This window comes from Veronia pacifica, assembly GCF_001707825.1.
Taxonomy (GTDB): Bacteria; Pseudomonadota; Gammaproteobacteria; order Enterobacterales; family Vibrionaceae; genus Veronia; species Veronia pacifica.
Genome location: NZ_LYBM01000022.1, coordinates 1 through 82,761, shown reverse-complemented (window position 1 = coordinate 82,761; position 82,761 = coordinate 1). Strand labels below are relative to the sequence as shown.

The 82,761-nt window shown below is 47.2% G+C and carries 54 protein-coding genes, 1 pseudogene and 1 other annotated feature; of the genes and pseudogenes, 28 read left to right on the top strand and 27 right to left on the bottom strand.

The window, feature by feature from the left end; genetic code table 11:
- Positions 1-50: 50 nt before the first annotated feature.
- The 8 genes from A8L45_RS12840 to xerD form a co-directional block, all read right to left on the bottom strand.
- Positions 51-302, bottom strand: a complete 252-nt coding sequence (locus A8L45_RS12840) for a hypothetical protein (protein WP_068902870.1) — start codon at positions 300-302, stop codon at positions 51-53.
- A gap of 51 nt (positions 303-353) precedes the next feature.
- Positions 354-599: a hypothetical protein gene (locus A8L45_RS12835; RefSeq protein ID WP_068902868.1), complete on the bottom strand. Its 246-nt coding sequence runs from the start codon at positions 597-599 to the stop codon at positions 354-356.
- Between the two features lie 542 nt (positions 600-1,141).
- A complete protein-coding gene (locus A8L45_RS12830) occupies positions 1,142-2,476 on the bottom strand; it encodes a sigma-54-dependent transcriptional regulator (RefSeq protein WP_068902866.1) in 1,335 nt (444 codons plus the stop codon).
- An 843-nt stretch (positions 2,477-3,319) separates the two neighbouring features.
- Complete coding sequence (lysS, locus tag A8L45_RS12825) at positions 3,320-4,828, bottom strand: lysine--tRNA ligase (RefSeq protein WP_068902865.1); 1,509 nt, start codon at positions 4,826-4,828, stop codon at positions 3,320-3,322.
- 26 nt (positions 4,829-4,854) lie between these two features.
- Positions 4,855-5,953, bottom strand: a protein-coding gene (prfB, locus tag A8L45_RS12820; protein WP_139122379.1) for a peptide chain release factor 2 whose coding sequence is annotated in 2 segments (ribosomal slippage) — positions 4,855-5,877 and positions 5,879-5,953 — 1,098 coding nt in all. Because the reading frame shifts where the segments join, the coding sequence is not laid out codon by codon here.
- 229 nt (positions 5,954-6,182) lie between these two features.
- Positions 6,183-7,910 carry a single-stranded-DNA-specific exonuclease RecJ gene (gene recJ / locus A8L45_RS12815; RefSeq protein ID WP_068902863.1) on the bottom strand — a complete coding sequence of 576 codons (1,728 nt, stop codon included), beginning with the start codon at positions 7,908-7,910 and terminating at the stop codon, positions 6,183-6,185.
- A gap of 192 nt (positions 7,911-8,102) precedes the next feature.
- Positions 8,103-8,840 (bottom strand): bifunctional protein-disulfide isomerase/oxidoreductase DsbC, encoded by a 738-nt coding sequence (dsbC, locus tag A8L45_RS12810; protein ID WP_068902861.1) that lies wholly within the window; start codon positions 8,838-8,840, stop codon positions 8,103-8,105.
- Between the two features lie 109 nt (positions 8,841-8,949).
- Entirely contained in the window at positions 8,950-9,846 is an 897-nt protein-coding gene (gene xerD / locus A8L45_RS12805; RefSeq protein ID WP_068902859.1) for a site-specific tyrosine recombinase XerD, read from the bottom strand.
- A gap of 144 nt (positions 9,847-9,990) precedes the next feature.
- Between xerD and fldB the strand changes: the two genes are divergently transcribed.
- Entirely contained in the window at positions 9,991-10,509 is a 519-nt protein-coding gene (fldB, locus tag A8L45_RS12800) for a flavodoxin FldB (RefSeq protein ID WP_068902858.1), read from the top strand.
- Positions 10,510-10,554: 45 nt separating this feature from the next.
- Here fldB and brnQ read toward each other — a convergent pair whose 3' ends face one another.
- Positions 10,555-11,859, bottom strand: coding sequence for a branched-chain amino acid transport system II carrier protein (gene brnQ, locus A8L45_RS12795; protein ID WP_083228329.1), 1,305 nt, complete (start codon positions 11,857-11,859; stop codon positions 10,555-10,557).
- Positions 11,860-12,134: 275 nt separating this feature from the next.
- Here brnQ and A8L45_RS12790 point away from each other — a divergent pair, with 275 nt between their 5' ends.
- Both A8L45_RS12790 and srmB read left to right on the top strand, forming a co-directional pair.
- Positions 12,135-12,839, top strand: coding sequence for a tRNA1(Val) (adenine(37)-N6)-methyltransferase (locus A8L45_RS12790; protein ID WP_068902878.1), 705 nt, complete (start codon positions 12,135-12,137; stop codon positions 12,837-12,839).
- Between the two features lie 229 nt (positions 12,840-13,068).
- Positions 13,069-14,319: an ATP-dependent RNA helicase SrmB gene (gene srmB, locus A8L45_RS12785; RefSeq protein WP_068902856.1), complete on the top strand. Its 1,251-nt coding sequence runs from the start codon at positions 13,069-13,071 to the stop codon at positions 14,317-14,319.
- Between the two features lie 89 nt (positions 14,320-14,408).
- Here srmB and yaaA read toward each other — a convergent pair whose 3' ends face one another.
- Together yaaA and A8L45_RS12775 are read right to left on the bottom strand one after the other, a co-directional pair.
- Complete coding sequence (gene yaaA / locus A8L45_RS12780; RefSeq protein WP_068902855.1) at positions 14,409-15,182, bottom strand: peroxide stress protein YaaA; 774 nt, start codon at positions 15,180-15,182, stop codon at positions 14,409-14,411.
- A gap of 116 nt (positions 15,183-15,298) precedes the next feature.
- On the bottom strand, positions 15,299-16,726 hold the full coding sequence (locus tag A8L45_RS12775; protein ID WP_068902853.1) for an alanine/glycine:cation symporter family protein: 1,428 nt from the start codon (positions 16,724-16,726) through the stop codon (positions 15,299-15,301).
- Positions 16,727-17,354: 628 nt separating this feature from the next.
- Between A8L45_RS12775 and A8L45_RS12770 the strand changes: the two genes are divergently transcribed.
- A complete protein-coding gene (locus A8L45_RS12770) occupies positions 17,355-17,537 on the top strand; it encodes a DUF3545 family protein (RefSeq protein ID WP_068902851.1) in 183 nt (60 codons plus the stop codon).
- 109 nt (positions 17,538-17,646) lie between these two features.
- Here A8L45_RS12770 and ung read toward each other — a convergent pair whose 3' ends face one another.
- The 4 genes from ung to thrA all read right to left on the bottom strand — a co-directional run bounded on the left by ung (position 17,647) and on the right by thrA (position 23,150).
- The gene (gene ung / locus A8L45_RS12765; protein WP_068902848.1) at positions 17,647-18,321 is read right to left on the bottom strand and encodes a uracil-DNA glycosylase; all 675 of its coding nucleotides are present in this window, start codon (positions 18,319-18,321) and stop codon (positions 17,647-17,649) included.
- 128 nt (positions 18,322-18,449) lie between these two features.
- Positions 18,450-19,733, bottom strand: a complete 1,284-nt coding sequence (thrC, locus tag A8L45_RS12760) for a threonine synthase (RefSeq protein ID WP_068902847.1) — start codon at positions 19,731-19,733, stop codon at positions 18,450-18,452.
- Complete coding sequence (gene thrB, locus A8L45_RS12755; protein ID WP_068902845.1) at positions 19,730-20,689, bottom strand: homoserine kinase; 960 nt, start codon at positions 20,687-20,689, stop codon at positions 19,730-19,732. The genes thrC and thrB overlap by 4 nt, the downstream gene beginning before the upstream one ends.
- A 1-nt stretch (position 20,690) precedes the next feature.
- Entirely contained in the window at positions 20,691-23,150 is a 2,460-nt protein-coding gene (gene thrA, locus A8L45_RS12750; protein WP_068902843.1) for a bifunctional aspartate kinase/homoserine dehydrogenase I, read from the bottom strand.
- Between the two features lie 32 nt (positions 23,151-23,182).
- Positions 23,183-23,299: a sequence feature (Thr leader region), on the bottom strand.
- Positions 23,300-23,538: 239 nt separating this feature from the next.
- Here thrA and aceK point away from each other — a divergent pair.
- Positions 23,539-25,278, top strand: a complete 1,740-nt coding sequence (aceK, locus tag A8L45_RS12745; RefSeq protein WP_068902841.1) for a bifunctional isocitrate dehydrogenase kinase/phosphatase — start codon at positions 23,539-23,541, stop codon at positions 25,276-25,278.
- Between the two features lie 144 nt (positions 25,279-25,422).
- Positions 25,423-25,926, top strand: coding sequence for a hypothetical protein (locus A8L45_RS12740; protein ID WP_068902839.1), 504 nt, complete (start codon positions 25,423-25,425; stop codon positions 25,924-25,926).
- 145 nt (positions 25,927-26,071) lie between these two features.
- Here A8L45_RS12740 and A8L45_RS12735 read toward each other — a convergent pair whose 3' ends face one another.
- From A8L45_RS12735 to A8L45_RS12725, 3 genes are all read right to left on the bottom strand, one after another.
- Complete coding sequence (locus A8L45_RS12735) at positions 26,072-26,563, bottom strand: putative 4-hydroxy-4-methyl-2-oxoglutarate aldolase (protein WP_068902876.1); 492 nt, start codon at positions 26,561-26,563, stop codon at positions 26,072-26,074.
- 109 nt (positions 26,564-26,672) lie between these two features.
- Positions 26,673-27,608, bottom strand: coding sequence for an alpha/beta fold hydrolase (locus A8L45_RS12730; protein ID WP_068902837.1), 936 nt, complete (start codon positions 27,606-27,608; stop codon positions 26,673-26,675).
- 20 nt (positions 27,609-27,628) lie between these two features.
- Positions 27,629-28,042 (bottom strand): DUF3293 domain-containing protein, encoded by a 414-nt coding sequence (locus tag A8L45_RS12725; protein ID WP_068902836.1) that lies wholly within the window; start codon positions 28,040-28,042, stop codon positions 27,629-27,631.
- 417 nt (positions 28,043-28,459) lie between these two features.
- Between A8L45_RS12725 and arcA the strand changes: the two genes are divergently transcribed.
- Positions 28,460-29,179: a two-component system response regulator ArcA gene (gene arcA / locus A8L45_RS12720; protein WP_068902833.1), complete on the top strand. Its 720-nt coding sequence runs from the start codon at positions 28,460-28,462 to the stop codon at positions 29,177-29,179.
- A gap of 135 nt (positions 29,180-29,314) precedes the next feature.
- On the opposite strand, the gene arcB is transcribed toward arcA, so the two are convergent.
- Both arcB and A8L45_RS12710 read right to left on the bottom strand, forming a co-directional pair.
- The gene (arcB, locus tag A8L45_RS12715; RefSeq protein ID WP_068902832.1) at positions 29,315-31,672 is read right to left on the bottom strand and encodes an aerobic respiration two-component sensor histidine kinase ArcB; all 2,358 of its coding nucleotides are present in this window, start codon (positions 31,670-31,672) and stop codon (positions 29,315-29,317) included.
- Positions 31,673-31,766: 94 nt separating this feature from the next.
- Entirely contained in the window at positions 31,767-33,524 is a 1,758-nt protein-coding gene (locus A8L45_RS12710; protein ID WP_245680722.1) for a sensor domain-containing diguanylate cyclase, read from the bottom strand.
- A 750-nt stretch (positions 33,525-34,274) separates the two neighbouring features.
- On the opposite strand from A8L45_RS12710, the gene gltB (A8L45_RS12705) reads away from it, so the two are divergent.
- From gltB (A8L45_RS12705) to btuF, 7 genes are all read left to right on the top strand, one after another.
- Entirely contained in the window at positions 34,275-38,822 is a 4,548-nt protein-coding gene (gltB, locus tag A8L45_RS12705; RefSeq protein ID WP_068902829.1) for a glutamate synthase large subunit, read from the top strand.
- A complete protein-coding gene (locus A8L45_RS12700; RefSeq protein ID WP_068902828.1) occupies positions 38,815-40,284 on the top strand; it encodes a glutamate synthase subunit beta in 1,470 nt (489 codons plus the stop codon). Before gltB (A8L45_RS12705) ends, A8L45_RS12700 begins: the two co-directional genes overlap by 8 nt.
- A gap of 349 nt (positions 40,285-40,633) precedes the next feature.
- Positions 40,634-45,100, top strand: coding sequence for a glutamate synthase large subunit (gene gltB / locus A8L45_RS12695; RefSeq protein WP_068902826.1), 4,467 nt, complete (start codon positions 40,634-40,636; stop codon positions 45,098-45,100).
- Between the two features lie 10 nt (positions 45,101-45,110).
- A complete protein-coding gene (locus A8L45_RS12690) occupies positions 45,111-46,526 on the top strand; it encodes an FAD-dependent oxidoreductase (protein WP_068902824.1) in 1,416 nt (471 codons plus the stop codon).
- Between the two features lie 127 nt (positions 46,527-46,653).
- Positions 46,654-47,355 (top strand): 5'-methylthioadenosine/S-adenosylhomocysteine nucleosidase, encoded by a 702-nt coding sequence (gene mtnN, locus A8L45_RS12685; RefSeq protein ID WP_068902822.1) that lies wholly within the window; start codon positions 46,654-46,656, stop codon positions 47,353-47,355.
- Between the two features lie 8 nt (positions 47,356-47,363).
- Positions 47,364-48,320 carry a cobalamin biosynthesis protein gene (locus A8L45_RS12680; RefSeq protein ID WP_068902821.1) on the top strand — a complete coding sequence of 319 codons (957 nt, stop codon included), beginning with the start codon at positions 47,364-47,366 and terminating at the stop codon, positions 48,318-48,320.
- Positions 48,317-49,132 carry a vitamin B12 ABC transporter substrate-binding protein BtuF gene (gene btuF / locus A8L45_RS12675; RefSeq protein ID WP_068902819.1) on the top strand — a complete coding sequence of 272 codons (816 nt, stop codon included), beginning with the start codon at positions 48,317-48,319 and terminating at the stop codon, positions 49,130-49,132. Before A8L45_RS12680 ends, btuF begins: the two co-directional genes overlap by 4 nt.
- 64 nt (positions 49,133-49,196) lie before the next feature.
- Here btuF and tyrS read toward each other — a convergent pair whose 3' ends face one another.
- Positions 49,197-50,384 (bottom strand): tyrosine--tRNA ligase, encoded by a 1,188-nt coding sequence (tyrS, locus tag A8L45_RS12670; protein WP_068902817.1) that lies wholly within the window; start codon positions 50,382-50,384, stop codon positions 49,197-49,199.
- A gap of 181 nt (positions 50,385-50,565) precedes the next feature.
- Here tyrS and A8L45_RS12665 point away from each other — a divergent pair, with 181 nt between their 5' ends.
- Entirely contained in the window at positions 50,566-51,879 is a 1,314-nt protein-coding gene (locus tag A8L45_RS12665; protein WP_068902815.1) for a peptidoglycan DD-metalloendopeptidase family protein, read from the top strand.
- A 78-nt stretch (positions 51,880-51,957) separates the two neighbouring features.
- Here A8L45_RS12665 and A8L45_RS12660 read toward each other — a convergent pair whose 3' ends face one another.
- The 3 genes from A8L45_RS12660 to erpA all read right to left on the bottom strand — a co-directional run bounded on the left by A8L45_RS12660 (position 51,958) and on the right by erpA (position 56,716).
- Positions 51,958-55,185: an efflux RND transporter permease subunit gene (locus tag A8L45_RS12660; RefSeq protein WP_068902813.1), complete on the bottom strand. Its 3,228-nt coding sequence runs from the start codon at positions 55,183-55,185 to the stop codon at positions 51,958-51,960.
- Between the two features lie 9 nt (positions 55,186-55,194).
- Positions 55,195-56,289 (bottom strand): efflux RND transporter periplasmic adaptor subunit, encoded by a 1,095-nt coding sequence (locus A8L45_RS12655; protein WP_068902810.1) that lies wholly within the window; start codon positions 56,287-56,289, stop codon positions 55,195-55,197.
- 85 nt (positions 56,290-56,374) lie between these two features.
- The gene (erpA, locus tag A8L45_RS12650) at positions 56,375-56,716 is read right to left on the bottom strand and encodes an iron-sulfur cluster insertion protein ErpA (protein WP_068902808.1); all 342 of its coding nucleotides are present in this window, start codon (positions 56,714-56,716) and stop codon (positions 56,375-56,377) included.
- A gap of 282 nt (positions 56,717-56,998) precedes the next feature.
- Here erpA and hemL point away from each other — a divergent pair, with 282 nt between their 5' ends.
- The 13 genes and pseudogenes from hemL (at position 56,999) to A8L45_RS12585 (ending at position 77,527) form a co-directional block, all read left to right on the top strand.
- Positions 56,999-58,291 (top strand): glutamate-1-semialdehyde 2,1-aminomutase, encoded by a 1,293-nt coding sequence (gene hemL / locus A8L45_RS12645; RefSeq protein WP_068902806.1) that lies wholly within the window; start codon positions 56,999-57,001, stop codon positions 58,289-58,291.
- A 234-nt stretch (positions 58,292-58,525) separates the two neighbouring features.
- A complete protein-coding gene (locus tag A8L45_RS12640) occupies positions 58,526-59,608 on the top strand; it encodes an AI-2E family transporter (protein WP_083228328.1) in 1,083 nt (360 codons plus the stop codon).
- 85 nt (positions 59,609-59,693) lie between these two features.
- Positions 59,694-60,716: a 16S rRNA (guanine(1207)-N(2))-methyltransferase RsmC gene (rsmC, locus tag A8L45_RS12635; RefSeq protein ID WP_068902802.1), complete on the top strand. Its 1,023-nt coding sequence runs from the start codon at positions 59,694-59,696 to the stop codon at positions 60,714-60,716.
- A gap of 355 nt (positions 60,717-61,071) precedes the next feature.
- Positions 61,072-64,476 (top strand): response regulator, encoded by a 3,405-nt coding sequence (locus tag A8L45_RS12630; protein WP_068902800.1) that lies wholly within the window; start codon positions 61,072-61,074, stop codon positions 64,474-64,476.
- A 590-nt stretch (positions 64,477-65,066) separates the two neighbouring features.
- Positions 65,067-66,746, top strand: a complete 1,680-nt coding sequence (locus A8L45_RS12625; protein ID WP_068902798.1) for an ABC transporter substrate-binding protein — start codon at positions 65,067-65,069, stop codon at positions 66,744-66,746.
- A gap of 128 nt (positions 66,747-66,874) precedes the next feature.
- Complete coding sequence (locus A8L45_RS12620) at positions 66,875-67,861, top strand: ABC transporter permease (protein ID WP_068902796.1); 987 nt, start codon at positions 66,875-66,877, stop codon at positions 67,859-67,861.
- Between the two features lie 2 nt (positions 67,862-67,863).
- Positions 67,864-68,892 (top strand): ABC transporter permease, encoded by a 1,029-nt coding sequence (locus A8L45_RS12615; RefSeq protein WP_068902794.1) that lies wholly within the window; start codon positions 67,864-67,866, stop codon positions 68,890-68,892.
- A 2-nt stretch (positions 68,893-68,894) separates the two neighbouring features.
- The gene (locus A8L45_RS12610) at positions 68,895-69,860 is read left to right on the top strand and encodes an ABC transporter ATP-binding protein (protein WP_068902872.1); all 966 of its coding nucleotides are present in this window, start codon (positions 68,895-68,897) and stop codon (positions 69,858-69,860) included.
- Between the two features lie 29 nt (positions 69,861-69,889).
- On the top strand, positions 69,890-70,879 hold the full coding sequence (locus A8L45_RS12605) for an ABC transporter ATP-binding protein (protein ID WP_068902792.1): 990 nt from the start codon (positions 69,890-69,892) through the stop codon (positions 70,877-70,879).
- A 38-nt stretch (positions 70,880-70,917) separates the two neighbouring features.
- Positions 70,918-72,621: a glycoside hydrolase family 9 protein gene (locus tag A8L45_RS12600; protein ID WP_068902790.1), complete on the top strand. Its 1,704-nt coding sequence runs from the start codon at positions 70,918-70,920 to the stop codon at positions 72,619-72,621.
- Positions 72,614-73,480 (top strand): glucosamine kinase nucleotide-binding domain-containing protein, encoded by an 867-nt coding sequence (locus A8L45_RS12595; RefSeq protein WP_068902788.1) that lies wholly within the window; start codon positions 72,614-72,616, stop codon positions 73,478-73,480. Before A8L45_RS12600 ends, A8L45_RS12595 begins: the two co-directional genes overlap by 8 nt.
- 178 nt (positions 73,481-73,658) lie before the next feature.
- Positions 73,659-76,064, top strand: a complete 2,406-nt coding sequence (locus tag A8L45_RS12590) for a glycoside hydrolase family 94 protein (protein WP_068902786.1) — start codon at positions 73,659-73,661, stop codon at positions 76,062-76,064.
- Between the two features lie 51 nt (positions 76,065-76,115).
- Positions 76,116-77,527: pseudogene (locus A8L45_RS12585) on the top strand (phosphoglucomutase/phosphomannomutase family protein).
- Positions 77,528-77,579: 52 nt separating this feature from the next.
- Here A8L45_RS12585 and A8L45_RS12580 read toward each other — a convergent pair.
- The 3 genes from A8L45_RS12580 to A8L45_RS12570 all read right to left on the bottom strand — a co-directional run bounded on the left by A8L45_RS12580 (position 77,580) and on the right by A8L45_RS12570 (position 82,345).
- Positions 77,580-79,769 (bottom strand): HlyD family secretion protein, encoded by a 2,190-nt coding sequence (locus tag A8L45_RS12580; protein WP_068902784.1) that lies wholly within the window; start codon positions 79,767-79,769, stop codon positions 77,580-77,582.
- Positions 79,756-81,933 (bottom strand): peptidase domain-containing ABC transporter, encoded by a 2,178-nt coding sequence (locus tag A8L45_RS12575; RefSeq protein ID WP_068902782.1) that lies wholly within the window; start codon positions 81,931-81,933, stop codon positions 79,756-79,758. The genes A8L45_RS12580 and A8L45_RS12575 overlap by 14 nt, the downstream gene beginning before the upstream one ends.
- 211 nt (positions 81,934-82,144) lie before the next feature.
- Complete coding sequence (locus A8L45_RS12570; protein WP_068902780.1) at positions 82,145-82,345, bottom strand: hypothetical protein; 201 nt, start codon at positions 82,343-82,345, stop codon at positions 82,145-82,147.
- Between the last annotated feature and the right edge of the window lie 416 nt (positions 82,346-82,761).

The following is an 82,761-nucleotide window of genomic DNA, read 5'->3' as shown; positions in this document are numbered from 1 at the left end:
TTAAACACTTTCAGAAAGACATAAAAAAAGCGCCTAAGGCGCTTTTTTTATTAACTTGCCGTTTTTAGCAACAGTGTAAGCCGGATATCATCAGCATGTCGTTTTGCTTTGATTTTAGTACTCTCATCCGGCCGGTGACAAAAGCCTTCGTCATCAAAGCCAATATCTTTAAGGATACTGGCAGGCATCGCCATCCGTTCCTGAGATGTCATATGCAGCGCTTTTTTCTTTGCCAAAATTTCGAGCTCAATATCCCACTTGAGTAATAATGTTGCCAGACGAGTCAATATAGATTCATTCATAATATTTTTACCTCTAGTCGGCAGGCTCCCTATCTTGCCGGAGCCTGAATGTCACGTAATGAGGTTCAACCTTAGCCTTCGTCGTAGACGAGAGACTTCGCGTCTTGCGGAAAAATCAGCAGATGGGACTGGACGGTTACTCCCTCCGTCGGGACGTAGACCGATATCCTGCATCATATGTGCTGTTAGGCCATCTAGCTGAAAATAGACAGGCACTTTTTCCCTGCTGTGGCGTCTTTGCTCGATATAGTGATCGAGACGGACCAGTGCAGTAGCGGCGTATAGGAAAATATTCATGTTTCTCTCCTGTTGGTTTTACATTACCGGGAGAGATACCTGTTGAATGGTAAGTTTTTAAAGCCTACCGCGGTATGTCTCCGCGGCCAGATAAGTGAGCGACGGATGAATTTACTGTTGATCTTGCTTGTTCAAAGATCCATAACAGAGGTTTGTCGGTGATAGTGTGTATTCAATGTTGTTCATCACGAACCTCCTTAAGTAAATTCATCTTTTTGTAGAATTGAGCATATTATTCCGTAACACCCCTTTATTTTCAATTGGTTATTGTTAACAGAGTAATATTTAGGTTTAAAACCTAGTAACATGTAAAAAGGCGATATTATATTCAAAAATGATAAGATGACTTCTTTTTAAGACAGACGAATAGGCTATTATTTAGTCAGCTGAAAATTATTTATCCCTGAAAAAAGACTGTTAATATCAGCAACTCTTACTGCTTCTGCATTTTAAACAGCTGGTACTACATCCATCTTCAGTAAAATGCTAGATAACAAAAAGGCCACCTTAGGTGACCTTTAGAATGAGCAGACATTTATGCCTTATCGAAAACTTCTCGGTGCTGGTATCAAGCTATGTTTGTTGAGTAAGCGATACATAGTTGCTCGAGATACGCCCAACTCTTTTGCCGCCGCCGATACTTGACCATTATTACTCTCAAGTACCGCCAACAGTGCGTCACGCTCAGATTCCTCACGTATTTTACGCAGGCTCTGCTTGTAATCACCCTGACGAGGTAGGTCAAGATGCTCCGCCTCGATAACCAGGTTATCAGCCAGAAGCACTGCACGTTTCACTTGGTTGATTAGCTCCCGAACATTACCCGGCCAGCTGTAGTTGGTAAGGATCTTATTGGCTTCTTCAGAGAAGGTTCGAGCTTGCGTGTTGTATTGGCGAGCAAACTTGAGGAGGAAATGTTCAGCAAGTTCTGGAATGTCGGAGCCGCGCTCTTTGAGTGATGGAACAGAAATACGCAATACATTCAATCTGAAGAAAAGATCTTCGCGGAATTGCCCCTCTGCAACAGCTTTTTCAAGATCCATATGAGTGGCTGCAATAATTCTGACATCCAACTCTTTTGAGTACATATCATCATGAGATTCCACTGTGCCATCCTGAAGCAGATGTAACAGATGCGCTTGTAGACTAAGCGGTAAATCCCCGATCTCATCAAGGAACAAGGTACCCTGGTGTGCCTGAGCCACTTTTCCGTCAGTATTTCCGTCACCGAACAACTCGCCCTGAATCAGCTTCTCTGGTAAAGCACTGCATTTCACCGATACAAAAGGACCTTTTGCACGAGTTGATGCATTGTGAATGGCCATTCCGACCAGTTCTTTACCCGTACCACTCTCGCCGTTGATAAGAACAGACACATCAGTGGGTGCGACGCGACGAACCTGATCGCGCAATTTTTTCATACTGGTCGTTTTACCGAGTAAGCCCATGTCACTGTGGTCACCGAGTTGTGGCCAGACATGTCTCTCAAGTTTCAACATGCCAAGCTGGTGACCGATGGTACTCATAAACTGTGTGTCAGGAATAGGAGAAGTGAAGTAATCGATACAGAAGCTGACAATAAACTGACATATGGCATCGTTCTTAAGCTGATCCTCTCTTATGAGAGCCAGCCACCGAACCTGTTTGTTTCGGTTAACCAGTGAGGCAACACCGTTGAGACTGAAGTCATCATGACTGATATCAACGACACCAATACAAGGACCTATATCCTGAAGTAAAGCCTGAGCGGCGCGTAAATCATAACAACGGTGACAACGCCACCCTGCCTGCTCCAAAGTAGCTAACCAGGGCTCGTAGGTTCCACCGACTACAACCAAAGAACTTGGTACTGATTCTGATCTAAATTGCATACCCATAACAGTCTGACCCTTTTTACCTTATATTATTCCGTTAAGTGCGCTGTTTAATTGTTGAGTATCATTATACTTATCAGCGACAGCTGTCTCGTCTCATAGTTGAAACAAAACTTAATTAAGTGTCTATTTCGACCAGAAAACAACACAGAAAAATAACGTATAACAATTAGCACTTAAATAATAACTTCGGTAAAGACCAATAATTTTCAATTACTTGCCTCTTATTAGAATAATTATATTGTCAAACAAATTAACCATTTCATGTGGCTATTCTAATATCGAGATAGTAGGAAAATTTTTAACATTAGTTATTAAATAGTAGACCAGAGTAAAGTTATTAAAGGTTTCAGTGATTTCTTAACAAGACATATATGTTTGAAACGAATCACTTGATTCAGCATTAAGGCGAGGAAGTCTCTGTCAGCGCCCATCCATGTTTAAGCTGAGACAGGTGTTCAGGTGATTTTTAAACCAACTGAAGTCAGACAGATGCCATTCCATTCAGAATACTATTAAAATCAAATATTAATATCTTTTTCAAGTGATAATATAATCCATGCAATTTGTATCAGTTTAGACACGCAAATATATTCCTCAATTAATTTAGTTAGTTAGACATAAAAATATGCTGACAGTCGTAAATTAGGCTGAGAGGGAAATAATCTATATTTCGATAATGGTCACACTTGGCTAGCGAGGGAATATTTATCCTTCGTATAAACCAAATGCATAAAGCAGTGATAAGGATTAAGATTTTTTGACGATTTTGTTATTTCAAATAATGTAAGAAAATAAAAAAAGCACTGGATAACCAGTGCTTTTTTTCTACAAATTATTGACTAATCAGCCATTATTCTGTGGACGCATCGCTGGGAACAAAATTACGTCACGGATAGTCTGGGTATTAGTGAATAGCATGACCAGACGGTCGATACCAATGCCCTGACCCGCCGTTGGTGGCAAACCATGCTCCAGTGCACGGATATAATCCGCATCGTAGAACATCGCTTCGTCATCGCCCGCATCTTTGGCATTCACCTGTGCTTTAAAACGGTTGTCCTGATCTTCTGCATCATTGAGCTCAGAGAAACCATTAGCCACTTCACGACCACCGACGAAGAACTCAAATCGGTCAGTAATGAAAGGGTTGTCGTCATTACGACGAGCCAGAGGCGAAATGTCCGCTGGGTATTCGGTAATAAACGTCGGCTGGATCAGCTTTGGTTCTGCCGTTTCGCCAAAGATCTCTTCCAGCAACTGACCGCAGTTCCAGAATTTCTCGACATAAATACCCAGCTCTTCAGCAATACCCGCCATCAACTCACGATCCTGCACACTGTCATAAGTCAGCGCCTGAATCTTGTCGTTACCTGGGTTGTACTCTTTTATTGCATCTAACATGCTGAGGCGCGGATAAGGACCGCCAAAGTCAACCTGCTCGTCACCGTATGGCATGACCGATGCACCCAGCACCTGCTGAGAAACGCTGCTCAGCATTTCTTCAGTCAGATCCATCAGATCGCGGTAATCAGCATACGCCATATAGAATTCCATCATGGTGAATTCAGGGTTATGACGGGTAGACAGACCTTCGTTACGGAAGTTTCGGTTAATTTCGAATACACGCTCAAAACCACCTACAACCAGACGCTTAAGATAAAGCTCTGGTGCAATACGCAAGTACATATCAATGTCCAGCGCGTTGTGGTGAGTGATGAACGGACGCGCTGATGCACCACCAGGAATGGTTTGCATCATCGGCGTTTCTACTTCCATAAACCCTTTTTCGGTCATGAAGCTACGGATCGCCTGTACCACTTTGGAGCGAACAATAAAGGCATTACGTGAATCATCGTTCACAATCAAGTCAACATAACGCTGACGGTAACGCTGCTCCTGATCAGCCAGACCATGGAATTTTTCTGGTAACGGGCGCAGTGCTTTAGTCAACAACTGGAACGTTTCCATATTCACGTAAAGGTCGCCTTTACCTGATTTGTGCAGAGCACCTTTCACGCCGATGATGTCGCCAATATCAAGACCTTGATATTGCTCTTTCAGCGCTTTCTGAACGTCTTTTGCTGCATACGACTGGATACGTCCAGTCACATCTTGCAGTACCAGGAATGGACCACGCTTAGCCATGATACGGCCAGCAACACTTACCTCATGGTTAAGTTCTGCCAGCTCTTCTTTGGTTTTCTCGCCAAATTCAGCCTGCAGGTCAGCTGCTTTATGTTCACGACGAAAGTCATTCGGATGGCCGTTCGCTTTGCAGTGCTGGCGAATATGGTTCAGTTTTGCACGACGCTCCGCAATCAGCTTGTTTTCGTCTTGTAACTGGTCAGTCATAATGAACCTTAAAATAAACGTGGGTTTTACAAACCAGACTTCAGGCTGGCTTCAATGAATCGGTCGAGGTCACCGTCTAACACAGCTTGGGTGTTACGGTTTTCAACCCCGGTACGTAGATCTTTAATTCTTGAGTCATCAAGGACATAAGAACGTATCTGGCTTCCCCAGCCGATATCAGACTTGGCATCTTCATTTGCTTGCTTTTCAGCATTCTGTTTTTGAAGTTCCAGCTCAAACAGTTTTGCGCGCAACTGCTTCATCGCCTGATCTTTGTTCTTATGCTGACTGCGGTCATTCTGACACTGCACTACAGTGTTCGTCGGCACGTGGGTAATACGTACCGCAGATTCCGTGGTGTTTACGTGCTGACCACCAGCGCCGGACGCTCGGTAAACGTCGATACGCAAATCAGACGGATTGATATCAATATCGATATTTTCATCTACTTCCGGGTAGATGAAGGCTGACGCAAAGGAAGTATGACGACGGCCGCCAGAATCGAAAGGTGACTTACGAACCAGACGATGAACGCCAGTCTCTGTACGCAACCAACCGTAGGCATACTCACCGCTGATACGAACAGTAGCAGATTTAAGCCCGGCAACATCACCTTCAGACACTTCAATCACTTCGCTCTTGAAGCCTTTGGCATCAGACCAGCGCAGATACATGCGCAGCATCATCGAAGTCCAGTCCTGAGCCTCAGTACCACCTGATCCTGCTTGCAGGTCTATGTAGCAATCTGAGGGATCATGGTCGCCAGCGAACATACGGCGGAACTCCAGCTTTTCAAGCTTGACTTCGAGATCAGCAAGTTCAGGTTCGATTTCATCGAAGGTATCCTGATCGCCTTCCTCTACCGCGAGTTCCAATAGCTCAGATACGTATTCTCCACCCTGATCTAACTGGTCGATAGTCTCAACAACAGCTTCCAAGGCCGCACGCTCTTTTCCAAGAGCCTGTGCTCGCTCTGGCTCACTCCAGACATCTGGCTGTTCAAGTTCTGCGTTTACTTCTTCAAGACGCTCTTTTTTGGCGTCATAGTCAAAGATACCCCCGAAGGACATCAGTGCGCTCGGCAATGTCCGTCAGACGGTTTTTTATCGGATTGATTTCAAACATGGTCACTTTCTAAATCAGAATGAAATGGATACCTGAAACGGTACAAACTGTGAATTTTAACGAATTGTGTGGACAATAAACAGAGTGTGATGCCGTTCAAAGGCTTTTTTTTCACCAGCGCCGTTCAAAAGGGCGATAGGTAGAAATCGAGGGCGATTATGCGAGTAGAAAAGTCATATACAAACGCGCCGGAATATCAGCGCGTTTGAAGAAATATGAATGGTCTTGGCTAAACAGCTGAGAGATGCTCCACCATTAACTGGAGTGAACGGTTACCTCGGAACTCGTTGACATCAAGACGATAAGCCAACTCTACCATTTTGACCGATGGGTCAGGCCAGCGTCCTACATCAATATTAAATGCGATAGCATCGACCATTTGACCGCCCAGCGCGGGCTCAACCATTAGCTTAAGGTGTTTCCCGCCAACCAGTCTTTGATTGAGCACTTTGAATTTGCCATCAAATAACGGCTCAGCAAATCCTTGTCCCCAAGGGCCCCCTGCTCGCAATACCTCTGCCATATCCAGATTCAGTTCAGTCGCCATCAACTCACCATCAGACAGCAAAATACCCTTGAGAGCATCTTCATCAAGCTCATTTTTCACTGCATCATCAAACAGCTGACAGAAACGTCTGAAGTCGTTTTCATCAATGGTGAGGCCCGCTGCCATAGCATGACCACCGAATTTCTTGATTAAGCCGGGATTCTGAGTATCAATCAAATCCAGGGTGTCACGCATATGTAAACCAGGAATTGAGCGAGCAGAACCCTTAATAGTCCCTTCCCCACCATCAGCAAATGCAATGACGGGGCGGTGAAATTTATCTTTGATCCGAGAGGCTAGAATCCCTATTACTCCCTGATGCCACTCACGCTGGAAAAGCGCGAGACCATAAGGTAGTGCATTTCCCTCACCAAACTGCAGGCGTTCACAAATTGCGATCGCTTCCTCTTTCATCCCTTGCTCAATTTCTTTGCGGGTCTGGTTGAGTGCATCCAGTTCAGATGCCATCTGCCTAGCGGCAGGCAAATGCTGACACAACAAAAGCTCGACACCGAAAGACATATCATCAAGTCGCCCAGCCGCATTAATTCTCGGCCCAAGAGCAAATCCGAAATCACTGGCAACCAAAGTGGATGCATTACGGTTTGCCACCTCAATCAAAGCCTGAATCCCCGGCCGACATTTACCCGCTCTGATCCTCATCAGCCCTTGATGGACAAGGATCCGGTTATTACGGTCAAGTGCTACCACATCCGCGACGGTACCTAGTGCAACCAGATCCAGTAATTCAGCCAGATTTGGCTCATTCAGTGCCTGACGGGCAAACCATCCTGTCTCTCGTAAATGGGCTCGCAGGGCAAGCATCAGATAAAAAGCCACGCCGACACCTGCCAACGATTTTGACGGGAAACCGCATTCGTTGAGGTTTGGATTGACTATGGCATCCGCATTGGGAAGTAAATCCCCGGGTAAGTGATGGTCTGTCACCAATACCCTCATGCCCAATGCCTTCGCGGCCGCTACGCCATCAATAGACGACACACCATTGTCCACAGTCATGATCATTTCAGCGCCTTTAGCGGCTGCCTGATCAACTACATCAGGGCTCAGACCATAACCGTCCTCAAAACGGTTTGGTACCAGATAATCTACATTACTGCAGCCAAGCATACGCAGGGCTGTGACAGACAACGCCGAGCTGGTTGCACCATCGGCATCGAAATCGCCGACAATAATGATTCTCTGCCCCTTCTCCATCGCATTCGCAAGCAGTGACACCGCATTTTCAATCCCGAAAAGCTGTTGGAAGTTCAGCAAGCCTCGGGCACCCCGCTCAAGATCTGCATCACTGGTTACGCCGCGATTAGCGTAAATACGCTGCAAAATACTGGGAATAGTGTCAGGAAAAGAGGCATTCTCTGCCGCTTTGCGGCGTTTAATTTCAATCATGGTCTTTGGCCGGGAAGGGAGGTAGTAAGAAAGTATTACAAGTTATTCTGCCGCGCAGCGTGATAAAGCACAATCATCATGACCGTATTTTGCTGACGCGTTTCTCATACAAGGTCAGTACGAAAAAACGATAACGAAAGATAGTATGGATGACGTTAAAAGCAGCAATGAGCTGGCTTTCAATCATGGTTATCAGCTGTGGCTTTCCAGCGCTTGCAGTAGCTGCCTTGGTGGCAAATAACCTGACATCAGGGTGCCATCTTCAAGAAGAAGTGCCGGCGTACCCGTCACACCTACAGCACCACCCAGAGCCAAATGACGCTTGACGAGATCATCACACTGATTGCTGGTTTTGTTGAACTGGTGACGCTTGGCCTTATCCATTGCGTCAGAGCGATCTTTCTCGCACCAAATAGCACTCATCTGAGGGAAGTTAGGTGCCTGTGGGCCAGAGCGGGGGTAAGCAAGATAACGAATGGTGATCCCAAGGTCATTGTACTCTTTCATCTGGCTATGAAGCTTGGCACAGTAACCGCAACTGGTGTCAGTGAAGACAGTCACCACGTATTTCTCATTTTTTGCCGGGTAAACGATCATTTCTTTATCAACGTTCGCTTTGGCAAAAATCGCCTTATTTCTCTTGGCTTTGGCTTGTTCAGTCAGATTGATTGAATCTGTATCCGTGGTGTGAATCATGCTGCCGTAGATAAAATACGAGCCGTCTTGGTTGGCGTAAAGCACACCATCCTGAGTGACAACTTCATATAAGCCTTTAAGCGGACTTGATTCAATGCTCTCGACATTCAAACGATATCGTTCAAGTACCTTCTTAATTGCCTGCTCATTTGGGCCGGTTTCGTCAGCATTAGCCACTGACGCCAGTGTCGCTGCAGCAATCAGCGCAGCAGTGATTAATCGTTTTATCATCATTTTCCTGTAATCCAAGTTAAACCTGAGCCCGGAGCAGCCTGCAACTCAGTCTTCTAATACCCCACCAGTCTCAAAGACACACTGGCCTTTTGGTGCAAAAACCTCGCTATTATGCCCGAGGATGATGCTCCTGATGCAACTGTTTTAATCTTTCTGTTGCAACATGGGTATAAATTTGTGTTGTTGACAGGTCACTGTGTCCCAACAGCATTTGTACGACTCGCAAATCAGCACCATGGTTCAATAGGTGAGTCGCAAAAGCATGGCGGAGCACATGGGGAGACAGCTGATCATGGTCGATTCCCGCGACAGTGGCATAAAACTTCAAGCGATGCCAGAATGTCTGGCGGGTCATTTGCCTGCCCCGACGACTCGGAAAAAATACATCCGTAGTTTGCTCACCCACCAAAGATGACCGACTTTTTTCCAAATAAGCTTCAAGCCAATCAATCGCGGCCTCTCCCATTGGTACCAGCCGCTCTTTGCCGCCTTTACCAACCACCCGCACCACGCCCTGTCGTAAGCTGACATTCTCAGTAGTAAGGCTAACCAACTCTGTCACCCTAAGCCCTGTCGCGTACAAGAGCTCCATCATCGCCTTATCGCGCAGTTCAATGGGATCTTCAACATTAGGGGCCGACAGTAAATCGTCAACCTGTTGTTCAGACAAATCCTTCGGCAGCCTTTTGGGCAATTTAGGGCTGATAAGCGTGGCTGTCGGGTCATCCTCACGCAGTTTTTCGCGGTACAAATACTGAAAAAGACGGCGTATCGCAGACAACATCCGGGCCCGGCTGGTTTGCTTGTAATCCTGATCGAACAGCCAGTACTGATAGTTTTGTAGAGCTTCAGAACCCACTTCCGTCAAAGACATGGATGATGTCTCAAGCCACTGGCAGAGTTTCAGCAAATCATTCCGGTACGAAGCAAGAGTATTTTCAGACAAGCCCCGCTCCATCCACATGGCATCGAGAAACTGCTCGACCTGTGCCATATTTTGTTCCATTTTTTACTCACTTAGCCCGCTTTACTGTGTCATTGACACGTTACCGTGAAGAATAATAAAAGCAAGCCTCTCAAAATTGGAATCACTGGTCGAAGTTCCATAGAGAGGGTAAAATCTGCCCATCAGAACAAAATGGGAAACATGATGAAAATAGGCCTGTTTTACGGCTCGTCCACTTGTTACACCGAGATGGCTGCTGAAAAAATTCGTGACATTCTGGGCGATGACCTGATTGATGTTCACAACATCAAAGATACTCCGGTCAATGTGATGAACGACTATGACCTGCTGATGCTGGGTATCTCAACCTGGGACTTTGGTGAAATTCAGGAAGACTGGGAAGCTGTATGGCAGCAGTTAGAAGGGCTCAAGCTGGAAGGCAAAGTTGCGGCGATGTTTGGCCTTGGCGACCAAGAAGGCTATGCCGAGTGGTATCTGGATGCAATGGGAATGCTGCACGATCAATTATTGCCGACCGGCCTGCATTTTATCGGCTACTGGCCCAACGAGGGGTATACCTTTGAAGCATCAAAGGCTCTGACAGAAGACAAGAAACATTTTGTGGGTCTTGCACTTGATGAGGACAGTCAGTACGAACTCAGCGATGAGCGCATTGCGACCTGGTGTGAACAGGTCATGCTGGAATATCAGGAAATGTTATAAAAAAAACCACCGCATGCGTGGTTTTTTGTTTCAGCTCGGCGTCAATTAAGAGTGAACAGTATTCGCTTCTACACGACCGACAAACTTCATCGCCACCAGCGTCAGCGTGGTAGGAATCAACCAAGCCATACCAAAGTCGAACAAAGGCAGGCTGCTGAGTGCTGACATATCAAGTCCCGCGACTTTCGCGGCATCAATCAGGGCAAAGACCAGAGATACGCCCAATACGGTTCGAAAAGCCAGTGCAGGATTAGGCATGAAGCGACGTAGCAGTGTCATTGCAATTAAAACAATAGCGACAGGGTACAAGGCGAAAAGCACAGGAATAGAGACTGAGATCAACTGAGTCAGACCAACATTTGCCACCACGGCACAAGTTACCGACATCACGACAACCCATGCTTTGTAGCTGAAACGGGTCAGCGAGCTGAAGTAATCCGCACAGGCTGACACCAGACCAATAACGGTAGTCAGACACGCCAGCACGATGATCACAGACAGAATAACCTGTCCCGCCGGACCAAACAGCGCAAGCACATAGCTAGCCAGAATCTCACCGCCGTTCGTTGCACCGTTTGCCACTGTCGACGCCGTTGCACCAAGGTAGAACAGTGAAATATAGACAAAAGCCAGTCCAGCTGCTGCGATAACACCTGCCATGATCAGGTACTTGCACGTATCAACATCTGACTCGACACCTTTTTTACGGATGACATCGACAATCAACATACCAAACATCAGTGCCGCGAAGGTATCCATGGTGTTATAACCTTCAAGGAATCCTTTAGTAAATGCTTGGTCGACATAATCACCTTGCGCTGCGACAATCTCGCCCTGTGGTGAAACCATGACCGCGATAGCCAGTATTGCCAGTGCAGCGAACAATGCAGGTGTCAGGAACTTACCAATCGTGTCAATCAGTTTGCCCTGAGACAGTGAAAACAGCATAGCGATCGCGAAAAAGACAATAGAGAACAGAGTGAGTTCAAGCTGATCAGGTGCTGTAAGGAAAGGTTTAAAGCCCATTTCATAAGCAACTAAACCGGCACGGGGCGCTGCAAATGCAGGGCCAATGATGATAAATATCAGTACTGCCATCATGGTAGCAACTGATTTTGGCAGATCACGGGTAAGACCGTTCCAGCCGCCCCCGGCAACCGCAACCGCGACGATACCAATCAGTGGTAAACCGACGGCAGTTAACAAAAATCCGAGCATGGCAGTAAGAGTGTGTTCTCCAGCCATTAATCCGGCTTGAGGAGGAAATATGATGTTGCCAGCACCGAGGAAGAAAGCAAAGGTCATAAAACCTAGCGCCAGTATATCACTGGCCTTCAATGTCTTTTTCACGGGGAACCTACTTGTTGTGTTTACATTTTTGGTGAGAGGATCCGAATTGTTAGATTATTTTGTTTTCGGATCGCATTTTTTATGAATGATGAATAAATTCTGTTTCAGTTACAATAGATAAACAAAAAACAGTTAATAAAACCATTTTTTTACAAAAAAGCAGTTCACTAAACTTAAAATTTAATTTTAATTAGATTAATTAGGTGTTTTTTTGAACAGTGAAAAAGTGATAATAAGTGGGTCATAAAGATCAACCACACAAAAAAGAGAACAAAATGGGTAAACGCTTTCAATTTAAACAATTCGTGGTTGATGACTTTTCCTGTGGTATGCCTGTGAGCACCGACGGTGTCATGCTGGGTGCTTGGGCCGGAAACAAAAAAGGTCAGAATATTCTGGATATTGGCTGTGGAACCGGTCTGTTGTCTTTGATGATGGCTCAGCGCTTTCCCAGCCATCGCCTGACCGCAGTAGATATCGAACCGCAGGCTGTTAAAGCCGCCAGTGAGAATGCCGTTAACAGCCCTTGGGCGGAGCGCATTACAATTCTTCATCAAGATATCAGAGAGTGGGAACCCGCAGAGAGATTCGACTGCATCGTTTGCAACCCTCCCTATTTCAACAGCGGGGAAACGTCTGCCAACGACCGACGGGCAAAAGCACGACATAGTCACAATCTTCCTCACAATGAATTACTTGAACGCGTATCAGCTCTGCTCAGTGAACATGGCGAGGCCCATTTCATCCTACCCGCAGCAGAAGCAGAGACATTTGTTGACAGTGCTCCTTCGTATGGCCTCTTTACAAGCCGAAAACTTCTGGTCAAAGCTACGGTACAAAAACCTGTTTCGCGCTGGCTTTTCACCCTCGATAAACATCCGGATTCATCATATTCAGAGCACACTATGGTGATCCACGATCAGGGCAAATACAGTGAGGAATTCATCGCTCTCACACGCAATTTTTATCTCAAGATGTGAAAACTCACCGAGATATACCAGCGTCAAACAGGTGGCAGTAAAAAAACAGACAATACATTTTCAGCTCGGAAGCGCGCTCTACTCATCATAATTCTCTTTTTACATTCAAAATAACATCGCTATCTACTGACAGTGAACGAGATAAAGGCAGTTAATCTTGCCGAAACCTGCACCTGTAAGAAGTTTGGGTATATAATGCCGCCCCTGACTTTGAGTGGAGAATATACGCGTGCGAACTTTTGCTGAACTGGATTTGGATCCTCAACTGCTTCAAGCCATTGATGAAATCGGTTTTGAGCGACCTACTGTGATCCAGGCTGGCGTGATCCCTCATGGCATGGATGGCCGGGATATTTTAGCTTCAGCCCCGACAGGGACGGGTAAAACTGCAGCTTTTTTGCTGCCAGTACTGCAACACCTTCTTGATTTCCCCCGTACACGTCCGGGTCCGGCACGCGTTCTCATTCTGACTCCAACCCGTGAGCTGGCAATTCAGGTCGCAGATCAGGCAAGGTCGCTGGCGAAATATACCGATTTGAAAGTTTTCACTATCACTGGTGGTATCTCCTATCAGGAGCACGCAGAGATCCTTGGGAAAACGCAAGACATTGTTGTCGCCACACCTGGACGTCTGATGGAGTACATCGAAGCAGAGCGTTTTGACTGCCGTGCCATTGAAAGTCTGGTACTTGATGAAGCAGACCGTATGCTCGATATGGGCTTTGCTGGTGCGGTTGATAAATTATCTGAAGAATGTCGCTGGCGTAAACAGAGTATGTTGTTCTCTGCGACACTTGAAGGTCGCGGTGTTAAAGGATTCAAAGCGGGTCTGCTTAATGATCCGGTTGAAGTTAACGCCGAGCCACCGCGTCGGGAACGTAAAAAAATCACTCAGTGGTACCACAGGTGTGATGATCTGGCGCACAAGCATGCGCTGCTGAATACTATTCTGACAGAGCAATCAGAGCGGGCCATTGTATTTGTGAAAACCCGCGAGCGACTGGCAGCACTGCGAGAAACACTGGATAGCACCAAGGTGAAATGTGCCTGGATTCAGGGTGAAATGGCACAGGCCAAGCGCAACAATGCTATTCGTCGATTTACTGAGGGTGAAGTGAACGTCCTGCTGGCGACAGATGTCGCTGCACGCGGTATCGACGTGCCTGATATCAGCCACGTGATCAACTATGACCTGCCACGAACTGCTGATGTTTACCTCCACCGTATTGGCCGTACGGCCCGTGCCGGTAAGAAAGGTGTCGCGATATCTTTGGTGGAAGCTCATGATCAGCCAATGATGGACCGTATTGGTCGATACATGAAAGAAGACGTTAAAGAGCGCTTTGTGGAAGGTATGAAACCGAAACACAAAAAGCCAGAGTTCAAAAAGAAAAAGAAGAAAGCTGGCAGTAAAAAGACCGTGAAAGGCAAAATTAAGAAAGCGACCAAGCGAGTGGTTAAGCCATCAGGTAAAGCATAAGACCTGACTGAGTTATCCTCACAAACGTAAAAAAGGTTAGTACTCCAGCTAACCTTTTTTTATTGCCAACGTTATATGGGCAATGTCGATCACTGTTCTTCGCGTTTGAAAACCAGTTCTTTGTCACTTGATGCAGATTGATCGAAATAATAACCCGCCACGTCAAATGCCTTGAGCGCCTCAACAGAATCGATACGGTTATCGATAATATATCTCGCCATCATCCCCCTTGCCTTCTTGGCGTAGAAGCTGATCACTTTGTATTGACCGTTTTTACAATCCTTAAAGACCGGAGTAATGATCTTTGCTTTGAGTCCTGCAGGCTTAACTGACTTGAAATATTCGTTGGACGCCAGATTAATCAGAACATCGTCACCTTGCGCATTCAGTGCTTCATTCAACTCGTCAGTGATCAGATTGCCCCAAAACTGGTAAAGGTTACTGCCTCTGTCATTGGTGAGCTTGGTGCCCATTTCAAGGCGATATGGCTGCATCAAGTCCAGTGGACGTAACAGGCCATATAAACCGGACAACATTCTCAAATGATCCTGCGCCCAGTCAAAATCGCTGTCAGAAAGTGTCTCTGCCGCCAAACCAGTATACACGTCACCTTTAAATGCCAGCAGCGCCTGACGAGCGTTTTGCTGAGTAAACTCTGGCTGCCACTCTGCAAAGCGGGCAGCATTGAGGCCTGCAATTTTATCGCTGACTTTCATCAAACTGGAAATATCAGCAGGTGTCAGTTTGCGGCATACATCTATCAGCTCCGCCGAATGTGATGTCATTGTTGGCAAAGTAAACTTTTCGGTCGCCAGTGGCGATTCATAGTCGAGTGTTTTGGCAGGGGACACCACGATCAGCATATTCTATTCCCTTCAGGCAGTAAGCGTTTTATCTTTACAAAAGGTTACCACTGACGCACAAAAAAGCCACACGTTTCGGTGTGGCTTTTTTCTATCATAATCATGGACGAAACCGATTAATGGTTATCTTTATCCCAGATGCCTTTCTCAATTTGGTCGTGCAGTTCGGGATAACGGCGGGCATCAAATGTTGGCACTTTACCCAGTTTTAACTGCTGATTGTAATCCCGGGCGAGTTTGACCACAGTTCCCCCCAGCAGCAGCACAGCAATCATATTGACGATAGCCATCATACCCATGGAGGTGTCTGCCATTATCCAAACCAAAGGCAGGTCAGCCTGAGTACCAAACATCACCATTGCAATCACAAAGACACGGAACAGGTTTATACCCACTTTATGATTGTGTTCTAGGAAAATAAGGTTGGTCTCCGCGTACGAGTAGTTCGCAATAATCGACGTAAAGGCGAAAAAGAATATTGCGATAGCAATGAAGTGACCACCCCAGTCGCCTACCTGGCTCGACAAGGCTCGTTGTGTAAGTTCAATACCCGTAATGTCACTGCCCGGCATGTATTCACCAGATACCAGGATAATCGCGACAGTCGCGCTACAAATAACGATAGTATCAACGAATACACCCAGCATTTGCACATAGCCCTGAGAAGCGGGATGCGGCGGGTATGGCGTTGCACTGGCAGCTGCATTTGGCGCAGACCCCATACCAGCCTCATTAGAAAATAAACCGCGTTTAATACCCTGTACCATGCCCTGAGCAACGGTGTAGCCCAATGCACCAGCACCAGCTTCGTTGATGCCAAACGCACTTTTAACAATGAGTGCAATAATGCCCGGCACTTTTTCGATGTTGGTGAACATCACATAGAAAGCGAGCAACAGGTAAAGGATGGCCATCAGGGGCACAATGATTTCTGCAGTGCGGGCTATTTTTCTCAGGCCGCCAAAAATAACGAACGATGCCATGGCAACCAGCACAATGCCGACATATAGAGGATCCCAGCCAAACGCATTATAAGCCGCATGGCTGATCGAGTTCGCTTGAACAGAATTGAAGACCAAGCCAAATGCAATGATCAGCAGAACGGAGAATACGCACCCCATCCAGCGCATGCCGAGGCCTTTTTCCATGTAATAGGCGGGACCACCACGGAAATTGCCATCATCATCACGGGTCTTGTAAAGCTGAGCCAGAGTACTCTCAGCAAATGCTGTTGCCATTCCCAGCATGGCGATCAGCCACATCCAGAAAATTGCTCCCGGGCCACCTACGGTCAGTGCAACGGCGATACCCGCCATGTTGCCCGTCCCCACTCTCGCTGCAAGGCTGGTGCAGAGTGCTTGGAAAGATGAAATTCCGGCCTTGTCAGACTTACGGCTGCTCTTCATCACTTTGAACATATGTCCAAAATGCCTAAACTGGATAAAACCCAGCCGCACAGTGAAAAGAATCCCGCCGCCGATGAGGAGATAAATGAGCACTGATCCCCAGATCAGATCATTTAAAAAGTTAATAAGACTTACCACGCCTACCTCTCTTTGCGCTTATACATTCCTGTCAGCATAATTGTTTTTGTGACGTAAAATTCAGGCTCGGAAAACAGGGTGAAACCTTGCTTTCGAAAAAGACAGGCATCAAAGCCTTTGACTTACTCTGAGTGCCAAAAGATAAAAATGAGTTTGGCTGTCTTGCCTGGTGCTGACAACAATTCGCGGCAGATGATGCAGTCAGAGTAACCAAAAATCAATAAATAATTGAAATGTTATATCGCTGTTAAACATTTAAATAACACATAAATGCAATCGATTACCAAGAAATGAAATAACAATCTAAATACACTTATGTATCACCTTCCTTAACATGCCCCCTAGGTCATTCATGAAATTGTCATCAGTTTCAGACATTCTACACCAGTCGTGATAGAGGCCTCACTGGGCACTGGGTGGGGGCTGATGGCAGGTGTGTCTTTTTGGTGAATACTGCCGTCAACAAAACACTCAGTTACAGGTTAAAACCTAATCGATCACCTGCTAAATCTGACTTAGGTCTCACTAAAAATTCACCAATGTACAACAAATGAGAAACTATCCGATTTTATTTTCTGTTGGGTTGTGATACTTAATTATCGACCGCTACGGAAAGATGAGGTGAGATATGGAAAGCTTTGCCTTTAATGAAACGATCGAAGTAGAAAAACCACAACGCGGTGGGCGTTCAAAACAAGCAAAAAGAAAATGGAGAGAAATCGAAGCGCTTAAAGACAGGCAACGTCTTCGCAAAGAACTAGAAGACATCGATATGCTTGGGGATTTTACTGACTCAGATTTTGATCTGTAGTTTTTATCATTGCTGCTGCAACCCGGCTCATTTTGTCGGAACCAGCTTACAGGGAAAATCTAAAGGCGCCTAAATGGCGCCTTATTTGTCTCTGAGAAAAGAATAGCTATCAGTCAAGACGAGGTTGCCAGTCGATCTCAGGTAGATTCATTTCAGAAAGTAATTGGTTCGTCGCTGAAAAATGCCCCGAACCGAAAAAGCCGCGATGAGCAGAGAGCGGAGATGGGTGAGGCGCCTCCAAAATATGGTGACGTTTTCTGTCTATCATCCGGCCTTTTTTCCGGGCATGAGCCCCCCAGAGTAGAAAAATTACATTGTCTCTGTGCTCGTTGACCGCTTCAATGACCCTATCGGTAAACGTCTCCCACCCTAGTGGAGCATGCGAGTGTGCATTACCCTGCTCGACAGTGAGGACAGTGTTCAGCAATAGTACCCCCTGATCAGCCCAACTTTTAAGATAACCATGATTAGGTATCTCAAAACCCGATATATCTGTCGCCAGCTCTTTATACACATTAGCCAGTGAGGGAGGCGGCTTAATACCGGGCAAGACAGAGAAGCACAGGCCATGTGCCTGCGAGGGACCGTGATAAGGGTCCTGACCCAGTATCACTACTTTGACGTCTGCAAGCTCGGTATAACGGAAGGCATTAAACACGTCCTCCTTGGGTGGATAAATCACTTTGCCACTGGCTCTTTCGTTGGCAACAAACTCCATCGTTTGTTTAAAGTAATCCTGTTGTTTCTCCTGACCAATTACGTCGTGCCACGTTATTCCCGGCATAAAGGCTATCCCCGATCTAGGTTGAAAGCGCTATTCTAACCAAAAAAACGCATCACAAGCGTCCTGACAACTGCCCTAAAAAGAGAAAACCCGGCATCTGCCGGGTTTTTGAGCAAAACTAGCGGTACTTATCCCGCTAATTCCATCAAGAAACGACGCAATTGAGCAAAATCAGCATCCTGCTCATTAGATAGCAGGTCCATCACAGCGTGTTTTGCCAACGGGCCAGGTAAAGGCACATCAATGTTGAGGATCTCGTCGACAGATTCTTTAAATTTAGCGGGGTGAGCGGTACACAAGAACAGGCCATGCTCGCCGTCAGATAATTGCTCTTTCAATACCCGGTAGGCGATAGCACCATGCGGCTCACAAAGGTACCCGTCTTCATGCATTTTGGACAGCGTCTCTGCCGTCTGTTGGTCATCAACAGCTCCGGCACCCAGTTCGTTGAGGCCCCACCCTTTTATCTGACACAGCTCCTCAATACGCGGCCAGTTATTAGGCTGGCTGACATCCATCGCATTGGATAACGTCGGTACTGTGTCTTCAGGCGTCCACTCTCCCGTTTTCAGATAACGGGGCACTGTATCATTAACATTGGTGGCAGCAATGAAGCGTTTCACCGGCAGACCCGCTGCCTTAGCGAGTAAGCCCGCTGTGAGATTGCCAAAGTTACCACTTGGCACTGCAATTACCAGCTCTTTACGCTGTGCCTCAGTCAACTGAGACACGGCCTCGAAGTAGTAACATATTTGCGCCATTAAACGACTGATGTTGATCGAGTTAGCTGAATTAAGGCCAATAGCCTGACGCAGTTCAGCATCATCAAACGCTTGCTTCACCATAGCCTGACAATCATCAAAGGTGCCATTCACTGCAATAGTGTGAATGTTGCCACCCAGCGTACAGAACAGTTTTTCCTGTAGCGGGCTGATCTTACCTTTCGGATACAGGATCACGACGTTGATGTTTTCCATACCATAGAAGGCATGTGCTACCGCAGCCCCAGTATCCCCAGAGGTCGCCGTCAAGATAGTGATCTTGCCGCCGTCTGATACCGCTGCCAGTGACTGCGCCATAAACCGACCGCCAAAATCTTTGAACGCCAGCGTCGGACCATGGAAAAGCTCCAGAGCATGAACGTCCGATGAGACCTCATGAAGTGGCGCTGGAAAGGCAAATGCCTCTGTGACCATTTGTTTTACTTTGTCAGCAGGCAGTTCGTCGCCAATAAATGCCGACAGGATCTTGCTGCTGCGGCTGACAAAATCCATGTCCAGCAGGCTGTCCACATCATCAAAAGCGGGTACTTCAGACGGAAAAAATAGTCCCTGATTACGACCAAGCCCCTGTCTCACTGCTTGACTGAATGATACCTGCTCGTCGTTCTCTTTTATGTTGTATAACTTCATAACTCACTTCCCGTCACTGTCGAGCCCTTTACATCGAGTCGACATATGTGGACAAATCCTTCTTCATTCTGTACGTAATGTTCGCCGAGCCATTTAGCGACCCGCTGAGCAACTGCTTTATCATCAGTAATACTGAACAGGGTCGGCCCTGAACCAGAGATTCCGGTCGCCAGTGCGCCAGCCTCTTTCGCATACCTGCGGGCCTGAGCAAAACCGGGCAGCAGCTTCTCACGATAAGGCTCCGCCACGACATCTTTGATCATGTTAGCAGCCAGTTTTGGCTGCCCAGAGTAACAGCCGTGAATAAACCCTGCCAAATGGCGACCGTGGCTGATCACATCCTGGCGACGATACTGCGCCGGTAAAATTGCTCTGGCTTCTGCTGTGGGTACTTTGATGCCCGGATACGCCATGACCCAATACCACTCGTCAAAGCAAGGCACCTGCTGACTGATAACGCCTGAGTCCTCAATCATCAGTTGTAAGCCACCGAGGTAGCAAGGAGCAACGTTATCATAATGCAGGCTGCCAGAAATTTTCGCTTCCATCTCGCCCATCAGCGCAAGTAATGCGTTTTCGTCAAGCGGTTGATCGTGGTAGCGGTTGAGAGCATCCAATGCAGCCACAACAGAGCAGGCACTCGATCCCAGACCAGAGCCGATAGGCATGTTCTTCTCAAGCACCATTTCAACAGGTCTTACTTTGATATCGCGTTTCAGCAATTCACGCTCAAACACCAGATAGCAGTGGTAAACGATATTATCCTGATGATCCTCTGGAAGCTTATCAACAAAACTGCCCGCGCAACTGAGGTGAAACTTAGTCTCTCCCCCATCTTTGACCAATACTCTGTCACCAAGCAGGGTCCCATCGATGGGTGAAACGGCTGCGCCTAACACATCGAAACCAACACTGACGTTTCCGATAGATGCAGGCGCATAAACCACAACACTCATATTATACCCCCAGCTTCCAGCCCAGTGTCCGCATAAGATCGGCAAATACACCAGCAGCAGTTACTTCTGTCCCTGCTCCGTAGCCACGCAATACCATAGGGATCGGCTGATAGTAGCGGCTGTAAAATGCCAGTGCATTCTCACCATCTTTGATTTTAAACATCGGGTCATCACTGTCTACTGACAGTAATTTCACCTGACACTTACCGTTTTCGATTGAGCCGACATAACGTAACACCTTGCCATGCTCTCTGGCTTCATCACTCAATTGACCAAAGTAGCTGTCAGCCTCCGGCAGTCTTGTCATAAAGTCGTTCACATCGCCTGACACATCAAAGCCCGGCGGTAGTGCTGGCTCTACTTCAACATCTTCCAATTCAAGGTGCATGCCGCTCTCACGGGCCAGAATAAGCAACTTACGCGCAACGTCCATGCCTGACAGGTCATCACGCGGATCAGGCTCAGTAAATCCATTCTCTCTGGCGATGCGGGTTGCATCGCTGAAGCTCTCACCTTCGTCCAACTTACCGAAAATATGCGACAACGACCCTGACAGGATACCGCTGAATTTTTCCAGTTCATCACCCGCTGCAATCAAGTTTTGCAGGTTTTCAATCACGGGGAGGCCCGCGCCCACAGTGGTGTCATACATAAACTTACGACGGGTCGAACGAGCAGACTGACGAAGCTGATGGTAATAAGCCATGCCCGCAGTGTTAGCCTTCTTATTCGGTGTGATCACATGAAAACCGGCCGACAGGAAGTCAGCGTACTGATCAGCAATACTTTGCTCTGAAGTACAGTCAATAAAGACCGGGTTGATGATGTGGTTTTGCTCCACCAGCCTTACCATACGCGCAAAGCTGAAAGGTTCACTGTTCGTTTTCAGTTCTTCTTGCCAGTTATCAAGTGCAACACCGTTACAGTCGAGTAGCAGCCCTTTACTGTTTGCCAGACCGCATACCCGGATGACAATTCCCTGCTCGGCCAGCTTGGTTTGCTGACGTCGTACCTGCTCAACCAGCTCACCACCCACACCACCGACACCGACGATGAAGACGTCCAGATAGTGTTTACTATTGAACAGGTTCTCATGGCAGGCTTTTACGGCCTCAGAGACTCGACCATCTGGAACAACCGCCGAGATAGAACGCTCAGATGACCCCTGTGCAATTGCCACGATGTTCACGTTAACTTCTGCCAGAGAAGTAAAGAACTGGGCTGCGACCCCTTTAGACGTGCGCATCCCATCACCCACAAGGGAGACAATGGCAAGATTGTCCTGAAACTCAACAGGCTCAAGCAGGCTATTTTGTAGCTCGAGTTCAAAGTTATCCTGAAGTGCTTGCTGAGCCTGCGCTTTATCCTCCTGTGCAATACAGAAGCTGATACTGTATTCGGAAGAAGACTGAGTAATGAGCACAACCGAGACTCCTGCCGAAGACATGGCTCCAAATACCCTTGCAGCCATTCCCACCATACCCTTCATACCCGGACCAGAAATGTTGACCATGCTTAGGTCACTTAAGGTGGTGATACCTTTCACAGGCAGATTTTCTTCGTTTGCACTGTCGCCAATCAGCGTACCCAGCCCCTGAGGGTTAGCAGTATTTTTGATGAGGCATGGAATGTGGAAGCGGGCGATAGGGAGGATGGTTTTGGGGTGGAGTACTTTGGCGCCGAAATATGATAGCTCCATTGCCTCCTGATAACTCAGTGACTTCAGCAATTTTGCATCAGGCACCAGTCTTGGGTCACAACTGTAGACGCCATCGACGTCAGTCCAGATCTCACAGGCCTCGGCACGAGTGCAAGCGGCGAGTACAGCAGCAGAGTAATCAGATCCGTTTCGGCCAAGGGTCACCAGCTCGCCTTCCTCATTCGCAGCGGTGAAGCCCGGCATTAATCCGATGTGACTGGCGGGAATAGGCTCTAAGCGAAAACGTTCAGTCGAGGCCTCGATATCAACCATGGCTTCAAGGTAGCCACCTTTCGCTTTGAGATAATGGACAGGATCAATAACAAAGGTGTCGCGCCCACGCGCTTCCAACAAGGCTGACATCGTCGCGATAGATAACCTTTCGCCTTTACTGATGATTCTGGCGTAGACGTTGTCTGGACATAACCCCAACAAAGATATACCGCTGATGTATTTTTGAAGCTGACCCAAGGTGCTGGACAACTTGTTATAGAGTGGAGCCGTGTCTAACGAAGGCTCCATTTTCTTCAACCCCTCGAACAAACCAGTAAAAATAGCCTCGATATTGGCAACTTCTTCCGCTGCCCCACCATTTTTTACCGTTTGATTAATCACAGCAACTAGACCATTGGTCACTTTTGCCGGTGCCGACAGAACAGCTGAAACATCACTCTGACAGGTGTTGCTGGTAATGATGTCAGCGGCTCTGCTAAATCGCTCCGCATTTGCCAGCGAAGTTCCGCCAAACTTAAGAACTCGCATCCTTTCCTCCAATTCCTTGCTGTAATCTGGGTAAAAAAAAGGCCCGCTACCTTGTGTGCGGGCCTTTTTTAAGAATTCTGTGCATATCAGCCCGCACCTGCACCGGTAATGCTGGTAATAATGATAATGGTGGTGGCGATGGCTGTTGTTTGCATTGATTTATCAATCTTCTCTTTCAAGTTATATAACGTTTACCCAATCAGTGTCCCAAGGTCAATAAAAATTTAAGTTTTGTTGGTAAAAACTGCGTAAAACAATATTTAAAAAGTTTAATTTCCAAAAATGAGAATTGGTCACAACCGGGCGGTTCACGTATTGCGATCGTCGCAACATCAGGACATAGTTAAACAAACAATAAGTGAATAGATTTTCATTTTTAGGGGGATAAATGACGGTGACAATGGAGGAGTTAGTCGCACAGACCATACTTCAAGGCTCAGATGCCATGTATGGTCGTTTTCTTGATGTCACCGTAGGCGCGCAGGAGCGATTTGAGCAACAGGATTGGAAAAACGTTCAGAAGGCGCTGAAAAAGCGTATCAGCTTTTACGACCACCATGTAGGTCTGGTTACCCAGCAATTGAGAATAATGCTCGGAAAAAGCCACGCCACCCGTTCCTTCCTGCTGGCAGTAAAAACAGCCTATATCAAATTGCTGGATGATTACCCGAGATACGATATTGCCGAGAGTTTCTTCAACTCTGTGTACTGCCGCATCTTCAATCACAGAAACATTCGTCGCGACAAACTGTTCGTCAACAGCTCTCAGGGTGGAAGAATTCCCAAATATCCGACACCTCTCCTGCGTCGTTATCACTGCAAAGACTCCCTAAAATCTACGATAGGCAAATTGCTCGATGATGCGCCCTTTACGCTCCCATGGCGCAACAAAGAAGCCGACATAGAACAGATTGTTGATGTACTCCAGGAAAACCTTGGCCCACAACTTACTGATGATTTCCTGCTCGACATGATAAGGGAGCCTTTTTTCCGTAATAAGGGGGCTTATCTGATCGGCAGAATGGAACTTGCTAACCAGACCCGCCCTCTGGTGTTGCCGATACTTATCTCTGAACAGGGTGAGCTTTATGTGGACGCCTGTATTACCCAACAGGATGATGTCAGCATTATTTTCGGCTTCGCCCGATCATATTTCATGGTTTATGCGCCTGTTCCTGCCGCATTGGTTGATTTTCTTAATCAGCTAATGCCAAACAAGACACCCGCTCAGCTATACACATCAATTGGCTGCCAGAAGCATGGCAAAACCGAGCTATATCGCGAATTCATTGGCCATATGGATAACTCCGACGATCAATTTGAAGCGGCGGCCGGTATCAAAGGCATGGTGATGTCAGTGTTTACCCTGCCATCATACGGTTTTGTATTCAAAATCATCAAGGACAAGTTTGCCCCGCAGAAAAATATTACCCACGCGACGGTGAAAGAAAAATATACCTTGGTCAAAGAGCATGACAGAGTGGGTCGAATGGCAGATACGCTGGAATACCGCAACTTCACTTTTCCTCGATCACGCTTTTCTGAAGAGCTAGTGACTGAGTTGCTAGACGTAGCACCGTCCATTGTCAGAGTGACAGAATCTGAGGTACTGATCCGTCACCTGTACATGGAAAGAAGGATGATCCCGCTGAATATCTACATGGAGCAGGCCAATGATGATGAGCTTCGTGAGGTAGTGAAAGAATATGGAGATGCGATCAAACAACTTGCAGCTGCCAATATTTTTGCTGGTGATATGCTATTTAAAAACTTTGGCGTTACCCGCCATAACCGGGTGATCTTCTATGATTATGACGAAATCAGCTATCTCACCGAGGTTAATTTCAGACGTATTCCACCTGCCCGCTATCCCGAAGATGAACTAGCAGCAGAGCCTTGGTACAGCGTGGGAGAGAATGACGTTTTCCCAGAAGAATTCCGTACGTTTCTCCTGATTAATCCAAAGGTCAGGGCGCTCTTTGAGGAGCTTCATTCGGATTTGTTCTCGGCCACTTATTGGCAACAACTACAACAGAACATCGAGCAGGGTATGTTTAACGATGTACGCCCTTACAGCGAGAGGTGTCGCCTGAGTATTGTCGATCCTTTGGAAGCTCGGACTGGATAGAGAAACATTACCGTGTTGTTGCAGTGCATTTGCGGTATAGACTGCTACTGGTGTCTAGTTTTTTATCAAATGCACCGCAACGCCCAGTTAAGTGTTCTAGGATGAAGATCCGAATAAAAATATAGACAATAAGCGAGGAGGACAATGAGATTACAATTTTGGGTTGCCGCTCTCCCCTTGTTGATACTTCTTACCCTAGCTTCCAAGTCAGGCTATGCGCTGGAGCGTGATTATTCGGTGGTCAACAATGATCCTGCTGCAGATGCTCTCAAAGAACCTTGGATCTCAAGGGACGTTCACACCCTCTCGCCAGCATACGATAGCTGGACGCTGGTCACCGAGTACCATATTCCTATCGTCAAACAGGTGAATGTCTATGTTGCCACCGAGATGGGGCTGGCAGCCAGTGCACAGTCATCTTCCCGAGGTCTGCTGAGCGGTATCGAATATAATTTCAATGAAAGTTTAATTTTTAAAGGGCAAGTACAGGCGACGAAGGGGGCTGAAAACACACTCGGAGTGATTGGCATGAGTACCCAATATTATCTCTTTGATAATCTGAATCTCGAAGCAAAACTGGACTACTCCCTCAATGATAAATCGGAAGATTTCGCGCTTTACCAGTTTGGTGTTGATGTGAAATTCTAGTAGTGAAGATATAAAAGCCAGTAGTAAAGATATAAAAAACTGGAATCACCCCAACGACAGTGAAAGAGGCGATAGAGGCGTAAATAGTTGGTGCGCATATCGTTCAGAAAAAAACATATAACTGTAACGCACCTAAAAATATTCTCTACTCGGCACCAAAATCTACAGGATGTTCGCTCAACATAATCCCGTTTAAATCAGCATAAAGATAGTCACCTGGAGAGACCAACATCCCTGCTATCCGCAGAGATACATCCCTATCTCCTGCACCGCGTTTTTCCGTTTTGATTGGACACGCTCCCATGGCCTTAACGCCAAGATCCATGGTGCTGAGTGCAGATACGTCTCTCACCGCGCCATTCACTACAATGCCATTCCATCCATTTTTAACAGCAAGCTCTGCAAGCTGATCGCCCAGCAACGCTTTGTTTAGATTACCGTGACCGTCGATGACCAAAACCCTTCCTTCTCCGGGCCCTGATAATATTTCACGTACCTTGGTATTATCCTCATAGCAACGAAGCGTCTCGACACGGCCGTGAAATGCTGGGTTGCCACCATAATCAAGCCATTGCTGGGGTATCCAGCGAACCTTGTCGCCATGTTCGTCACTGATGTCCGGTAGCAGATCTGTCATCGTATTCCCTACAAAATTGTCCATTAGTTATTCCTTACATCCTGTAATATCAGTCGCCAGCTGATTTAATTTCAATGTTACCGCAACAATGAAGCATTCACGTGTCTCATTATGCTCCCTGCTGTAAAAATTTTCTGACTCTGTCAGCACTCATTTTAGGAGCCTCCAGCATAGGCAAATGACCAATACCGGGCCATATTTCAACATTAATATGAGGGAGGTATCCCTGCCAGACATCAACACAGCTCTTATCAATAATCTGGTCTTCATCGCCCCATATTAAAAGTAGCGGCTGAGTGATCCTGACGACCTCATCGTCAATAAAGTGAAGATGGAAATCCATACCAATCTGACGAAGCTGATCCCTTCTATCCTGATATTCTATCGCGACGGCTTTTCTCATAAACATCGGAAGCCAAGGCGGTTTAGACATTGTTAACGCATAAAACTCATCAAAATCCTGCTGAGAATGTATCTCGAATACATTGCGGTTTTCCGATAGCAATATCTGCATTCTCCTGCTTGGTAGAGGCTCTCTCAGACCAGAGGGGTCGAACAAGACGGTACTTTTAACTCGTTGTGGATAATGTGAGGTGTAAAAAGCGCTGATCATCCCTCCCATTGAACTGCCTATGAGGTTTACCTCTCCAAGAGATAATGCTGTTATCAACTCATCTAAACGTTTTGCCTGAGCGTCGACAGTGTAGCGCCAGTCTGAGTGAAAACCGGTTTCGCCATGACCAGCAAGATCAGGAATAACAATGTGGTAGTCTTTGGTAAAATGGCGAGCAAAGTACAACCAGTTACTTTTATCTGCACTGTAGCCATGAATCATCAGCAGAACCGGCTTTCCCTCTGACTCTTTGGACTCATAAAAACACAAGGATTGCTCACTGAGTTGGACGTGCCTTTTGCGAAAACCAAAATATGTTGCCAACACCGCCTTGGAAGCACGCAATGACATCTGACCAAAAAATGGATATTTGTGCGTAACGAAGAAAAGTAAAGCGACGAGAACAAGCCCGGCAACAAATATCCCTATCATTTACTCTCTCTCCGCTCTCTCTATTTCATTGATTCGACCACGCTGTGCTCAAAGCGCCCAATGACGACTGGCTGAAACTCGGGGGCAAGATTCACAGGCACTAAAATAAGCATTCCATTATCTACCCAGTAGTAGGCGTTTTGCTGCGTTTTTTTTGATACCCGATGGAGGTCAGCTTGTGACGCTTCAACCACAAAACTGGGCTCGCACCATGTCATATCTGGAGAGCCTACATTTACCGCCATATACCGCCAACCTTTGGTGATAAATTCAGCGACCATATCTCGATTACGCTGCGCATTCACAGCATCACTTAATGGTTCACTGCCCGGATTACAGGCTGTTATCACACCGAATCGACGAAAATTTATAGGCTCAAGCGCCTCGAACTTCACCATTTGATAGAATTGCCAGAGTTCTGTCTTATCAGACATGTTTTCATCCCGTATGATGTCTGCCACTTGGTATGACAAATAAAGCCCGTTGATTTACCGTAAGTTTTAATTCGACGCCATTTTGTCTTCGTCTTTTTTTTCATACAAACACTGACGATAACGGCATCAGACAGAAAAAAATTTACCTCAAATTACGACAAATGATTGTTAGCACGCTGTTAAATGAATACAATCAACAGCATCCAAAGGATTTAACAGTGATTAGCAAGTTGTTAGTCGCTTGCAGTATCAACATATCATCTGCAATTAGCTTCTCTAAGGACGGCGCAAAGCAGGTCAAGGTGAATAAGCGAACTGACCGCTGAAATACTCCTTTATCGGCACTATTTGTTCGCCAATTGAACAATGTTTACGAATTTATATACCGAACTCCTTACAGAAATTTAGGTAACGCCAATGCAAACCCCTCACATCCTGATTGTAGAAGACGAACACGTCACCCGAAATACGCTGAAAAGTATCTTCGAAGCCGAAGGCTACGCAGTGCTCGAAGCCAATGATGGCGAGGAAATGCATCGCCTACTGACGGACAATCAGGTCAATCTGGTTATTATGGATATTAACCTGCCCGGTAAAAACGGCCTTCTTCTGGCGCGCGAACTTCGTGAGCAAGGAGATATGGCATTGATGTTCCTCACTGGGCGTGACAATGAAGTTGATAAGATTCTGGGACTGGAAATCGGTGCAGATGATTATATCACCAAGCCGTTCAATCCTCGTGAACTGACTATCCGTGCCCGCAACTTGCTTACACGTGCAATGACCCGTGGTCAGACGTCAGAAGAGAAACGCTCTGTTGAACGTTATGAATTCAACGGCTGGAGTCTGGAGATCAACAGTCGTTCTCTGGTCACTCCTGAAGGTGAGCTGATCAAGCTTCCTCGTTCTGAGTTCCGTGCCATGCTGCACTTCTGCGAGAACCCGGGTAAAATCCAGACCCGTGCTGACTTGCTGAAGAAGATGACAGGACGAGAGCTGAAGCCACATGACCGTACTGTTGACGTAACGATTCGTCGTATACGTAAACACTTCGAGTCTCACGGTGATACGCCTGAAATCATCGCTACCATTCACGGTGAAGGTTACCGTTTCTGCGGTAATTTAGATGATGCGTAAACGCGCGTAATGTGAATCGCCGAGAAACATAAAGCCTGCATTTGCAGGCTTTTTTTATTGCGCAGACGTCGTCACTGCGAGAGTCAGTACTTGATTAAAAATGAGCAGAGCTGCCTCGACTCACCATCAAGCACGCTATGCACGGTTTTCTTCATGGCCTGTGTGGTCAGCCAGCCAGTTTTTCAGCACGCCAATATCCTGCTGATAGCAGTCTTTTATTTCATCAACCCAGTCACCAATATTTTCCCACCAAGCAGGTAACTCTGGTGACTGCGCTTTCTGTGCTATTTTCTGGATATGCTTGAGACCAATCGAACCAGCAGCGCCTTTGATTTTGTGTGCTTCGCTGGTTATACCTTCCTGATCTTTCGCTGCCATGTTGCTGTCTAATATTTTGATATATTCCGGCATCAGCTCTTCAAACATGACAATGCTCTGGAGGACAGGCTCAGCACCCACAATATCAACATAAGAAGTCAGCATTTCAAGATCCAATAAGGTGTCTTCAACACCCGGTGGGCGTTTTACCTCCTCAGCGACAACAATCTCCTCAGTTGTCACTTTTGCAAAGCGTCTAATCACCTGATCCATGACTTTTACGTTAATCGGCTTGCTTATCGCATCGTCCATGCCCTGTTCTGTGTAGTGGTTTTTATCCTTGATCACGTTAGCCGTCAACGCGACTAGAGGAGGGAGCGTTTTACCCGATTGACGAAGGGTCGTCGCAATGTCAAAACCAGTCATATCTGGTAATTGAATATCAAGCAAGAGCAAATCAAATGACTTGGCGTCGAAGGTCTCCAACGCCTCTTTACCGCAACGAGCAACGGTCACAGAGTGCCCCATACTTTCCAGCAGATTTGATGCAACGGTAATATTTAGCTCGATGTCTTCTACCAACAGGATGTTGAGCGGGACAACGTTGGGTAAATCAGCATTTTCTTCAGTTTCTGGCACCTCGATGACCGGTACAGGCAAAGTGACAGTAAACGTACTTCCCTCCCCCTGCTCACTCACGACAGTAATATCACCGCCCATCAATCGGATAAGTTTTCGGGAAACGGCGAGTCCAATCCCAGTACCCACAGCGTGCAAATTGTCTTCACCTTGCTGAACCTGATAATACATGGCAAAGATTTTATCGATTTCTGTCTCAGGTATACCGATTCCGCTATCTTCAATTTCAAATGTCAGCTCAGCCTTCTCATCAATGACATCACAGCTCACCATCACGTTCACACACCCTTCTTTGGTGAACTTCACAGCGTTACCGACGAGGTTCCATAACACCTGACGTAGGCGGGTAGCGTCAACATCAATTTGGCCCACCAACGGCGTAAGTCGATCAAGAGAGAAACGTAGGCCTTTCTGTTCAGCCATCAAGCCACTGATATTTTCGATCTCAGTAATAAAGTCTGGCAGATCGAGTGGCTGTGGTAGCAATTCAAGTCTGCTGCGATCAGACTTATCGAGGTCGATAATATCGTTAAAAATATTACCTAGCGTTATAGCACTGACATGTACCGTTCTCATGTAGCCGCGCTGTTCATCATTGAGCTTGCTTTCCAGCAGCATACGGCTCAATCCAACGATACCGTTAAGTGGTGTACGTAATTCATGACTAATTGTTGAAATAAATGCAGTTTTATCACGACTGGCTTTTTCGAGCGCATCCTGATATTGCTTACGCTCAGTGATCTCACGGCCGAAACCAACCAGACCCAAGCGGCGCCCATCGCGGGAGAAAAAGGGGACTTTACGCAGCTCAAAGTAAGCTTTCCGCCCATCGGTATATTCCAGCCACTGCTCATATGTCAGCGAAATATTGCCGTCAAAAACCTGTTTGTCAGTTTCGACCACTTTGGCAGCAATAGATTCTTTGTAAACATCCCAGGGAGTGAGGCCTACCAGTTCGTTTTCCTTTTTACCCAGCAACTCTTCCATTGCACGATTGCAACCAGAGAACTGGCCCTGCTCGTTGCGGTAATAAATCAAATCTGGGGATGCATCGAGAAATGAACGCAATAATTGAGTTTGTTCGGCCAGCTCCATCTGGGCGTGCTCTCTTTGTTTGACCTCATTTTCAAGATCACGCATCGCCATCTCACGCGCTTCCTGAGCTCGTTCCCTTTCTTCAATTTCCTGATTTAGCTGGTCAATATTTTCCGTTAGCCTGCGGTTAAGATCTAAATCTCTCGCCCGCATCTCTTCCAGTTTAAAAACAAGCTTCGACAGACGCTGGCGTGATTCTTCAAGCTGATCGACAACGACCGATAAGAAATAAACAGCCCAAGGGGTAACAAGGAGACCAAAGAAGACAGAACGGACAAGGTCAATGTTTTCAACATGGCCATTGATAACTAGCGTGATCCCGACCTGAACGACCACCGCCAGTGCGACAAGAGCAAGTGCCAGCAAAAGACTGAAACGGATGATCCCGAGCTTAACTAGCAGATCAACATAATATTGCGCGAGGATTTTTATTTGTCTCATTGGTACTACCTGATAACAATGCTGCCGTTATCATAGCGGTACGGCCTGACTTAAAAAAGGCTGGAAATGAATATATATCTAATGATTGAGATGGTCAGATCACTGGTTCAGCATCAGGTATTGATACTTCAGTTGCGCACTCTATTTTAGCTTTACCCGAATTCTTCGCCCGGTACATTGCAGTATCGGCCAACTCAACCAGCATTCCGTAATCCTGACTGGGCTCCGGGATCAGTGTTGCAATGCCCTGACTCAGGGTCATGCGATCAGAAAGGGCAGAGAATTCATGCAAAATATTCTCCTGTCTTAACGATTCAGCGATGTTTTCAGCAACACGTACGGCTCCCTCTGTCGGCGTATTTGGCAACAGAATCGCGAACTCCTCGCCACCGTAGCGGGCAACAAAGTCCAGAGGTCGTCTCACTACCCGTTGGAAACACCCTGCTACCGCGCGTAATGCCTTATCACCGCTCTGGTGACCATAGTTGTCGTTGTAAGCTTTGAAGTTATCTATATCGCACAATATCAACGAAAGTGGTTGCTTATCCCTGGCATGAGACGACCACATTTTCGTCAGCTTTTCGTCGAGGCTCCGACGATTTGCAACCTTAGTCAAGCTATCGACGAAGCTCAGCTCCTCAAGTTCCATGATGGCATCAGCCAGTTGTTGCTGTGTCGCTTTTCGCTCGGTAATGTCCCGTGCTATCACCAACACACCCAAGGTGTCATCCACGGGATCCTTGAACTGCGTTTTTGTCACCTCATACCAAACCTGACTGCCGTCTTGTCTGAGTACCAAATCCTCATATCTTGCGGGCTCACCCGTGGCCAGTACCTGATCTTCAAGTCTCTTGTTTTGAGAGAGAATTTCGTGCTCAATAATATCCTCTGCACGCTTACCCTCGAGTTCACTTGTATTAGCTTGAACAGCCTCTGCATAAGGCTTGTTGGCTCCAAGATAAACATAATGCTCATTGAACATCCCGATAGGGTCGGCACTGGCCTCAAAAATAGACTCCAACAGGTTGCTACGCTTTTTCAGCTCTTGTTCAACGGTTTGTCTTGCTTCAATTTCGTGTTCGAGCACCTGTTGCATCATATGCCAGTTAGTCACGTCATGGCTGATACTCAATGAACCAAGAATCTGCCCCTGATCGCCTCGTATCAGGGTCTGACTGGTTTCAAGCAGGCAACTGTTGCCAGACGGGTCTGTCACCCAGTTTTGCACCGTCCGCCGCCCTTCGGGCAGTCCGGAGCCAAAAAATAAACCTTCTTCTTGGCGGTTACTCCAGAAAGTATCAAAAGCGAGGTTAGTACCGACAATCATGCCTTCTCGATTCTGAAAGCACACCAGCTCTGCCAACGCGTCAATAACACTGCGCATGATTTGATTGCCACTGTGAAAGAAGGGATCGGGCTGGCTGTTTCTTGGGTTGATATCCAGTGTCAGTACCCAAGCTTTTTTACCCCGTATCCAGAGAGGGAGGCCCGATACATCTACAACTGACTGATTGGAAGCGGTGTGGTGACCAAAATCAATGGACGCATTTGCAAAACATTTAGGCCACGGCTGCATACGAATAAAACGACTGAAGCTGGTTTGCTCATCTTCACTATCGAAGCGGTGAATCCCTTGCTCGAAACGTAACTCAAACCCTCTGATACTGCTCTGATTAGCGAAAAAGATTTCTCCGCTATCGGCATAAGCGATTGCTTTAGGGGTTGATAGGTTTGATAAGTACTGACGCCAGGTTTTCTCTTCAATAATGCGATGACGCCGTACCCACAGCGCGCCGATAACGGCACCTGACAACAGGGTCACCAATAGTAAGAGCCAGTCAAAAATAGTCATTGCAACCCAAGTTACCTTCTAAAAAGTCCAGATATCCAGATTCGGCCACTAGCATACGTGGTAAACAAAATTCTCATATATTTTCTAATGATTTCGGCGAGCCACTTTGTATTTTGCGCGAAACACGTCAATTTCACGTCATTACTCCCTTTGCTCTGACAAGTTAATGACGCAATAACTGTTTCTATCACCATCTGCTTTCAGGGGCTTTTGTACTGATAAGCTAACATATCTTCGTTATTTGACCCAAAAACAAACCAAAAGAAAATTAAAAGAGACATATGACACCAATGAAAGTTATTTACAAAAAATATCATACCCCTTGTCATAACACTAACAACACCAGAGGAAATAAAATTCATATTTTAAGCATTTTTAGTCGTTAAAGCGGGCATAAAAACACATTAAAAATCAATAAAAACAATAGCGCGTGCATTTTTTAACCAATTTTGTGTGGTAATTAAATTACTAAATATGTAGGATGAAAGTGTCTGTGCATAACAATTACGCAATGTCGGAAGCATTTTTGAACATGGTGATGAGCAATTAGCCAAGAAAAAATGCGCACACCCACCAATTAATCAAGCATCAAAACGCAGACCAAGGCTGGCATTGACCCCAGTCTTTTTTTGGCCCCAATTTCTAACCAAGGGGCAACAATAAAAAATCAATAAAAATATGCCATCAATAGGCATAAGCAAGGATTACGAGGGTGTTACTCACTCTCGTGTCAACTGGAAGGACGTAAGCATGACTAAAACAATGCAGCATAGTCAGGGACTCTATGTGCCTGAAATGGAGCATGACGCCTGTGGTATTGGCTTCGTAGCCCATCTTAAAAATCAGAAATCCCATCAAATCATCACTCAGGCACTCGATATGCTGGCTCGGATGGAACACCGGGGCGGTCAGGGTTGCGATCCCTGCAGTGGTGACGGCGCGGGCATTCTCCTGCAAAAACCTCATGACTTTTTACTACATGCAGCAGCAGAAAATGGCATTGCATTACCCGACATAAATGAATACGGCGTCGGTGTGTTTTTGTTTTCCAAGGACAAGTCGAAGCGAGATCAGTGCAGGGCTATTTTTGAAAAAAATGCACAACAGCTAAACCTGACGGTGTTGGGATATCGGATCCTGCCGACAGACAACAGTATGATAGGTGATGACCCGCTGAGCACCGAGCCGCAGTTTGAGCATGCTTTTGTCACCGGAGGCGGTGAAATGACTGCCGATGAGCTGGAGCGCAAGCTGTTTGTTGTTCGAAACTTCACTATCAAGCAATGCCTTGAAAACGTACCAGAGATTGGTGACGACTTTTATATCAACTCTTTTTCATGCAAAACTCTGGTGTACAAAGGACAACTGACTACCGAGCAAGTCCCACAGTATTTTCTCGATTTACAGAATTCAATGATGACCACAGCGCTGGCTTTGGTTCATTCACGTTTTTCGACCAACACCTTCCCTAAATGGCGCTTGGCTCAACCCTTCCGCTATGTCGCCCACAACGGTGAAATCAATACAGTACGCGGCAACATCAACTGGATGAAAGCCAGAGAGGCAATACTTAGCTCAGATTTGTTCAGTGAACAGGAGCTGAGTATGCTGCTGCCAGTTTGCCAGAACCTTGCTTCAGATTCGGCAAATTTCGACATGGCACTTGAGCTACTAGTGCTCTCGGGAAGAAGCGTCCCTCACGCACTCATGATGATGATCCCAGAGGCCTGGCAAGAAAATCCGGCGATGGACACCAAACGCAGGGCCTTCTATCAGTATCATGCCAACCTGATGGAGCCTTGGGATGGACCTGCTTCATTATGCTTTACTGACGGTGTCAAAGTAGGCGCAACACTGGACAGAAATGGTTTGCGCCCAAGTCGCTACACAGTGACCAAAGACGATTTCCTGATCATGGCATCAGAAACTGGCGTCGTTGACGTCGCTCCTGACAATGTCCACTACCGCGGTCGCCTGCAGCCCGGACGCATTTTTGTGGCAGATTTGGAGCAGGGCCGGATTATTTCAGATGAAGAGGTGAAAACAGAAATTGCCTCTGCACAGCCATACCAGCAGTGGCTGAACGACAATATGCTTGCGTTGGATGCCTTACCCAGCCCGCAATACCAGCATTGCCAGCCACAACCGGACGCGCTGCTGCATAAACAGCAAGCCTTCGGCATCACCTCTGAAGAGGTCAACGATATCCTGCTGCCAATGTTCCGGGAAGGAAAAGAGGCGCTGGGATCGATGGGAGCTGACTGGCCACTGGCTGTTTTATCCCATCAGTCACAACATCTTTCAAATTACTTCAAGCAGCTGTTCGCACAGGTTACCAACCCACCGATCGATCCGATCCGTGAACGTATGGTCATGTCGCTGAAAAATTATCTCGGTAGAGACCACAACCTGTTGTCCGAGACACCAGCGCATTGTGCAAAAATTGAAATCGACAGTCCGGTGCTGAGTAACAGTCAACTCGAGAGGCTTCGTCATAACGCGCCAACGCACCTTTCTGCAAAAACCTTGCCGATCCTATTTGTGGCAAACGGAGAAGACGGTTCTCTTGAAGCGGCACTTGACTCCTTGTGTCAACTCGCTGAACAGGCAGTCGAGCAAGGGAACGTGCTGCTCATTCTCAGTGACAGAGGCGTAGATGCAGATCATGCAGGAATCCCTGCAATGCTTGCCGTCGGCGCAGTTCATCACCACCTCATCCGCAAGGGCCTGCGAGCGAATGCGGATTTAATCATCGAAACCGGTGATATCCGTGAGACGCATCATTTCGCAACAGCCATTGGCTTTGGTGCGAATGCCATCAACCCCTACTTGGTGTTTGAAACCTTGGTTGATCAGCAACGCATCGGCAAACTTAGCGGCGACCTCAAACCTGATGACGTGTTTAATGACTACCGCAAAGCTATTGATGCGGGCCTGCTCAAGATCTTCTCAAAGATGGGGATCTCCACGATACAGTCTTATCATGGCGCTCAAATCTTTGAGGCGCTGGGAATAAGCAAAACTGTCGTAGACAAATATTTTACGGGCACAGTATCCCGCATTGAAGGACTGTCTGCTGACGATATCGCCCGGGAAGTGTTGATCAGGCACCGCTTTGGCTTCCCTACCCGTGAAATACCCGTTCAGACACTGGATGTGGGCGGTGTATATCAGTGGAAACAACGGGGAGAGAAACACCTATTCAATCCGACCACCATACATTTATTACAAAACTCTACCCGCAATAAAGATTACGACCAGTTTAAAAAATATTGTCAGGCCGTTGATCGCCAGGGAGACAAAGCAGCAACGCTACGCAGCCAGCTTGAATTTGCAGCGAACCCTGCAGGTGGAATACCACTGGATGAAGTCGAACCACTCTCAAACATCCTCAAGCGTTTTGCAACGGGTGCAATGAGTTTTGGGTCAATCTCTTACGAAGCACACTCGACACTAGCGGTTGCGATGAACCGCATTGGCGCAAAATCAAATTCAGGTGAAGGCGGTGAAGACCCGGCACGCTTTGTAAAGAGAGACAACGGCGACTGGGAGCGTTCAGCCATCAAACAAGTGGCATCAGGCCGCTTTGGCGTCACATCTTACTACCTGACCAATGCCGACGAAATACAGATCAAAATGGCGCAGGGAGCCAAGCCTGGCGAAGGCGGTCAGCTGCCCGGCCACAAGGTCGATGACTGGATTGGCAGAACCCGGCATTCAACACCAGGGGTTGGCCTGATCTCTCCTCCTCCTCACCATGATATTTATTCGATTGAGGATCTAGCGCAGCTGATCCATGACCTGAAAAATGCCAATCGCAAAGCCAGAGTGAACGTCAAGCTGGTGTCTGAGGCAGGTGTGGGAACCATCGCTTCTGGTGTGGCAAAAGCCAAAGCCGATGTGGTGTTAATTGCAGGTTTCGATGGCGGAACCGGTGCCTCGCCCGTGTCATCTATCAAACACGCGGGCTTGCCGTGGGAACTGGGACTGGCAGAAACCCATCAGACCCTGCTGAAAAATGGATTACGTAACCGAATCGTAGTGCAGTCGGATGGACAGATGAAAACGCCGCGAGACCTTGCTGTCGCCACTCTGCTCGGTGCCGAGGAATGGGGTGTAGCGACTGCCGCACTGGTTGTCGAGGGCTGTATCATGATGCGTAAATGTCATTTGAATACCTGTCCTGTCGGTATTGCGACCCAGAATAAAACCTTGCGCGAACGCTTTGCTGGCCGTGTAGAGGATGTAGTGACCTTTTTCACTTACATGGCTGAAGGCCTACGGGAAATTATGGCTGAACTGGGCTACCGCACCATTGATGAAATGGTCGGTCAGTCTCAGCATCTCAAGCCCCGAGAGGACATCGGCCACTGGAAATATCAGCATCTTGATCTGTCTGCTGTGCTTCATAAAGCACTTCCAAGAGAGACTGATGGCATGCACAACCAACGCTCACAGGATCACTGTCTGGATACTGTGTTGGATCGCAAGCTGATCAAAGCAGCCTCCAACGCTCTTAGCCACGGTGAGGAAGTCGAAGCATCTTTCCCAATCACCAATCTGGATCGCAGCACAGGCACCATGCTGTCTAATGAGATCTGCAAAACCTATCAGGATAATGGTCTGCCTAAGCCAATGCGAGTCAACTTCAGAGGTTCAGCGGGACAAAGTTTTGGTGCCTTCCTGACAAAAGGGGTGGTCTTTACTGTCGAGGGCGACGCCAACGACTATTGGGGCAAAGGCTTAAGCGGTGGCAAGCTGGTGCTTTACCCTGACCGCAACAGTGATTTGATTGCCGAAGATAATATTATCGTTGGAAACGTCTGTTTCTACGGCGCAACCTCCGGTGAGTCCTATATCCGTGGTATTGCGGGTGAGCGCTTCTGCGTGCGCAATTCTGGAGCCAGTGTTGTGGTAGAGGGCATCGGCGATCATGGTTGCGAATACATGACAGGTGGCGTTGCGATTATCCTCGGTTCGACTGGACGTAACTTCGCTGCCGGGATGAGCGGCGGTGTCGCTTATGTCTGGGATCAGTTCAAAGACTTCAAGCACAAGCTAAACCCTGAACTGGTCGATATTGACCCGCTCGACGAGCAGGATATTGAACGACTGAGGACCCAAATCACCGCGCATTATCAACTGACGAGCAGTAGTGTGGCAGAGACCTTTCTGGCCAACTTTGAGAAAAACCTACGTCACATCGTAAAAGTGATGCCACGAGATTACAAAGCAGTGCTGGAAGCCCGCAAAGCAGCGGCAGATAACATGGACAAAGTGGAGGCAATCAATGGGTAAGCCAACAGGATTTCTTGAATTTGGCCGTGAGTTGCCGGGGAAGGTACAGCCTGAGGTCCGAATTCAGGACAATAATGAATTTGTTCTCAACGAAGAGTTTGGCGGTAAAATTAATGAGCAATCGTCGCGCTGCATGGATTGTGGAGTGCCCTTTTGCCACAGCGGTTGTCCTATCGGGAATATCATTCCTGAGTTTAACGATGCTGTATACCGTGACAGCTGGGAAGAAGCTTGGCACATCTTGAGCTCCACCAATAACTTTCCTGAGTTCACTGGCCGCATTTGCCCGGCTCCGTGTGAAAGTGCTTGTGTGCTAGGTATTAACCAAGACCCAATCACTATATGTAACATCGAAAAAACCATTGTCGAACGGGCCTACAAAGATGGGTACGCCAAACCTAAAACTCCCACCTCACGGACAGGAAAAAAGGTTGCAGTGATTGGCTCGGGTCCAGCAGGGCTTGCAGCGGCCGAGCAACTCAATAGTGCAGGCCATACAGTGACGGTATTTGAACGGGATGAAAAGGTGGGAGGTCTGCTGCGTTTTGGCATCCCAGATTTCAAACTCGGGATGAATATCATCGACCGTAAAATTGACCTGATGGCACAGGCCGGTATCGAGTTTATTACCGATGCGCATATTGGCGTCGATATCAACGCGGCAGACGTTCAGGCCGAATACGATGCTATTGTGTTAACCGGCGGCTCAACGGTACCGCGCGACCTCCCCATTCCGGGCAGAGAGTATCAAGGCGTCCACTTTGCGATGGAGTTTTTGGCTCAGAATAATCGCCGAGCCAATAATATGGCTTTGAAAGCAGAGCCAATTCACGCGGCTGACAAACATGTCGTGGTGATTGGAGGCGGTGATACAGGGTCTGACTGTGTCGGTACGTCGAACCGACATGGCGCAGCAAGCGTCACTCAGGTTGAGATCATGCCGATACCACCAGAAAAACGCCCTACTAATATGCCGTGGCCACAATATCCGATGATTTTACGGACTTCTTCCTCACATGAGGAAGGCTGTGAACGTCACTGGAACATATTGACCAAGGAATTTATTGGCGACAATAATGGTAACCTGACAGGGTTGAGAATCGCCGATATTGTCTGGAAGGATACTGAGCCCGGCCAGCGGCCTGAATTTGAGGAGGTCGCAGGTACCGAACGGGTTTTGCCCTGTAATTTGGCTTTACTGGCTATGGGTTTTCTTCACCCTGAGCCAACTGGCGTGCTCGCACAGTTAAATATAGCTCTGGATGACAGAGGCAATGTGGCAACGCAGCACTTTCAGACTAACCAGACAGGCGTATTTGCCGCAGGCGACATGCGTACCGGACAGTCATTGGTTGTTCGGTGTATCAATGAAGGGCGCGAGTGTGCAAGAGCAGTAGATATATTCCTGATGGGAAGTAGTAATCTCGAATCTATTGATGACTCATTGATGATTAGCGCTTGAAAATAAAACCAACGCAAACGTTTACGTTGCCAGCCCGAGGGCTGGCTTTTTGACGTTAGCTTTTTTTAATCAGGTAACATCGTCAAAACAATAAGAAAACTCCACGTAACCTCGTTAAAATCGGGCTAAAACCCATCTTTTAATCAAAATAAATCACGACAAAACACTATAAAATAGTCCTAAACTCAACATATATGACTACTACAGAGAAAAGTGTTCCAGATGTGAGAGAAATTTGACCCAACCATAAATTCTAGATAACGTGTTGAACTAGAGAGACTAAAGGCACTATCAAAAAGTGTCGCAAAAATGCAGTAACTGCCATAGGCAGTCGCAAGGGAGAATTGCAATGTCGCTGTACGATCCTAAGCTGGAAAAGGATAACTGTGGGTTTGGCCTTATTGCCCATACCGAAGGTGAAACAAGTCACAAGCTTGTTCGCACCGCCATTACCGCCCTGGACCGAATGACTCACCGTGGTGCAATTAACGCCGACGGTAAGACCGGTGATGGATGTGGCCTTCTGCTTCAGAAGCCAGACGCCTTTTTCCGCATCGTTGCGGAAGAGAATAATTGGGGCCTGAGTAAGCTCTATGCCGTTGGCATGATTTTCCTCAGTGCTGATCCTGTTAAAGCCCAACTTGCCAAAGAGAGTTTCGAGCGGGAAATTCAGGCAGAAACGCTATCTACTGTTGGCTGGAGAACGGTACCTACCAACCCTGATGTGTTGGGAGAGATAGCCAAAAGCTCATTGCCTTCTATCGAGCAGGTTTTCATCAACGCGCCCGCCGGATGGCGAGCCAGAGACCTCGAACGTCGCCTTTATATCGCCCGTCGCAGGGTCGAAAAAGTACTTTCTGACGATTCGGACTTCTATATTGCTAGCCTTTCAACCCGAACAATCGTCTATAAAGGTCTGTGTATGCCAGCAGATCTGCCAAGGTTCTATCTAGACCTCGCAGATCTACGGCTGGAGTCATCGATTTGTTTGTTCCACCAGCGTTTTTCAACGAACACCCAGCCAAGGTGGCCACTGGCCCAGCCTTTCCGCTACCTCGCTCACAACGGTGAGATCAATACCATAGAGGGCAACCGTCAATGGGCGAGAGCCAGAGCATATAAATTCAGCTCTCCTCTGTTACCTGACTTGCGCGAGGCTGCGCCTTTCGTCAACGAAACAGGCTCTGATTCATCCAGTCTTGATAACATGCTGGAAGTCTTCCTGTCAGGCGGTATGGATCTGTTCAGAGCAATGCGGATGCTGGTACCACCTGCATGGCAAAACCACCCGGACATGGATCCAGCTCTTCGTGCATTTTACGACTTTAACTCCATGCATATGGAGCCGTGGGACGGCCCGGCAGGTATCGTAATGTCAGACGGCCGCTACGCTGCCTGTAATCTCGATAGAAATGGCCTGCGCCCTGCCCGTTATGTGGTGACAAAAGACAAACTCATTACTCTGGCGTCTGAAGTGGGTATCTGGGATTACGCACCGGATGAAGTGGCGGAAAAAGGTCGTGTAGGACCGGGAGAGTTATTGGTCATCGATACTTTTGAAGGCGAAATCTGGCACTCAAAAGACATTGATAACGAGTTAAAAAACCGTCATCCCTACGCCGAGTGGCTCGAACAGCATGTCAAGCGACTGGTGCCTTTCGAAGACATGGTAATGGAAGACGCAACTGGCCAGCGCAGCATGGAAGATGATGAACTTCAGGTTTATCAAAAACAGTTTGGTGTCTCTGTAGAAGAAGTCGATCAGGTACTTCGCGTATTGGGCGACATTGGACAAGAAGCAACAGGCTCCATGGGGGACGATACCCCAATGGCAGTCCTGTCGTCGAAAGAGCGTAACATCGCGGACTATTTCCGACAGAAGTTTGCACAGGTCACCAACCCGCCTGTTGATCCGCTTCGTGAAAATCACGTGATGTCGCTGGCTACTTGTATTGGCCGGGAAATGAACGTGTTCAGCGAGACCGACGGTCACGCACAACGTGTTGCGTTCAAGAGTCCGGTCCTGCTGTACTCGGACATGGTTCAGTTACTCGAACTTGATGAAGAGCACTATCGCAATAGTATCCTAGATATCAACTATGACCCTGAAGAAAAAGGGCTAGAAGAAGCCATTGTAGATTTGTGCGACAAAGCTGAGCAGGTTGTGAGAGACGGCACTGTGTTGGTTGTGCTGTCAGACCGAGTGCTGAGCAAAGGCAAACTGCCTATACCGGGCGCGATGGCTGTGGGCGCAGTCCAACAGCGTCTGGTCGATGCAAACCTGCGCTGTGATGCGAATATTGTCATTGAAACCGGTTCAGCGCGTGACCCTCATCAGTTCGCTGTACTTCTTGGTTTTGGTGCCACCGCCGTCTACCCATATCTGGCTTATGAGTCAATCGCCAAGCTGGTCGATACTGCGGTTATTGATAAAGATTATCGCGGTGCGATGCTCAATTTCCGCAACGGTATCAATAAAGGTCTGTTTAAGATCATGTCCAAAATGGGCATTTCAACCATTGCCTCTTATCGCTGTTCACAGCTGTTTGAAGCTATCGGCCTAAACAACAACGTTGTCGACCTTTGCTTCAGAGGCGTCACCAACCGTATTCAGGGTGCCGACTTTGATGATTTCCAACAGGATCTTATCAACTTGTCACGCCGGGCATGGCTGAAGCGCAAGCCACTGGAACACGGCGGCTTGCTAAAATATGTCCATGGCGGTGAATATCACGCCTACAACCCGGACGTCGTGAATAATCTGCAAAGTGCAGTTAAGTCTGGTGAGCAAACTGATTACAAGACCTACGCCGAGTTAGTGAATAAGCGTCCGGTCTCTTCACTGCGTGACTTACTGGCACTAAATCCGGTTGAATCCCCATTGCCGTTGGAAGACGTCGAGCCAGCCAGTGAACTGTTCAAACGTTTTGACTCCGCCGCCATGTCAATTGGTGCATTAAGCCCTGAAGCGCATGAGGCACTGGCAATTGCGATGAACCGCCTTGGAGGTAACTCCAACTCCGGTGAAGGTGGTGAAGATCCACGCAGATTCAATACAGAGCGAAACTCTCGTATCAAGCAAATTGCGTCGGGACGTTTTGGTGTTACGCCACATTACCTGACCAATGCAGATGTTCTGCAGATTAAGGTTGCTCAGGGTGCCAAGCCCGGTGAAGGCGGACAGCTGCCCGGCCACAAAGTCACAGCAGAAATCGCTCGTCTGCGTCACTCGGTACAGGGAGTGACCCTGATTTCTCCACCGCCTCATCACGATATTTATTCAATTGAGGATCTGGCGCAGTTGATCTTCGACCTCAAACAGGTCAACCCAAAAGCTCTGGTGTCGGTAAAACTGGTTTCAGAACCCGGTGTCGGCACAATAGCCGTGGGTGTCGCCAAAGCCTATGCCGATCTCATTACTATTTCCGGCTACGACGGCGGTACAGGTGCCAGCCCGCTGACATCGGTTAAATATGCAGGGAGCCCTTGGGAGCTGGGTCTTGCCGAAACACAGCAAGCACTGGTGAGTAACGGATTGCGTCATAAAATTCGTCTTCAGGTCGATGGTGGTCTTAAAACTGGCCTAGATATCATCAAGGCCACCATTTTGGGAGCTGAAAGCTTCGGTTTTGGTACCGCACCTATGGTGGCACTGGGATGTAAATACCTGCGTATTTGTCACCTGAATAACTGTGCGACTGGCGTTGCTACTCAGGACGATACCCTGCGTAAAGATTACTTCAAAGGGTTGCCAGAGCAGGTAATGAATTTCTTCATCGGTCTCGGTGAGGAAGTCCGGGAGCTGATGGCGCAGCTTGGCGTCGAAAAGCTGACTGACCTGATTGGTCGCACTGATCTTCTAGACGTCATCGATGGCTTCAGTGCCAAGCAATTGAAACTGGATTTATCCGGTATTCTGGTCAGCCCGACGCCTGTTGAGGGCAAAACAGTATATTGGAGTGAGCCTAACGCACCATTTGATAAGGCGCATCTCAACCATACTTTGCTGGAAACGTTTGAGCAGGCGATTGAGAAACGTCAGCCTGCAAAAGCCTTCCTTGATATCCGAAACACCGACCGTTCAGTAGGTGCAAGTATTTCAGGCGCCATCGCTCAACGCTATGGTAATCAGGGTATGGCAGCAAGCCCGCTTGATATTCATTTTCAGGGAACAGCAGGCCAGTCCTTCGGGGTATGGAATGCCGGGGGCGTTAACCTGACGCTTACAGGCGATGCCAACGATTACGTCGGTAAAGGAATGGCGGGCGGTAAAATCATTATTAAGCCACCTGTCGGTTCAGCGTTTGTCTGCCACGAATCTACGATTGTAGGTAATACCTGTCTCTACGGTGCTACCGGAGGCAAACTCTTTGCTGCGGGTACCGCAGGGGAACGCTTTGCAGTGCGTAACTCAGGTGCGCAGGCTGTTGTCGAAGGGGCGGGTGATAACGCCTGTGAATATATGACTGGCGGCATCGTTGCCATTCTCGGTCGCACTGGCGTCAACTTCGGTGCCGGGATGACAGGCGGATTTGCCTACGTACTGGATGAAAGTGGTGACTTTTCTGGTCGTGTCAATCCGGAGTTGGTCGAAGCCATCTCATTAGACAACCTGGCGATTCATCAGGAGCACCTGCGTGGTCTGATTGATGCACACCTTGAACTGACAGGCTCAGTAAGGGCGCAGGAGATTCTGGCTGACTTCGAACAATGGATCAGTAAATTCTATCTGGTGAAACCTAAAGCGGCAGATGTTCGCTCTCTGCTGGGTCACCAAAGCCGCAGCGCAGCGGAATTGCGCGTGCAGGCGCAGTAAGGAGGGACCCGTGAGTCAAAATGTTTATCAGTTTATCGATGTACAGCGCATCGATCCGAGAAAGAAACCGCTCAAAGCCCGTAAAACCGAGTTTATCGAAATTTACGAGCCGTTTACTGCCAAACAGGCATCCGCCCAGTCAGATCGATGTCTGGATTGCGGTAACCCCTATTGCGAGTGGAAATGCCCGGTACATAACTACATTCCCCAGTGGCTGAAACTGGCGAATGAGGGACGTATTCTGGAAGCTGTGGAGCTGTCTCACCAGACAAACAGCCTGCCAGAGGTTTGTGGCCGGGTGTGTCCTCAGGACAGGCTCTGCGAGGGCTCTTGTACCCTGAGTGACGACTTTGGTGCCGTTACCATAGGCAATGTTGAAAAATACATCACAGATAAAGCCTTCGAAATGGGATGGAAACCTGACATGTCCCATGTCGAGTGGACAGACAAGAAGGTGGCGATCATCGGTGCTGGCCCTGCGGGGCTTGCCTGTGCTGATGTACTGGTTCGTAACGGTGTAAAACCTGTCGTCTTCGACCGTTATCCAGAGATTGGCGGCTTGCTGACTTTCGGCATTCCTTCATTCAAGCTCGAAAAAGGGGTAATGGAGAACCGTCACCGGATCTTTGGTGAAATGGGTGTCGAGTTCCGCCTCAGCACAGAAGTCGGGAAAGATGTCACTATGCAGGCACTGCTTGACGACTTTGATGCGGTTTTCCTCGGTGTTGGTACCTATAAATCTATGCGTGCAGGACTGGAGAACGAAGATGCCGAAGGTGTTTTTGACGCCCTGCCGTTTCTGGTTGCCAATACCTACAAGGTCATGGAGCTAACCGACAATGCACCAGATTTTATCGACATGGCCGGTAAAAAAGTGGTGGTGTTGGGTGGTGGTGATACAGCGATGGACTGTGTTCGCACCTCAATCCGTCAGGGAGCCAATCAAGTTACCTGTGCTTACCGTCGTGATGAAGCCAATATGCCGGGTTCCCGCCGTGAGGTAAAAAATGCTCGTGAGGAAGGCGTCAATTTCATGTTTAACCTCCAGCCTGTTGGCCTTGAGGTGAACGCACAGGGTGCTGTCACTGGTGTTACGGTAGTAAAAACTGAACTGGGTGAACCCGATGCAGCGGGTCGTCGTCGTCCACAACCGGTTGAAGGCAGTGAGCACACTCTTGAAGCGGATGCGGTGATCATGGCATTTGGTTTCCAGCCTCACAAAATGGCATGGCTGACACCCTACGGTGTCAACATTGACCAATGGGGACGCATTCAGGCACCTGAACAGGGTAGCTTTGCATTCCAAACCACTAATGACAAAATTTTCGCTGGTGGTGATGCAGTGAGAGGATCTGATTTGGTGGTGACGGCTATCGATGAAGGCCGTAAGGCCGCCGAAGGCATCATGGATTACCTTGAGGTATGATGTGATGTGCTGAGCACTAACAATATATGATGAAACAAGAAAGTGTCCCTCGGGGCACTTTTTTTTCGTCGCGCTTTTCAGCCGTGCTAAACTGAGCGCCGTTATTTTAACCCATGCGAGAGCTGAGATGAAAATTGGTATTATCGGTGCCATGGAGCAGGAAGTTGCCCTGCTCAAAGACAAACTGGAAAACTGCCAGCTACAGGAAGTCGCAGGCTGTAAATTCTATACAGGCCAACTTTACGGAAAAGATATTGTCCTGTTGCAATCCGGTATAGGTAAAGTTGCTGCCGCCGTTGGCACCTCAGTCATGCTTGAGCGTTTCAGCCCTTCTCTGGTGATCAATACAGGTTCAGCTGGTGGCTTCGACCCATCATTAAACCTGGGTGACGTTGTTGTTTCATCCGCTGTGACTTACCACGATGCTGACGTCACCGCGTTCGGATACACAATGGGTCAACTGCCAGGTCAGCCTGTCACTTTTGACTCTGATGGTGAACTGATGGACATCGCTGAAAAAGCAATTGCCGCGATGTCTCCTGCACCACATGCCATTCGTGGTCTGATTTGTACTGGTGACGCATTTATCCATAGTGCTGACCGCAAAACCTACATACGTGAACACTTCCCTGAAGTTATTGCGGTAGAGATGGAAGCTGCAGCAATCGCTCAGACCTGTCATCAATTTGCAGTGCCGTTTGTCGTCGTCCGAGCCATTTCAGATGTCGCCGATAAAGCATCGCCGATGAGCTTTGAAGAGTTCCTGCCACTGGCCGCAAAAAGCTCCAGCGCAATGGTCGACAAAATGATTGAGCTGTTAGCGGACTGAGGACAGCAATGCAGGATTTAGTCAGTGAATTACTCACCTTCCCTTCTCTCCTTGCTATGTGGGCCGGGCTTATTGTTCACTGGCTATATCCCGCAAAAGGGGCTTTTAGCCCCGTCGGCCACTGGCGTAAACTCGCCACAGAAATCGCTATCCGGGTACATCACAGTACTGACAGCAAACAACAACAACGGTTGGCCGGCACCCTTTCAATAGTTTTGCTTTCTGCTACCTCCCTTATCTTTCTGTTAGCACTGCAGCAAGTGGTGTGGAGCGCTTGGTTTCTTGATTTGCTCTTACTCTGGCTGGCACTCGGCTGGCAACCTCTCCACTCGCTGAATGAGCAGGTCAGCGGTGCCCTTGTGCGGGATGATAAACCCTCAGCAAGGGAATTACTGTCATCGGTTATCAATCGGCAAACCAACTCACTGTCTGCCATTGGCCTTGGTAAGGCCGCCAGTGAAACACTGGTTATCGGCTACTGTCGCCAGTTGATTGCGGTGCTTTTCTGGTTTGCTTTACTCGGAGGCCCGGGAGCCCTGACCTATTCGCTGACCATGCAGCTTTCCCGGCTTTGGTCCACAAACCTGCCAAGATTTCGTGAATTTGGCCGACCTGTTAATCAACTCATGGTCTTGCTGGACTGGGTACCCACCCGCCTCTTTGCCCTGCTGATCGCCGCAGGTAAAAATGGCAGTACAACGCTCAAAGCCATTAACAGCCAAGCACCGCTTTGGCGGGATCAGGGAAAGGGCTGGTTGCTTATCGCCACCGCCAGTAAGTTTCAGCTTTCACTGGGTGGACCCGTAGTTTACGGCCAGCAAAAACAGAAAAGACAGAATGTAGGGGGCGATATTGCCCCAACTGCATCCCATCTCACCATTGTGTCCCGTCATTTATGGGTAAGATCTCTGGTGTGGGTTGGGTTGCAGAGTATTGTGATGTTAGTAGGAAGGATCCTTTTATGAAACGCTTTTTGTTGATAACCCTCTTATCACTTCCGACGCTGGCACATGCTGCCTCGTTTAAAGTGATAAGCCTTGCACCACACGCGACTGAGCTTGCCTATGCAGCAGGCCTTGGCGATGCGTTGATTGCTGTTGATGACTACAGTGATTATCCGCCAGAGGTCGATAAGCTGGAGCACGTTGCCAGCTACAGGGGCATCAACCTTGAACGTGTGGTGGCTCTCAAGCCTGACCTGGTGATTGCCTGGAAAGGAGGCAATCCGGACAAAGAGGTCGCGAAACTGGAAAAACTGGGCATCAAGGTCTTTTACTCCAACCCAAAATCGCTTGATGAAACGGCCCAGCAGATTGATGCACTAAGCAAGTTCGCCGCTGATCCGGCAAAAGGTTCCGCTGTGGCTGAACAAGTCCGTAGTGAGCTGGCAGAGATAAGAGCTGAGCAGAAGGGTAAAACAGCCGTGCCATACTTTTACCAACTGGCCTCTGATCCTTTGATGACCAATGGGGGAAACAACTGGCCTGCACCACTGTTCAAAATGTGCGGTGGAGAAAATGTGTTTAAGGACGCCAAAGCAGCGTATCCGATGATTAATAAAGAACAGGTGATTGTGAATAAGCCTGAAGCCATTTTTTACTCCGATAATACCGATCCAAAAGCATTCTGGGAGTCTTGGAAAAGTCACTTGCCAGCAGCACAATCAGACAGCGTGTTTAGCCTGAACCCAGACTGGCTGAACAGAGCAACACCTCGTGCACTCAAAGCCGTCAGACAAATTTGTACAGCTTTAGACAAAGTGCGCGCTACGGCCTGATTTGAATAAAAGAGAAATAAAAAAAGGCGCAAGAGCGCCTTTTTTGTTGTCATCCCAAACTGAATCAGTTGAGGGATACACGGGCAAACTTACGCTTACCAACCTGGTAAACCGATTGACCCGATGCAGGAACAAGCTTGGTGTCTGATACCTTTTCACCGTCTATCTTCACCGCACCCTGACGAATCATTCTCATCGCGTCTGACGTTGAACCAACCAGACCAGCATCTTTAAGCAGGTTAGCAATCGCAACGCCCTGCTCAAATGTGAATTCAGGCATTTCGTCAGGCATTGCGCCTTTTTGGAAGCGGTTAATGAAGTCGGCTTCTGCAGCGTCCGCATCAGCGTCACTGTGGAAGCGGGCAATGATTTCTTTAGCCAGCAGAATCTTCACATCGCGCGGATTTTTTCCGTTCGCGATATCTGTCTTCAACTGCTCCACTTCTTCTAATGGACGGAAAGACAATAGCTCGTAGTAGTTCCACATCAGATCATCAGAGATCGACATGATCTTACCGAACATCTCACCAGGAGCCTCAGTCACCCCGATATAATTGTGGGCGGACTTGGACATTTTCTTCACGCCGTCCAGTCCCACCAGCAGAGGCATGGTGATGATCACCTGTTGCTTCTGACCGTGCTGCTTTTGCAGCTCACGCCCCATCAACAGGTTGAATTTCTGGTCTGTACCACCAAGCTCGACATCAGCTTCCAACGCCACGGAGTCATAGCCCTGCAGCAATGGATAAATGAACTCATGAATGGCAATTGGCTGGTTGGTGCTGTAACGCTTTTTAAAGTCGTCACGCTCGAGCATACGGGCCACGGTTGAGCTCGCCGCAAGGCGAATCATCCCGACGGTTCCCAGCTCATTCAGCCAGTCGGAGTTGAACTCAAAGCGGGTCTTTTCAGGGTCAAGAATTTTAAACGCCTGCTGCTTGTAAGTTTCAGCATTCTTCAGCACTTCCTCACGGGTCAGAGGAGGACGTGTCGCATTTTTACCTGTCGGATCCCCAACAGTCGCCGTAAAGTCACCTACCAGAAAGATCACTTCATGACCGAGTTCCTGGAATGCACGCAGCTTGTTCATTACCACGGTATGGCCCAGATGGATGTCCGGAGCTGTTGGGTCCATGCCCAGTTTGATACGTAATGGACGGTTCTCTTTCAGTTTTGCAATCAATTCCTCTTCAGGAATCAGCTCCTCAACACCGCGCTTTATTTCCGCCAGCGCAGCCTCAATGCTCGACATAGTTAGATGCTCCCAAGAATCGGCAATTTGTGATAAAGCGACATACTACTCGAATAGCAGAGGTTTTTGAAACCAGTTAGACTTATTACTGTCAAAGGAACTGGCTGATGTTGTTAGCGATTCTTCGCGCGATAATATTTTTACCGCCTACTTCATGTTTATTTTTTGATATATTTACTTGATGCATATAAGAAGAAAAGTGGCTATGCCAAGGAAACACCACATACTGATCGCAGGATTGAGCGCAACTCTGGTTCTGTCGTTACTACTACCCGAACAACAGGAACTAAGTCCTTCGCAGACCCTTGAAAAAGGCAAGCTTTACGCAGTTCCCATAGAACATAATTCGTTATTGCCTCCGGAAGGCGCCGAGTTACCTTCCCGCTATGATGATATCAAGTGGAAAAACATTACTGTTGAATCCGGTGACACCTTATCAACCCTTTTTGACCGGGAAAGTATCAGTGCTAATGTTCTTTACAAGCTCATTAACAGCAGTGATGAAGCGAGGGGACTCACCCGCTTACGACCGGGAGACACGATTCGTCTCGGCTTTGATGGCGAAAATGAACTGATTAAACTCGAACAGGCAAAGAACGTCAGTTCAACGTTGGTGATCACCCGAGTCGGTAACCAATATCAGTCGAAAGTCGATACCAAGCCCATCGACACCCAAATGGGTTTTGCCAGTGCCACGATCACGTCAAGTTTCTGGAATGCTGGTATCTCAGGTGGACTGACACCTAATCAAATCATGGAAATTGCCGAGATCTTCGGTTGGGACATCGACTTTGCTCTCGATATTCGCTCCGGCGACCATTTTGAGGTGTTGTTCGAAGAGCAATTTATTGAAGGCGAGCGCATTGGCAGAGGCAACATACTGGCTGCCACTTTTACCAATCAGGGTGATGTCTTTACTGCCATACGTTCTGAGACGGGTGAATATTATGACGCCGACGGCCGGGCGATGCGCAAGGCGTTTTTACGCACACCGGTAAACTTCCGCCGAGTGAGTTCAAACTTTGGTCGCAGGCTTCATCCGGTAACGGGTAAGATGAAAGCACATAATGGTACAGATTATGCTGCGCCTGTGGGTACACCTGTGTGGGCCTCGGGGGACGGCATTGTCCGTAAGTCGAGCTACAACCAGTACAATGGCAACTACGTCATTATTCAGCACAGTAATACATATACCACCAAGTATCTTCACCTCTCTAAACGGCTGGTTAAAAACGGGCAGCGGGTCAAACAGGGGCAGACAATAGGTAAGGTGGGCAGAACAGGACGCGTTACCGGTGCTCACTTACATTATGAGTTTCTGGTCAATGGCCGTCATAAGAACCCTCGCACAGTCAAGTTGCCACAGGCGCGCTCGTTGACGGGTAAAGAGAGAACTAACTTTATTGCGCTTGCAGAAAAACGCTTGGCAACCCTTAGTCAGTTCAGTCAATTACTTGCCTCTATTGGCCCGGTATACAGAGGCAATGATATTTAACCCATAGTCAGATACAAAAAAGCAGCGTATTAACGCTGCTTTTTTTCTTTATATTATTACTGTTTCTGACGGGCGAACCTACACTGTTTCTGATTTAACTTTAGATTCAGATACCGTTGGTGAAGCCTGACTCTCCCCTGACAAGTCCACATTTAGCCTCTCCTCGTCAGGACGAAGCAGCCCTTCTTTCTGGTCTGGCATAAAGCGATCAAACTGTTGTTTGACATTTACCTTCCCGCCGCCAAGCATCAACAGACAAGGCGTCAATATCAGGGTTAACAAAGTGGAGAATGCCAGGCCGCCCGATACCGCCGTCGCCAACTGTGACCACCATTGCGTACTTGGTGCACCGAACTCAACCTTCTGATTGATTAGGTCAATATTCATTTCAAGTACCATAGGCAACAAACCAAGAATAGTCGTTACCGTGGTCAACATGACAGGTCGCAGACGTTGAGCGCCCGTAGACAATATGGCATGTACCTTACTCAGACCGCTTCTGCGCAGCACGTTGTAGGTATCGATCAACACGATATTGTTATTTACCACGATACCAGCAAGGGTGATAACCCCTATGCCAGACATGATGACCCCAAACGGACGCTGGAAAACAAGCAGTCCGAGGAAAACGCCAACCGTTGAGAACAACACTGCACTGAGGATCAGAAATGCCTGATAGAAGCTGTTGAACTGTGTCACCAGAATCATCGCCATTACGGCAAGAGCAACAATAAAGGCATTAGCCAAAAAGACCATGCTCTTTTGCTGTTCTTCATCCTGTCCACGGATCTTGTAGCTCACAGCCTCGGGTAATCCCATCGTCTTAATAGCGTCCTGCAGTTCTGGCAGCGCTGTGCTCAGATTAAAGCCATTAGCCATATCCGCACGAATGTTAAGTACCCTTTCGCCGTCGATACGATTGATGGAACCCTGTTTGAGTTCAGGCATCACTGTTGCAAAGTTAGTGATAGGGACCATACCGTAAGGGGTATTCACCCTTAACTCGTCAAAGCTGCCTATATCGCGATTCTTTTCTGGATAGCGGACTAAAATATCCACTTCTTTGTCAGAATCATCAGGTAGGTAGTCACCAATTTTCAGTCCGTTTGTCACGAATTGTACGGTATTACCTACCAGACTGGCAGAAGCGCCAAAGCGAGCAGCGTCAGCACGATCAATATCTATCGACCAGTCAATACCCGCTTTGTCAGCGGTATCAGACACATTGATAAATGCCGGATTATTTTCAATCCAAAGCTTAACCACTCTGACCGCTTCCTCCAAGTCATCTTTGGACTTGGCGCTGAACTGGATATTAAGGTCATTTTCACTAGGAGGACCTGCATCAGGAGACTTGAATTCAAGCTGAACACCCGCCAAATCGGAAGTCTTTTCCCTCAGTTCTTCAATGATCTCTTTAACTTTCCGGCGGTACTGCCAATCAACAGGCTTCATTTGGATGACACCAATTTGGTCACGCCCCCCTGTCTTGGTGTAGACAGTCTGGATTTCATCCATACCCAGCACCCGCTGTTCCACTTCCTTCATCAGGTTGTGTTTCTCATAAATAGAAAGGTCACCATCTGAACGAACTTTTACGTTGAATACTTCAGGGTCAACATCTGGGAAAAACTCGGTTCCCAAACCAGATTGTTGATAGGCAAACATGGTGCCACCCGCCATTGCAACGGCGAGTAAAAGGATCTTGAATGGATGTTTAATCGCTGATTGAAGTACATTCAGATAAAAGCGGGTGAAGCCAGTGGCCTTACTGAAATCTCCGTTCTCCAGAGCGATTAGCTTGTTTTTCTCTTTCTCAGGCAGCTGTCTCGGCTTACCCAACAAACTACCTAACACTGGTATAAACAGCAGAGCCATAACCAATGATGCAGTCAGAGTCGCTATAAGGGTCAGCGGCAGATACCGCATAAATTCACCGACTGTATCCGGCCAGAATAACATGGGAGCAAACGCCGCCAATGTTGTTGCCGTCGACGCGATGATTGGCCAAGCCATGCGCTTGGCAGCCTCGCGGTAAGCCTGACTGCGATGAACGCCCTCTCGCATCCGGCGATCGGCAAATTCAGTCACAACAATCGCACCGTCAACCAACATGCCGACAGCCATAATAAGTGAGAACAACACCACTATATTGACAGTAAACCCAGACATGGCCAGAACAAGAAGGCCCGTCAGGAATGAACCCGGGATAGAGATACCGACCAATAACGCCGTTCTTGCGCCCAGAATGGCGACAATCACCACTACAACCAGAATAATCGCTGACAAAATATTGTTCTGAAGGTCAGTCAGCATCATTTTCACTGTTTTGGATTCGTCCGTGGTGTACTTCACCAAGAGACTATCTGGCCATTCAGGTGATTTCTGCGCTTCAGCAATCACAGCCTTGACCAGTCCAACAGTTTCAATGATGTTTTCCCCTGCCCGCTTCTTCACGTCCATTACGACTGATGGCTGACCATCAAGGCGGGCAAAACTTTCAGGATCACGGAAAGTACGGCGGATACTCGCAATATCACCGAAGGTTACTACTTCCTTTCCGTTTACTTTGACCGGGAGGTCCAAAACATCTTGTACGGTTTCAAAAACTGAAGGGACTTTAACTGAAAAACGTCCGTTACCGTTGTCGACAAAGCCTGCCGCTATCACTCGGTTATTGTTCGAGATAAGGTTGAAAATATCCTGAAGCACAAGGTTGTAGCTTTCCATCAATAACGGATCGACAACCACTTCAACAACATCGTCCCTGTCGCCTGCGATATCTACCTCAAGAACCTGCTTGAAGCCTTCGAGCTCATCACGCAGTTTCCTCGCAACTGTCACCAGCGTTCGCTCAGGTACCGTGCCATAAAGCGCAACCGAGAGCACAGGCATCTGAGCTGCCAGCGTCACTTCGTTGACTGTCGGCTTATCAGCGCCATCGGGCAATCTTGGGGTGACCTTATCAACTGCTTCACGGACATCTGTCATCGCCTTGTCGAGATTAACACCGACATTGAAATCTAGCGTCACCGAGCCATGACCCTCAGAAGCCGTCGAGGTCATTTCTTTTACGCCCTCGATTGAACGCAGTTCCTGTTCGATTGGCCTAATCAGCAGACGTTCTGAGTCAGCAGGGGAAATTCCCTGAAAATTAGCTGAGACGTAAATGACTGGGATTTTTATATCAGGGTTGGCTTCTTTGGGTATCGACAAATAGGCACCAGCGCCTGCGATAAACAAACAAACAAGCAGCACAACCATGGTGCGGGTTCGCGATAAAGACGCGTCTATCATTCCACGCATAACGCCTCCTTATGGCTGAATCGGGGAATGAACGGCAATCACTTGGTCACCATCGCGGACAAAGCCTTGCCCCTTGGTTATCAGGTCCACTTTCTGTCCCAAACCAGCGAGCCATACACCATCACTTTCAGATTTGACCAAATTAATCGGTACAAATTTCACCCGGTCTCCAACCAGCGTTTTCACGCCAAGGTTACCCTTGCCATCGAGCGCCAGCATTGCTGGGGTTACTTTCACTGCCATGCTTTCTTCAAGCGGCAATTCAACCTCTGTACTCATGCCAGCAGGTAGTGCAAAATCTGGATTGGATAATTCAAATTCTACATCAAAAGTATTTGTTTGCGCGGAAGACACACTTGATTGGTAACGGAGAGTTGCGTCGCGAATCTCGTCATTGAGTAGGCGAACTTTTGTCTGTGTACCGGTTTTGACTTGTTCGATATGACGTTCACTGACGTTGGCTTTAATCAGAAGTGGATCGAGGTCAACCAATGATGCGACTGGATCACCGGAGCGAGCATAATCACCAAGCTCAACATCAATTTTATCGACGACACCATCGAAAGGCGCGCGGATTTCGGTACGTGCAAGAGCGAGTCGAAGGTTTTCAACCGTCGCTTTGGCATCTGTCAGGTTAGCCTGTGCACGGGAAAACGAGACTTCACCCTGCAGGCCTTTCTTTTTCAACGATTTCGCAGCGTTAAATTCTTTCTGCCTTACGTTAAGTAGCGACTGGGCACGCTGGAGCTGTATTGGGCGGTCTGTTTTGTCGAGAGTGACAATAAGATCGCCTTTGCTTACCCTCATACCTTTTTTCACGTTGACCGCAATTACCTTCGCTGACACCTCGGTGCGCAACGATAATTGCCGATTTGGCATAGTTTTACCGTACAAGGAGATACTGCGGACGATGGGTTTAGATATAAAGGTGTCGTAGCTGACTCGTGCCAGAGGAACATCTGACTGTTTTTGTGCATCTGGGGAAGTGGGAGACTGCTGTCCATTTGCGACCCAAGCGACGAGAAGTGCAAGGGTAGCGACTGAGATGATCCAAGGACGGCGTGAAAAAATATGTGTAAAAAATGAGGGGCCTTCTTTCGGCATTGTTCTCTAATCCTCTGAGTTGAATGCGAAGACTACGTTTCATTGATGCGGATAGATTCTATTATCCGCATCAAAATCTCATCTTTTATACACTGAACGAGGCACCACAGCCACAAGTTGTCGTAGCGTTGGGATTATTTACAAAAAAACGTGATCCTTCTAACCCTTCTGTGTAATCTACAATACCGCCAATTAAATATTGCAAACTCATAGGATCGACAACGAGAGTCACGCCGCTTTTTTCTATTGTGGTATCGCCCTCATTGACACTTTCATCGAAAGTGAAGCCATATTGAAAGCCGCTGCAACCACCACCGGTGATATACACACGCAATTTCAGATTCGGGTTCTCTTCTTCAGAAATCAGCGTTTTTACCTTGTTCGCCGCTACTTCGGAAAACTGCAACGGCAAATTGGTATCACTCATTGTTACCTCACAAATTAAACGCGTTTATCTCACTATTATCTCTTACCGACTGCTATCGTTCAAGCATTAGCCAAACGATACCTCATCGCGAAACTTCTCTCATTTATTACGCAACGAGTGACTCCAGCCGCGTAGCAACAATAACACAAAACGTTTTCAAGCCATTTTTGCCGCTTCTTTTTCACCTTCGGGGAGAGATAATATTAGACTCGCCAGTAAGTCCTTATTTTCGGTACAATGCGGCCAGTGTATAAAACAGAACATTAAGCTCAGGAACCTACCATGACCAAATCCGCTGAGTTATTCCAGCAAGCCAAAAGAACCATTCCCGGCGGTGTAAACTCGCCAGTCCGCGCTTTCGCAGGTGTAGGCGGAGACCCTATCTTTGTAGAGCGCGCCGACGGTGCATACATTTACGATGCCGACGGCAAAGCATATATTGATTTTATTGGTTCATGGGGTCCCATGATTCTCGGGCATAACCACCCGGCTATCAGAGACGCAGTAGTGTCAGCAGCCCAGAATGGTTTGAGTTTTGGTGCACCGACAGCACGCGAGATCACCCTTGCAGAACTGGTCAGCGAAATAGTTCCTTCGATGGAAATGGTTCGCATGGTGAATTCAGGCACTGAGGCAACCATGAGCGCGATCCGTCTCGCCCGCGGCTTTACCGGACGAGACAAATTCATCAAGTTTGAAGGCAATTATCATGGCCACGCGGATTGTCTGTTGGTTAAAGCAGGCTCTGGTGCCCTTACCCTTGGCGAACCGACATCACCGGGTGTTCCCGCTGATTTTGCCAAGCACACCCTAACCTGTACCTTCAACGACCTGACGTCTGTACGAGAAATGTTTGATGCTTACCCAGAGGATATTTCCTGCATTATTGTCGAGCCAGTAGCCGGTAATATGAACTGTATACCGCCTCAGCCCGGCTTCCTCGAAGGACTGCGTGAGCTGTGTGACCAATTCGGCGCACTGTTGATTTTTGATGAGGTAATGACTGGATTCCGCGTGGCACTGGGCGGTGCTCAGGCACACTACGGGGTTAAACCCGACCTCACTACTCTGGGTAAGGTAATTGGTGGCGGGATGCCAGTTGGAGCCTTTGGCGGCCGTCGTGAAGTAATGGAATACATTGCTCCAACCGGACCTGTTTATCAGGCAGGTACCTTATCAGGAAACCCAATTGCAATGGCGGCAGGCACCACAGCGCTGTCCATTTTAAGGGCTGAAGGAAACGAACAACACCTTGCCGAAATCACTAAACGCCTTGCCCTGGGCTTTAAAGAGGCCGCAGACCGACATGGTGTACCTCTTGCAATTAATCAGGTAGGTGGCATGTTTGGCTTCTTCTTCACTGATAAAGAGCAAGTGACCAGTTTTGCTGATGTGCAGCAATGTAGCATCGATAAATTCAAACGCTTTTTCCACCTGATGTTAGAAAGAGGGGTTTACCTCGCACCTTCAGCCTTTGAAGCGAGCTTTACGTCACTGGCACATGGCGATAAGGAAATTGAGGCGACACTGGCAGCAGCAGATCAGGCGTTTCATATTCTTTCGACCGAGCAATAAATATAAAAAAACGCGCATCGCGCCGTTTTTTTACTGCCAGAACCAGGCAACCATTATAAGTACAACCACTGCCAGACATGTCACCATCCCGGGACGATATTTTTTCTCTGACTTGCACTTTCCTTCACAACATCCCATTAAATATGCTCTTTTTCCTGTAAAGTCTGATGCGTATCATACATTGATACACTCGCTTTTCACCAGATTTACAGACAAACCTGAGGAATGGATATCGTGGACTCACCAATAAAAATAGAAGTTCGCCATTGGACGTTAATTGCAGCTTTATTGGTTGCCTTTTATGCCTGTTATACGCTTATTGAGCCTTATGTGGGCTCTATTGTGTTGGCGTTTATCGTTTCCTTGCTCTGCGCACCGCTTCATGGCTGGATACAGAAGAAAATACCGAATAGAGCGAACACGGCTGCTGCATTATCTTGTACCTTACTGACGTTCATCATCATTATTCCTCTGGCGTTTGTCTTCGCAGCCATCCTCAATCAGAGCCTGCGATTTTTCACTGACAGTTACGCATGGTTTTCCTCTGGTGGAGCAAAAGTCATTCTGGATTCACCACAAGTTACTTACGTCATTGATCTGGTCAACACCTTACCCATAGACCCTATTTCTGCGCAGGAAATAGCGCAGAATGCAGCCAGCACCCTGTCAAAATTCAGTGGGCAGATGCTCGGCCTCAGCTCTAAGTTTGTTGGTGACATCACGGGTGTATTCATTAACTTTTTGTTGATGCTTTTTGTCCTGTTTTTCTTGCTCCGCGACCATGAAAAGATTATTCAGACCCTCAGGCACGTGATCCCTCTCTCGCGCAGTCAGGAAGATACCTTGCTAGATGAAGTTGAAAAAGTAGCAAAATCAGCCGTACTGGGTTCATTTCTCACCGCACTTGCTCAGGGAATATTGGGTGGATTTGCTATGTGGCTGGCAGGCTTTCCAGGGCTGTTCTGGGGTACCATGATGGCATTCGCCTCATTTATCCCCGTCGTTGGTACCACACTGATATGGCTTCCATCAGCAATTTATCTATTCCTCATCGGTGACTGGCAGTGGGCATTGTTTCTCGTGATTTGGGGTGCAGTGGTAGTAGGCTCAGTTGATAATCTACTGAGACCTCTGCTGATGCAGGGCAACTCTGGTATGAATACCCTGCTCATCTTCTTCTCGCTGCTCGGTGGCCTTCATGCATTTGGACTGATGGGCCTGATATACGGACCAATAGTTTTCAGCGTCACACTCGTCTTATTCCATATGTACGAGATTGAGTTCCATCAGTTTCTGGATAAACAGGATAACTCGTGATCTGATCAAGGCTGAATGGACGCATGTTCCCACAGACAGGGCTTTGTGGGACAATGCGCGCCGGATTTTTTGAACAGAGGCAAACATGTCCTACAGCACTCCCAGCCAGGTTGTGGCTCGTCAACTAGACTATTTCGAAGGTAAGCACGTTCTGCTGGCAGGCGAACTGGAAGATACGTTCGCAACAGAACTCTGTGATACCGCAGCCAGTGTATCTGTCTTCACCACTAACCTCGCGTTTGCTAACAAAATGGCAAGCTACTCGGCGGTTAATACTTACTTTGGCGCAGAATATCCCGAAAACAAAAACATAGATTTGGTGTTACTTTACTGGCCAAAAGCAAAAGCTGAAGCAGAGTATCTACTGGCAATGCTCATGGACAGGTGTGCCAGCCACTGTGAAATCTGTGTTGTGGGAGAAAACCGTAGCGGTGTAAAAAGCATTGAAAAGATGTTCGCACCTTACGGCAAAGTTACCAAGTTTGACAGTGCTCGTCGCTGCAGTTTTTATTGGGGACAATGCCAGCAAGTACCCAATCCCTTCTCCAAGCAGGATTGGTTTAAAAGTTACCCATTATCACTGGGAGAAACCTCTCTCACTATCCGTGCCTTACCCGGTGTTTTTAGCCAAAATGAACTGGATGTGGGTAGCCGCTTACTTTTGGATAACTTGCCAAAAATTAAAGGTAAAGTGTTAGACTTTGGCTGTGGGGCTGGTGTAATAGGCGCCGTCATAAAGAGCCGCTTCGCTGACGCAGATATCCACATGGTTGATGTCAGTGCACTGGCAGTAGCATCCGCAGAAGAAACTCTGAGATTTAACGAAATTGACGGAACCGTTTCTGCATCGGATGTCTACAGCTCCGTCAGCGATTCGTTTGACTTCATCGTGAGTAATCCCCCCTTCCATGCCGGGCTGAAAACTTACTATGCTGCCACAGAGACCTTCATCAAGGATGCGCCCAGTTATCTCACTACCAAAGGTCAAATTACGATAGTCGCCAACAGCTTCCTTCGCTATCCGCCGCTCATTGAGGCTGCACTGGGAGAGTGTAACGTCACAGCCAAAACATCTAAATTTGCGATTTATCAGGCTCAAAAAATGTAGTCACTACCGGGTTGCTACTCAGTAGCAGCCCGTTAAATCCGTCAATTTTGCCAACTTACCCGCGTTAACAACGACAATTCCTTGCCAATTATCCTTCATCAGTCAAAAATGCCGCCAACATTGCTGCCAATTTAAGTACATCCGAATACTAAGGTGTAAAACGCCATCACTAGAGACGAAAGTAGGTGAAACGGTACGCTGAAAATGTCTCAAGACTGCAAGTATGAAAGATGACATGCGATTTGAATAGCGACATGAAACATTCCAAAATCAAACCTTCTGTCTGCAAGAGCTTGGACAAGCTCTCAGCGAGAAGAACAAACAGCCAGCCAGTCTCAATCCCCCGGGCAAAAAAATGAAGAAACAACAAAAGTTCAAAAGGCTTCAACACACCCTGATGATTGCCTTTTTGGTATTAAGCATTACACCGCTTACCTTGCTTGCCTTATTTTTCCTTCAGTCGCATACCAGCGATCTGAGGGATCAAAGCACCAACCATATGGCTTCGCTCAGGAGTAATCAAAAAGAGCAACTGATTAATTACTTCAATGACCGTAGGCTGGATATCGATATTTTCGCTTCTTCAGAGCTTGCCACAAACAGCGGCGGACGTTTTTACGGTTTGGTTGGCGCATATGCACAGTTTCTTGAAATGTCTGAGGAAAAGAGAAAACTGATTCGCGAGCGCTACCTAAATCAGGGCTTTGACAATATTAATATCGGCAACCAACAATATAGTGGCAATTATGCCATGGCGTTTAATCGATATAACCGTCCTTACCTTGAGTATTTGAAACGATCAGACTTTGACGATGCACTGCTTATTGATTTGAAAGGGGATGTGGTCTATTCGGCAAGGCGTGGGGATGCTTTTACCGAGAGACTGCTCGATCCTAAATGGCAAGAGAAGCCAGTAGGTAAAGCCTTCGCTGAGCTCCAGAAAAAAACCAAATTGTGGTTGGAAGAAAAAAATAGTCAGCGAGCCAGAGTAAAAAACGCGTCAATTAATGACCAAAAGCCGATCATCTTTACTGATTTTTCACAAGATGAACAAGGTAATCGCACAGCTTGGTTTGCCACATCAATCACTCAAAATGACTATCTGCATAGTTATATCATGTTCCGATTGCCAGATACGGCAATGGCTAACATGTTGAGCCGCGATCAAGCACAGGGCTTTGTGAAAACCCTACTTGTTGGCCAGGACCATATTCTGCGTAACCCGTCAGAAACACTTAAGGTAACTGAACTGCAAAGCCAAGCCATTGATGAAGCAATAGATGGTCAAACAGGCGTGGGTAGTTTTGAGAACTTTGATGGGAAGAGAGTGCTCAGTGCTTATGCTCCCGTCAGTATTCTGGGCCACCAGTGGGGATTGGTTCTAGAACTGCCAGAAGAAGAAGCGTTTGCCCGTATTTCTCAACTAGAAAAAATCTTTGTTGTCGTCATGGTCTCAGCGATTATTCTTGTGGTACTCGCCTCACATCTTTTATCCAACTCCATCACGTCTCCACTGCTCAGACTGACTTGGGCGGCTGAACAAGTCTCTGCCGGTGATATGGACCAAGAAATAGCCTATACCGACAGACGGGATGAAATTGGCCGGCTGGCGACCAGCTTTGCCCGGATGCAGCGTTCAATATCAGATAAACTGGCGTTAATAAAAGAACAAAACACCAAGCTTGAGGAAAATATCGCCCTTATCCAGACAAAAAACTCTGAGCTGAAGCAAGCGGATAAGATGAAGGATGACTTCCTCGCAACAACCTCTCATGAGCTCAGAACACCGCTACATGGCATGGTGGGTATGGCTGAGTCTATGCTGGCCGGTATCGAAGGGAACGTGCCAGATCAGCAGAAAAGTCAGCTGCAAATGATGATCAGTAGTGGTCAGCGGCTGTCGAGTCTGGTCGACGACTTACTGGACTACCACAAAATGCGTTACGGTGAACTGGATATGCATTTGGAAGCGGTAGACACCTCAAGCGCCGTCCGGCTTGTCATAGAACTGTCTAGCCATTTGATTGGCAACAAACCTGTCCGAATTATCAATCAGATGCCGATTGATTTACCTCTTGTAAAAGCAGATGAGCAACGTCTGGAACAGGTCTTATATAACCTCGTCGGTAATGCCATCAAGTACACCGATGAGGGGAAAGTTATTATCAAGGCTGATGCGGTCAACGACAGTGTCCAAATACAGGTTATGGATACCGGACAAGGTATTCCAAGCGAAGAAATTGACTATATATTTGAACCCCTGACACAGGCCAGACAAACCGCATCGAATTATCGACAGGGTGCAGGACTGGGCTTGTCAATAAGCCGTAAGCTGATTGAAATCATGGACGGTCAGCTGTATGTCAGTAGCCAGCCAATGATTGGTACAACGTTCAGTTTTACATTGCCACTGGCTTCAAAAGGTGAAATTGATCAGCGTCAGCAAAGTGATAAACGCCACCACTTTAGTGTGCCGGCCCCACAAGAAACCTTCCACAGTGAAGACAAAGAAGAAGAAAATTCAGAAGCTCCTCTCATCCTGGTGGTCGACGACGAACCTGTAAATCTGCAAATCCTCAAAAACTTCCTGAAACTTGAGGGATACCGGGTGATCACCGCAGAAAATGGTCGGCAGGCAATAGAAATGGTCACACTTCGCAAGCCACAAATGCTGTTGCTTGATGTCATGATGCCAGAGCTAAGCGGCTATGATGTCTGTCAGCATCTCAGAGAACACCATACTAAAACCGAACTTCCAATTATCATGCTGTCGGCGTTAACCCAGATGCAGGATCGGATAAAGGGCTTCGATGTGGGGGCAAATGACTATCTTGCCAAGCCATTCAACAAGAACGAAATAAGTGCGAGGATCCGCGCATATATTGACGCTCATCTAACAGACAGAGAACGGGAGCAAAATCAGGCTCTTCAACACGAAATCCACCTTCGTGAACAAGCGGAGGCCGGGCTGATAGAAACGCAAAACCGTCTTCTCAATCTATTAGATACAGTGCCTGAGTCCATCATTTGTGTTCATGATAATGGCCGTATCAAGTATGCCAATGATGCGAGTGGCAGATTATTTTCTCTGAAACCTGAGCAGATAGAACGACATGTATTGGAAGACTTTTTGATCACCCCCCTTCCTGATGCGAGCAACAGCAAAGGCCACTATAGCGGTAATCTCAACTTTAGAGTCAGGGGGATCACTACAGCTATTCAAACCGATGTATTTGTTCTACCGGAGTCATCGGGAATTCACACGGTATTGTTACTCAATACTGACGATGACATTCCGACCCACAGACTTCAAACACTTGAAAATGCAATTCAGGTACTGGCTGACTTTGCTTACGACGGCAATCAGTCCAACCTTGATGTGCTTCGAGGTCTTGGGGGCGAGTTTTCTAACATGGCCGATAAGCTGGACCGGGATAAACCTGATAAAACAGATACTCTACGGGAGACTTTAGTTTCCGTTATGGTCAGTGCGCTGGAATACTGGCAAGAGGAAACGGGCAAAAACAAGTTCGCGCTTGCGGAGGAAAGTGGCTTGTGGAGGGTCTACCTAGATCGCAGTACCCTACAAACTCGCACCTTGGACAAGTACTTGCAAGTGGAGACCCTTCCAAAGTCTCCACGTTGGCGAACGGTATTGAAAACGATTGACTTTGTGCTCGATAAAACACAACCAGGGACTGAGAGCTTTACTGAACTCAAGGTACAGCGGGATCGGCTTCAAACACTCATAACACGCTAAATACTGACTATCAAAAAGCCCCTTTTTGGGGCTTTTTTTTACCTCATAAAAATCAAAAACTACAATTTCACGATGATAATTAAGCGTACTTTTTAGCAACAGAACATGAACAAAAATGTTTAAAAAAACATCTCCACAAGCTGCAACAAAAACAAATTTAAGCTTATGAGAAGAAAATCACAACAAATTGGAAACATAAATTCACGTCAAAAATTATATCTCACCATCCATCCCTGATCGATATCAAATAAATATTTTAATCATTATTAGGTCATGTTTTTTATAGATTTTTTATTAATTGAGCAGTGTATAAATAACTGTAATATTTACTTAATGATTGATAAAAGCATCAGAAGTTTGATATGTGAAAAGCATGTTTTTGACGTTTTTAACACACCTTTCGTCCTGTTTGACGATTTTAACGGGTGGCGCGATTGACCCTGAATTAAATGCGGAGTCTCCTAACACCTGCACTGAACTTGCACGGCCATGTGAGCGGAAGGATGTGACCCGCGCTCATAGCAAGCTCCGGCCTCTCCCAAATTGGGTGAGAAATAAGAATGGAACGAAAGCTGAGTAAGGAATAACGAATGCTTACCACGTTGAAAAAATCTAAAGTAGCACTTGCGGTGGTCGCTGCTGCTACTGCACTGACAGCTCCTGTAGCGAGTGCTTCTGAAAGAGCAGAACTGACTGTTGTACCTGACTTCTACCAACAACTGACTCGTAACTTCAACCCGTACATCGAGCAAAATCTGAAAACTACTTTAGATTTCATTTACGAGCCACTTGTTGTCTTCAACCAACTGGACGGCAATAAAGCTGTTCCACGTCTGGCGAAGAGCTACTCAATTTCTGACGACCTGCGCACTGTCACTTTTGACATTCGCGAAGGCGTTAAGTGGTCAGACGGTAAAGCCTTGACTGCTGAAGATGTTGCTTACTCTTATAAGCTTATTCAAGAGAATGCATCAATTGACTTAGCTGGTAACGCTAAGCTGATCACTGACGTAAAAGTTAAGGGTAACAGCGTTGTTATCGGCCTGGCTGAAGCTAACGCACAAGCACCATTCCAGCTGGTTAAAACTCCTATCGTTCCAAAGCACGTATGGAGCAAAGTAGAGAAGCCTGAAGCCTTCTTCAACGAAAACCCAGTTGGTTCAGGTCCGTTTACTGAGATTGATACCTTCACCAGCAACCTTTACGTTCAATGTGAAAACCCTAACTACTGGGATGCAGCGAATCTGGACGTAGACTGTCTGCGTGCTCCTCTGATAAAGAGTAATGACGGCCTGTTAGCGAAAGTTGTTGCGTCTGAATTGGACTGGACTTCTTCATTCATCCCTGATATCGACTCAACGTACGCATCTATTAACAAAAATCATCAATACTGGGCGGCTCCAGTTGGTAGTTCTGTAAACTTCCTTGTGAACTTTGTTAACCCAGATGCAGCAAAGAATGAAGCTCTGACAAACATTGATTTCCGTCGCGCAATGTCAACAGCCGTTGACCGTGAGACGATCATTGACATCGCATTCTACGGTAATGGTTCACCTAACCACTCTGCAGGCGGTATTGCTGAGCTTTACAGCAGCTGGTCTGACAAAGACGTATTCAACAAAAACAAAGTTTACAACACTTACAGTGTTGCTAAGTCTAAAGAGCTACTTAAAAAAGCTGGCTTTAAAGACCTAAATGGCGACGGCTTTGTTGAAACTCCAACAGGTAAGAGCTTTGAGCTGGCAATCCAGACTCCAGCTGGCTGGTCTGACTGGAACAACACTGCACAACTTTATGCAGAGAATCTTGCTGAAGTAGGTATCAATGCGAAAGCAGTTACTCCTGACTTTGCTGTATACAACGCAGCGATGACTGGCGGTACTTTTGATGTCGCTCTAACTAACTATTTCACAGGGCCAGATCCGTATCTGACGTGGGATTCAGGTTTCCACTCTCGCTTCATGGCGAAAGAAGGTAACCCGCGTTTCGCAATGCACCGTTTCAAGAACGACGATGTAGATGCACTGTTGGAAAGCTTCTATCAGACAGCTGATAAAGAAACACAGCTGAAAACGGCTCACAAGATACAGAAAATCTTGGCTGATAACCAAGCCGTTATCCCAGTCATGTCTGCTGCTAGCTTGTATCAGTTCAACACCACTCGTTTCACTGGCTGGTGGAGTGCTGACAATGCTAAAGGCCGTCCAATGATCTGGCAAGGTGTCCCAGAGCGTCTGCTGCACGTTCTAGACCTTAAGCCACAATCGTAAGAAAGCGTTACTGTAATCAGGCGGTGCAACCAGCACCGCCATTTTCCCCAAGAAAAACAACTTATTTTGACCATTGGGGTTTTGAATTCTCTGGTCGCGGCTTTGCTGTGCCATTAAAGGTGTGAGTTATGGGATTTTTCTTAAATCGTTTAGTGTTTTATTTTGGCGCATTGCTCATCGCAATCACGCTGAACTTTATCTTGCCGCGTGCCATGCCCGGGGATCCAGTGACCATGATGTTCGCCAATGCGACAGTACAGGTCACCCCAGAACGACTTGCAGCGATGAAAGAGCTGTTCGGGTTCGTTGACGGTCCAATCTACGTCCAGTTCTTTGCTTATCTAAAAAGTATTCTCACCTGGGAACTCGGTATTTCAACTGCTTTTTATCCTTTAACGGTAAATGCTCTTATAGGCAGTGCGTTAGGCTGGACGCTATTCCTTGCAGGTTCATCAGTTATTCTTGCATTCTGCATCGGGTCAATCTGTGGCATATATGCTGCCTGGAACCGAGGCAGTAAATTTGACTCCTTCGCATCCCCTGGCTTCATGGCATTACAGGCTATTCCACCTGTTGTTATCGCCATGCTTGTTTTATTCACCTTCGGGATCAGTCTTAAATGGTTTCCAACGTCTTATGGTATGCCAGAAGGAGCAATCCTTGATTGGGGCAGCTTAGACACCTACACAGGAATTCTTTATCACGCTGTGTTGCCATTACTTTGTGCAACAGCCGCACAAATTGGTGGCTTTCTCATCAGCATGCGCAACAACATGATTAACCTTTTGAATGAAGATTACATCACCATGGCAAAGGGTAAGGGCTTAAACGAAAGACGTGTTGTTTTCAACTATGCAGCAAGAAATGCACTGCTTCCCACGGTAACAGCCCTATCAATGGCTCTTGGTATGGCTATTGGTGGGCAGCTTGTTGTTGAAATGATTTTCTCCTATCCCGGCCTTGGCAACATGATGCTGAATGCCGTTAACGCGCGTGACTACCAAGTACTACAGGGTCTTCTGATCATCCTGACACTGGTAATGCTGTTCTTTAACTTCCTTGCTGACATTTTCATTGTGCTGCTTGACCCACGCCTGCGTAAGGGAGGCAAATAATCATGAAAGATTTATTTAAAATTATTCAAGGCAATAACAAAGCACTAATTGGTGTCGTCTTGCTCTCTATTTTCATGCTAATGGCCATTTTCGCGCCTCTAATTACACAATTTGCACCAGACAAGAGAACAGGTAAACCACATGAATACCCGAGTGCAATCGTAAAGGCCGCGCAAGCGAACCCTGATGGTTGGGTAGCTGAAAACCTCGCAGACAACTCTCGTCGCCTGCGTATGTCTAAAGATGCTGAACACGTGCTGGGTACAACACGTCTGGGAAGAGATATCTGGTCTCAGGTTGTTTACGGCGCACGTACATCACTGATGGTTGGTTTCGTAGCAGGGATTTTCGTTTGTATCACCGCAACCATTATGGGCATCTCCGCTGGCTATTTTGGCGGTAGAGTAGATAACGTACTTTCCGGTGCGATGAACGTTATGCTGGTCGTTCCTCAATTACCGATAATCATGATCATCGCAGCATTTGTAGGGGAGGCAGGACCGCTTGTTATCGCGCTTGTAATCGCCTTCACCTCCTGGGCATGGGGTGCGAGGACTATACGTTCCCAAACCCTAGCAATCAGAGAAAAAGAATTCGTCAAAGCGGCAGAAGTGCTTGGTGAATCACGCTTCCGTATCCTGTTTGTCGAGATTCTACCAAACCTGATCCCGCTTGTTGGTGCCAGCTTTATTGGCTCAGTGATGTACGCAATTCTTGCAGAGTCTGTTCTGGCATTTATCGGTATGGGTAGCCCGAACTCTATCAGCTGGGGAACCATGCTGATGAATATCCGCTCTTCTTCATCGATGACTATCGGTATCTGGTGGGAAGTACTGGCACCTTGTTTAGCACTAACACTGCTTTGTATTGCGCTAGCACTTATCAACTTCGCGGTTGACGAAATTGCTAACCCAGCACTGCGCGCTCAGAAAGGCATGCGCCGCTGGAAGAAAATGCAGGAAGAAGACCAAAAATCCCGTCAGGAAGAAAAGCCTGCCCTTCAGGATGTAGCATGGAGTGGTGAAAAATGAGTATGAGAGAACCTTTACTATCTGTCCGTAACCTTTGCGTGGATTACATTACTGATGCAGGCGATGTTCGTGCGGTCAACAATGTAAGTTTTGATCTTGGAAAAGGTGAAGTACTTGGTCTGGCTGGTGAATCTGGCTGTGGTAAGTCAACCGTTGCCTTCTCCCTGATGCGTCTTCATAAGCCACCCGCTTTTATCAGCGGTGGTGAAGTGCTGTTTAATGGTGAAGATATCCTCAAGTACAGCGACGAGCGCATGCAGACGTTCCGCTGGAGTGAGATGTCTATGGTCTTTCAGTCAGCGATGAACGCGCTGAATCCTGTATTGACCATGGAAGAACAGTTCTGTGATGTGATCATGCGCCACACCAGCATGACGCGTGACCAGGCAGTCCGTCGCGCAGAGGGCCTGCTGGAGATTGTTGATATTCACCCAAGTCGTCTCCGTGATTATCCACACCAGTTCTCTGGGGGCATGCGTCAGCGTCTGGTTATCGCTGTTGCGCTCGCTCTGAATCCAAAGCTCATCATTATGGATGAGCCAACAACGGCACTTGATGTCGTTGTACAACGCGAAATTTTGCAGAAAATCTACGCGCTAAAAGAAGAGTTTGGCTTCTCTATTCTCTTCATTACCCACGACCTTTCTCTGATGGTGGAATTCACTGACCGTATCGGTGTGATGTACGCCGGTCAGTTAATTGAAGTGGCACCGTCGAAAGAGATTTTGTCTACCCCCTTCCACCCTTACACGGAAGGATTGGCAGGCTCGTTTCCTCCATTAACCGGTCCAAAACCAAAACTGACCGGTATCCCGGGTAACCCTCTGAACCTACTGGAAGTTCCACAGGGTTGCCGTTTTCAGGCTCGTTGCGGGAAAACCAAAGAAAGCTGCTTTAAGACAGCAACCCGTCTGACCGAAGTAGAGCAAAACCGCATGACCAGTTGCCATCTGTTTACTGGCCTTTAATTAAAAGCGGTGTGAGTGAGGAAGTAATTATGAGCGTAGAATTAGGACAACCAATTGTTGAAGGAAAAAATCTGATTAAAGATTTTGAAATCAACAGTAATTCAATGAATAAGCCCGTTATGCGGGCTATCAACGACGTCTCTTTTAAACTATACAAAAGTCGTGGCCTCTCTGTCGTAGGTGAATCCGGTTCCGGTAAGTCAACGACAGCAAAAATGATCGCTAAAATGTATCAGCCCAATCATGGCACCATAGAATACAAAGGGCGTGACATTCAGGACATTCAAAAACACCGTGATCTGATGGAGTACCGTCAGGGTGTTCAAATGGTATGGCAAGACCCGTTTGGTTCACTTAACCCGACGCAAACCATCTTTCACCATATCGAAAGACCACTGAAAATTCACAACAAGATCAATGGCGGCCCAAAAGAACTGGAAGAGCGTGTCTATGAACTGCTTGAGCAGGTCGGCCTTACTCCTCCGAAAGAAACGGCTGCTAAATTCCCTCATCAACTCTCTGGTGGTCAACGTCAGCGTGTCAACCTAGCACGTAACATCGCTGTGGGTGCTGAAGTGGTGCTGGCTGATGAACCAACCTCTATGCTGGATGTCTCTATCCGCGCAGGTGTTCTTAACCTGATGGAAGAGATGAAGTTCGAGCGCGAAATGGCGCTGCTTTACATTACCCATGACATCGCAACTGCCCGCTATATTGCTGAAGATCTTGCAGTAATGTATGTCGGCCACATGGTTGAATGGGGCGACTGTGAAGAAATCATTCATCACCCTCAACACCCTTACACCAAGTTGTTGGTGTCAGCCGTGCCGGATCCAAGCAAGTCTATCCACCAGCAATTAGACGGCAACAAAGGTGAGATCCCACTTTGGACACCGGACACCAAAGGCTGCCCATTTGCGGGGCGTTGCCTGCATGCCACCGACAAATGTAAAGAAGCATTGCCTGGTGTCACCAAACTATCAGACAACCACTTTGTTCGTTGCTATCTGTACGAATGATCACTGTCGTGTTCAGTAACATGTTTCGAGGATAAACAATGCAGTTGTTACTCAACCATCTAGGCTATGAATGCCAGAGCAGTAAAAAAGCACTGATCGTGACCCGGGCTTCTTGCCCGGTCACTGCGGTTCAGGTCGTTGACTGTCAGACTGGACACACTGTGATGGAGTTGCCTGTTAGCGATTCCAGCACTGTTGATAACTGGCAGATTGGCGACGTATACAGTGTCGATTTTTCCTCTCTCACTGATCCTGGTACTTACCAACTTCGGGCCGGTGATATCACCTCAGACCGTTTTGAAATAAAGCCAAACTTACTGATAAAAAAAACCTTTTCTGACCTGCTTCATTACTTCAAATCACAACGTTGCAGCGGCGAGTTTGATGACGCTGACACTCGGGCACCTCTTCTTAACACTTCAGATACTGTCGATGTCAGCGGTGGCTGGTATGATGCATCCGGTGATGTCAGTAAATACTTGAGCCATCTCTCCTATGCCAACTACATGAATCCACAGCAAACCCCTATGGTGGTGTGGAACATGCTGACAGCACTGGAATTGGCTGAAAATTCCCTCGAACCTTTTGTGAAATCCCGACTGCTCGATGAAGCTCTCTATGGCGCAGACTTTCTGGTTCGTATGCAAGACTCGTCGGGTTTTTTCTATCTGACAGTGTTCGACAAGTGGAGTAAAGACACCGCACAGCGCGAAATATGTGCCTACGAGACACAGGAAGGTCATAAAACAGATGCCTTCGAGGCTGGTTTCCGACAAGGCGCTGGAGTCAGTATTGCCGCTTTGGCGGTCGCTGCACGACAAAACACACAAGGCGAGTACCCAAGCCAGCAATACCTTATTACCGCCGAGCGCGGTTACTGGCATCTGGTGGAAAATAACCGGGCGTATCTTGATGATGGTCAAGAAAACCTGATTGATGCCTACTGTGCCCTGCTGGCAGCGGTAGAGCTATTCCGCACCACAAAATCAGATGAATACCTGACTGAAGCCCGCAGATGGACCGAGCAACTGGCTCATTACCAGCAAAGCGATGAGCATGTTCAGCACTTCTGGTCAGCGACACACGATGGCAGCAGGCCTTATTTCCACGCAGCAGAAGCTGGACTGCCAGCCATTGCGCTGATGCAATATCTGGCTGTTGAACATGATGGTGCCTTAACAGAAAAATATCAGCAGGTACTGGAACAGGCTCTGCGCTTTGAACTATCTATTACCTCTGAAGTCAGTAATCCATTTGGCTATCCACGACAGTATGTGAAACCCGTCTCTGGCGAAAAGCGGAGCAGCTTTTTTGTCGCTCAGGACAATGAGACTGGCTACTGGTGGCAAGGAGAAAATGCCCGTCTTGGATCATTGGCATCTATGGCCTTTATGGCAGGCTCTACGCATCTTGATCCGGCGCTAAAGCGCCAGCTTAAAAAGTATGGTCAGGATGCACTGGACTGGGTTCTGGGACTAAACCCCTACGACATGTGCATGTTAGACGGTTATGGTCGCAACAACCCTGATTACTTGCCTGAACTGGGCTTTTTCAATGCCTATGGCGGGATCTGCAACGGGATCACAGCAGGCTTTAAAGATCCTAGCGGTATTGCCTTCAATCCAGAACCACAAAAAGACGACATGCTGCAGAACTGGCGCTGGGGTGAACAATGGATCCCTCATGCCGCATGGTTTCTGCTCGCAATAGCTGCACAGAGCAGGAGACTTGAAAGTGAGTAAGTTTTACTGCGGTGTTGATGGTGGCGGTACTTCCTGTCGGGCAAGAATCACTGACGCATCAGGTAATATACTGGGTGAGGCAAAAACAGGCAGCGCCAACATTTTACTTGGCGTTGAACTGGCGATGGAGTCTTTACATACCGCGATTGGTGAAGCTGCCGAACAGGCTGGTATTCACGACCTCGCCGATATTTCTGTAGGTCTGGCACTCGCTGGCGCTGAACAACGTTCGGCCTGGCTACAATTCATGGCTCTCCCACACCCCTATGCACATATCACCCTAAATACTGATGGCTATGGTGCCTGTATGGGGGCCTTTTCCGGTCAGGATGGTGCGATTGTGATCGCGGGTACTGGCTCAGTGGGTGTGATGATCAATCACGGACAACAAACCGTTATTGGTGGTCGTGAGTTCCCTATTTCTGACCAGGGTGGCGGCGCTGTAATGGGGTTACGACTGGTGCAGCAAACCCTGCTGGCTAACGATGGTTTACGCCCTGTCAGCGCGTTGGTCGGTCATGTTCTTGACCATTTCAATAACGACATTGACGCGATTGTAGACTGGTCAAAAACGGCCAAACCAAAGGATTATGGTCAGTTCAGCCCCGCCATCTTTGCCTATGCCGAACAACGTGATCCGCTGGCGATTGAAATGCTGAGAGCAACAGCAGAAGACATTGAACGTCTGATTCTCGGTCTCCATGCAAAGGGAGCGCAGCGTATTGCTCTTATGGGCAGCATCGGAGAGCGAATCCTCCCATGGTTGACGCCACCTGCGGCTTCCCTGCTGGTTGCTCCATGCAGTGATGCCATCGACGGTGCGCTACTGATGGCAAGAGGACAGCATAACCTTTACTGAATTTTATGGGCTTACCTTGTGTAAGCCCGGTTTTAATGAGCGTTTACCAGCAATCACTGGTGATTTATATCCATGACAATCAGCGCAACTGGCGGTCATGAAAAAAGAACAATGGACGGCAGGATCGAGTGATGACGTCTCGATCTTGTACAGTAGGATAGCGAATAAGGATTCACCCATGAAATACGGTTATTTTGACAATGAAAACAGGGAATATGTCATCACACGCCCTGACGTTCCCGCGCCTTGGACAAACTACCTAGGCACAGAAAAATTCTGTACCGTTATCTCTCACAATGCTGGTGGCTACAGCTTTTACAATAGTCCTGAATATAACCGCGTGACGAAATTCCGTCCGAACGCAACATTCGACCGTCCGGGTCACTATGTGTACCTTCGCGATGACGAAACAGGCGACTACTGGTCAATCTCATGGCAGCCTGTTGCCAAAAGCCTTGAAGAAGCCAGCTATGAAGTCCGTCATGGTCTGTCTTATTCAAAGTTCAAGTGTGAATACAACGGTATTACCGCGTCTAAAACCCTGTTCGTACCGAAGGGTGAAGACGCACAGGTCTGGGATGTAAAAATCAAAAACGACGGCGACAAGCCGCGTACTATCAGTGCTTTCTCGTTTGTTGAGTTCTCGTTCAGCCATATTCAGTCTGACAACCAGAACCATCAGATGAGTCTCTACTCTGCTGGTACCTCATATAAAAATGGTGTCATTGAGTACGACCTGTATTACAACACTAACGATTACGAAGGCTTCTACTATCTGGCATCAAGCTTTGACCCGGATAGCTACGACGGCCAGCGAGACAGCTTCCTTGGCTTGTACCGTGATGAAGCAAACCCAATCGCGGTCGAGAAGGGTCGTTGTTCAAACCACGTACAGACGTGCTACAACCACTGCGGTTCTCTGCACAAGCAATTCGTTATTCAGCCAGGTGAAGAAGTACGCTGTGTCTTCGTACTCGGCATGGGTAAAGGCGAAGGTGAACGTCTTCGTGAGAAGTATCAGGATTTCGCTAATGTTGACGCAGCCTTTGCTGGCATCCGCGAGCATTGGGACAGCCGTTGTGCCAAGTTTAGCGTGAAATCGCCAAACGAAGGTCTGGACACCATGATCAATGCATGGACCCTGTATCAGGCTGAAACCTGTGTGGTTTGGTCGCGCTTCGCATCATTTATCGAAGTGGGCGGACGTACCGGTCTTGGTTACCGTGACACCGCTCAGGACGCGATTTCTGTTCCACACTCCAATCCAGAGATGACAAGAAAACGCCTCGTTGACCTACTTCGTGGTCAGGTTAAAGCGGGTTACGGTCTACACCTGTTCGATCCTGACTGGTTCGATCCTGAAAAAGCAGACGTTGAGCCATCTAAGTCACCGACGGTCGTCCCGACGCCAAGCGACGAAGATAAGATCCACGGCATCGAAGATACCTGCTCAGACGATCACCTGTGGCTAATCCCAACCATCTGTAAATACGTGACTGAAACAGGCGAAGAAGGCTTCTTTGATGAAGTGATTCCTTATGCTGACGGCGGCGACGCAACCGTATACGAGCACATGAAAGCGGCGCTAGACTTCTCTGCAGAATATGTTGGTCAGACAGGTATCTGTAAAGGTCTGCGCGCAGACTGGAATGACTGTCTCAACCTCGGTGGCGGTGAGTCATCAATGGTGTCTTTCCTGCACTTCTGGGCGCTGCAAGAGTTCATCTCACTGGCGAAGCACCGAGGTAAAACTGACGATGTTGAGAAATACACCATCATGGCAGCTAACGTTCGTGAAGCCTGTGAAGCGCATCTGTGGGACGGTGAAGGCGAGTGGTATATTCGCGGACTGACCAAAAACGGTGACAAGATCGGTACAGCACAACAAACTGAAGGCCGTATTCACCTTGAGTCAAACACGCTGGCAGTACTGTCAGGTCTTGCGTCACAAGAACGTGGCGAGAAAGCAATGGATGCCGTTGACGAGAACCTGTTCTCTGAATTCGGTCTCCATCTGAATGCACCGTCTTTTGCTACACCAAACGATGATATCGGTTTTGTAACCCGTGTTTATCAGGGCGTGAAAGAAAATGGCGCTATTTTCTCTCACCCGAACCCTTGGGCATGGGTGGCTGAAGCCAAACTGGGCCGTGGTGACCGTGCGATGAAGTTTTACGACGCACTGAACCCATACAACCAAAACGACATGATTGATACCCGTATTGCTGAACCGTATAGCTATGTGCAGTTCATCATGGGCCGTGATCACGAAAACCATGGCCGCGCAAATCACCCTTGGCTGACAGGTACATCAGGCTGGGCATACTTCGCGGTCACCAACTTCATTCTGGGTGTCCAGACAGGTTTCGATGGCCTGACTGTTGACCCATGTATTCCTACAGACTGGCCGGGCTTTGAGGTCAATCGAGAGTGGCGCGGTGCCACCTACCAGATCAAGGTTGAAAACCCGGATGGCGTCAGCAAAGGCGTGAAATCACTCTTACTCAATGGCGAGGCAATCGAAGGCGCAATTCCAGCGCAAGCCGAAGGCACCGTCAACCAGGTCACAGTGGTACTGGGCTAACACATTTTACGGGAGCCAAGGCTCCCGTTTTTACTTTGAAAGGGATTCAAAATGATTAAGTTTGGTACTGGTGGTTGCGCGCCCTGATTGGTGAAGAGTTTACCCGCGATAATGTTCGTCTGGCAGCACAAGGGCTGGCAAACATTATGATCAACGAAAATGCGGTGGAGCCGGGTTTTGTTATCGGCTATGACAGACGTTTTCTGTCTGACAAAGCGGCAAAATGGTTTTCCGAAGTACTGGCAGCCAATGGGATCACGGTCAGCTTTATTGATAAGTTTGTTCCGACGCCGATCGTGATGTTCAAAGCCCGCGAGATGAATACCCATTATTCTGCGTGTATTACGGCTTCCCATAACCCAGCTGACTACAATGGCATTAAAGTGTTCATCAAAGGTGGCCGCGATGCTGACGAAGTGATCACCGCGAAAATCGAGCAGCAGGTGACGACGCTTCAGCAAAGCGACATAAAATCTGTCGATTTCGAAGAGGCAGTGGCGAATGGCAGCGTACACATCATCAACCCGATGAATGAGTTTGTTGATGCAGTTATCGATTTCATCGACATTGATGCGATAAAAGCGGCGAATCTGCGTGTACTGATTGACCCAATGTTCGGTGTAGCGAAAAACGCCCTGCAAACCGTGTTAATCAATGGACGCTGTGACGTTGATGTGATTAACGATGGTCAAAACCCTGCGTTTGGCGGTTTGATGCCGTCACCAAGCGCCGCAACGCTCTATCGCCTGAAACATCTGGTTGCTCACGAAGGTTACGACATCGGTATCGGCACCGATGGCGATGCTGACCGTCTTGGTATCATCGATGAAAAAGGTAACTTCATTCATCCAAATGAAGTCTTGCTATTGCTTTACTACTATCTGTTGGAATACAAAGGCTGGAAAGGCTCGGTTGTCCGTAACATTGCAACAACGCATCTGCTGGACAAAGTCGCTGCTGACCATGACGAGAAGTGTTTTGAAGTTCCTGTTGGCTTCAAACACATCAGTTCGCAAATGGAAGCCGATGACTCGCTGATTGGCGGTGAAAGCTCTGGTGGCCTGACAATTCGCGGGCATATCAAAGGAAAAGATGGCGTATTTGCATCAAGCCTGTTGGTTGAAATGATCAGTGTCACGGGCAAAAAGTTGTCAGAACTGCTTGATGAGATTTACAGCAAGTATGGCTACGCCTATACCGCAGAAGGTGACTGCACCTTTAAACCCGCCCAACGGGAAGAGTTGTACAACAAGATTTATGTTGAGAAAGCACTGCCTGACTTCAAATATGAAGTGGAAAAAGTCAGCTATGCCGACGGCCTGAAAGTGTATTTCAAAAATGGTGGCTGGGCACTGCTGCGATTCTCAGGAACCGAGCCGTTATTGCGTATCTTTGTCGAGTGGGAAGACAAAGACACCGCCGAGTCTATGGTTGAAGACTTAAAAACGTTTCTAGCCCTTTAATACAAGAGCGCCTTGCCGAAGCGAGGCGCTTTCACTCCTTTGTCCGCTCCGATCAGAATACCCGCCTGAACGACTTCAGAAGGGGCTCGAAGAGCCATTCAAATAAGGTGGTATTGGTTCCCAGAATATCCGCCGTGATCAACATCCCTGGCTTGAATGAGTCGATTTTGTTCTTGTCTCCCTGCCTGTCCGGGTAAATCTCAATGTCCGCCTTGTAGTAAAGAGAACCACGAGACAACTCGACCACAAAATCAGTATGTTTAAAGGTAGAGCTGGATAACTTAATAATTTTCCCCTTGAAGCTGCCGTATTCAGAAACAGGAAAAGCGTCCACCACTACCCTAAGAGGCTTACCAATATCAATGTTGGCCAACATACCCGTCGGAATGAACACTACTGCACTACTGATACTTTCTGTTGCTGCAGGGGTTATTTCCATAATCTCCCGACCATCAACAATTAAGGTATCTCCAGCCGTTACCCTAAGGTTATTCACGAATCCCGCTTTACTCGCGTAAATGCTCACGACTCGCTCTTCACTGAGCTCAAGTAACTGCTTCTCTACTGTCGAAATACTCATGGCTTCGTTTTCAACATTCAACCTGAGGCTTACCTCACGTCGGTTGATTTCATTTCTCAGCCCCTGAATTTCATTTAATAAGCCCTTGCGACGGAACTCAAAATTTGAAAGCTCCTTCTCTGCATTAAGAAGATTTAGCCTCTCTTTTTCAACTTGGCTTCTGGAGGTCAAATCCTTTCGGTAAAGCGACTGAATACGTCTGTTGTAATTTCGGAGAATTTCCAGTGTCACCTGTTGCTGGTCAATCAATCCATCAATACTGACCAACTGCTCTTTCTTGTTGGTGATTTCATTTTTGAGCGTGCGAGAGGTGATTCGGTATTCCTCTTTCAGCGTGTCAATTCGCTTTTTCAGAGCCTGAATATCTTTTTTCAATCGGGATGCCAGACTGTCTCCCAATGTCGATGAACCGGTGGACTGATTATTAATTTGCAGAGTGTATAAGAGCTCAGACTCCTCGACAAAGTCTCCCTCATTAATGTTCACTGACAAAATCTGTCCCGTGTACTCAGATTTTACCTTTATAGTCTCATCTGTTGCCAATAAGTAACCGGGAACCGCCTCGCTGGGGGAATACTGAACCGTATTCATGAATATAAGCGCTGTGACAAGAAACGAGAGCATACAATAGGAAAGCAGCCTCAGCCCTGCGGGTATTTCGACTCTACCCGTTACAAAGTTTCCAAAGTTCTCTTTCATTTCTTCCCCCATCTGTAGCGAGTTTGGCTGACCATAAAACTTTTCTACCATCACCCATTCAAGCCACTTATCCGGTTGCTGGATCACCTGAGTCTGAAGGTCATGAATCAGGCTACCGAGCCAACGTTTTGCCAGTTGCTGATGTTCGTTACTGTCTCTGAGCACGAGCGCTGTCATCGCAAGCTCTTGCTCTCTGTGTTTAAACACCGTTATCGTTGATGTCAGCGTATATACCGAACAACTTTGTTGGGTATTGACCAATGAGGAAAAACAACCTGACACTTGAATGTCTTTCCCCATAAACTTCACAGACACAAAATCTTTCATTACCGCTGACAGTGTCGATGGCATGATAACCCTGCTACGCTGAGCAATAATTTTCTGCCGAAGCTCTTTCTCTGAAGAGACTTCGGTTGCTTTGATCACTTCCACTTTATTGGCGTCAAAAAGGGCGTCGCATATGCTCTGAAGCCTTTTACTGGTGATATATCCCCGGTCTCTGTCGTCAATGAGGATAAACGTTTTTATCGAGGCGTCGGCAGTAAAGTGCCGAGCAAGTGCAATCGCAATGGTATGGAAACAACCAAATCGATGTACCAGAAAAATCTGAAGTGCTGTCTGGTCTCGTTGAATTTTCTCTGCCTGAGAATCTGAGAGAACCGCATGGTCGAAAATACGTTTAAGGCGATTGTTAAAAGCGATAGAAAGCAGGTATTGACTGAGCAAAGACAGAAGAAACGCTCTTTTGACTCCCTTGACCAGACCTCTTTTCTTAGCGCGCATATCCGACAAAAAAGACAGGATATTGTCACCGATAAGCTGATCGTCTATCGACTTGAACTGCCTTATGGCAAAAGGAGTAAGGCAGAGGCCTATGAGGCCATATGGCAAGAAGGAAAATAATCTGACAAAAAAACGCACCTTTAGACTGATGCGGTTATTCTGAGGATCAATGATTGCCATTTTCTGTCCCCTCCATTTTTTTCAGCTTTCTTACCCGTCCATTACTGACTAAGTACGCAGTATCAAAGCGGGAAATGACTGAGGTATCATGGGAGATCACAACCAATGTGCAATTCACATACTTGATTATGTTGTCGACAAGCTTTTTTGCTGTTCGGCTATCAAGATTTGACGTGAACTCATCAAGAATTAATAGGCGGGGTTTTTGGTACAATGCACGCGCAACAAGTAGTCGTTGTTTCTGTCCTGCAGATAAAAAACCAGAGTTCTCAGACAGCAGCGTTTTATACCCCACAGTCATTCTCTCTATATCTTTATCAATGAGACTCAGCTTACAAACATAGTCGAGATAATCATAATCAATATCGTAAGTAGTAAGCGTGATATTTTCTTCGATGGTGCCAGCGAATACTTCGTCATCTTGAGAGAGAGTTGCTGTCAACGAGCGGTGAGCCACAGGATTCAACTCAGAAGTGTCTACTTTGTCGATTTCAACCGTGCCGCCAGTCTGCTGAAATAACCCTGAGATGATGCTGGTCAGCGTTGTTTTGCCTGAACCTGTTTTACCAATTAGACAAATGCGCTCGCCTTTGCGAACTGTCATATTGACCTTTTTAAGGATCTTCCGTTCCGCACCTTTGGGTTGGTAGTCAATCTCTTTTAATACCAAGCTGACACCTTCAGCGACATTTATTTCACGTTGTGCAGGAAATGCCAGCTGTCGCTCCATAGTTTTCTCATTCCGGGTCAAATCTTCAATCTCTGACTCTTCGTCAATGATTTCACTTACCCGTTCGAGGTGGACTTCGATGGATTGTTTGAGAACCAGTACTTCTACCAATGTAATGACTTTTTCGGTGAAGATATTTTTATACATAATAAAGGCGAATAGTGTACCGACAGTCATATCACCAGAAATGACCATATACCCACCTAGTGTCACAATCAGTATCAACTCGGAATAGAGAAAGAGCTTACCTAAAACCAAGAGGTTAACGTCGATCTTAGACTTCTTTATGTTTTGAGATACATAGGAAGAGAAAAAGCTGGACCACGCATTATTTTTTCTGAATTCAGCAGAATAAGACTTAACGGTCTTAATAGACTTCACGATATCAATGGTCAGTGAATCCACTTTAACCCGATCGGATATCAACTGCTTCTCAACGTGAATAACCCGCTTTTTAAATAAATATTTGCACAAAGCAAAGAATATCATCACCAAAACAGACAGAACTGTAAGTAAGGTATTGAAATAGAACATAATAGAAATAGAGAGTATTATCATCACTGATGACGTCATGAGTGCTAAGACACCATCTACCATGTAATGAGCAATAACCTCTGATGAATTAATTCTCGATAGCGAGTCACCCGTCACGCGCCGCTTGAAATAGTCAATTGGCAAATAAATCAACTTCGAAAATAGACTGGTTGTCAGTTTCTCTTTAAGTCGGTTACGTAAACTTATTTTTGTTATTTCAGATACATAACTAAATAAAATCTCATGAACAAAAACTGCACCAAACACCATCGACAGTACAAACAGCAGATCAACATTACCTTTCGAGATAGCCTCATCAACTACCTTCTGCACATACAGTGGTGAAAGCATTGAGATGAAGACGACACAAAGTGAAATCAGAAGAACGATAAAGAGACTGTTACGAAAGCCCGGCATCACTCTGCGGATACCCGAAAATGAAATAATGTTTCTAGCATTCTCAGTGAGTAGTGTTGAGAGATCGGGTTTTTTCTCGAATGTTGGCGTTAACTCTAATGCATAACCAGTTACCATTTCTTCGAAATAATCACGTTTGTATTCTCTCCGTCCCAGCGCCGGATCAACGACATACAGTTTATCTTTACTCACCTTCTCTAAGACGACGAAATGATTGCCCCCCCAGTGAACAATGCAGGGTAACTCAAGCTCTTCAGGCTCATTCGGCTCAAACTTAACGGGTACGCAATTAAACCCAGCCATTGTGGCAACGTCAGCAATATCTTTTAAATTTACTCCCGCGCCGATTTCAGCAGGGTTAAGCTTACGAAGCTGAGAGAGAGTCAGCTCTATACCGAAGCTATTGGCAACCATCGCTAAACAAGCATTTCCGCACTCAGTCACTTCGCTTTGTAGGACAACTTTCAACCGCTTATCGCCCATTAAAAACTCCATTTAACAAGGCTATGAATTTAATTTCGTAAAATTTATAACTAATAGGTAAGGTTAAGTGCGTATTTTTAATACATGGTTCCCTAAAAAAAGACATTCATTATCATATGTAAAACAACAACCAAAAAAGCGCACCACAGGATATTCCGGCAGTGCGCTGTGTTTAAGCTAAATGATATGAAAAAGTGTGGTATCAGCCTTTTTAGTTGTTACCGCCAAAGAGATTGAATACAGCAGTAAAGACGCCAACGATTGCTTCTACAAATGAGGTGAGTTTCTGTGTACCAATGCCTGAGATGATATCAGCAGAGATTACCAAGAGCCCAACCAAAGCAGTTGCTACATCAGCCAGACCTGCACCTTGCACTTCTTTAGCTTCTTGCATAGTAATTACTTGCTTCATAATTTTACTCCATTAATTATTGAGATTTTCTGTTCTTAAAAATCTTGGCAAAAAACTTAATTTGCTACGTCCCATAATTTACAGCGCGATTCAATACAGCCACTCGCAGTAAAATAATAGGTGATAAATTAGAAAATTGGATAAACAAAATATATATAAATTACTATTGCCAATATATAAGACAATAATTTCAATTATGAAACAATTAGCATTATCTGATACTATAATTTGTCTAGTTTGCAATGCGTTACGATAATATTTAGATAATCTTAATATAATTAAGATTGATAACATAAATAAGAAGCATAAACAAAAAATAAAGTTAAAGTTAATAACAACATTATTTTTGCATATTTAATATCTATTAATTAATCGACGTAAAAATTACACTAAATTAAATAATATATATCTATTAA

Excerpts from the sequence above, each read along its gene's own strand:
- thrA (WP_068902843.1), bottom strand. The coding sequence starts at position 23,150 with ATGCGAGTTCTTAAGTTTGGCGGAACTTCGCTGGCAAATGCGGAGCGA.
- A8L45_RS12770 (WP_068902851.1), top strand. The coding sequence starts at position 17,355 with ATGGAAAGCTTTGCCTTTAATGAAACGATCGAAGTAGAAAAACCACAA.
- A8L45_RS12605 (WP_068902792.1), top strand. The coding sequence starts at position 69,890 with ATGAGCGTAGAATTAGGACAACCAATTGTTGAAGGAAAAAATCTGATT.
- A8L45_RS12575 (WP_068902782.1), bottom strand. The coding sequence starts at position 81,933 with ATGGGCGATAAGCGGTTGAAAGTTGTCCTACAAAGCGAAGTGACTGAG.
- A8L45_RS12590 (WP_068902786.1), top strand. The coding sequence starts at position 73,659 with ATGAAATACGGTTATTTTGACAATGAAAACAGGGAATATGTCATCACA.
- A8L45_RS12710 (WP_245680722.1), bottom strand. The coding sequence starts at position 33,524 with ATGACTATTTTTGACTGGCTCTTACTATTGGTGACCCTGTTGTCAGGT.
- A8L45_RS12655 (WP_068902810.1), bottom strand. The coding sequence starts at position 56,289 with ATGCCGAAAGAAGGCCCCTCATTTTTTACACATATTTTTTCACGCCGT.
- A8L45_RS12600 (WP_068902790.1), top strand. The coding sequence starts at position 70,918 with ATGCAGTTGTTACTCAACCATCTAGGCTATGAATGCCAGAGCAGTAAA.
- A8L45_RS12790 (WP_068902878.1), top strand. The coding sequence starts at position 12,135 with ATGGGTAAACGCTTTCAATTTAAACAATTCGTGGTTGATGACTTTTCC.
- yaaA (WP_068902855.1), bottom strand. The coding sequence starts at position 15,182 with ATGCTGATCGTGGTGTCCCCTGCCAAAACACTCGACTATGAATCGCCA.
- hemL (WP_068902806.1), top strand. The coding sequence starts at position 56,999 with ATGACCAAATCCGCTGAGTTATTCCAGCAAGCCAAAAGAACCATTCCC.
- A8L45_RS12625 (WP_068902798.1), top strand. The coding sequence starts at position 65,067 with ATGCTTACCACGTTGAAAAAATCTAAAGTAGCACTTGCGGTGGTCGCT.
- A8L45_RS12615 (WP_068902794.1), top strand. The coding sequence starts at position 67,864 with ATGAAAGATTTATTTAAAATTATTCAAGGCAATAACAAAGCACTAATT.
- A8L45_RS12570 (WP_068902780.1), bottom strand. The coding sequence starts at position 82,345 with ATGAAGCAAGTAATTACTATGCAAGAAGCTAAAGAAGTGCAAGGTGCA.
- A8L45_RS12835 (WP_068902868.1), bottom strand. The coding sequence starts at position 599 with ATGAATATTTTCCTATACGCCGCTACTGCACTGGTCCGTCTCGATCAC.
- recJ (WP_068902863.1), bottom strand. The coding sequence starts at position 7,910 with ATGATTGAAATTAAACGCCGCAAAGCGGCAGAGAATGCCTCTTTTCCT.
- gltB (WP_068902826.1), top strand. The coding sequence starts at position 40,634 with ATGTCGCTGTACGATCCTAAGCTGGAAAAGGATAACTGTGGGTTTGGC.
- A8L45_RS12740 (WP_068902839.1), top strand. The coding sequence starts at position 25,423 with ATGAGATTACAATTTTGGGTTGCCGCTCTCCCCTTGTTGATACTTCTT.
- A8L45_RS12620 (WP_068902796.1), top strand. The coding sequence starts at position 66,875 with ATGGGATTTTTCTTAAATCGTTTAGTGTTTTATTTTGGCGCATTGCTC.
- A8L45_RS12830 (WP_068902866.1), bottom strand. The coding sequence starts at position 2,476 with ATGGGTATGCAATTTAGATCAGAATCAGTACCAAGTTCTTTGGTTGTA.
- arcB (WP_068902832.1), bottom strand. The coding sequence starts at position 31,672 with ATGAGACAAATAAAAATCCTCGCGCAATATTATGTTGATCTGCTAGTT.
- A8L45_RS12730 (WP_068902837.1), bottom strand. The coding sequence starts at position 27,608 with ATGATAGGGATATTTGTTGCCGGGCTTGTTCTCGTCGCTTTACTTTTC.
- A8L45_RS12680 (WP_068902821.1), top strand. The coding sequence starts at position 47,364 with ATGCAGGATTTAGTCAGTGAATTACTCACCTTCCCTTCTCTCCTTGCT.
- A8L45_RS12840 (WP_068902870.1), bottom strand. The coding sequence starts at position 302 with ATGAATGAATCTATATTGACTCGTCTGGCAACATTATTACTCAAGTGG.
- lysS (WP_068902865.1), bottom strand. The coding sequence starts at position 4,828 with ATGACTGACCAGTTACAAGACGAAAACAAGCTGATTGCGGAGCGTCGT.
- dsbC (WP_068902861.1), bottom strand. The coding sequence starts at position 8,840 with ATGATGATAAAACGATTAATCACTGCTGCGCTGATTGCTGCAGCGACA.
- A8L45_RS12630 (WP_068902800.1), top strand. The coding sequence starts at position 61,072 with ATGAAGAAACAACAAAAGTTCAAAAGGCTTCAACACACCCTGATGATT.
- A8L45_RS12700 (WP_068902828.1), top strand. The coding sequence starts at position 38,815 with ATGGGTAAGCCAACAGGATTTCTTGAATTTGGCCGTGAGTTGCCGGGG.
- mtnN (WP_068902822.1), top strand. The coding sequence starts at position 46,654 with ATGAAAATTGGTATTATCGGTGCCATGGAGCAGGAAGTTGCCCTGCTC.
- thrB (WP_068902845.1), bottom strand. The coding sequence starts at position 20,689 with ATGAGTGTTGTGGTTTATGCGCCTGCATCTATCGGAAACGTCAGTGTT.
- A8L45_RS12725 (WP_068902836.1), bottom strand. The coding sequence starts at position 28,042 with ATGTCTGATAAGACAGAACTCTGGCAATTCTATCAAATGGTGAAGTTC.
- A8L45_RS12735 (WP_068902876.1), bottom strand. The coding sequence starts at position 26,563 with ATGACAGATCTGCTACCGGACATCAGTGACGAACATGGCGACAAGGTT.
- A8L45_RS12610 (WP_068902872.1), top strand. The coding sequence starts at position 68,895 with ATGAGAGAACCTTTACTATCTGTCCGTAACCTTTGCGTGGATTACATT.
- btuF (WP_068902819.1), top strand. The coding sequence starts at position 48,317 with ATGAAACGCTTTTTGTTGATAACCCTCTTATCACTTCCGACGCTGGCA.
- xerD (WP_068902859.1), bottom strand. The coding sequence starts at position 9,846 with ATGGAACAAAATATGGCACAGGTCGAGCAGTTTCTCGATGCCATGTGG.
- A8L45_RS12665 (WP_068902815.1), top strand. The coding sequence starts at position 50,566 with ATGCATATAAGAAGAAAAGTGGCTATGCCAAGGAAACACCACATACTG.
- rsmC (WP_068902802.1), top strand. The coding sequence starts at position 59,694 with ATGTCCTACAGCACTCCCAGCCAGGTTGTGGCTCGTCAACTAGACTAT.
- gltB (WP_068902829.1), top strand. The coding sequence starts at position 34,275 with ATGACTAAAACAATGCAGCATAGTCAGGGACTCTATGTGCCTGAAATG.
- thrC (WP_068902847.1), bottom strand. The coding sequence starts at position 19,733 with ATGAAGTTATACAACATAAAAGAGAACGACGAGCAGGTATCATTCAGT.
- erpA (WP_068902808.1), bottom strand. The coding sequence starts at position 56,716 with ATGAGTGATACCAATTTGCCGTTGCAGTTTTCCGAAGTAGCGGCGAAC.
- A8L45_RS12660 (WP_068902813.1), bottom strand. The coding sequence starts at position 55,185 with ATGCGTGGAATGATAGACGCGTCTTTATCGCGAACCCGCACCATGGTT.
- fldB (WP_068902858.1), top strand. The coding sequence starts at position 9,991 with ATGAAAATAGGCCTGTTTTACGGCTCGTCCACTTGTTACACCGAGATG.
- arcA (WP_068902833.1), top strand. The coding sequence starts at position 28,460 with ATGCAAACCCCTCACATCCTGATTGTAGAAGACGAACACGTCACCCGA.
- A8L45_RS12580 (WP_068902784.1), bottom strand. The coding sequence starts at position 79,769 with ATGGCAATCATTGATCCTCAGAATAACCGCATCAGTCTAAAGGTGCGT.
- aceK (WP_068902841.1), top strand. The coding sequence starts at position 23,539 with ATGACGGTGACAATGGAGGAGTTAGTCGCACAGACCATACTTCAAGGC.
- tyrS (WP_068902817.1), bottom strand. The coding sequence starts at position 50,384 with ATGTCGAGCATTGAGGCTGCGCTGGCGGAAATAAAGCGCGGTGTTGAG.
- ung (WP_068902848.1), bottom strand. The coding sequence starts at position 18,321 with ATGCCGGGAATAACGTGGCACGACGTAATTGGTCAGGAGAAACAACAG.